The 88,764-nt window shown below is 72.8% G+C and carries 77 protein-coding genes and 2 riboswitches (1 of these 79 cut by a window edge); of the genes, 27 read left to right on the top strand and 50 right to left on the bottom strand.

From position 1 onward, the window contains the following. The 3 genes in view from ACTHAM_RS12445 to ACTHAM_RS12455 are tightly spaced (each overlapping or abutting the next) and all read left to right on the top strand, a layout consistent with a single transcriptional unit that may run on beyond the window. Positions 1-377: the 3' end of a purine-cytosine permease family protein gene (locus tag ACTHAM_RS12445; protein WP_440687886.1), read on the top strand. It extends 1,129 nt beyond the left edge of the window; the window shows 377 of its 1,506 coding nt (coding positions 1,130-1,506); the start codon falls outside the window, past its left edge; the stop codon is at positions 375-377. Then, entirely contained in the window at positions 374-1,105 is a 732-nt protein-coding gene (locus ACTHAM_RS12450) for a cysteine hydrolase family protein (protein ID WP_440687888.1), read from the top strand. The genes ACTHAM_RS12445 and ACTHAM_RS12450 overlap by 4 nt, the downstream gene beginning before the upstream one ends. Further along, positions 1,086-3,149: a PfkB family carbohydrate kinase gene (locus tag ACTHAM_RS12455; RefSeq protein WP_440687890.1), complete on the top strand. Its 2,064-nt coding sequence runs from the start codon at positions 1,086-1,088 to the stop codon at positions 3,147-3,149. Before ACTHAM_RS12450 ends, ACTHAM_RS12455 begins: the two co-directional genes overlap by 20 nt. Before the next feature lie 5 nt (positions 3,150-3,154). Here the strand turns inward: ACTHAM_RS12455 and ACTHAM_RS12460 are convergent, their stop codons facing one another. Further along, the gene (locus ACTHAM_RS12460) at positions 3,155-3,967 is read right to left on the bottom strand and encodes an exodeoxyribonuclease III (protein ID WP_440687892.1); all 813 of its coding nucleotides are present in this window, start codon (positions 3,965-3,967) and stop codon (positions 3,155-3,157) included. 69 nt (positions 3,968-4,036) lie between these two features. Between ACTHAM_RS12460 and ACTHAM_RS12465 the strand changes: the two genes are divergently transcribed. Further along, positions 4,037-4,396 (top strand): hypothetical protein, encoded by a 360-nt coding sequence (locus tag ACTHAM_RS12465; RefSeq protein ID WP_440687894.1) that lies wholly within the window; start codon positions 4,037-4,039, stop codon positions 4,394-4,396. On the opposite strand, the gene ACTHAM_RS12470 is transcribed toward ACTHAM_RS12465, so the two are convergent. Further along, complete coding sequence (locus ACTHAM_RS12470) at positions 4,381-4,860, bottom strand: VOC family protein (RefSeq protein WP_440687896.1); 480 nt, start codon at positions 4,858-4,860, stop codon at positions 4,381-4,383. The two genes, ACTHAM_RS12465 and ACTHAM_RS12470, sit on opposite strands and share 16 nt — an antisense overlap. A 137-nt stretch (positions 4,861-4,997) precedes the next feature. Here ACTHAM_RS12470 and ACTHAM_RS12475 point away from each other — a divergent pair, with 137 nt between their 5' ends. Continuing rightward, positions 4,998-6,203 carry a hypothetical protein gene (locus tag ACTHAM_RS12475; RefSeq protein WP_440687898.1) on the top strand — a complete coding sequence of 402 codons (1,206 nt, stop codon included), beginning with the start codon at positions 4,998-5,000 and terminating at the stop codon, positions 6,201-6,203. Positions 6,204-6,306: 103 nt separating this feature from the next. Here the strand turns inward: ACTHAM_RS12475 and ACTHAM_RS12480 are convergent, their stop codons facing one another. The 3 genes from ACTHAM_RS12480 to ACTHAM_RS12490 form a co-directional block, all read right to left on the bottom strand. Continuing rightward, positions 6,307-7,188, bottom strand: a complete 882-nt coding sequence (locus tag ACTHAM_RS12480) for a bifunctional methylenetetrahydrofolate dehydrogenase/methenyltetrahydrofolate cyclohydrolase (RefSeq protein ID WP_440687900.1) — start codon at positions 7,186-7,188, stop codon at positions 6,307-6,309. A gap of 14 nt (positions 7,189-7,202) precedes the next feature. Further along, entirely contained in the window at positions 7,203-8,492 is a 1,290-nt protein-coding gene (gene glyA, locus ACTHAM_RS12485) for a serine hydroxymethyltransferase (protein WP_440687902.1), read from the bottom strand. 74 nt (positions 8,493-8,566) lie between these two features. Beyond that, a riboswitch (ZMP/ZTP riboswitch) is annotated at positions 8,567-8,655 on the bottom strand. A 46-nt stretch (positions 8,656-8,701) separates the two neighbouring features. Continuing rightward, positions 8,702-9,190, bottom strand: coding sequence for a GNAT family N-acetyltransferase (locus ACTHAM_RS12490; protein ID WP_440687904.1), 489 nt, complete (start codon positions 9,188-9,190; stop codon positions 8,702-8,704). Positions 9,191-9,238: 48 nt separating this feature from the next. Between ACTHAM_RS12490 and purU the strand changes: the two genes are divergently transcribed. After that, complete coding sequence (gene purU, locus ACTHAM_RS12495) at positions 9,239-10,102, top strand: formyltetrahydrofolate deformylase (protein ID WP_440687906.1); 864 nt, start codon at positions 9,239-9,241, stop codon at positions 10,100-10,102. 66 nt (positions 10,103-10,168) lie between these two features. Here purU and ACTHAM_RS12500 read toward each other — a convergent pair whose 3' ends face one another. The 9 genes from ACTHAM_RS12500 to ACTHAM_RS12540 form a co-directional block, all read right to left on the bottom strand. Beyond that, positions 10,169-10,945, bottom strand: a complete 777-nt coding sequence (locus ACTHAM_RS12500; RefSeq protein WP_440687908.1) for an ATP-binding cassette domain-containing protein — start codon at positions 10,943-10,945, stop codon at positions 10,169-10,171. A gap of 113 nt (positions 10,946-11,058) precedes the next feature. Next, positions 11,059-12,267, bottom strand: coding sequence for an ROK family transcriptional regulator (locus ACTHAM_RS12505; RefSeq protein WP_440688036.1), 1,209 nt, complete (start codon positions 12,265-12,267; stop codon positions 11,059-11,061). Positions 12,268-12,430: 163 nt separating this feature from the next. Further along, positions 12,431-13,612: a multiple monosaccharide ABC transporter permease gene (gene mmsB, locus ACTHAM_RS12510; RefSeq protein WP_440687910.1), complete on the bottom strand. Its 1,182-nt coding sequence runs from the start codon at positions 13,610-13,612 to the stop codon at positions 12,431-12,433. After that, positions 13,609-15,147 carry a multiple monosaccharide ABC transporter ATP-binding protein gene (gene mmsA / locus ACTHAM_RS12515; RefSeq protein WP_440687912.1) on the bottom strand — a complete coding sequence of 513 codons (1,539 nt, stop codon included), beginning with the start codon at positions 15,145-15,147 and terminating at the stop codon, positions 13,609-13,611. The genes mmsB and mmsA overlap by 4 nt, the downstream gene beginning before the upstream one ends. 116 nt (positions 15,148-15,263) lie before the next feature. Next, the gene (gene chvE / locus ACTHAM_RS12520; RefSeq protein WP_440687914.1) at positions 15,264-16,409 is read right to left on the bottom strand and encodes a multiple monosaccharide ABC transporter substrate-binding protein; all 1,146 of its coding nucleotides are present in this window, start codon (positions 16,407-16,409) and stop codon (positions 15,264-15,266) included. A 414-nt stretch (positions 16,410-16,823) separates the two neighbouring features. Further along, positions 16,824-22,640, bottom strand: a complete 5,817-nt coding sequence (gene pulA / locus ACTHAM_RS12525) for a pullulanase-type alpha-1,6-glucosidase (RefSeq protein ID WP_440687916.1) — start codon at positions 22,638-22,640, stop codon at positions 16,824-16,826. 179 nt (positions 22,641-22,819) lie between these two features. Continuing rightward, positions 22,820-23,104, bottom strand: a complete 285-nt coding sequence (locus tag ACTHAM_RS12530) for a DUF167 family protein (protein WP_440687918.1) — start codon at positions 23,102-23,104, stop codon at positions 22,820-22,822. A gap of 79 nt (positions 23,105-23,183) precedes the next feature. Continuing rightward, a complete protein-coding gene (locus tag ACTHAM_RS12535; RefSeq protein WP_440687920.1) occupies positions 23,184-24,179 on the bottom strand; it encodes a malate dehydrogenase in 996 nt (331 codons plus the stop codon). 177 nt (positions 24,180-24,356) lie between these two features. After that, positions 24,357-25,574, bottom strand: a complete 1,218-nt coding sequence (locus ACTHAM_RS12540; protein ID WP_440687922.1) for an NADP-dependent isocitrate dehydrogenase — start codon at positions 25,572-25,574, stop codon at positions 24,357-24,359. A gap of 260 nt (positions 25,575-25,834) precedes the next feature. On the opposite strand from ACTHAM_RS12540, the gene ACTHAM_RS12545 reads away from it, so the two are divergent. Then, positions 25,835-26,818, top strand: coding sequence for an aquaporin (locus tag ACTHAM_RS12545; RefSeq protein ID WP_440687924.1), 984 nt, complete (start codon positions 25,835-25,837; stop codon positions 26,816-26,818). 120 nt (positions 26,819-26,938) lie between these two features. Here the strand turns inward: ACTHAM_RS12545 and ACTHAM_RS12550 are convergent, their stop codons facing one another. Beyond that, positions 26,939-27,295 (bottom strand): DUF3017 domain-containing protein, encoded by a 357-nt coding sequence (locus tag ACTHAM_RS12550; RefSeq protein ID WP_440687926.1) that lies wholly within the window; start codon positions 27,293-27,295, stop codon positions 26,939-26,941. A gap of 35 nt (positions 27,296-27,330) precedes the next feature. On the opposite strand from ACTHAM_RS12550, the gene ACTHAM_RS12555 reads away from it, so the two are divergent. Further along, positions 27,331-28,578, top strand: a complete 1,248-nt coding sequence (locus ACTHAM_RS12555; protein WP_440687928.1) for an FAD-dependent oxidoreductase — start codon at positions 27,331-27,333, stop codon at positions 28,576-28,578. A 59-nt stretch (positions 28,579-28,637) separates the two neighbouring features. Here the strand turns inward: ACTHAM_RS12555 and purH are convergent, their stop codons facing one another. Further along, entirely contained in the window at positions 28,638-30,263 is a 1,626-nt protein-coding gene (purH, locus tag ACTHAM_RS12560) for a bifunctional phosphoribosylaminoimidazolecarboxamide formyltransferase/IMP cyclohydrolase (RefSeq protein ID WP_440687930.1), read from the bottom strand. Positions 30,264-30,318: 55 nt separating this feature from the next. Then, a riboswitch (ZMP/ZTP riboswitch) is annotated at positions 30,319-30,413 on the bottom strand. 34 nt (positions 30,414-30,447) lie between these two features. Beyond that, positions 30,448-31,152 (bottom strand): phosphoribosylglycinamide formyltransferase, encoded by a 705-nt coding sequence (purN, locus tag ACTHAM_RS12565; protein WP_440687932.1) that lies wholly within the window; start codon positions 31,150-31,152, stop codon positions 30,448-30,450. Positions 31,153-31,256: 104 nt separating this feature from the next. On the opposite strand from purN, the gene ACTHAM_RS12570 reads away from it, so the two are divergent. Further along, positions 31,257-31,838 (top strand): hypothetical protein, encoded by a 582-nt coding sequence (locus tag ACTHAM_RS12570; protein WP_440687934.1) that lies wholly within the window; start codon positions 31,257-31,259, stop codon positions 31,836-31,838. Positions 31,839-31,860: 22 nt separating this feature from the next. Here ACTHAM_RS12570 and ACTHAM_RS12575 read toward each other — a convergent pair whose 3' ends face one another. From ACTHAM_RS12575 to ACTHAM_RS12590, 4 genes are all read right to left on the bottom strand, one after another. After that, positions 31,861-33,228: a cell division protein PerM gene (locus tag ACTHAM_RS12575; RefSeq protein ID WP_440687936.1), complete on the bottom strand. Its 1,368-nt coding sequence runs from the start codon at positions 33,226-33,228 to the stop codon at positions 31,861-31,863. A 77-nt stretch (positions 33,229-33,305) separates the two neighbouring features. Further along, on the bottom strand, positions 33,306-34,193 hold the full coding sequence (sucD, locus tag ACTHAM_RS12580; protein ID WP_440687938.1) for a succinate--CoA ligase subunit alpha: 888 nt from the start codon (positions 34,191-34,193) through the stop codon (positions 33,306-33,308). Between the two features lie 33 nt (positions 34,194-34,226). Continuing rightward, positions 34,227-35,405, bottom strand: a complete 1,179-nt coding sequence (gene sucC / locus ACTHAM_RS12585) for an ADP-forming succinate--CoA ligase subunit beta (RefSeq protein WP_440687940.1) — start codon at positions 35,403-35,405, stop codon at positions 34,227-34,229. 126 nt (positions 35,406-35,531) lie between these two features. After that, positions 35,532-36,806: an ROK family protein gene (locus ACTHAM_RS12590; RefSeq protein ID WP_440687942.1), complete on the bottom strand. Its 1,275-nt coding sequence runs from the start codon at positions 36,804-36,806 to the stop codon at positions 35,532-35,534. 43 nt (positions 36,807-36,849) lie between these two features. On the opposite strand from ACTHAM_RS12590, the gene ACTHAM_RS12595 reads away from it, so the two are divergent. Further along, a complete protein-coding gene (locus ACTHAM_RS12595) occupies positions 36,850-37,710 on the top strand; it encodes a LacI family DNA-binding transcriptional regulator (RefSeq protein ID WP_440687944.1) in 861 nt (286 codons plus the stop codon). Positions 37,711-37,734: 24 nt separating this feature from the next. On the opposite strand, the gene ACTHAM_RS12600 is transcribed toward ACTHAM_RS12595, so the two are convergent. Beyond that, a complete protein-coding gene (locus ACTHAM_RS12600; protein ID WP_440687946.1) occupies positions 37,735-39,888 on the bottom strand; it encodes an alpha-galactosidase in 2,154 nt (717 codons plus the stop codon). 49 nt (positions 39,889-39,937) lie between these two features. Further along, the gene (locus ACTHAM_RS12605; RefSeq protein WP_440687948.1) at positions 39,938-41,170 is read right to left on the bottom strand and encodes an ROK family transcriptional regulator; all 1,233 of its coding nucleotides are present in this window, start codon (positions 41,168-41,170) and stop codon (positions 39,938-39,940) included. Positions 41,171-41,376: 206 nt separating this feature from the next. On the opposite strand from ACTHAM_RS12605, the gene ACTHAM_RS12610 reads away from it, so the two are divergent. From ACTHAM_RS12610 to ACTHAM_RS12655, 10 genes are all read left to right on the top strand, one after another. Continuing rightward, entirely contained in the window at positions 41,377-43,074 is a 1,698-nt protein-coding gene (locus ACTHAM_RS12610) for an ABC transporter substrate-binding protein (protein ID WP_440687950.1), read from the top strand. A gap of 103 nt (positions 43,075-43,177) precedes the next feature. Next, complete coding sequence (locus ACTHAM_RS12615; protein ID WP_440687952.1) at positions 43,178-44,170, top strand: ABC transporter permease; 993 nt, start codon at positions 43,178-43,180, stop codon at positions 44,168-44,170. Positions 44,171-44,182: 12 nt separating this feature from the next. Further along, positions 44,183-45,151, top strand: coding sequence for an ABC transporter permease (locus ACTHAM_RS12620; RefSeq protein ID WP_440687954.1), 969 nt, complete (start codon positions 44,183-44,185; stop codon positions 45,149-45,151). Further along, positions 45,148-46,086 (top strand): ABC transporter ATP-binding protein, encoded by a 939-nt coding sequence (locus ACTHAM_RS12625; protein ID WP_440687956.1) that lies wholly within the window; start codon positions 45,148-45,150, stop codon positions 46,084-46,086. The genes ACTHAM_RS12620 and ACTHAM_RS12625 overlap by 4 nt, the downstream gene beginning before the upstream one ends. Further along, the gene (locus tag ACTHAM_RS12630; RefSeq protein WP_440687958.1) at positions 46,083-46,901 is read left to right on the top strand and encodes an ABC transporter ATP-binding protein; all 819 of its coding nucleotides are present in this window, start codon (positions 46,083-46,085) and stop codon (positions 46,899-46,901) included. The genes ACTHAM_RS12625 and ACTHAM_RS12630 overlap by 4 nt, the downstream gene beginning before the upstream one ends. Then, positions 46,898-47,536, top strand: coding sequence for a GDSL-type esterase/lipase family protein (locus ACTHAM_RS12635; protein WP_440687960.1), 639 nt, complete (start codon positions 46,898-46,900; stop codon positions 47,534-47,536). Before ACTHAM_RS12630 ends, ACTHAM_RS12635 begins: the two co-directional genes overlap by 4 nt. 87 nt (positions 47,537-47,623) lie before the next feature. Then, a complete protein-coding gene (locus tag ACTHAM_RS12640; protein ID WP_440687962.1) occupies positions 47,624-50,275 on the top strand; it encodes a glycoside hydrolase family 2 protein in 2,652 nt (883 codons plus the stop codon). Next, a complete protein-coding gene (locus tag ACTHAM_RS12645; protein WP_440687964.1) occupies positions 50,272-51,735 on the top strand; it encodes a GH1 family beta-glucosidase in 1,464 nt (487 codons plus the stop codon). The genes ACTHAM_RS12640 and ACTHAM_RS12645 overlap by 4 nt, the downstream gene beginning before the upstream one ends. A 75-nt stretch (positions 51,736-51,810) precedes the next feature. Continuing rightward, entirely contained in the window at positions 51,811-52,020 is a 210-nt protein-coding gene (locus tag ACTHAM_RS12650; RefSeq protein WP_440687966.1) for a helix-turn-helix transcriptional regulator, read from the top strand. Further along, positions 52,020-52,571 carry a Clp protease N-terminal domain-containing protein gene (locus ACTHAM_RS12655; protein ID WP_440687968.1) on the top strand — a complete coding sequence of 184 codons (552 nt, stop codon included), beginning with the start codon at positions 52,020-52,022 and terminating at the stop codon, positions 52,569-52,571. Before ACTHAM_RS12650 ends, ACTHAM_RS12655 begins: the two co-directional genes overlap by 1 nt. Positions 52,572-52,639: 68 nt before the next feature. Here ACTHAM_RS12655 and pcrA read toward each other — a convergent pair whose 3' ends face one another. The 5 genes from pcrA to ACTHAM_RS12680 all read right to left on the bottom strand — a co-directional run bounded on the left by pcrA (position 52,640) and on the right by ACTHAM_RS12680 (position 58,158). After that, on the bottom strand, positions 52,640-55,177 hold the full coding sequence (gene pcrA / locus ACTHAM_RS12660) for a DNA helicase PcrA (RefSeq protein WP_440687970.1): 2,538 nt from the start codon (positions 55,175-55,177) through the stop codon (positions 52,640-52,642). A gap of 46 nt (positions 55,178-55,223) precedes the next feature. Then, positions 55,224-55,706 (bottom strand): DUF456 domain-containing protein, encoded by a 483-nt coding sequence (locus ACTHAM_RS12665; protein ID WP_440687972.1) that lies wholly within the window; start codon positions 55,704-55,706, stop codon positions 55,224-55,226. Positions 55,707-55,758: 52 nt separating this feature from the next. Then, complete coding sequence (locus tag ACTHAM_RS12670) at positions 55,759-56,106, bottom strand: hypothetical protein (RefSeq protein WP_440687974.1); 348 nt, start codon at positions 56,104-56,106, stop codon at positions 55,759-55,761. Between the two features lie 67 nt (positions 56,107-56,173). Further along, positions 56,174-56,872, bottom strand: a complete 699-nt coding sequence (locus ACTHAM_RS12675) for a LuxR C-terminal-related transcriptional regulator (RefSeq protein WP_440687976.1) — start codon at positions 56,870-56,872, stop codon at positions 56,174-56,176. Beyond that, positions 56,869-58,158, bottom strand: a complete 1,290-nt coding sequence (locus tag ACTHAM_RS12680; RefSeq protein WP_440687978.1) for an ATP-binding protein — start codon at positions 58,156-58,158, stop codon at positions 56,869-56,871. The genes ACTHAM_RS12675 and ACTHAM_RS12680 overlap by 4 nt, the downstream gene beginning before the upstream one ends. Positions 58,159-58,548: 390 nt before the next feature. Here ACTHAM_RS12680 and ACTHAM_RS12685 point away from each other — a divergent pair, with 390 nt between their 5' ends. Beyond that, positions 58,549-60,189 (top strand): PspC domain-containing protein, encoded by a 1,641-nt coding sequence (locus tag ACTHAM_RS12685; RefSeq protein ID WP_440687980.1) that lies wholly within the window; start codon positions 58,549-58,551, stop codon positions 60,187-60,189. Beyond that, positions 60,189-60,584 carry a hypothetical protein gene (locus tag ACTHAM_RS12690; protein WP_440687982.1) on the top strand — a complete coding sequence of 132 codons (396 nt, stop codon included), beginning with the start codon at positions 60,189-60,191 and terminating at the stop codon, positions 60,582-60,584. Before ACTHAM_RS12685 ends, ACTHAM_RS12690 begins: the two co-directional genes overlap by 1 nt. Positions 60,585-60,747: 163 nt before the next feature. On the opposite strand, the gene ACTHAM_RS12695 is transcribed toward ACTHAM_RS12690, so the two are convergent. From ACTHAM_RS12695 to guaA, 4 genes are all read right to left on the bottom strand, one after another. Beyond that, positions 60,748-61,305 carry an aromatic ring-opening dioxygenase LigA gene (locus ACTHAM_RS12695; protein WP_440687984.1) on the bottom strand — a complete coding sequence of 186 codons (558 nt, stop codon included), beginning with the start codon at positions 61,303-61,305 and terminating at the stop codon, positions 60,748-60,750. Positions 61,306-61,531: 226 nt separating this feature from the next. Further along, entirely contained in the window at positions 61,532-62,680 is a 1,149-nt protein-coding gene (locus ACTHAM_RS12700; RefSeq protein WP_440687986.1) for a glycosyltransferase family 4 protein, read from the bottom strand. 6 nt (positions 62,681-62,686) lie between these two features. Continuing rightward, a complete protein-coding gene (locus tag ACTHAM_RS12705) occupies positions 62,687-63,178 on the bottom strand; it encodes a DUF3817 domain-containing protein (protein WP_440687988.1) in 492 nt (163 codons plus the stop codon). A gap of 13 nt (positions 63,179-63,191) precedes the next feature. Further along, positions 63,192-64,787 (bottom strand): glutamine-hydrolyzing GMP synthase, encoded by a 1,596-nt coding sequence (gene guaA / locus ACTHAM_RS12710; protein ID WP_440687990.1) that lies wholly within the window; start codon positions 64,785-64,787, stop codon positions 63,192-63,194. Between the two features lie 150 nt (positions 64,788-64,937). Here guaA and ACTHAM_RS12715 point away from each other — a divergent pair, with 150 nt between their 5' ends. Continuing rightward, complete coding sequence (locus ACTHAM_RS12715) at positions 64,938-66,446, top strand: diguanylate cyclase domain-containing protein (RefSeq protein WP_440687992.1); 1,509 nt, start codon at positions 64,938-64,940, stop codon at positions 66,444-66,446. A 13-nt stretch (positions 66,447-66,459) separates the two neighbouring features. On the opposite strand, the gene ACTHAM_RS12720 is transcribed toward ACTHAM_RS12715, so the two are convergent. The 17 genes from ACTHAM_RS12720 to ACTHAM_RS12800 form a co-directional block, all read right to left on the bottom strand. Then, a complete protein-coding gene (locus ACTHAM_RS12720) occupies positions 66,460-66,894 on the bottom strand; it encodes a hypothetical protein (RefSeq protein WP_440687994.1) in 435 nt (144 codons plus the stop codon). Continuing rightward, a complete protein-coding gene (locus tag ACTHAM_RS12725) occupies positions 66,894-67,460 on the bottom strand; it encodes a hypothetical protein (RefSeq protein WP_440687996.1) in 567 nt (188 codons plus the stop codon). The genes ACTHAM_RS12720 and ACTHAM_RS12725 overlap by 1 nt, the downstream gene beginning before the upstream one ends. Continuing rightward, positions 67,457-67,891, bottom strand: a complete 435-nt coding sequence (locus ACTHAM_RS12730) for a hypothetical protein (RefSeq protein ID WP_440687998.1) — start codon at positions 67,889-67,891, stop codon at positions 67,457-67,459. The genes ACTHAM_RS12725 and ACTHAM_RS12730 overlap by 4 nt, the downstream gene beginning before the upstream one ends. A 24-nt stretch (positions 67,892-67,915) precedes the next feature. Next, positions 67,916-69,373, bottom strand: a complete 1,458-nt coding sequence (locus tag ACTHAM_RS12735; RefSeq protein WP_440687999.1) for a hypothetical protein — start codon at positions 69,371-69,373, stop codon at positions 67,916-67,918. A gap of 201 nt (positions 69,374-69,574) precedes the next feature. Further along, positions 69,575-70,195, bottom strand: a complete 621-nt coding sequence (locus ACTHAM_RS12740) for a hypothetical protein (protein WP_440688001.1) — start codon at positions 70,193-70,195, stop codon at positions 69,575-69,577. Next, the gene (locus tag ACTHAM_RS12745; protein WP_440688003.1) at positions 70,192-71,256 is read right to left on the bottom strand and encodes an OmpA family protein; all 1,065 of its coding nucleotides are present in this window, start codon (positions 71,254-71,256) and stop codon (positions 70,192-70,194) included. The genes ACTHAM_RS12740 and ACTHAM_RS12745 overlap by 4 nt, the downstream gene beginning before the upstream one ends. Positions 71,257-71,321: 65 nt before the next feature. Further along, positions 71,322-72,026: a hypothetical protein gene (locus ACTHAM_RS12750; RefSeq protein WP_440688005.1), complete on the bottom strand. Its 705-nt coding sequence runs from the start codon at positions 72,024-72,026 to the stop codon at positions 71,322-71,324. Positions 72,027-72,118: 92 nt separating this feature from the next. Then, positions 72,119-72,316, bottom strand: coding sequence for a hypothetical protein (locus ACTHAM_RS12755; RefSeq protein WP_440688007.1), 198 nt, complete (start codon positions 72,314-72,316; stop codon positions 72,119-72,121). 173 nt (positions 72,317-72,489) lie between these two features. Next, positions 72,490-73,182 carry a response regulator transcription factor gene (locus tag ACTHAM_RS12760; RefSeq protein WP_440688009.1) on the bottom strand — a complete coding sequence of 231 codons (693 nt, stop codon included), beginning with the start codon at positions 73,180-73,182 and terminating at the stop codon, positions 72,490-72,492. Next, the gene (locus ACTHAM_RS12765) at positions 73,169-74,353 is read right to left on the bottom strand and encodes a sensor histidine kinase (RefSeq protein ID WP_440688011.1); all 1,185 of its coding nucleotides are present in this window, start codon (positions 74,351-74,353) and stop codon (positions 73,169-73,171) included. The genes ACTHAM_RS12760 and ACTHAM_RS12765 overlap by 14 nt, the downstream gene beginning before the upstream one ends. After that, positions 74,350-75,258 (bottom strand): type II secretion system F family protein, encoded by a 909-nt coding sequence (locus tag ACTHAM_RS12770; RefSeq protein WP_440688013.1) that lies wholly within the window; start codon positions 75,256-75,258, stop codon positions 74,350-74,352. The genes ACTHAM_RS12765 and ACTHAM_RS12770 overlap by 4 nt, the downstream gene beginning before the upstream one ends. Further along, complete coding sequence (locus ACTHAM_RS12775; protein WP_440688015.1) at positions 75,255-76,184, bottom strand: type II secretion system F family protein; 930 nt, start codon at positions 76,182-76,184, stop codon at positions 75,255-75,257. Before ACTHAM_RS12775 ends, ACTHAM_RS12770 begins: the two co-directional genes overlap by 4 nt. Next, entirely contained in the window at positions 76,184-77,581 is a 1,398-nt protein-coding gene (locus tag ACTHAM_RS12780; protein ID WP_440688017.1) for a CpaF family protein, read from the bottom strand. Before ACTHAM_RS12780 ends, ACTHAM_RS12775 begins: the two co-directional genes overlap by 1 nt. Further along, positions 77,581-77,928, bottom strand: a complete 348-nt coding sequence (locus tag ACTHAM_RS12785; RefSeq protein ID WP_440688019.1) for a TadE/TadG family type IV pilus assembly protein — start codon at positions 77,926-77,928, stop codon at positions 77,581-77,583. Before ACTHAM_RS12785 ends, ACTHAM_RS12780 begins: the two co-directional genes overlap by 1 nt. Continuing rightward, positions 77,925-79,508, bottom strand: coding sequence for an AAA family ATPase (locus ACTHAM_RS12790; RefSeq protein WP_440688021.1), 1,584 nt, complete (start codon positions 79,506-79,508; stop codon positions 77,925-77,927). Before ACTHAM_RS12790 ends, ACTHAM_RS12785 begins: the two co-directional genes overlap by 4 nt. Continuing rightward, positions 79,508-80,236, bottom strand: coding sequence for a Flp pilus assembly protein CpaB (cpaB, locus tag ACTHAM_RS12795; RefSeq protein ID WP_440688023.1), 729 nt, complete (start codon positions 80,234-80,236; stop codon positions 79,508-79,510). Before cpaB ends, ACTHAM_RS12790 begins: the two co-directional genes overlap by 1 nt. Beyond that, complete coding sequence (locus ACTHAM_RS12800; protein WP_440688025.1) at positions 80,233-81,054, bottom strand: hypothetical protein; 822 nt, start codon at positions 81,052-81,054, stop codon at positions 80,233-80,235. Before ACTHAM_RS12800 ends, cpaB begins: the two co-directional genes overlap by 4 nt. Positions 81,055-81,187: 133 nt before the next feature. Between ACTHAM_RS12800 and ACTHAM_RS12805 the strand changes: the two genes are divergently transcribed. The 3 genes from ACTHAM_RS12805 to ACTHAM_RS12815 are packed head-to-tail and all read left to right on the top strand — an operon-like array spanning position 81,188 to position 85,078. Beyond that, positions 81,188-81,532: a DUF192 domain-containing protein gene (locus ACTHAM_RS12805; RefSeq protein ID WP_440688026.1), complete on the top strand. Its 345-nt coding sequence runs from the start codon at positions 81,188-81,190 to the stop codon at positions 81,530-81,532. 43 nt (positions 81,533-81,575) lie between these two features. Next, positions 81,576-83,348, top strand: a complete 1,773-nt coding sequence (locus ACTHAM_RS12810; RefSeq protein ID WP_440688028.1) for an ABC transporter ATP-binding protein — start codon at positions 81,576-81,578, stop codon at positions 83,346-83,348. Further along, positions 83,345-85,078 (top strand): ABC transporter ATP-binding protein, encoded by a 1,734-nt coding sequence (locus ACTHAM_RS12815; protein WP_440688030.1) that lies wholly within the window; start codon positions 83,345-83,347, stop codon positions 85,076-85,078. Before ACTHAM_RS12810 ends, ACTHAM_RS12815 begins: the two co-directional genes overlap by 4 nt. Before the next feature lie 54 nt (positions 85,079-85,132). Here ACTHAM_RS12815 and ACTHAM_RS12820 read toward each other — a convergent pair whose 3' ends face one another. Continuing rightward, positions 85,133-85,963 carry an SURF1 family protein gene (locus ACTHAM_RS12820; protein ID WP_440688032.1) on the bottom strand — a complete coding sequence of 277 codons (831 nt, stop codon included), beginning with the start codon at positions 85,961-85,963 and terminating at the stop codon, positions 85,133-85,135. Between the two features lie 291 nt (positions 85,964-86,254). On the opposite strand from ACTHAM_RS12820, the gene ACTHAM_RS12825 reads away from it, so the two are divergent. Further along, positions 86,255-88,732 carry a phosphoketolase family protein gene (locus tag ACTHAM_RS12825; RefSeq protein WP_440688034.1) on the top strand — a complete coding sequence of 826 codons (2,478 nt, stop codon included), beginning with the start codon at positions 86,255-86,257 and terminating at the stop codon, positions 88,730-88,732. Positions 88,733-88,764: the final 32 nt, after the last annotated feature.

The raw sequence follows: 88,764 nt of genomic DNA on the forward strand, positions 1-88,764 counted from the left end.
TCGCCGCGTGGGCGGGCATCATGATCGCCGACATCGCCCTGCGTCGCGCCGACTACGACGAGGGCGACCTGTTCCGCCCGCAGGGCCGCTACGGCGACGTGCCGGTCGTGCCGCTGGCCATCCTGGTGCTCGCCACGGCCATCGGCTGGGGGCTGGTGACCAACACGTACGCAGGGTGGTTGCAGTGGCAGGGGTACCTGCTCGACGCGGTGGGCCTGGGCGGGCGTGAGGGCGAGTGGGCGTACGCCAACCTGGGGGTGCTGGTCGCACTGGTGCTCGCGTTCGTCGCCACGTTGGTGCTGCGCCGCGGTGCGGTACGGCACCAGGAGTCCCTGCCTGCCTCGCACGTCGAGGTCGTCGTCACGGACCTGCCGTGAGCGCGCCGGACGCGGGCCTGGGCACCGCACCGGTCGTCCCGGAGCCCTCCCCCGTGTCCCTGCGCACGGTGCTGGCCGTGATCGACATGCAGAACGTGTTCGGCGACCCCGCCAGCCCGTGGTGCGCACCCCGGTTCGACGAGGTGGTCGAACCCGTGCACCGCCTGGCGCAGGCGTTCGCGGACCGGGCAGTCTTCACCCGGTTCATCTCCCCCGCGACGCCGATCGGGGCGTGGCGCGCCTACTACGAGGACTGGCCGTTCGCCCTGCAGCCGCCCGCGGCGCCGCTGTGGGACGTCGTCCCCGCGCTCGCCGCGGACGCGGCTGCCGTGGTCGGCACCGATGGGGACGGCGGCACGCTCGACGCCCCGACGTTCAGCAAGTGGGGCCCTGAGCTGGCCCGGCTCGTGGGCCCCGCAGGGCGACTGGTACTGGCCGGGGTGAGCACCGACTGCTGCGTGCTGTCGACCGCCCTGGCGGCCGCCGATGCCGGCGTCGAGGTCGTGGTCGTCGCCGACGCGTGCACGGGCATCGACGACGAGTCGCACACCAAGGCCCTCGACGTGATGCGCCTGTACGCCCCGCTGGTCACCGTGGCGACCGTCGTGGACGTCCTCACGCTCGCGCAGTCCGAGCGCGAGGCGCAGGCCGCGCGCGAGGCGCAGGTCGCCCGCGCTGCGGCGTCGGCACCGGCGACCGACGGTCACGGTGACCACCACGGACGCTGAGGACCGTGCGCTCGGCGCCCTGACCGGCCTCGCGGTGGGCGACGCCCTCGGCATGCCCACCCAGCTGCTCGACCGCGCCACGATCGTCGCGCGGTACGGCCTCGTGCTCACCGGGTTCGCCTCCGGGCCCGAGGACCACCCCATCGCCGCCCGCATGCCGGCGGGCTCCGTCACCGACGACACCGAGCAGGCCCTCGTGCTGGCCCGCGTGCTGCTCGACGGAGACGGCCACGTCGACCCGGGCGAGCTGGCCCGCCGCCTGGTCGCGTGGGAGGAGGACATGCGGGCCCGCGGCTCGCTCGACCTGCTGGGGCCCTCCACGCGACGCGCCCTGACCGACCTGCTGGCCGGGGTGCCGGTCGAGCTGACGGGACGCTCCGGTGACACCAACGGCGCGGCCATGCGGATCACCCCCGTGGGCATCGCGACACCGCCCGACGTCGACGCGCTCGTGGCGGCGGTGGTCGAGGCGAACCTCGTCACGCATCACACCTCGCTGGCCCACGCCGGCGCGGGGGCGGTGGCCGCGGCCGTCAGCGCGGGCATCGACGGGGCGGACGCCGCCGGCACCCTGGAGCTGGCGCTGGCCACAGCCCGCGCTGCGGCAAGGCACGGGCGGTGGGTGGCGGGTGCCGACGTCGCGACCCGGATCGCCTGGGCGACGTCGCTGGTGCGCGGGCGCGCGGACACCGACGTCCTCGAGCTCGTCGGCACGCTCGTGGGGACGAGCCTGGCCACGCAGGAGTCCGTGCCTGCGGCGTTCGCGCTGGTCGCGTCCCGGCCGGACGACCCGTGGGCAGCCGTGCGGCTCGCTGCCTCCGTCGGGGGCGACTGCGACACGATCGCCGCCATGGCCGGCGCGATGGTCGGCGCCCGGTACGGGGTCGAGGCGTTCCCGGAGCCGGTGCGCGCCCGCCTCGAGGAGGTCAACCACCTGCGGCTCGGCGCCCTCGTGCCGGGCCTGCTCGCCCTCCGGTCACGCCCCCGCGCTGCTCGGAGGGCGGAGCGCCCCGGACCAGGTGCCGCCGGGGGCGCAGTGCCGCGGACGACCCCGGCGACACCGCCCGACGGTGCGCGCGTGCTGCTCGTCGGGCAGGCCGTGGTGGACCTCGTGCTCACCGTGCCGCACCTGCCCGAGCACGGCGGCGACGTGCTCGCCGGGCCTGCGACGCCGACACCGGGCGGCGGGGTGAACACGCTGCTCGCTGCCGCCCGGCAGGGCGCACGGGTCACGTACGCCGGGATGCACGGCACCGGCCCGCACGGCGACCTGGTGCGCGCGGCCCTGCGGCGCGAGGGCGTCGAGCTCGCCCAGCCCGCGTCGGTGGCCTCGGACACCGGCACCGTCGTCGTGCTGGTGGACGCCGGCGGTGAGCGCACCTTCGTCACCAGCCCGGGCGCCGAGTCCGGACTCGCACCCGCCGACCTCGCCCCTGTGCACGCCGGGCCGGACGACGTCGTGTGCGTCTCCGGCTACGCGCTGGCGCACACCGCGAACCGTGCCGCGCTGCTGGCCTGGCTGCCCACACTGCCCGGGACGACCACCGTGCTGCTCGATCCCGGCCCGCTCGTGGGTGTGCTGCCGCCCGCCGCGCTCGCTGCGGTGCTGTCCCGTGCCGACTGGTGCAGCGCCAACGAGCAGGAGGCGGCCACGATGACGGGCTGCGACGACCCGCACTCTGCGCTCCAGGCTCTCGCGGCCCGGACACGGCCACCGGGGTCGTCCGCCGGGGCGCGTCCGGGTGGCGTCGTGGTCCGGCTCGGCGCCCAGGGCTGCCTGCTGCGCACGGCCGACGGCCAGGTCGTCGCGGTGCCGGCACCACCCGTCGAGGTCGTCGACCTCACCGGTGCGGGCGACGCGCACACCGGCGTGCTCGCCGCGTCACTGGCCGCCGGCCTGCCGCCGCTGGTCGCCGTGCAGCGCGCCACGGTCGCCGCCTCGCTGGCCGTCACCCGCCCCGGACCGGCCACCTGCCCCACCGCGGCGCAGATCGACGCGACGCTCGCCGAGCACCCGCCCGTACCCCCGGTGCCCGGCGGCTGAACCCGTCACAGGTCGTACTCGACCACCAGCGGTGCGTGGTCGGAGAACCGGGCGTCGTACGTCGCGGCACGGTCCACCGTGGCCGACACGGCCGCCTCGGCCAGGTCACCGGTGGCCAGCTGGTAGTCGATGCGCCAGCCCGAGTCGTTGTCGAACGCCTGCCCGCGCCAGGACCACCAGGTGTACGGCCCGGGCCCCTCACCGCCCAGCTCACGGCCCAGGTCGTGCCACCCCAGGTCGTCGAGCCAGCGGTCCAGGTAGGCGCGCTCCTGCGGCAGGAACCCCGCCGCCTTGAGGTTGCCCTTCCAGTTCTTGATGTCCACCTCGCGGTGCGCGATGTTCACGTCGCCCGCGACGACCGCGTACCCGCCGGCCTGCTCGATCTCCCCCAGCCGTGCGGTCACCCGGTCCAGGAACGCGTACTTCTCGTCCATGGACGGCGTGCCCGCGGTGCCGGAGTGCACGTACGTGGACACCACGGTCAGCGTGCGGGCCGGGGCCCCGTCGTGCGCGGGCAGCTCCAGGTCCGCCTCGACCCAGCGCCCCTGCTCCCCCGTGACGCCCGCGCCCAGCCCGATGCGGACCGCGCGCATCGGCAGCCGGGAGGCGATGGCCACCCCGGCACGGCCCTTGGCGTCCCCCGCCTCGTGCGCGAGGTCCCACGTGTCGGGTGAGAGGTGGTCGGCCAGGATCTCGTCGTCCGCACGGACCTCCTGCAGCAGCAGGACGTCGGGCCGACGCGTGTCGATCCACTCCTGCATGCCCCGGCGGAAGGCGGCGCGGATGCCGTTGACGTTGACGGTCGCGATGGTCAGCACAGCGCACATCCAACCGCACGCCGCCGACACCCAGCCGCCGGCCGCGGCGCGCCTGGCCGGTCCGACGCCGTGGCGCTGGCACGGTACCTCCACCGGCAGTGGACGCCGGACGACGCCGACGAGGAGGGCACGATGACCGACGCCGAGGGCGCCCAGGACGAGTTCGCCGTGGCCGCAGGTGATCTGGACCAGAGGCACATCGGGCTGCCGTTCGGCATGAGCCGCGGGTCCACCACCATCTACGGCACGCTGGCCGGGGTGCGTCTGCAGCCCGAGGAGGTCGTCCTGTGGATCGACGGCGTCCCCGGGGCGGACGCCACTCTGCGACTCTCCCCCGACGACACCCTCTACTTCTCCCGGAGCACGTGGACGGGCCGGGTGCAGGCGTTGCTCGCAGAGATCGCCCGCGGGTCTCACCTGCCGTCGTAGGCCGCCTGCAGCGCCGCGATGTCGAGCTTGGTCATCGGCATCATCGCGGCCATCGCCCGAGCACTGCCCTCGGGATCCGCCCCGAACAGGAGCCGGTCGAGCGCGACCGGCACGACCTGCCAGGAGACCCCGAACCGGTCCCTCAGCCAGCCGCACCGTGACGGCTCTCCCCCACCCGCCAGCAGGGCGTCCCAGTAGCGGTCGACCTCGGCCTGGTCCTGGCAGTCGACGACGAACGAGAACGCCTCGTCGAGCCGGAACGTCGGGCCGCCGTTCATCAGGGTGACCGGTTGCCCGTCGAGGACCGCCTCGACCACGAACGCCTGACCCGCCGGCACGCCCGGCACCCCGGCGGGCGCCCGCACGACCTTCGTGACCTCGGAGCGGGGCAGGACCGAGACGTAGAGCTCGGCCGCCTGCTCGGCCTGGTCGTCGAACCACAGGTGGGGATGCACGATGCCCATCGGGACTCCTCTGGAGCGCAGGGAGACGGCATGGCTACCCTCGCCGACGCACCGCGTGCGCGCACCTCGAAGCGGGCGAGCGCACCGCCGCACCCGTGACTGGCCTCGGACAGTGCCCGGTCGCCATGCTGTGCTCCGTGATCCGACTGCTGCTCGCCGCGTCCGTCGGCGCCCTGGCCGCCTCCGTCGTCCTCGCGCTGCTGGGGTTCGACCAGGTGCCGACCGAGACGGCCATCGCCGTCACCGGCAGCGCCACGTCGCTGTTCTTCGCCCTCGTCGTCGTGGCGAGCGCCGTGGCGCCCTCGGTGCAGACCTCGCGGGCCCTGCGGGACCTCGAGGCCGCCGAGAGGGAGGACCGCCTCGCGCTCGCCCAGGTGCTGTCGGTGCGGGAGACCGGGACGGAGATCAACGACCGGCCGCTGTGCGAGCTGCGGCTGCTGGTCGCCCCGCGCACCCGCGCGGCCTACACGACCACCGCACGCTCCGTGATCGGGGTTCTCGACGCGGCACGGGTCGTCCCCGGCTCCGTGCAGGTCGTGGTCCGTGCCGATGCGGCACGGCCGGAGGTGGTGCTCGTCCCGGACCCGCCGGCCGGCTGGGCGCACCAGGCCGCGACCGACACCCGCGTCCGGGCGATGACGTCCGCCCCCGAGTGGGTCGAGCCCCTGCCGTCAGGACGCACCCGCACCGGCCTGATCCGCATCCCTGCGGTGCTGTTCCTGGTGGCGGCGCTGCTCGGAGCCGGTGCACGTGCCTGGCCGGAGCGCGCCGCGCTGCAGGCGTGGGCCGGGGGTGTGCCGCGGGCCGAGCTCGTCGGCGAACGGGCGTCCGCGCAGTACCTGACGGTGTTCGAGCCCGGCGCCGCGCGCACCGTGGCCGACGACGTGGTCACCGCGGCGGGCGTCTCGCAGCTCACGTCGCTGTCGTTCTTCGGCGCGTCCGCCGCGGCCGAGGCGCTCACGTCGCCCGGGGCGACCACCACCGACAGCTACTGGTGGGCCGACGGGGTGGCCGAGCGGCAGGGCCCGACACTGATCCAGCCGACGGCCGAGGAGCTTCCCGCCGAGCTGTTCGACGTCTCCACGCTGGACCTGACGCCGGTCCAGCTGCTGGTCGAGCAGGCCGCCGGGCTGACGGGCATCGACATGTCCACCGCCGACGTGATGGTGCTGGTGCGCCGGGCGACGAACGCGGCCGTGACGACACCCACGGAGTTCGCACTGTCCGTCGACGGCGAGTACCAGGACGCGTGGATCACGGCCGATGCGACGGGTGCCGTGGTGGCGATGGACGATGGGGCACCGGGCTCGCCCGCCGCCCTGGCCACGCCGACGGACGGTTGAGCGACCTGGTGGGACGAGAACCGGGCGGGCCGGGATGACGTGAGCCCCGCCCCGGCGCGCAAGGCGACCTGGGCGGGGCTCGTCATCCGTGGGGTGCGCGCCCTCAGGCGAGCAGCCGCTCGGCCATCTCCACGACGTTCTGCAGCAGCATCGCCCTGGTCATCGGGCCGACCCCGCCGGGGTTGGGCGACACCCAGGCCGCGACGTCCCGCACACCCGGGTCGACGTCGCCGACCACGCGCGACCGCCCTGTCTCGGGGTCCTCCAGCCGCGAGACACCGACGTCCACGACGACCGCGCCGGGCTTGACGATGTCGGAGGTGATGACCGAGGGCACCCCGGCGGCGGCGATGATCACGTCCGCGTTGCGGGTGTGCTCGGCGAGGTCCTCGGTGCCGGTGTGCGTGAGGGTGACGGTCGCGTTGACCTCGCGCCGCGTGAGCAGCAGCCCGATCGACCGGCCCACCGTGACACCGCGGCCCACCACGACGACGTCTGCGCCGTGCAGGTCGATCCCGTGCCGGGTGAGCAGCTCGACGATGCCCCGCGGCGTGCAGGGCAGCGGGGTGTCGATCGGCTCGTTGACGCGCAGCACGAGCCGACCCAGGTTCGTCGGGTGCAGCCCGTCGGCGTCCTTGGCCGGGTCGATCAGCTCGAGCACCCGGTGCGTGTCGATGCCCTTGGGCAACGGCAGCTGCACGATGAACCCGGTGCACTGCGGGTCGTCGTTCAGCCGGCGGACGGCCTCCTCGATCTGCTCCTGCGTGGCGTCGGCCGGCAGGTCCTCGCGGATCGAGGCGATACCCACCTCGGCGCAGTCCTTGTGCTTGCCGGCCACGTACCACTGCGAACCGGGGTCCTCCCCGACGAGCAGCGTGCCAAGTCCCGGCCGGACGCCACGCGCGGCGAGCGCGGCGACCCGGTCGGTGAGCTCGGACTTGATGGCGGCGGCGGTGGCCTTGCCGTCCAGGACCTGGGCGGTCATCGTCACTCCCCCGCTCAGTACTGCTGCAGACCCTGGTACAGCGGGAACCCGTCGGTCAGCTTGACCACCCGTGCCCGCAGCGCCTCGACGTCCGTGGCCGCACCCTGCGTGAGGGCGGTGGCGATGATGTCGGCGACCTCGGTGAACTCCGCGTCGCCGAAACCACGCGTGGCCAGAGCGGGCGTGCCGATGCGCAAGCCGGAGGTGACGCGCGGGGGGCGCGGGTCGAACGGCACCGCGTTGCGGTTCACCGTGATGCCCACGGCGTGCAGCAGGTCCTCGGCCTGCTGGCCGTCCAGGTCGGAGTGCCGCAGGTCGACGAGCACCAGGTGCACGTCGGTGCCGCCGGTGAGCACCGAGACGCCGGCCTTGGCGACCTCGGGGGCCGTCAACCGCTCGGCGATGATCCGCGCGCCGTCGAGCGTCCGCTGCTGGCGGTCCTTGAACTCCTCGGTACCGGCGATCTTGAACGCGACGGCCTTGGCGGCGATCACGTGCATGAGCGGGCCGCCCTGCTGACCCGGGAACACCGCGGAGTCGATCTTCTTGGCGAACTCCTCCTTGGACAGGATGAAGCCCGAACGGGGACCGCCGATGGTCTTGTGCACCGTGGAGGACACGACGTCGGCGTGCGGCACCGGCGAGGGGTGCAGCCCGGCGGCGACCAGGCCGGCGAAGTGCGCCATGTCGACCCACAGCTTGGCGCCGACCTCGTCGGCGATCTCGCGGAACGCGGCGAAGTCGATCTCGCGCGGGTACGCCGACCAGCCGCCGATGATGACGTCGGGGCGGTGCTCGAGCGCGGCCTTGCGCACGGCCTCCGGCTCGATCAGGAACGTGTCGGGGTTCACGCCGTACGCGGCGACGTCGTAGAGCTTGCCGGAGAAGTTGATCTTCATGCCGTGCGTGAGGTGGCCGCCGTGCGCCAGCTCCAGGCCGAGGATCTTGCTGCCGGCGTTGATCAGGGCGTGCAGCACCGCGGCATTGGCGGTGGCGCCCGAGTGCGGCTGGACGTTGGCGTGCTCGGCGCCGAACAGCGCCTTGGCCCGCTCGATCGCGATGGTCTCGGCGACGTCGACCTGCTCGCAGCCGCCGTAGTAACGACGGCCCGGGTAGCCCTCGGCGTACTTGTTCGTCAGCACCGAGCCCTGCGCCTGCAGGACGGCGCGGGGCACGAAGTTCTCGGACGCGATCATCTCGAGCGTGCCCTGCTGGCGGGCGAGCTCACCGTCGAGGACGGCGGCGATCTCCGGGTCGAGCACGGAGATGTTCTGGTCGAGCAGGGGGATCTGGTCGGCGCTCATCGGCACTCCCTGTAGCAGTCAGCGTGCGGGGCGACGGCACACGTGCACCGGCACCTCACACTCGGTGTGTGGCGACCGGGGGCCCAGGCGTCCGACCCGTGGTCCTGCTGCTGCGTCGCTCCCCGGTGGTGACCCACCCGATGCGCCAGTCGCGACCGGGTCAGCCTAGCAACCCGACAGGCCCGCCGCGGGACCCGTCCGGCGGGCGGTCAGGCCGCGTCGCCACCCAGCAGCTTGCGCAGGTAGGCGTACGTGAGGTCGCCCGCGGTCTTGTCGTGCTGGTGCTCGTAGCCGTGCTTGGTGTACATCGCCAGGTTCTGCAGCGAGTCACGCCCGGTGAACACCCAGACCTCCTCGATGCCGTCCGGCAGGTAGGGCACGATCGCGCTGAGCAGCTCGGTGCCGAACCCCTGCCCCTGCAGGTCGGGCGCCACCGCGAACCGGCCCAACGTGGCCTTCGGCCCCTCGACGAGCACCCGGATGGAGCCCACGAGCCGCGAGCCCATCCACCCGCCGAGCGTGATGACCCCCGGGGCGTCCAGGTCGGCCTTCAGCTCCGCGAAGGTCTGCGTCAGCGGGGGGATGTGCGGGTCGTCGTACTGCTGGGCCTCCGTGACGAACGCCGCGCGGCGCAGCGTGAACAGCTCCCCGGCGTCCTCAACGGTGACCGGGCGGATCTCGAGTGCAGGCGCCGTCATACGGCCATCGTCTCAGCCGTTCGCGTGCGAGCACTACTCTCGGGACTCGTGTCCCACACCTCGGATTCCCCGGCCCACTGGGTGCTGACGCTGTCCTGCCCGGACCGTCCCGGCATCGTGCACGCCGTCGCCGGCCTGCTGGCCGAGCACGGGGGCAACATCACCGAGTCGCAGCAGTTCGGGGACCCGGACTCGGGGTTGTTCTTCATGCGGGTCCAGGTCACCAGCACCGCCACGCGCGCCGAGCTGGTGAGCGCCGTCGAGGCCCTCGCCCCGCGGTTCGACCTGCGCTGGCACCTGGACGTCGTCGGGCGGCCCGTGCGCACGCTCGTCATGGTCTCCACCGCGGCGCACTGCCTCAACGACCTGGCCTTCCGTCAGCGGTCCGAGGGACTGCCCATCGACCTGGTCGCGGCCGTCTCCAACCACACGGTGCTCGAGCCGATGGCCGAGTTCTACGGCGTGCCGTTCCACCACGTGCCGGTCACCAAGGACACCAAGGCCCAGGCCGAGGCCCAGCTGCTCGCCCTGGTCGACGAGCTCGACGTCGAGCTGGTGGTCCTGGCCCGCTACATGCAGATCCTGTCCGACGACCTGTGCCGCCGGCTCGAGGGCAAGGTCATCAACATCCACCACTCGTTCCTGCCCTCGTTCAAGGGCGCCCGTCCCTACGCGCAGGCGCACGCCCGCGGCGTCAAGCTCATCGGGGCGACCGCGCACTACGTGACCGGTGACCTCGACGAGGGGCCGATCATCGAGCAGGACGTCGAGCGGGTGGACCACACGCGCACCGTCGAGGACCTCGTGGCCCTCGGTCAGGACGTGGAGCGCCGGGCGCTGGCCCGGGCCGTGCGCTGGCACGCCGAGCACCGCGTGCTGCTCGACGGCCGCCGCACCATCGTCTTCCGCTGACAGCGGGCCCCTGCCCCCACGGCACCACATCCCACCGGGCCACGCCGCCCCGAGGAGCCCGCGGGCTCAGGACGACAGCGGCAGCCGCACGTCCTGGGTCGCCGCCTGCGTGGTGGCGCCGGTGATCGCCCCGAGGATCTCCTCGTAGCTGGCCGTCGCGGCGTCGAACGACCCGTTGTTGCGACCGTGCCGCAGCACCTCGATGCGGTCGGACACCGCGCGCACGTCGTTCATGTTGTGGCTGATGAGGATCACGCCCAGGCCCAGGTCGCGCAGCCGCTCGATGTGCGTGAGCACCTCGGCCGTCTGCGACACCGACAAGGACGCGGTGGGCTCGTCGAGCACCACCAGGCGCGGGCTGCCGATGAGGGTGCGGGCGATCGCCACCGACTGACGCTGGCCGGCCGAGAGCGTGTTGAGCGGGGTCCGCACCGACGGGATGCGGCTGGTCAGGTCGTGCAGGATCCGGCGTGCGGTCTGCTCCATGCGTCCGTCGTTCAGCAACCCGCTCTGCGTCAGCTCACGGCCCAGGAACAGGTTCGCCGTCACGTCGAGGTTGTCGCACAGCGCCAGGTCCTGGAACACGGTGGCGATCCGCAGCGCGTGCGCAGCCGACGGGGAGGCGATGGTGACGGGCTCGCCGTCGATCTCGACGAGCCCCGAGTCCGGCGTCAGCACACCCGAGACGATCTTCGCCAGCGTCGACTTGCCCGCCGCGTTGTCGCCCACCAGCGCGACGACCTCGTGCGCGTGCACCTCGAAGTCGACCCCGACCAGGGCCTCGACGGCGTTGAACCGCTTGCTGATCTGCCGCAACGCCAGCAGCGGTACCCGTGCGTCCACCGTGTTCACCTGCTCCCCATCGCGCAGTCGACTCCCATCATGATCCCCCGCCGGGCCGATGACCCGTGCGGCACCCGCCGTGACCCCGTCGTCCCGGCCGGCGTCGCCCACGCTCACCCCGTCGCACCCGAGGCGATCGCCGACTCGTCGGAGGCGTCCCCCTGCTCGTCGCGGGTCACGTCGACGTCCGTGGACTGCAGCACCAGGCCGAGTGCACCCATCACCTCGGCCGCCGAGCCGAGCTCGGCCGGGACCACCTCCAGCGGGGCGATCTGGTTCAGCAGCACGCGACGGCGGATGGCCTCGCGCATGGGCGCCAGCAGCACCTCGCCCGTCTCGGCCAGCTCACCGCCGACCACGATGCACTGCGGGTTGACCGCCATCGCCAGCCCGGACACGACCGCGCCGATCGACGCGCCCGCGTCCTGGATCACCTGCGCACAGCCCGGGTCGCCCGCGTTGGCCCGCTGCACCACGTCGCGCAGCGTCAGGTTGCCGTGGCTGGCCCGCAGCGGCTCGACGAGCGCACGCGCACCGACGACCGTGTCCAGGCAGCCGCGGCTGCCGCACCGGCAGATGTCGCCCTGCGGGTCGACGGGCACGTGCCCGATCTCGCCTGCGGTGCCGGCGAACCCCCGGTGCACGTTGCCGTTGATGACGATGCCGGCCCCCGTACCGTAGGACGCGCGCACGTAGACGCTGTCGCGGTACTCGCGCGCCGCCCCGACCGCGCTCTCGGCGAGCGCCCCCAGGTTGGCGTCGTTGTCGACGTAGACCGGCCGGGCCAGCCGCTTGGCCATGACGTGTGCGATGTGCACCTCGTCCCAGCCGCGCATGAGACCCCGCACGGAGAGCATGCCGGTGCCCTCGTCCACGGGCGCCGGGACCCCGATGCCGATGCCGACGACCTCGTCGATCGAGGAGCCGACCCGTTCGAGCAGCTCGAGGACCAGCAGCGCCGCACGGTCCAGCGTCGTGTCGGAGCGGTGGTCGGTCGGCAGCGGCAGCGTCTGGTCGGCGACGACCTCGTGCGTGAAGTCGCCCAGCACGACCCGCAGGTGCCGGTGCCCGACCTGGATGCCGACCGCCAGCCCGACCCGCCGCGCGAGCGTGACCAGCTGGGCGCGGCGGCCGCTGCGGGTCGTCACCTGGATGTCGACGAACCCGCCGCCGAGCAGCTCCTTGACGATGGTGGACACCGTCGCGGCCGACAGACCGGTCGCGGCAGCCAGCTCCACCTGGGTCAGGCCGCCGTGCCGTTTGATCGTCTCGACGATCAGCGCGCGGTTGGCCTCGCGCAGCGAGGACTGCGAGCCCGACATGGACACCCGTCCTCTCACGGCCGCGAGCCTACCGGCGCCGCCAGGCACCGACGGACACACCCCTGCCCGGGGCGTGGTCGGGGCGTCGTCACCCCGGATGTGCAGAACCCCGGGCCGGGAGGAGCGGGAGTTCCCGCCCGGTCCGACCCGGGGTCCTGGTGGTTCAGCGTGCGGCGCCCGCGCGGCGCTTGTTGTAGATGTCGAAGGCGACGGCCAGCAGGAGGACGAGGCCCTTGACGATCTGCTGCACGGACTGGTCGACACCCATGAGCGACATGCCGTTCGACATGACGGCCATGATCAGACCACCGACCATGGCGCCGGTCACGCGGCCGACACCACCGGTGGTCGACGCGCCACCGATGAAGCAGGCGGCGATGGCGTCGAGCTCGAACATGTTGCCCGCGGCCGGCTGCGCACCGTTGGAGCGCGAGGAGTACACGATGCCGGCGATGGCGGACAACAGACCCATGTTCACGAAGATCCAGAAGTTGACCTTCTTGACCTTCACACCCGACAGCTGCGCGGCCGAGAGGTTGCCACCGATGGCGTACACGTGGCGACCGAACACGGTCTTCGTGGTCACGATCGTGTAGGTCATGATCAGCACGCCGAGGATGATCAGCACGATCGGCAGGCCGCGGCTGTTGGCGAGCTGCCACGCGAAGGCCATGACCACGGCGGCCACGAGGACGATGCGGAGCACGAACAGCGGGAACGACTCGACGGACTGCTGGTAGCGCTGGCGGCCCTGGCGGGTGCGCAGCTGGCTGTAGGCGTAGGCCGCGACCGCGATGCCGAACACGACGAGCGTGAACACGTCGTAGCCGTTGCCACCGAGGAAGCCGTTGAGGAACCCACCGGCGATCTTCTGGTAGCCGGCCGGGAACGGCGACAGCGAGATGTTGTTCAGCACCTGCAGCGTCAGACCGCGGAACAGGAGCATGCCGGCCAGCGTCACGATGAACGCGGGGATCCCGACGAACGCCACCCAGAAGCCCTGCCACGCACCGACGACCAGACCGACGGCGAGGGCGGCGAGCACACCGGCCCACCACGGCCCACCCCGCTGGATCACGACGATCGCCGAGATCGCGCCGGTCAGGGCCACGACGGACCCGACCGAGAGGTCGATGTGCCCGGCGATGATGACGATCACCATGCCCGTGGCGAGGATCAGGATGTAGGAGTACTGCAGGACGATGTTCGTGAGGTTGTCCGGCGAGAGCAGCATGCCGTCCGTGAGGACCGCGAACAGGCCGATGATGGCCACGAACGCGATGTAGATCCCACTCTGGCGCAGGTTCCTCGTGAAGATGTCCTTCAGTGCTGCGACAGCAGTCATCGGACCTGGTCCCTTTCCTTCGTCATGAGCTGCATCAGGTTCTCCTGTGTAGCCTCCGCGCGCGGGAGCTGGCCGGTGATGCGGCCGAACGCGAGCGTGTAGATGCGGTCGCAGATGCCGAGCAGCTCGGGCAGCTCGGACGAGATCACGAGCACCCCCTTGCCGGCGTCAGCGAGCCTGTTGATGATCGTGTAGATCTCGTACTTGGCACCGACATCGATGCCGCGAGTCGGCTCGTCGAGGATGAGCACCTCGGGATCGGTGTAGATCCACTTGCTCAGCACGACCTTCTGCTGGTTGCCGCCGGAGAGCTTGCCCGTGAGCGCCATCACCGTGGGGCTCTTGATGTTCATGCTCTGCCGGTACTCCTCGGCGACCTTGATCTCCTCGTTGCCGTTGACGAATCCGCCGGTGGAGATCTTGCCGAGGCTGGCTGCCGAGATGTTCGTGCGGATGTCCTCGATGAGGTTGAGGCCGTACCGCTTGCGGTCCTCGCTCACGTAGGCGATGCCGTGGCCGATCGCCTCGGACACGGTCCTGGTGCTGACCTCCTTGCCGTGCACGTAGACCTTGCCGGTGGCGTGGCTGCCGTAGGTGCGGCCGAACACGCTCATGGCCAGCTCGGTGCGACCGGCACCCATGAGGCCGGCGATGCCGACGATCTCGCCCGCGTTGACCGTGATGCTGGCGTTCTCCACGACGATGCGCTCGGGCTGCGTCGGGTGATGGACGGTCCACTCCTCGATCCGCAGGAGCTCGCTGCCGACCTTCGACTCGTGCGGCGGGTACCGGTGCTCGAGGTCGCGGCCGACCATGCCCTTGATGATCCGCTCCTGCGTGACGTTGTCGCGCTTCATGTCGAGCGTCTCGATGGACATGCCGTCACGGATGATCGTGGTGGAGTCGGCGATCTCGGCGATCTCGTTGAGCTTGTGGGAGATCATGATCGAGGTGATGCCCTGACCCTGCAGGTGACGCAGGAGGTCGAGCAGGTGCTCGGAGTCGGAGTCGTTGAGCGCCGCGGTGGGCTCGTCCAGGATCAGCAGCTTGACCTGCTTGGAGAGCGCCTTGGCGATCTCGATGAGCTGCTGCTTGCCGACGCCGAGCTGCATGACGGGGGTGACCGGCAGCTCGTCCAGCCCCACGCGGGCCAGCAGCGCAGCCGCCTCCGCGTTGGCCTTGTTCCAGTCGATCAGGCCGTGGTTGACCCGCTCGTTGCCGAGGAAGATGTTCTCCGCGACCGACAGGTACGGGACCAGGGCGAGCTCCTGGTGGATGATGACGATGCCCTTGGCCTCGGAGTCGTTGATCGACCCGAACTGGACCTCCTCCCCGTCGAAGAGGATCTTCCCGTCGTAGGTGCCGTGCGGGTACACACCCGAGAGCACCTTCATCAGGGTCGACTTGCCGGCGCCGTTCTCCCCGCAGATCGCGTGGATCTCGCCACGTGCGACCGAGAGGGAGACGTCCTGCAGGGCCTTCACGCCGGGAAAGGTCTTGGTGATGGACTGCATCTCGAGAATGGGGCTCGCCATGCGACCTCAACCGTCCTTCGTTGTCATGGACATCGACGATGTCCGGCACGCCCGGGGGGACCGGCCGGCGTCGGGGGACGCCGGCCGGTCACCGGGTGGTGCGTGATGGGGCTGGATCAGGCCTGGCCGCTGGCCACCTGCTCCTCGGTCCAGTAGCCCGAGTCGATCAGGAGCGCCTGGATGTTGCTCGCGTAGACGATGTCCGACTCGAGCAGGTACGACGGGACGACCTTGACGCCGTTGTCGTACGACTCGGTGTCGTTCGCCTCGGGCTCCTCACCTGCGAGGAACGAGGAGGCGGCGACGACCGACTGCTCGGCGAGCTTGCGGGTGTCCTTGAAGATCGTCGAGAACTGCACGCCGTCGTTGATGAGCTTGACGGAGGCGATCTCGGCGTCCTGGCCGGTGACGACCGGCAGACCGGCGTCCAGGCCCGGGCCGTAGCCGGCGTTCTGCAGGGCGGTGATGATGCCGCGCGAGATGCCGTCGTACGGCGAGAGGACCGCGTTGACCTTGCTGCCGTCACCGTACGTGGAGGTCAGCAGGTCCTCCATGCGCTTCTGCGCCGTCTCCTGCAGCCAGCGCAGCGTGGCGACCTGCTCGATCTCCACCTGACCCGACTTCACGACGAGCGTGCCGTTGTCCAGGTACGGCTGGAGGGTGTCCATCGCGCCCTTGAAGAAGAAGTGCGCGTTGTTGTCGTCCAGCGAGCCGGCGAACAGCTCGATGTTGAACGGACCGGCGGCGGAACCCTCGGAGCCGTCCTCGTTGAGGATGCCCAGGCCCACGAGCAGCGAGGTGGCCTGCTGCACACCCACGTTGTAGTTGTCGAACGTCACGTAGAAGTCGACGTTCTCCGTGTCGCGGATGAGGCGGTCGTAGGCGATGACCGGGATGCCCTGGTCGGCGGCGGCCTGGAGCTGGTTGGCCAGCGCGGTGCCGTCGATCGAGGCGACGATCAGCAGGTCGGCGCCCTTGGTGATCATCTGGTCGATCTGCTGCTGCTGCGTCGGGATGTCGTCGGCCGCGTACTGCAGGTCGACCTGGTACCCGGCGTCCTCGAGGCCCTTCTTCACGGCGTCGCCGTCGGCGATCCACCGCTCGGACGTCTCGGTCGGCATCGCGACACCGACGAGCGTGTCGCCGGCGTCGCCCGAGCCGGTGCCGGTCGTCTCGTCGTCGCCCGCACCGCTGCCCGAGCATGCGGCGAGGCCGAAGGCGACAACCATGCCCATCGCCGCGAAACTGATCCGTCGCATCATGTGCTCCTTCTCGTCGTTGAGAGGTCCTGGCGGACCCACACCCTGCGCGGGTCGGTGTCTCGCTGAGCTGCAGTGCTCGCGGACCCGGTCCCGACTGCGCACCGGATGCGACGGGCGTCGTCGCCCCGGAGCAGTAGGCCAACTCTCTTGGGTTCAGTTCTCGAAGTCAAGCCGGGATGGCATACCCCGGATTGCGAAATCATCACGGTTCGATCACGCCGCTGCGGGTGAAACGACGCGGGAGCGCTTCCAATCCGGGTGACCTGGATCACGCCTTGCACGCCCTGGCCTCGGATCCGCCCCTACTGGCTTCGTTGCGCGAACCCAAGGTGCCCGGGCCGGCCCGCACATGGCGCGGCGCCGATGGCCGGGAACACCTCCCACCACCGGCGCCGCGTCGGGCGTCAGTGCACCTCAGTGATGCCGTGCGTCCTTCTCGACGAGCACCGCCACGGTCCGTGCCGGCACCGTGACGGTGCCCGTCGCCGTGCTCCACGTGGTCGAGCGGACCACCGGGTCGCTGCCGTGCGCCTGCACGGGTGAGAGCTGGTAGCGGCGACCGGCCAGCGACCCGACGACCTGGGTCGCCGGCTCGTCGGAGGCGTTGACCACGACCAGCACCCCGTCCAGCGCACGGTCGAGGTCACGGCGCAGCCGCCACGTCGAGGAGTCCCAGCCGTCGCGGTCCTCGACGTGCATGACGACCACACCCGGGGTGGCGTCCGGACCCGAACCCGGGAACGTCACGCGCTGCTCGATCAGGTCCGCCGAGCCGAGGTGGAACAGCGGGGTCGACGAGCGAAGCCGCAGCAGGTCCTGCGCCTGCGCCGAGGCCGCCCCGATGTCGTCCGGCGACGGCACGAGCGCCGGGTCGGCCAGCAGCGGCTGCTGGAAGACCCACTTGGCCTCGTTGTCCGCCGCCGGTGGGAGCCCACGCCCGAACGTGGACCCCTGACCGGACCAGTCGACCTCGTTGAACCAGTCACCCGAGTCGTAGCTGTTGCGGTCCAGCGACTTGCTGCGCAGCAGGTCCGCGCCGGCGTGCCAGAACGACGGCGTCTGGGCCAGGGCCGTGGTGGCCAGCGACACGGTGTTCATGCGCACCCGGTCGGCCATCGACGTGTCCGTCGGCAGCTTGAGGGTGAGCGAGTCGAACAACGTCTCGTTGTCGTGCGCGTCGACGTAGGTGACGACCTCCTCCGGGGAGTCGGCGTAGCCGGCGCTCTGCCCGTTGTAGTCCAGCTGGTCACCCCGCTGCACCGTGCCCGCACTGGTCAGGAACGTGTAGTCGCGCAGGTTGCCGGCCAGCCCGAGCCGCACCAGGTCACCGGCGTGCTGCAGCCGCGCCAGCTGGTCGGCCTCGCTGCCGTTGACCGCGGCGCCGTTCGGGTCGGTGTAGGCGCCCGAGCCGAACCCCTGGATCCGCGGGTCCTCGTCGAAGGGACCACCACCACGCACGGCGTCCCGCAGCCGGTCGGAGAACGTGCCGATGCCCGTGCCGCCGAGCTGACCCTGCGTGGCCTGGGTGAACAGGGCGTTGTCGGCCACCTCGCCGAAGTTCCAGCCCTCGCCGTACAGGTAGACCTTCGAGCCGTCGACGCCGTCCTTGCGGACCGTCAGCGCGTCGAGGGCGTCGCGGACCGCCTGCATGGTCTGCACCGAGTGGTGGCCCATGAGGTCGAAGCGGAAGCCGTCGACCTTGTAGTCCTTGGCCCACGTGACGACCGAGTCGACCATGAGCTTCTCGGCCAGGGCGTGCTCGGTCGCGACGTTCTGGCAGCAGGTGGACGTCTCGACCGCGCCCGTGGCGTTCAGCCGGTGGTAGTAGCCGGGCACCACGCGGTCGAGCACCGACAGCGGGCTCTGGCCCGAGGCGGCCGTGTGGTTGAACACCTGGTCCAGCACCACCTGCAGGCCGTCGGCGTGCAACGCCCCGACCATCGTGCGGAACTCGGCCACGCGCGCACCGCCCGTCGCGTCGACCGCGTACGAGCCCTCCGGCGTCGTCCAGTGCAGCGGGTCGTAGCCCCAGTTGTAGCCGTCCTGCGCGGCGACGGCCGCCACGCAGGCCTGCTGCTCGCTCGAGTCCGGTGCGAACGACGCCAGATCGCAGGCAGGCACCTGCTGGGCGGCGCGGTCCTCCGGGATCGAGGCGATGTCGAACGTCGGCAGCAGGTGCACCGTGGTGAGCCCTGTGTCGGCCAGGTCACGCAGGTGCTGCCGACCCTCGCTCCACCGCACGGCGAACGCCGAGTAGGTGCCGCGACGGAACGCCGGCACGGTCTCGTCCGAGATCGAGAAGTCCCGCACGTGCAGTTCGTAGATCGTCTGCTCGACCGGTTCGACCACCGGCTGCCTCGTGCGCTCCCACTGGCTCGGCCGGTAGGCCTTGTCGGCCAGGTCCACCAGCACCGAGTGCGTCGAGCCGAGGGTCAGCGCGACCGAGTACGGGTCGGTGACCCGGTTGACCTCGACCGCACCCGTGGTCGGCGCGAAGACCGTGACCTCCCACAGGTAGGCGGCACCGCGCCACGCCTTGGTGCCGGCGACGGTCCACGAGCCGTCGTCCTGCCTGGTCGCGGCGACCCGCTGCGGCTCGCCCGACGTGTCGATCGTGCCGCGCGTGGTGGGCCACACCAGCAGGTCGACCTGCTGCGCGGTCGGTGCCCACAGCGCCAGCGACGGGGCACCCCTGCGCCACGACGCCCCGAGCGTACGGTCGGCAGCAGCCTGTGCGTACAGGTCGTCGAGCACGCCCGGGATCTGCACGCCGGTCGCCGCCGACAGGGTGCCGTCGGCCGCGGCCTGCGTCACCAGCAGCTCGCCGGTGAGCAGCTCACGCGCGGTGGCCTCGTCGAGACCCGTGGTCAGGGCGACCGCGCCCGTCAGGGCGGGGAACCGCGCGAGCTGGGCGTCGCTCAGGCCCGCGGGGTCGAGCGTGAGGGTCACCGGGTCGCCGTCCGCACCCGTCACCACGCCGTCGGTGACCGCGAGCGCACCCGTGGTCGAGGACCACAGCTGCCAGGTGAGCGCAGCGGGGTCCGCCCCGGTGGGCACCAGGGTGGTCGGCCAGGCGATCGTCGCCGCGTCGACCCAGTGCGCGGCCTGCTGACCCGTACCGGCGAGCGGCGGGTCGGTCACGTCGATGGTGAGCACGTGCGTGGCGATGTCGTAGGAGAACGTCACCGGCTTGCCGCCGGGTGCGGAGAACGGGATGTTCGCCCCGCTCGGTGCCCCGCCGGCGCCGTAGTTCTCCGCCCACGACAGGTTGTGCGCGACCTTGACCTCGTACGTGCCGGCCGGCAGGTCGTCGGCCGTGAACGTGGCCACGCCGTCGCCGTCGGGGTCGAGCAGGACGGTGGCCAGACAGGTCGGGTCCCAGTCGCCGGCGCAGCCGAGCTCGCTGTTCGCCGAGCCGGGCAGGGTCAGCAGCGGACCCTGCGCCGAGGAGGTGAACGCGTGCGTGCGGCGGTCGTAGACGAACGTGACCTGCTGCGGGGTGTCCCCGGAGACGGTGTAGGTGACGTTCGGGCCGCCGGGCACGCCGCCGGCTCCGTAGTTGACGTCCCAGGTGCCGTTGATCGCGACCTTGTACTCGTAGGTGCCCGGCGGGATGGTGAAGGTGCCGGAGTAGACGTCGCCGGTCAGGGTGCTCAGCCGTGCGGACTCGCACGCGGGCTGCCAGTCACCGGCGCAGCCCATGGCGCTGTTGTGGCTGCCCGGCACGGAGACGACCACGTCACCCGGGTCGGTGTCGGGGACCACCCCGTCGACCGCCACGCCCACGCTGGCGTAGGTGGAGGCCGCGCTGCGGTGACCGGCGGCGTCGACCGTGACGGCCCGGTACTCGACCAGGGTCCCGTCGGCCAGGGCGGACACGTCGTGGAACACGCGCGGGCTGGTCGTCTCGGCCGTGCCGAGAGCCGTCCACGTGTCGTCCCCCACCGTCCGGTAGCCGAACGACGTCTGGCTCCAGACGTCGTCGGCGACGTCGGCGGAGACCGCCGCCAGACCCGACAGGGCGGCACCGGCGGTCGGGGCGACCACGGTGACCGGCGCGGGCGCGGCAGGGGCCGCGACCTGGGCGTCGGCGCGCAGGACGACCGCGGTCAGCGCCGGCACGGTCAGGCTCACCGTGCCGTCGGCGGCGGCGGTCACCGACGAGGACGCGCCCAGCAGCGGCGTGAAGCTCGCCCCCGGGGTCAGGGTGTCGATGGTGACGGTGGCCGGCGTCGTGCCGTTGTTGAGCGCGACGAGGTGCTCGACCCGCTCACCCTGGTCGACGCGGCTGAACGCGTACACGGCCCCGTCGGCGTACCGCTCGATCTGGGCGCCGGTGCTCAGCGCCGGGGTCTGCTCACGCAGCGCGGCCAGCTCGGCGATGTGCTGGTACAGCGTGGTGTCGGTGCCGTAGCGGTCCACGGATCCGGCGGTCGTGCCGTCCAGCAGCGCCTGCCCGGTGAACTCGGGGACCTGGCTGGCGAACAGCGACTGCCGTGCGTCCTTGTCCTTGCCGCCCAGCGACCCGTTGCCGACGAAGCCCTGCTCATCGCCGGAGTAGACGACCGGCTGACCGCGCGTGAGGTACATCAGCGAGTGCGCCAGCTCGGAACGGGCCTGCGCGTCCGGGGAGTCCTTGACGACGTAGCCGATGCGGCCCATGTCGTGGTTGCCCAGGAACGTCGGCAGCGCCTGCGCGTTCGTGGTCGGCGTGGTGTACATGTCGTCGCTGGCGAACAGCTGGGCGAGCCCGGCCGCCGAGAAGCCCTTCGCGTAGGACGCCGCCGCCGACTGGAACGTGAAGTCGAGGACCGCGTTCATGTCGGTCGAGCGCAGGTACGGCGACAGCTTGGCGGCGTCGGCGTCGTAGACCTCGCCGAACAGGAAGAAGTCGGGCTTGCCGTGGCTGTGCGCGTAGTCGAGCACCTGGGTGGTGAACTGCTGCCAGAACTCGAGGTTGACGTGCTTGACGGTGTCGATGCGGAACCCGTCGATGCCGAGGTCGACCCACTGGTCGTAGACGTCGACGAAGCCGTTGACGACCGTGGGGTGCTCGGTCATGAGGTCGTCGAGCCCGTCGAAGTCGCCGTAGGTGACCGACTCCCCCGTCCAGGTCGAGTTGCCGCGGTTGTGGTAGAGCGTGGGGTCGTTCAGCCAGGCCGGGACCTTGACGTCGGCCTCGGCCGGGTCGATCACCGGGGTGTACGGGAACGAGGTCGCCGGGTCGAGCGTCGGGAACGTGCCGGTGCCGGCGTAGTCGCCCGGGTCGAACGCGGTGCCGTCGGCGGCCGTGTACGGGCTGGTCGCCTGGTCCACGTAGCCGTACTGGCCCTCGGCGTAGTCGATGACGTCGGCGGTGTGGTTGGTGATGATGTCGAAGTAGACCTTGATGCCCCGGTCGTGGGCCTCGGTGATCAGTGCCGACAGCTCGGCGTTGGTGCCCAGGTGCGGGTCGATGCGCGTGAAGTCGGTGATCCAGTACCCGTGGTACCCGGCGGAGGCGTTCACGCCGGTGCCCTGCACGGGCTTGTTGGCGAACGAGGGCGTCAGCCAGATGGCGGTGGTGCCCAGGCCCTCGATGTAGTCGAGCTTCTGCCGCAGGCCGGCGATGTCACCCCCGTGGTAGAAGCCCTTGTCGGTGGGGTCCAGACCGGTGGTCATCCGGTCGCCGGTGAGGCCGCCCGTGTCGTTGGTGGTGTCGCCGTTCGCGAACCGGTCGGTCATGACGAAGTAGAACTGCTCACCTGCGCCGCTGTCGCGTGCGGGGTCGGCCACGACCGCGGCGTCCGCGTCGGTGTAGTCGCCGGCGAGGTCGAGCGGAGTGAGCGCGATGCGGTGCGTGGTGTCGTCGTAGGTGACGCGCACGGTGCTGGTGCCGGCGAGCACGAGCGGGACGTTGTCGCTGCCGCCGTCCTTGCCGTACGCCTCGTCCCACGTGTCGTTGAGCGCGACCTTGTACTGGAAGCTGCCGGCGGGGACCTCGAACTCCGCGGCGTAGCGGCCCTCGATGCCAGTGGGTGCCAGCTCGGTGGCGGTGCAGTCGGGTTGCCAGTCGCCGGGGCAGCCGAGCTCGCTCTGCAGGTCGCCGACCAGGGCGACCGTGCGGTCGGCGGCCGCCGCGGCGGTGGGCACCAGGAGCGCGACCGCGCCGCTGAGAGCGAGGGCGGTGGCCGTCGCCGCGGCGACGAGTGCTCGGGGGCGGGCAGGGGTACGTGGACGGACGCCGACCATCGGGACTCCTTCGTCGCCGCACGCCGTCGTGCGGTCGGTGGACAGGCTGTGCCCCGACTGTATGGAGTTGCAGCAACGTTCAGCAAGCGTTTCGGGCAGATCGGTCGTCGACGGACCGACCGGGCGAACCGGTCGGGCGAGGTGAGGAGAGGTCGGGCAAGGTCAGGCGAACCCTGGGCTCACGCCCCGGCTGGGCCCTTCAAGGCCGCGACGCGCCGCGACACCTCGTCCGGGTCGAGCCCGTCGACCTCCACGACCTTGTCGCGGCTCGTCGCACCCGTCACCAGCTGGACGTGGCGCGGGCGCACACCGAGCGCGTCGGCGACCGCCTCCATCGCCGCCGCCGTCGCCGCCCCGTCGACCGCCCGCGCGCCGACCGCGACCACCAGAGCCTCGCCGTACGCACCACCGACCCGGGTGCGCGAGGCGCCGGGCTTGACCCTGATGGCCACCCGGACGCCCATCGCACTCCCTCTCACCGACCCGCTCGACGCGCCGATCGTCGCACGCCTCGAGCCGGGCCCATCCCGCAGCGGGTCCGGGTCAGACCAGGCCCAGCGCCCGCACGGCCTCGCGCTCCTCGACCAGCTCGGCCACCGAGGCGTCGATCCGCGCCCGCGAGAACGCGTCGAGCTCGAGACCGGGCACGATCGTGAACGCACCGTCGGCCGCCGTGACGGGGAACGAGGCCACCAGCCCCTCGGGTACGCCGTACGAACCGTCCGACACGACACCCGCCGACGTCCAGTCCCCCGCCGGTGTGCCGTGCACCCACGTGTGCACGTGGCCGATCGCGGCGTTCGCCGCCGAGGCCGCCGAGGACGCGCCGCGCGCCTCGATGATCGCCGCACCCCGCTTGGCCACGGTCGGGACGAAGGTGTCGCGCACCCAGGCCTCGTCGTCGACCACCTCGAGCGCCGGACGCCCCGCGATGATCGCGTGCGTCAGGTCCGGGTACTGGGTCGCCGAGTGGTTGCCCCAGATGGCCAGCCGCGCGATGTCCGCCACCGACGCGCCCGTGCGCGCCGCCACCTGGGCCAGCGCACGGTTGTGGTCCAGCCGGGTCATCGCGGTGAAGCGGTCGGCCGGCACGTCAGGGGCGTGCTGCTGGGCGATGTACGCGTTGGTGTTCGCCGGGTTCCCGACGACCAGCACCCGCACGTCGTCGGCCGCCCCGGCGTTGATCGCCGCACCCTGCGGGCCGAAGATCCCGCCGTTGGCCGAGAGCAGGTCACCGCGCTCCATGCCGGCCGTCCGCGGGCGGGCGCCGACGAGCAGCGCCACGTTCGCCCCGTCGAACGCCGCCGTCGCCTCGTCATGGATGTCGATGCCCGCCAGCAGCGGGAACGCGCAGTCGTCGAGCTCCATCGCGGTGCCCTCGGCGGCCTTCAGCGCCTGCGGGACCTCGAGCAGGTGCAGGTGTACGGGGGTGTCCGGGCCGAGCAGCTGCCCCGAGGCGATCCGGAACAGCAGCGCGTAGCCGATCTGGCCGGCGGCCCCGGTGACGGTGACGTGGACGGGGTTGGCTGCTGCAGGCACGGGCGCACTCCTTTGTTCGCTCCTCGGGCCGCGTGAACGCCGCCCTGTCAGGCACGCTACCTGCCCGGACGTCGTCCGTCAGGCGTACGGGGCGGCGTGTGCACGCCGGCCCGTGGTGCGCCGACGGCCGGCGTCCGTCCCGTGCGGGAGGAGCCGGCCGACGGCGGAGCCGGGCGCTCAGGCCAGACGCGCTGCCAGGTTCTCGTCGAGCGCGGCCAGGAAGTCCTCTGTGGTCAACCACGCCTGCTCCGGGCCGACCAGGAGCGCGAGGTCCTTGGTCATCTTCCCGGACTCGACCGTGGCGATCACGACCTCCTCGAGGGTCTGCGCGAACTGCGTGACCTCGGGGGTGCCGTCGAGCGCACCGCGGTGCTTGAGCCCGCCGGTCCAGGCGTAGATCGACGCGATCGGGTTGGTCGAGGTCGGCTTGCCGGCCTGGTGCTGCCGGTAGTGCCGGGTCACCGTGCCGTGCGCCGCCTCGGCCTCGACGGTCTTGCCGTCGGGGGTCATCAGCACCGAGGTCATCAGGCCGAGCGAGCCGAAGCCCTGCGCGACGGTGTCGGACTGCACGTCGCCGTCGTAGTTCTTGCACGCCCAGACGTAGCCGCCCTCCCACTTCATGGCCGAGGCGACCATGTCGTCGATGAGACGGTGCTCGTAGGTCAGGCCGGCCTCGGCGAACGCGGCGGCGTACTCGGCGTCGAAGACCTCCTGGAACAGGTCCTTGAACTGGCCGTCGTAGGCCTTGAGGATCGTGTTCTTGGTCGACAGGTACACCGGGTACCCGCGCTGCAGCCCGTACGCGAACGAGGCGCGCGCGAAGTCCTTGATGGACTCGTTGAAGTTGTACATGCCCATCGCGACGCCGCCACCCTCGGGGTACGTCACGACCTCCTGCTGGATCGGCGCGGAGCCGTCCTCCGGGGTGAACGTCAGGGTCAGCGTGCCGGCGCCGGGCACCTTGAAGTCGGTGGCCTTGTACTGGTCGCCGAACGCGTGACGGCCGATGATGATCGGCTTGTTCCAGCCCGGCACCAGGCGCGGGATGTTCGAGATGATGATCGGCTCACGGAACACGACGCCGCCGAGGATGTTGCGGATCGTCCCGTTCGGGGACTTCCACATCTTCTTCAGGCCGAACTCCTCGACACGCGCCTCGTCGGGCGTGATCGTGGCGCACTTGACGCCCACGCCGTGCTCGGCGATGGCGTGCGCGGCGTCGACCGTCACCTGGTCGTCGGTGGCGTCCCGGTTCTGGATCGACAGGTCGTAGTAGCGCAGGTCGATGTCGAGGTACGGGTGGATCAGGCGGTCCTTGATGAACTGCCAGATGATGCGCGTCATCTCGTCACCGTCGAGCTCGACGACGGGGCCGACGACCTTGATCTTCGCCATGCGAGGGTCTCCTGTGCTGGGGGCGGGGTCCGCCCAGCAGATTACTCGACATCGAGAGACTTCGGGGTGACGGGGCGCCAGCCTGGACCGGCGCTGTGAAACCGGGGACCGACCAGCGGTCAGAGGCTCGGATGAGGCGAACCGGACCCGGCGGGCTGGCATGCTGGCCCCTGACCATGCACGACGGGACCGCCGCACGCCGGCGCCCCGCACCGCGGGCGGCTCACGCCGCTCCCCCGCACCGGACCGACAGGACCCACATGTCCCAGGACAACGCCGACAAGACCCCGGCCGACACGACCGCACCCGAGACGCCCGAGGTGGCTGAGGCGGCTGAGACCGCACCGGCCGAGACCACACCGGCCGAGGCCGCCACGGCACCCACCGACGCACCCACCCCGCCGGTCACCGAGGCGGACGTCGCGGCCCTGACCGAGGTCGCCTTCGGCGACGACGTCCTGGTCGCCACCCCCACCGGCCCGGGCCTGGCCGCCCGCCTGGGCGCCGAGGCGTTCGGCACGTTCCTGCTGGTCCTGGCCGGCGTGGGCACCGCGCTGTACGCCAGCGTCACCGGCGCCACGGTGTTCGCCGTGGCCGTCGCCTTCGGGTTCGCGCTCGTGGCCGCGATCGCCTCCGTGGGTCACATCTCGGGCGGGCACTTCAACCCCGCGGTGACCCTCGGCGCGGTGCTGGCCGGCCGCACGCCCGCCCGCGACCTGCTGCCCTACTGGCTCGTGCAGGTCGTGGCCGGCATCGCCGCGACCGCGGTCCTGTTCGTCGTCGCCAACACGCTGCCGGCGCTCGACGGCCAGGTCACCTCGTTCTTCGCCGCGGCCGCGAACGGCTACGGCGAGCACTCCCCGATCGCCGCCCAGGGCATCGAGGGCTTCCCGGTGCTCGCCGCGCTGCTGATCGAGTTCGTCGCCACGGCCGTGTTCGTCGGCGTGATCCTCGCGGTCACCGACCGTCGGGCGTCCTCCGTGAACGCCGCCGTGGTCATCGGCCTCACCCTCGCCGCGCTGCTGCTGGTCGCGATCCCCGTCACCAACGGCGGCCTCAACCCTGCCCGGTCCCTCGCGGCGGCGGTGTTCTCCGGCAGCGAGCTGCTCAAGCAGGTCTGGGTGTTCTGGGTCGCGCCGCTGCTCGGCGCCGCCGTGGCCGCGCTGGTCTACCGCGCGTTCGCCACCTCGCCCGCGCTCGAGGACGACGAGGACGAGATCATCGAGGTCGTCGAGCTCGTCTGAGCCCGGCTCAGCGCCCTGCGGCGCTGCACGACGACGAAGGGCCCGGGACCGCGCGCAGCGGACCCGGGCCCCTCGTGCGTCCAGATCCCAGGTGGTGGCCCGGGTGCCGCAGGCGGACGGTCAGACCGCCCGACCGTCGGGCAGGATCACGGTGAGCGCGCCGATCCCGATGGCCAGCATCAGCAGCAGGGTCACGTCGACGGACCGGCGACGGACCGAGAGCGCGACCGGCCCGGGCGACGGGAGCACCGCCCGCAGCACCGCGCAGCCGGCCGCGACCGTCGCGAACGCGTAGCCACCCGCACGGGTGCCGACGGTCAGCGCGATGACGGTCGCCACGACCACCGCCGCGGACGTCCACCACAGCGACGCGTTCTCTCCCGCGGCCAACGACGCCCGGGCGATCGCCCGCGGATCGAGCACCTGCTGCTCGATCGGGATCGTGCCCGTGGTGACCTGCTCGCCCTGCTGCTCCATCGATCGCCTCCGACCGGGAGACTACCGTTGGGAGGGTGATCCGACCCCGGCCGCTCCCCCCGCGTGACGTGCTCGTCGTGGGCGCGGGGCTGGCGGCCACCCAGACCGTCGCCGCGCTGCGCGAGCACGGGTTCGACGGGCACGTGCAGGTGCTGGGCGCCGAGGGGTGCGCACCGTACGACCGGCCCCCGCTCTCCAAGCACCTGCTGGACCGCACCTCGCCCGCGTGGCTCGCCGACGAGCTCGGCGTGGACCTGACCGGGTTGGCCGACGACGTGCGGCTGGACTGCGCGGCGCACGGGCTGTCGGTCACCGGGCACGACGTCGAGGTCGCCACCGACGCGGGCACGTTCACGGCGGACGCCGTGGTGCTCGCCACGGGTGCACGCGCCGTGCGGCCCACCGGGTGGGAGCATGCCCTGACGCTGCACACCGCAGCCGACGCGGAGGCGCTGCGCGCGCGGCTGGTGACGGGCTCACGGCTGGTGGTCATCGGTGCAGGCTGGATCGGGGCCGAGGTGGCCGGCGTCGCCGCGGCGGCCGGGGTCGAGGTGACCGTGGTCGAGGAGGCCCCCGTGCCGCTGGGTGCCGCACTCGGCGCCGAGGCGGGCGCGCTCACCGCACCCTGGTACGCCGCGGCAGGCGTGCAGCTGCTCACCGGGGCCCGGGTCGTCGACGTCCGACCGGACGGCGTCCGGCTGTCCGACGACCGCGTGCTGCCGGCCGACACCGTGCTGGCCGCCGTCGGTGCCCGCCCGGCGACGCAGTGGTTGGCCGCCAGCGGGCTGCCGCTCGAACCCGACGGCTCGCTGCGGGTCGACGAGGGCTACGCCGTGCTGGGTGCGCCGCCGTCGGTGCGCGCGGTCGGTGACGTGGCGACGCGCCGGTCCGCCCGGCACGGCTGGATCCCCGGCGGGCACTGGGACGCCGCCCTGCGCGGGCCGGCCGTCATGGTCGCGGACCTGCTCGCCGCTCCGGACGCGGCCCCGATCACCCAGGACCTGGCGCCCTACGTCTTCTCCACCCAGCTCGGGCACGAGCTGGCGCTCTTCGGCCGGCCGCGCCCTGGCGACGACCTGGTGCTGCGCGGCGACCCGACCGCACCCGCCGGCTGGACGGCCGTGTGGTGCGAGGGTGAGGCGGTCACGGCCGTGCTGACCGTCGACCGCCCGCGCGACGTCGCCGCCGCTCGGCGGGCGTTCACCGGACCCGGGCTGCCGCGACTCGACCCGGCCGCCCTGCGCGACACCGACCGCCCGCTGCGCGACGCGCTGCACGTCTGAGGAGGAGGCCCGGGCCGCCGTACCGGCCGGGCCTCCTCACCGCCGTGCTCCGGGGTACGTCAGTGCGCGAAGTGGCGGGTGCCCGTCAGGTAGAGCGTCACGCCGGCGGCCTGCGCCGCGGCGACGACCTCGGCGTCACGGACCGAGCCACCCGGCTGGACCACGGCCCGCACACCTGCGTCGAGCAGCACCTGCAGCCCGTCGGCGAACGGGAAGAACGCATCCGAGGCCGCCACCGCACCGCGAGCCCGCTCGAGGTCACCCGTGTTGGCCCGCTCCACCGCCAGGCGGCACGAGTCCACCCGGTTCACCTGGCCCATGCCGACGCCCACCGAGGCCCCGTCGGCGGCCAGCAGGATCGCGTTGGACTTCACCGCACGCACCGCACGCCACGCGAACGCCAGGTCGGCCAGCGTGGACTCGTCGGCCGCGGCGCCCGCCGCCAGCGTCCACGTGGTGGGGTCGTCCCCGTCCGCGTCGACCCGGTCGGCCTGCTGCAGCAGCACACCACCGGTGACGGGGCGCAGCTCCACCGGACCACGCGCCGGCCCAGCGACCGTGAGCAGGCGGACATTCTTCTTCTGCGTGAGGATCTCCAGCGCCTCCGGCTCGAACGCCGGGGCCACGACGACCTCGGTGAACACCGGGACGATCTGCTCGGCCGCGGCCTTGGTCAGCGGCCGGTTGGTGGCGATGACGCCGCCGTACGCGGAGACCGGGTCGCACGCGTGCGCCTTGGCGTGCGCGTCGGCCACGTCCGTGCCCACGGCGATGCCGCACGGGTTGGCGTGCTTGATGATCGCGACGGCCGGCTCGTCGTGGTCGTGCGCGGCCCGCCAGGCGGCGTCGGCGTCGACGTAGTTGTTGTAGCTCATCTCCTTGCCGTGCAGCTGCTCGGCGGTCGCCAGACCGGCCTTCGCGTCGTCCGCGAGGTACAGCGCGGCGCCCTGGTGCGGGTTCTCCCCGTAGCGCAGCACGTGCCCGCGGGTCCACGTCGCCCCGAGGAACGCCGGGAAGGACGACTCGGTGGCGAGCTCGTCGGGCGCGTAGGCGGAGGCGAACCACGACGCGACCGCCACGTCGTACGACGCGGTGTGCGCGAACGCGTCGGCCGCCAGACGGCGACGCTGCGCCAGCGTGAACCCGCCCGCAGCGGCCGCCGCGACCACGTCGTCGTACCGGGTCGGGTCGACCACCACGGCCACGCTCGGGTGGTTCTTCGCGGCCGCGCGCACCATCGACGGCCCGCCGATGTCGATCTGCTCGACGCACTCGTCCGGACCGGCACCCGAGGCGACCGTGGCCGTGAACGGGTACAGGTTGACCACCACGAGCTCGAACGGGGCGACACCCAGGTCGTCGAGCTGGGCCAGGTGCTCGGGGCGCCGGGTGTCGGCCAGGATGCCGGCGTGCACGCGCGGGTGCAGGGTCTTCACGCGCCCGTCGAGGCACTCGGGGAACCCGGTGAGCTCCTCGACCCTCGTCACCGGCACCCCGGAGGCGGCGATGGTCGACGCGGTCGACCCGGTCGACACCAGCTCGACGCCGGCGGCGTGCAGCGCGGCCGCCAGCTCGAGCAGACCGGTCTTGTCGTAGACGCTCAGCAGCGCGCGGCGCAGCGGGCGGCGGGTGGCCGCGGACGTCGGGTCGGCGACAGGGGCGAGCGGGGTCAGGTCGTGCGACATGGCGACTCCTGGGTCGAGACCGCGCGGACGGCGCGGCCGGTGCGAGGACACGGGACCCAGGCACCCAGGCGGACGGTGCTCTGCAGGGGAACTGCTCGGCCGCTCCCCGGTGGTCGATCCCACCTCGGTTCGCCAGTCACGGCCGGGCCCGAGTCTACCGGGCGCTCACCTCGCCCGTCAGCGCTCAGGCGCGCCCCTCGGCGGGGATGCTGACCCGGCGGCCCTCGACCCGCAGCCCGCCGCGGGCGATCCGACCGACCCACTCGACCAGCAGCGCCCGCTCGACGACCTTGATCCGTTCGTGCAGCGACTGCTCGTCGTCGTCGGGGCGCACCTCGACGGCCGCCTGCGCGATGATCGGTCCGGTGTCGACCCCCGCGTCGACCACGTGCACCGTGCACCCGGTGACGCGCGCCCCGTAGGCCAGCGCGTCGCGCACCCCGTGCGCCCCGGGGAACGCCGGCAGCAGCGCCGGGTGCGTGTTGACCACCCTGTCGGCGAACCGGCCGAGCACCGGCTGACCGAGGATCCGCATGAAGCCCGCGCTGACCACGACATCCGGGCGGAACACCGCCAGCGCCTCGGCCAGCGCGGCGTCCCAGGCCGGCCGGTCGGCGAAGTCGCCCGGGGCGACCACCGCGGTCGCCACACCGGCCGCACGCGCCAGGCCGAGCCCGCCGGCCTCGGGCCGGTCGCTGACCACGCCGACCACGCGACCACCCCAGGCCGGTTCGTCGTGCGCGGCGAGCAGGGCCGCCAGGTTCGTCCCGGCGCCCGAGACGAGCACCACCACCCGCCCGGTGCGGCGGGTGGGTACCGCGGGGGGCTGCGGCGACGGCGAACGGTCGGGCGCTCCGGGGCCGGCAGGGCGGGGCGGCGTGCTGGTCACGGGCCGACCCTAGCCCGACCCCCGCGGCGGGTGGCGGGCAGGCTCGGGCCGGGCGGGCGCCGGACGCAGACCCGGGGGCGCGCAGGGTGCGGGAGAATGCCCGGGTGACCAACCCGTACGCACCGCCGGACCCCTCGCGCGATGCCCCGCCGACACCGGCCGGACCGTCGCACCCGGACGCCCCGGACGCGCCGCGCGCCGACGGCACCCACCCGGACGTGCCGTGGATGCACCCCTCGCTCACCCAGCTGCCCGGGCCGCCAGTACCACCGGAGCCCCGACCGGTCGACGAGGTGCTCTCCGCGCGCGCCGCACGGCAGGCCAGGGTGTTCGGACTGCTGGTGCTGGCCTCGGTGCTGGTCAGCACGCTGCCGCTGCCGTGGCAGTCCGCCGCGCTGGTCTTCGCCCTGGGCGGCCTCGTCGTCGGCGCGCGGGCGCTCGTGCTCACCCTGCGCTCAGGGGCGCGCGGCGGACTGCCGGCCGCACTCGGCCTCGGCGTCGCCGTGACGCTGTTCTGGTCGTTCGTGGCCGGCGGCATGCTGCTGCTGTGGCCCGTGCAGGCCGCCCGCCAGGAGTGCGTGTCCCAGGCGTTGACGCTCACCGCGCAGCGCGCGTGCGAGCAGCAGTTCGAGCAGGACCTCAAGGACTGGCAGACCCGCCTCGAGGAGCGCGCGACCAACGCCTGAGCGACCGCTCCCCGTCGTGGTGTCAGGCCCGCGCGGCAGGCCCCTCGGCCGCGGCGGACCCCTCGGCTGCGGGCGTCCGCTCCGCAGCGGAGGACCCGCCCGCGGTGGCCGCCCCCGGGACCGTGCGGGACGCGCGCCGGCGGGAGGCGAACGACCGCACCATCGGGTCGGCCGGGACAGCCAGCAGGCTCGCCCCGAGCAGCACCCCACCGGCGACGGCAGCGGCCACCACCCACGGTGTGCCGCCGACCACGGCCATGCTGCCCGGGCCGATCGCCCCGGCGGCGAGCCGGACGAGCAGTGCGGACACCGCGCCGGCGGTCACCGCGAGCGCACCGAGAGCCACCAGCACGTCGCGTGCCCGGGTGGCGTGCAGCCGACGGTGCACGCTCCAGCCGACCAGCGCACCGACCAGCACCACCAGCACCGGCACGTACGTCATGGCACCGCCGGCCGCGTCGGGCGTGGGCAGGCTGCCGAGCACGGGCACGGTCGGCAGCGGCACGGCGACCACCTCGGCGGGCGCGAACCGGCTGCCGTCACCGACCGCGAAGCCCGGCCCGGCGATCCAGCAGAACGCCCACACCACCAGGTTGGGCACGTAGGTCAGCTCGGTGACGGCCAGCACCGAACCGCCGATGACGTCGAGGTTGAGGGCCCGCACCAGGTCCGTCACGGTGGCCCGACCGGCCAGCACCCACACCGAGGCGAGGACCGCCGCGAGCAGCACGAGCACCGCGACGGCGAGCGCACCCGCGGCCGCACCGACACGCGCCGGGGCAGGGACCCGGGACCACACGGGCCGGGAGACCTCACGCCACGCGGGCGCCTCGGGGCGGGCCAGGAGCCCTGAGCCGAGCCCCGTCGTGGCGACCGCTGCGGAGCCGAGCACCACCAGGGCCAGCGCCCCGCCCCCGACACCGACCCCCAGCGCCACCAGGACAGCCACGAGCACGTACGCCGCGACGCCGGCACCCAGCCCCGAACCCGAGGCCACCCCCGAGCGACGCGCGGAGGCGTAGCAGCTGAAGACGGCGAGCGCCGTGACACCGAGCGGCACCAGGCTCACCGAGACGCCACCCACGCTCATCGGCACCCCGTGCCCGAGCAACCACAGGCTCGCACCGACACCGACGGAGCGCAGCCAGCCGACACCCTCGTTGGACGGGTCGGCGGACGTGGCCACGTAGGCGACGAGCGCCGGCACGACCAGCACCAGCAGCGACAGCAGCGCACCCTGCAGGGCGCACAGCACCCCGGCGACCCACCGGGGTGCCCCGTCGATCGCGCTGGCGAAGAACGGTGCCCGGCGGGGCTCGTCGGACAACACACGGCGGGCCGCCTGCCCCACGGCAGGTGTCCCTCCGGTCCGCGGCGGGGTGGTGCTCACGGCCTCATCGTCGCCCGGGGACCGGCGTTGGGCGCCGACCGGCCCCGGCGCGTCGGCGAGGCGACGTCAGCGAACGGTCAGGACAGCAACGCGCGGGCGAGCGCGGCCGTCTCCGAGGGGGTCTTGCCGACCTTGACCCCGGCGGCCTCGAGGGCCTCCTTCTTGGCCTGCGCGGTGCCCGAGGAACCGGAGACGATCGCGCCGGCGTGGCCCATCGTCTTGCCCTCGGGTGCCGTGAACCCGGCGACGTAGCCGACGACCGGCTTGGTCACGTGCTCGGCGATGTAGGCCGCCGCACGCTCCTCGGCGTCGCCGCCGATCTCGCCGATCATCACGATGACCTCGGTCTCGGGGTCCGCCTCGAACGCAGCGAGCGCGTCGATGTGCGTGGTGCCGATGATCGGGTCGCCACCGATGCCGACGGCCGTGGAGAACCCGAGGTCCCGCAGCTCGTACATCATCTGGTAGGTCAGCGTGCCCGACTTGGACACCAGACCGATGCGGCCCGGGCCGGTGATGTCGGCGGGGATGATCCCCACGTTCGACTTGCCGGGGCTGATCAGGCCGGGGCAGTTCGGGCCGACCAGGCGCACGCCCTTGGCCTGCGCGTACGCGAAGAACTCGGCGGTGTCGGCCACCGGGACGCCCTCGGTGATGATCACCGCGAGCGGGATCCCGGCGTCGACGGCCTCGATGACAGCGGCCTTGGTGTGGGCGGGCGGCACGAAGATGACGGACACGTCGGCACCGGTGGCGGCGATGGCCTCGGCCACCGTGCCGAACACGGGCACGTCGACGGTGCCCTCACCGACGGGGAAGGTCACCGACGTGCCCGCCTTGCGGGGGTTGACGCCGCCGACCACCTGCGTGCCCGAGGCGAGCATGCGCGTGGTGTGCTTCTGCCCCTCCGAGCCGGTCATGCCCTGCACGATGACCTTGGACGTCTCGGTCAGGAAGATCGCCATGGTGGTTGTTCTCTCGTCTCTCGAAGTCGGCGGTCAGGCGACGAAGGCCAGGCGGGCGGCCTCGTCGGCGCCGCCGTCCATCGTGTCGGCGAGGGTGACGAGCGGGTGTCCGGCCTCGGCCAGGATCCGCCGTCCCTCCAGGACGTTGTTGCCGTCGAGCCGCACGACCAGCGGCTTGGACGCCTCGTCGCCGAGGATCTCCAGCGCGGCCACGATGCCGTTGGCGACCGCGTCGCACGCGGTGATGCCACCGAAGACGTTGACGAACACCGACTTGACCTGCGGGTCGGTCAGGATGATGTCGAGCCCGGCGGCCATGACCTCGGCCGAGGCGCCGCCGCCGATGTCGAGGAAGTTGGCGGGCTTCACGCCGCCGTGCGCCTCACCGGCGTACGCGACCACGTCGAGCGTGCTCATGACCAGGCCGGCGCCGTTGCCGATGATGCCGACCTCGCCGTCGAGCTTGACGTAGTTGAGGTCCTTCTCCTTGGCGCGCGCCTCGAGCGGGTCGGCCGCGGCCTTGTCCTCGAGGGCGGCGTGGTCGGCGTGCCGGAAGTCGGCGTTGGCGTCGAGGGTGACCTTGCCGTCGAGCGCGACGACGTCGCCCTCCTCGGTGAGCACCAGCGGGTTGACCTCGACCAGCGTGGCGTCCTCGTCGCGGTAGACGAGCCACAGCTTCTGCAGCACCGCGGCGACCTTGCCGGCGATCTCCGGGGCGAACCCGGCGGCGGCGACGATCTCGTCGGCCTTGGCCTGGTCGATGCCGGTGCGCGGGTCGACGGGCACCTTGGCCAGGGCTTCGGGACGCTCGACCGCGAGCTGCTCGATCTCCATGCCGCCCTCGACCGAGCACATGGCCAGGTAGCGGCGCTCGGCGCGGTCCAGCAGGAGCGAGAAGTAGAACTCCTGGGCGATCCTCGCGCCCGCGGCGATCATCACGCGGTGCACGGTGTGGCCCTTGATGTCCATGCCGAGGATCTCGGCGGCGCGCTCGGCGGCCTCGTCGGCGGACCGGGCCAGCTTCACGCCGCCGGCCTTGCCGCGCCCGCCGGTCTTCACCTGCGCCTTGACGACGACCACGCCGCCGTCGCCGCCGAGCAGCTGCTCGGCGCCCGCGCGGGCCTCCTGCGGCGTCGTGGCGACCACGCCGCCTAGCACGGGCACGCCGTGCTTCTCGAAGATGTCGCGTGCCTGGTATTCGAACAGGTCCACCGCGTGGGGTCCTTCCCTCGAGCTCGTGCCCTGCCGGGCTGGCTGCTGCGCCGCGTCGATGCTAACCGCGTCGAGCAGTTATCTCCACATCGAGATATCGACGCGCCGGGGTGCCGTCGCACGACCTCACAGCGCCGCCGCCGCACCGGCCGACCGACCGGTCGGCGCGCCCAGGTGGCGGGGAGCGAGCTCCTCCTGCAGCACGAGCGACGCCGCACCGACGGCCGCCGCATCGGCCGGCTGCGGGGAGAGCGTCACCCGCACCCCGTGCTTGGGCGCCGCGAAGAACTCCGCCTGCAGCCGCCGCTCCAGCACCGTCAGGTACAGCGACCCGGCCGTGGTGAACGACGGCCCGGCCAGCACCAGGGAGTCCAGGTCGAGCAGGTCGGCCACCGCCACCGCCGCATCGGCCAGATAACCGGCCGACTCCTCGACGAGCTCCACCGACAACGGGTCGCCGTGCACGGCGGCGGTCGCCACCGCCGCGAAGTCCGTGAACGGGTCGCCGTCGACGCTCAGCTGCGCGATCGACTCCCGACCCGCCGCCACCGCCGCCCGCGCACGCGCCGCCACCGCACGGGGGGCCGCCAGGTCCTCCACGGTCGCACCGGCCGAGCGGTGGTCGCGGTGCAGGTGCATGCGGCCCAGCGGTCCGGTGTTCGAGCTGGCCCCGCGGTACACCGAACCGGCCACCACGATGCCCGCACCGATGCTCGCGCCCATGTAGATCGTGCAGTGAGCGGCCGACCCGGGGATCCGCCCGCTCCAGAACTCGCCGATGGCGGCAGCCGTCGCGTCGTTGTCCAGCACCACTGGCAGACCCGTGGCCTGCGCGAGCGCGGCACGCACCGGGAACCGCTGCCAGCGTTCCAGGGTGCGCGAGACCAGCACCGCCCCGTCGTCGAGGTCCAGCGCGCCCGAGACCGCCAGGCCGATCCCGACCACGGCCGACCGGTCCACGTCGGCCGCGCGCAGCAGCACGTCGACCTGCTCGGCGAGGGTCGAGACCACGTCCTGCGGGTCACGGGAGCGGGCGCCCCGCACGCGGGTGCGTGCCACGACGGTCCCCCGCGCGTCGACCACCACCACCACGATCCAGTCGGCACCCAGCTGGACACCCACGCTGCACCGGGCGAGCCGGTCGAGGGTGAGCATGACCCGCGGCTTCCCGCCGGTGTAGGCACGCTCGCCGGTCTCGCGCAGCAGGCCGTCGTCGATGAGGGCCCGTACCGCGTGCGAGATGGCCGCCTGGGTCAGACCCGTGGCCTCGGCCAGCTCGACGCGGCTGATCGGGGCGCGCGTGCGCACGAGGTCCAGCACGAGGCGGCGGCTGACCGAGACGGACCGCCCGGCGCGCCCGCCACCGCGGGACCCCCGCGGCGACACCGGTGCCTCAGGCATGCGGTCAGTATGGCGCGCGACGACGCGGTCCATACTGCGTGGCATGACGACACGCGACAGCGCGGGCCGCGCACCACGGTTCGGTGTGGCGCTGCAGCCGACCGTGCAGGGGCGTGGTCTCGAGCCGTTCTACACCGACTTCCTGGCCGGGATGGAGGAGGAGCTCGACCGGCACGGCGCCACCGTGCTGCTGCACGTCGTGCACGAACGGGACGACGAGCTGGCCGCCTACCGGCGGTGGGCGGCCGAGGGCCTGGTCGACGCGGTCGTCGCGGGCGACCTGGTCGAGGACGACCCGCGGGCGCGCGTCTGCGCCGAGCTCGGCCTGCCGCTCGTGCTCATCGGTGGCGCGCCCGACGGCCGCGCCTCGGTGGTCGACTACGACAACGCCGAGGCGATGCGCACCGCCGTGTCGTTCCTCGCCGACCTGGGTCATCGCCGCATCGGCAGGGTCAGCGGACCTGCGAGGTACGCGCACACGCGGGCCAGGGAGGCCGCGTTCTGGCCGGCGCTGGCGGCGCACGGCGTCCAGGGGGCCCAGGCGGAGGGCGACTACGGCGAGGCGAGCGGTGCGGCGGCGACCCGCACGCTGCTGTCGGCGGACGAACCGCCGACCGCGCTGGTGTTCGACAACGACGTCATGGCCGTGGCAGGGCTCGCGGCCGCTGCCGAGCTCGGCGTGAGCGTGCCCGAGCAGCTGTCGGTGCTCGCCTGGGACGACTCGGCGAACTGCCGGCTGTCGCACCCCCCGCTGTCGGTGGTCAGCCGCGACGTGCACGAGGTCGGGCGCGACACCGCGAACCTGCTCCTGCGCCTGGCCGCGGGGGGCGAGCCCGAGGTGCTGAGCACCCCGGGCGTCCGGGTCGTCTCCCGGGGCACGACAGGCCCGGCGCCCCGCGGCTGACGTACGGCCGCGGGGCGCCGGTCGTCAGCCGACCTGCGTGACGTGCAGCACGAGCGCCTGGGCGGTCCACAGCATCGGGATCTGCAGACCCACCGTGGACAGCACCCGCCCGGTCAGGACCACCTCACCGGCACTCACCCACGGCGGCACGACCCAGCCGTAGCGCGCGGTGCCGATCTCGTCACGCACCCGCACCCGGTAGCGACGGTCGGGGTCCAGGCCGTGCAGCCGGACCCGTTCGGGCCGGGCGTCCTCGAGGCTGGCGACCGTGGCGATCGTCCACACACCCTCCTCGAGCCCGGGGGCGACCACGCCCGTGACCCGCAGCGCGGGGTCGCGCACGTCGGCGTGCACCGCGGAGCCGTGGTGCAGCACCGGGCGCAGCTCGCGGTACAGGGCGGCGAACCGGCGCAGGGTGGCGACCTCCTCGTCCGGGCAGGACAGCACGTCCCACTCGAACCCGGCCGACCCCATGAGCGCCGTGGCCAGGCGGTAGGACAGGTCGACCGTGCGGCCCGAGCTGTGCGCCACCGGCGGGCCGACGTGCGCGCCGACCAGCTCCGGCGGCAGCAGCAGGCCCGTCCAGCGCTGGATGTCCTGACGCTCGACGGCGTCGTTGGAGTCGCTGGCCCACACCCGGTCGGCGACCTGCAGGATGCCCAGGTCCGTGCGGGCACCGCCCGACGAGCACGACTCGATCTCCAGCCCCGGGAACGTGGCCTTGAGCTCGGCGATCAGGCGGTACGCGGCCCGCGTCTGCTCGTGCACGCCCGGACGGCCCGCGTGACGGGCGTCGACCAGGTCGCGGTTGTGGTCCCACTTGATGAAGTCGATCCCGAGCCGGTCCACGAGGGCGGCCATGGCGTCGCGCACGTGGGCGTACGCCTCGGGGCGCACCAGGTCGAGCACGAACTGCGTGCGCCACGACAACCCGGCCGGCTCGGGCACGTGCGCGGGGTCGTGCAGCAGCCAGTCGGGGTGCGCGCGCGCCAGGTCGGAGTCCAGGCACACCATCTCCGGCTCGAACCACAGCCCGAACTGCATGCCCAGCTCGTGCACCCGGTCGGCGAGGGGTTCGAGCCCCTCGGGCCAGACGGACGTGTCGACGGTCCAGTCGCCCAGGCCGCGGGTGTCGTCGCGGCGGGCCTGGAACCAGCCGTCGTCGAGCACGAACCGTTCGACGCCGATGTGCGCGGCCCGCTCGGCCAGGCGCAGCACGGTGGCCGGGTCGTGGTCGAAGTAGACGGCCTCCCAGGTGTTGAGCACGAGCGGCCGCTCGGTGCGCGGGTGCTGCGGCCGCGAGCGCAGGTAGGTGTGGAACCGTGCGCTGATCCCGTCCAGGCCCGCATCGGTCCACGCGAAGAAGCCGACGGGCGACGTGTACGACTCCCCCTCGTGCAGCACGACCTCTCCCGGTCGCAGCAGCTCGCCCGCACCCAGCAGCGTGGGCTGCTCGGGCAGCCGGTCGGTGCGGTAGGTGGCGTCGCCGCTCCAGCCCAGGTGGGTGGCCCAGATCTCGCCGTCACGGTCTCGCGGGTCGGCCGCCGAGAGTGCCAGCAGCCAGGGGTGGTCGTGGCCCGCGCGCCCGCGCCGGGTCTGGCGGGCCACGCCGCCGCGGGGCAGCGGTCCGGTGGCGGGGACCTTCTCGCGGGCCCAGCGCCCGGAGAACGTCGTCATGCGGTCGGCGTGGGTCGGCACGGGCAGCGCCGTCTCGAGCCAGTGCACCGTCACCGGGTCGACGGAACCGTTGGTCAGCTCGTGCTCGACGGTCAGCAGCCCACCGACCTCCAGCCGCAGGCGGGTGGTCAGGGTCAGGCCGGCACCCTCGGCCACGACCTGCACCGCGTGCTCGTCGCCGGTCACCGCACGCAGCACCCAGTCGACCAGCAGCGGCGTCCCGGCACGTTCGAGCTGCAGACCGGGGCGACCGACCCAGCCGTCGGTCTCCTGCGGGACCAGCGAGGGCTGCCATGCGGCGTCGAGCGTGGCGGGGGGCGTCTGGCGGCCGACCGCGACGGCGAGCGCGGCGAGGTCGGCCTCGCCCACCTCGCCCAGGTCGGCACCCCAGTGCAGTACGGCAGGGAGGCCGGGACCGGTCGGGTCGACGACGACGGCGACCCCGTCCCGGCGCAGGGTGAGTCGGTGCGGGGCGGGGGGCTGGACAGGCTGGGAGGACACGGGTCTCCGTTCCAGGGTCGGGCGGGTGGTCGGGCGGGAGGGCTGGGGTTCAGGCGGAGGCCGGCGCGGGCACGAGCCCGACCTCACGGACGGCAGGACGGCCGAGCGGTGAGCGCAGCACGACGAGCGCGCCACCGACGGCGGCCGCCGCGCCGACGTCGGTCGACAGCCGCACCCGCACGGGGCGCAGCAGGCGGGCGAGCGCACCGCGTTCGACCGCCTGCTGCGCGAGGTCGACGTAGACCGGTCCGGCGGTGGCGAAGGCGGGGCCGGCCAGGACCACCGTATCCAGGTCGAACAGGTTCATGAGGGTCACCGCCGCCGTGCCGAGATGTCGGGCCGAGTCTTCCAGCAGGTCCTGTGCGTCCCGGTCGCCACGCGCGGCCGCGCGGGCCACGCGTTCGAAGTCGGCGAGCACGTCGTCCTCGTCGCCGCTCATGCGGAGCCGCTCGCCCAGCCCGGGCACGGCGCACGCCCGCGCGACGACCGCCGATGGGCCCGCCAGCGACTCGGTGCAGCCGGCGTTGCCGCACGAGCACGGCGGGCCTGCCGGGTCGAGCGGCACGTGGCCGATCTCGACGGGGTTGGCGGTGCGGCCGCGGTACACCTCGGCCTCGACCACGACTCCTCCGCCGATGCCGCTGGCCATGTAGAGCACGCCGAACGTGTCGATGTCGAGCGAGCCGACCCACTGCTCCCCGACCGCCGCGGCCGTCGCGTCGTTCTCCAGCAGCACCGGCAGGCCGAGCAGGTCGGACAGGGTGGCGGTCAGCGGGAAGTCCTGCCACGCGGGTGTGGGTTGCGGGGTGAGGATCACGCCGCGTGCGCGGTCCTGCGGGCCGTGCGTGACGAGCCCGACGCCCAGGACCCGTTCGCGGGGCACGGCGGCGCTGGCGAGCAGGTCGTCGACGTGCTCGGCGAGTGTGCGCAGGGTGGCCTCGGGGGTGCCGCGGCCGACGCCGCGCAGGCTGGTGGCGGCGACCCGGCGCCCGGCGAAGTCGGTGACGACGACCGCGCTGGTGCACCGGTCGAGCTGCACACCGACCGCGTACCAGGCCGCCGGGTCCAGCTCGAGCAGCCGCCGGGGCGAGCCGCCGCGGGAGCGCGCTCGGCCGACCTCGTGCACCAGGCCCTCGTCCATGAGGTCACGGACCACGTTGGTGATGGTCGCGGCCGTCAGGCCGGAGGTGGTGGCCAGCTCGACGCGGCTGATGGTGCCCGCGGTGCGGATCAGGTCGAGCACGAGCGCACCGGTGACGGGACGGCTCGGTCCGATGGCCATGTGCACGTTCTCCTCCTGCTGCCGCGGTCTGACGCGGTCTCACGCCGCGAGGTCACGGTCCGGACACGGTTGCGCCGGACTTCACCCCATAACTTGACGGACTAAATTTAGCAGAGCAAGAATCGGGTTCCGCCCTCCCGCGGCCGCGGTGACGGGCCCCGTCGACGTCGACCGGACACCCCGGCCGACGGTGGAAAGGACCAAGGATGTTCCTGAGGACACGGACCAGCAGGTACCGCACCGGCGGCGCACTCGTCGCCGGGCTCGTCACCTCCGCACTGCTGCTCACGGGCTGCTCCGGCGGGGGCGGGGGTTCGTCCACGGCCGCACCGTCGGGCTCCACGATCACCGTCTTCAACGGCGCGACCGGCACCATCACCGAGAACTTCAACCCGTTCAGCACCACGGCGCTGCAGCCCACCCTCGGCGTGATCTTCGAGTCGCTCTACTGGTACAACCTGGCCTCCGACACCGACCCGACGCCGCTGCTGGCCACCGGCTTCGAGTGGAACGAGGACGGCACGCAGCTGACCATCCACACCCGCGAAGGCGTCACGTGGAGCGACGGCGAGCCGTTCAGCGCCGCCGACGTCGCCTTCACGTTCAACCTGGTCAAGGACACCGAGGCCCTCAACACGACCGGCCTGGCCGCCACCGCCGAGGCCACCGACGCCAACACGGTCGTGCTGACGTTCCCCGAGCCGTCGTTCATGCAGGAACCCAACGTGCTCGGCAACCGCGGGATCGTGCCCGAGCACATCTGGAAGGACGTCGCCGACCCGGTCACCGAGATCAACTCCGACCCCGTCGGCACCGGCGCGTTCACCGTCAAGACGTTCTCCGCGCAGAGCTACATGCTCACCGCCAACCCCGACTACTGGGGCGGCGAGCCCGCCGTGAAGAACGTCCGCTACATCTCGCTCGACTCGGCCGACGCCGCCAGCGCCGCCCTGGTCGCCGGCGACGTCGACTGGATGAGCGCGTTCCTGCCGGGGCTGGAGGACATCATCGCGACCAACCCCGACCTGTCGTACGTGAACACCCCGGCCATGACCGCCTCGATCTTCACCTGCTCCGACGCGGCCGCCGGCTGCGTCGGCCCGCAGACCGAGACCGCGGTGCGCCAGGCCATCTACCACGCGCTCAACCGCGAGCAGCTGAACAACCTGGCCGGTGGCGGCTTCGCGGCCACGGCCTCCCCCACGCTGCTGCTCCCCGAGCGTGACGCGTCGTGGATCGCCGACAAGGCGAACCTCGAGGCCCCGCAGTCCGCCGACGTCCAGACCGCCAAGGACCTGCTCGACGCGGCCGGCTGGGTCGAGGGCGAGGACGGCATCCGCACCAAGGGCGGCGAGCGCCTGTCCATGACGATCCAGACCGTCACCGGCTGGAGCGACTTCATCTCCCTCAACGACGCCATGACCCAGCAGCTGGCCGAGGTCGGCATCGAGCTCAAGCCCAGCCAGGTGTCCTGGAACGAGTGGAACGACGCGCAGCAGTCCGGCAAGTTCCAGCTCTCGCTCGACTCCATCGGCCTGCAGGCCTCGGCCAACCCGTTCTTCACGTACGACAAGTGGTACAACTCCGCGAACACCACGCCCGTCGGGGAGAACGCCATCGGCGGCAACGCGAGCCGCTTCTCCAACCAGGTCGTCGACGACGCGCTCGCCGTGGCCCGCTCCACCGCCGACGAGACCGTGCAGGCCGAGCAGTACGCACTCATCCAGGACGTCATCGCCCAGGAGCTGCCGTACATCCCGATCTACGTGAACTCGATGCTCACGGAGTTCAACAACAGCCGCGCCACCGGCTGGCCCACCAACGAGGACAAGTACGCGATGCCCGTCTCGTGGAAGGCCTGGGACAACGGCATCGTCCTGAAGTCCATCACGCCGGCCAACTGACCCCAGGCGTCCCACCCGGGTGCCGACCCCCAGGGGCGGCACCCGGGTCCGGCCCCGGCGCACCACCGGGGCACGCCACCGACGAACCTGGAGGCACCCAGCCGTGCGGTACATCCTGCAGAAGCTCGGCTTCTACGCCGTCGCCCTCTGGGCAGCGCTGACGCTCAACTTCTTCATCCCCCGGCTCATGCCGGGCAACCCGGTCGACATCATGGTCTCCAAGCTGGCCACCAAGGGACCGGTCACCGCCGAGACCCGCAAGGCCATCGCCGCCATGCTCGGCACCGACACGCAGGCGCCCCTGTGGCAGCAGTACGGCGACTACCTGCACGCGCTGGTCAGCGGCGACCTGGGCACCTCCGTCGCGTACTTCCCGGCCAGCGTCAACCAGATCATCGGCCAGACGCTGCCGTGGACCGTCGGGCTGATCGGGCTGTCGACCGTCATCTCGTTCCTGGTGGGCGTCGGCCTGGGCACGTTCGCCGGGTGGAAGCGCGGCTCGTGGGTGGACAACCTCATCCCGTTCACCACCATGCTGCAGTCGGTGCCGTACTTCTGGCTCGCCCTGCTGCTGCTGTTCTTCTTCGGCAGCGTGTGGCCGGTCTTCCCGCTCAACGGCGGCTACGACGTCTACACGTTCGCCGGCCCCGAGCTGAGCTGGGGGTTCATCTCCTCCGTGCTCTACCACGGTGCACTGCCCGCACTGACGATCGTGCTGTCGTCCATCGGCGGCTGGATGCTCGGGATGCGCAACATGATGGTCTCGACGCTGTCCGAGGACTACATCCTCACCGCCGAGGCCAAGGGCCTGCGCCCCCGCCGCATCCGCTCCGCGTACGCCTCACGCAACGCGGTGCTCCCCTCGATCGCCGGCTTCGCGATCTCGCTCGGGTTCGTCGTGGCCGGCTCGATCGTCACCGAGGCGGTCTTCAGCTACCCGGGCATCGGTTCGGCGCTGCTCATGGCCGTCAACTCCAACGACTACGCGCTCATGCAGGGCATCTTCCTGGTCATCACCCTGGCGGTGCTCGGAGCCAACCTGCTCGTCGACCTGCTGTACGGCGTCATCGACCCCCGCACGCGGGCCCGTTCCTAGGAGGCAGCAGCCATGGCCATCACCACCCTCGACCCGCACGTCGCGGCCGACGAGGCCGCCGGGACCCTCCCCCCCGGACCGCGCCGGCGCCGACGCCTGCCCCGCACCGCCAAGCTGATCACCGGTGTCAGCCTCGCCGGCACGATCGCCCTGTTCGGGATCGTCGGCCCGTACCTGGTCGGCGACCCCTCGAAGGTCGACGACATCGGGCTCGCCCCGCCCTCGTCGCAGTACTGGCTCGGCACCACGCAGACCGGCCAGGACGTGCTCGCCCAGCTGGCGCACGCCACCCGCGGCTCACTCACGATCGGGCTCGTGGTCGGTGTGCTGACCCTCGTGCTCTCGGCGTTCTTCGGCGTCGTCGGCGCGTTCGCCGGCGGCTGGCTCGACGAGGCGTTCTCGCTGTTCAGCAACGTCATGCTGGTCATCCCCGGCCTGCCGCTGGTCATCGTCATCTCCTCCTACGTGCCGGAGAAGAGCATCTGGTTGGTGGCCGTGGTGCTGGCCATCACCGGGTGGGCCGGGTCGGCCCGCGTGCTGCGCGGGTTCACGCTCAGCCTGCGCGGCCGCGACTACGTGCTGGCCGCCCGGGTCAGCGGCGAACGGTCCTGGCGGATCCTCGCCGTGGAGATCCTGCCGAACCTCATCCCGCTGCTCGCCTCGCAGGTGGTCTTCGCGATCATCTTCGCGATCCTCGGCGAAGCCGGTCTCTCGTTCCTGGGGCTCGGCGCGACCGGCTCGTTCACCTGGGGAACCATGCTGTTCTACGCGCAGAACGGCCTCGCGCTGCGCCTGGGGGCGTGGTGGTGGTTCGTGCCGCCGGGCCTGCTGCTGGCGCTGTTCGGCGCGGCGCTGTCCCTCATCAACTTCTCCATCGACGAGGTCATCAACCCCAAGCTGCGCGCCCAGACCCGGGCCGACCGCAAGAAGTGGTCGATGTCCCGCGAGCAGCTCAAGGACGCTGCGGAGGTCATCGTATGAGCGCCCCGACCACGGCCCCGGCCGCCGCGACCGTCAGCCGGCACCCGGTCCTGACCATCGAGGACTTCTCCGTCGACTACCTGGTCGACCCGCCCGTGCACGCCGTGGACCACGTGAACCTGGAGCTGCGCCGCGGGGAGATCCTCGGCCTGGCCGGCGAGTCCGGCTGCGGCAAGTCGACCCTGGCGTACGGGATCACCCGGCTGCTCAAGCCGCCGGCCACGATCACCAGCGGCTCGGCGACGTTCCACTCACGGGAGGGTTACGACGTCGACCTGTCGACGCTGCGCGGCGACGACCTGCGGGCCTTCCGCTGGGACAAGGTCGCCATGGTGTTCCAGGGGGCGATGAACTCCCTGAACCCGGTGCTGCGCATCCAGGTGCAGCTCGAGGACGTGCTCACCACGCACCGCCCCGAGATGACCAAGGCCCAGCGGCGCACCCGCTGCGCCGAGCTGCTCGAGCGCGTCGGGGTGGACCCGGGCCGGCTGCGGGCCTACCCGCACGAGCTGTCCGGGGGCATGCGCCAGCGCGTCATGATCGCCATGGCGCTGGCACTCGAACCGCAGATCCTCATCATGGACGAGCCGACGACCGCGCTGGACGTCGTGGTGCAGCGCGAGATCCTGCGCGAGATCACCCGGCTGCGGGCCGAGCTGGGCTTCGCGGTCGTGTTCATCACGCACGACCTGCCGCTGCTGCTCGAGATCAGCGACCGGATCGCCGTGATGCGCGCGGGGCGGATCGTCGAGCTGGCCGACGCCGTGACGCTGTACACCGACCCGCAGCACGCGTACACCAAGCGCCTGCTGTCCTCGTTCCCGAGCCTGACCGGGGCCCGCGGCGACTTCATCCGGACGGGCGTCGACGCCTCGCCCTCCTCGGCCTTCGCGGACGAGACCACCCGCAGCGTCGATGAGGAGGCCGTGCGATGACCACGCTCGAGTTCAAGGACGTCGTCAAGGACTACACGCTGCGCCACGGGCTGCGGACCTCGACGCTGCGCGCGGTCGACCACGTCAGCTTCGCGCTGGCGCCGGGCCGCACCACGGCCCTGGTCGGGCAGTCGGGCTCCGGCAAGTCCACGATCGCCAAGATGCTCATGCAGCTCGAACGGCCCACCTCGGGGCAGATCCTGCTCGACGGCGAGCCCGTGCACCGCCGTGGGGCCGGCCTGCGGCGGTACCGCAAGACCGTGCAGATGGTGTTCCAGGACCCGTTCGCCTCGCTCAACCCGTACCACACGGTCGGCCACCACCTGGCGCGGCCCGTCACGCTGCACCACCCCGAGCTGAGCAAGGCGCAGGTCCGCGAGCGCGTGCTCGACCTGCTGCGCCGGGTGCGGCTCGACCCCGCGGAGGACTACGCCGACCGCAAGCCGCACGAGCTGTCCGGCGGGCAGCGTCAGCGCATCGCCATCGCGCGGGCCCTGGCCCCCGAGCCGGGGATCCTCGTGGCCGACGAACCGGTGTCGATGCTCGACGTGTCGATCCGCCTCGGGGTGCTCAACCTGCTCGCCGAGCTGCAGCGGGAGGAGGACCTCGGCGTCCTGTACATCACGCACGACCTGGCCACCGCCCGGCACTTCAGCGACGACATCATGGTGCTGTACCGCGGTGTCGTGGTGGAACGCGGCCCCGCGGACGAGGTGATCCTCGACCCGCAGCACGAGTACACCCGGCTGCTGGCCTCGGCCGCACCCGACCCGGAGCGCCGGCTCGCCGAGCTGAACGGGGCGGTGCGCGCATGAACGGGATCGACGACACCTCGCGGATGCCCCGGTCGGTCGTGTTCGCCGGCGACTCCATCACCGAGTGGGGGCGGCACGAGGACCCCGACGGCTGGGGCAGCGGGTACGTGGGCCTGCTGGCCCGCGGGCCGCTCGCGGCAGCCACCGTGACCAACACGGGTGTCGGCGGCGACCGCGTCCGTGACCTGGAGGCTCGGTGGGCCGACGACGTGCTGTCGCTGCAGGCCGAGGTGCTCAGCCTGTACGTGGGCGTCAACGACACGTGGCGCCGCTTCGACCAGGGCGAGGAGACCCCCGCCGAGGAGTTCGAGGCGGCGCTGCGTCGGCTGCTCGTGCCCTGGGTGGAGCGCGGCACCCGGCTCGTGCTCGTCGAGCCGTTCGTGGTGCCGGTCGAACCGTCCCAGGAGGACTGGCACACCGACCTGGGGCCCAAGCAGGACGCCGTGCGCCGGGTCGCCGCCGACCTCGACGCCGCGCACGTCCCGCTCGCCGCACCCCTGGCCGCGCTCGCCGCCGAGATCGGCCCGCACCAGGTGGCCGCCGACGGTGTCCACCCCACACCCGCCGGTCACCGGCTGCTCGCCGACGCCTGGTGGGCGGCCTACCGCACGCGGTACGCACCCGCGCACGCCTGACCGCGCCGCGGCGCACCGCTCGCATCGCCCCGCCGCCCCCGCTGCACCAGAACCACCACCAGTACCAGCACTGTTCAGGAGAACCCCATGCAGACCGCGTCGCTCCCCGACGGCTGGACCGTCGCCGCCACCGCCGGGCCCGTGCCGGCCGACCTGCCCGAGGTCGTGCCCGCCCAGGTGCCCGGGTGCGTGCACACCGACCTGCTCGCGGTCGGGGCGATCGTCGACCCGTACCTGGACGAGGGTGAGAGCGCACTGCGGTGGGTGCACGACGTGGACTGGCGCTACACGCGCGACCTGGCGCTCGCGCCGGCGGCCGCGCACGAGCGGGTCGACCTCGTCTTCGATGGCGTCGACACGGTCGGCACGGTCCGCCTGGGCGGTGTCGAGCTGGGTCGCACGGCGAACATGCACCGCTCGTACCGGTTCGACGTACGCGCGCTCGCCGACGGCTCGACCCACCCGCTGACGGTCGACCTGCGCTCGGCGACCGCGTACGCCTCCGGGCTGCGTGACAGGCTCGGTGACCGCCCTTCGGCCTACCAGCCGGTGCCGTACAACTTCGTGCGGAAGATGGCCTGCTCGTTCGGCTGGGACTGGGGGCCGGACCTGCGCACGGCCGGCCTGTGGAAGGACGTGCGGGTCGAGCGGTGGAGCGTGGCCCGGCTCGCACAGGTGCGACCGCTGGTCACCGTCGACGCCGACGGCACCGGCCGGGTCGAGGTGCACGTCGACGTCGAGCGCTCCGGTCTGGGCGCGGACGAGGCGCTCGCGGTCGATGTCGAGGTGCACGGCGCGCACGCGCGCGGCCGCCTCGCCGCCGAGGCGACCAGCACGGTCGTCACCGTCGAGGTGCCCGACGCGCCCCTGTGGTGGCCGGTCGGGTACGGCGAGCACCCCCTCGCCGAGCTCACGCTCACCCTGCGCCGCGGCGAGCTGGACGACGAGACGGTCCTGGACACGTGGGCGCGGCGGATCGGGTTCCGCACCGTCGCGCTGGACACCTCCGACGACGAGCACGGCACCCGGTTCACGATCCTGGTCAACGGCCAGGCCGTGTTCGTCAAGGGCGCCAACTGGATCCCCGACGACCATTTCGTCACCCGGATCACCCGCGAGCGCCTCGACCGTCGCCTCGACCAGGCCCTCGGGGCGCACATGAACCTGCTGCGCATCTGGGGCGGGGGCCTGTTCGAGTCGGACGACTTCTACGCCGCGTGCGACGAGCGCGGGATCCTCGTCTGGCAGGACTTCCTCATGGCCTGCGCGGCCTACCCCGAGGAGTCGCCGCTGTGGGAGGAGGTCGAGGCCGAGGCACGCGAGAACGTCGTCCGGCTGATGACCCACCCGTCGCTGGTGCTCTGGAACGGTGGCAACGAGAACCTGTGGGGGCACGAGGACTGGGGCTGGAAGGAACGCCTCGGCGACCTCACGTGGGGTGAGCGGTACGCGACCGAGCTCTACGCGCAGGTCCTCGCCGAGCTCGACCCGACCCGGCCGTACAGCGCGAACAGCCCGTACACGCCCCGCCGCGACGCGGCCGACATGCACCCGAACGACCCGGATCACGGCTCGCACCACCAGTGGGAGGTGTGGAACCGGGTGGACTACACGCACTACCGCAGCGAGGTGCCGCGCTTCTGCTCCGAGTTCGGCTTCCAGGGTCCGCCGACGTGGCGCACGCTCACCGACTTCGTGCACGCCGCGGACGGCGCAGCGTTGGTCGACTCCCCCGCACCCAAGGACGACCGCGTCTTCCTGGTGCACCAGAAGGCCGACGACGGCAACGGCAAGCTCGACCGCGGCATGGCCCCGCACCTGGGTGTGCCCACCGGCTTCACCGACTGGCACTGGGCCGCGCAGCTGAACCAGGCGCGCGCCGTGCAGCACGCCGTGGAGCACTACCGCTCGTGGTGGCCGCGGACGGCCGGCGCGATCGTCTGGCAGCTCAACGACTGCTGGCCGGTGACGTCGTGGGCGGCGATCGACTCGCAGGAACGCCCCAAGCCGCTGTGGTTCGGGCTGCGGCACGCCTACGCCCCGCACCTGCTCACCGTCGTCGAGCGGGACGGGTCCGCGGCGCTCGCGCTGGTCAACGACACGGCCGAGGTGTGGTCGGGCGCGTTGAACCTGCGGCGGGAGACCTTCGCGGGTGTGCGGCTCGCGACCGGCACACTCGACGTCGCGGTCCCGGCGCGCACGGTCCACCTGCTCCCCATGGACGCCTCGCTCGCCCGACCCGACGACGCCTCCGACGAGGTGCTGGTCGCCGAGCTCGGCGACGTCCGCGCCGTGCACACGTTCGCCGAGGACGTCGACCTGCGGCTCGACCCGGCGCCGCTGGACGTCACGGCCGTGGCCGTCCCCGGCGGCTACCGCGTCGACGTGACGGCGCGGTCGCTGGCCACGGACGTCACCCTGCTGGTCGACCGAGCGGCAGCCGACGCCCAGGTGGACGACGCGCTCGTCGACCTGCCTGCCGGCGCCTCGGCCTCGTTCGTGGTCCGCACCGACGCGACGATCGACCCGACCGTGCTGACGACCGCACCCGTGCTGCGCACCGCCAACGACCTGCGGGCCGTGCCGGTGCTGGCACCCGACCAGGTCGCCGTCGCCCCCGAGCACCACGGCGGACCGGACGCGGGGGCACGCCCGGTCGATGCCGCCGTGGACGGCGCGGTGGTGAACGGCGCGGTGATCGGCGGCGCGGTAGTCGGCGGCGCGGTGGTCGTGCCGTGAGCCACGCCCGCCCGGCCGGCCGCGCGTTCCCACCCGGGTTCCTGTGGGGTGCGGCGACCGCCGCCTACCAGGTCGAGGGCGCCGTCGCCGAGGACGGCCGCGGACCCTCGATCTGGGACACGTTCTCGCACACCCCCGGGAAGGTCGCCGGCGGCGACACCGGCGACATCGCGTGCGACCACTACCACCGCGTCGAGCAGGACGTGGCCCTCATGGCGGACCTCGGCCTGCAGGCGTACCGGTTCTCGGTGGCCTGGCCGCGCATCCAGGCCACGGGCGCCGGCCCGGCGAACCCGCTCGGCCTGGCGTTCTACGACCGGCTCGTCGACCAGCTGCTCGACGTAGGCATCGCGCCCGTGGTGACCCTCTACCACTGGGACCTGCCGCAGGCGCTGCAGGACACCGGCGGCTGGGCCAGCCGCGAGACCGCCTACCGGTTCGCCGACTACGCCGAGCACGTGGCCCGGGCCCTCGGCGACCGCGTGCACCTGTGGACCACGCTGAACGAGCCGTGGTGCTCGGCGTACCTCGGCCACGGCTCCGGCGAGCACGCACCCGGCATCCCCGACCCGGGGCTGGCCCTGGCGTCCGTGCACCACCTGAACCTGGCCCACGGGCTGGGCGCCCGCGCGGTGCGGGGCGTGCTCGGCGAGTCGGCACCGGTGTCGGTGACGTTCAACCTGCAGGTGCACCAGGCCGTGTCCGACGACCCTGCCGACCTGGCCGCCAAGCGCCGCATCGACGTCATCGCCAACGAGGTGTTCCTCGGACCGACCCTCGAGGGCGCCTATCCGGCCGAGGTGTTCGCGCAGACCTCCCGGTTCACCGACTGGGCGTTCGTGCGCGACGGCGACCTGGACGACATCCACGTCCCGATCGACGTGCTCGGCCTGAACTACTACAACACCTCGCGCGTCGGGGCCCGGCGCGCACCCGTGGCCGTCGACCCCGACGCCCCGTTCGTGCCGACCACGGCGATCGGCTGCGAGGACGTCGAGTGGTTCGAGCAGCCCGGCCCCCGTACCCAGATGGGGTGGAACGTCGACCCGCAGGGCCTGACCGACCTGCTGCTCGAGCTGCACGCCCGCTACCCGGACCTGCCGATCATGATCACGGAGAACGGCGCCGCGTTCGACGACGAGGTCGGGCCGGAGGGTGAGGTCGCCGACCGTGAGCGCACGGCGTACCTGTACGACCACGTCGACGCCGTCGGTGCGGCGATGGACGCGGGTGTCGACGTGCGCGGCTACCTGCTGTGGTCGTTCATGGACAACTTCGAGTGGGCGTGGGGCTACTCGCGCCGGTTCGGCATCGTCCGCGTCGAACCGGGCACGCTGCGCCGCACGGTGAAGGACTCGGGTGCCTGGTACCGCGAGCTGATCCGCGCGGGTCGTCTGCCCGCGGTCGGCGCGGCGAGCACACCCGCCGTGCGCACCAGTCTGGACGCCGCACAGGCCTGACGCGGGCGCCGGAGCGCTCCGATGTGCGTCAACCTCCGTTGACAACACCGATCTCGTCAACCTACCTTGACACTCGTGACCGATCAGCTGCTCACCGCGGCCGCGGGCGACGACCCCGCGGAAGGGCTGCGCGCCGTGCGCGCCCTGCGGCAGCTCGCCGACCGGCTCGAGGCGCTGCACGTGGAGCACGCCCGCTCCCGCGGGTGGTCGTGGCAGCAGGTCGCCGAGGCCCTGGGCGTCAGTCGCCAGGCGGTGCACAAGCGGTACGGGAAGAAGGTCGGCTGATGTTCGAGAAGTTCGCCTCCGACGCCCGTGAGGCCGTCATCCGTGCCCAGGACGCCGCCCGCACCACCGGTTCGGACCACGTCGGCGCCGAGCACCTGCTGGTCGGCGCCGTCACCACTCCCGAGTCGGTGGCCGCCCGCAGCCTGACCCGGCTGGGCCTGCGCCCGGGCGACGTCGTGGTCCTGGTTCGTCACCTGCCCACGGAGGCGCTCGACGACGAGGCGCTGGCCAGCGTCGGCGTGGACCTCGAGGCCGTGCGCGCCCAGGCCGAGGCGACGTTCGGCCCGGGCGCCCTCGACGGCAGCCGCACACCGCCGCGCCGCGGGCACCTGCCGCTCGACGGCGCCGCGAAGAAGACCCTCGAGGTGGCCCTGCGTGAGGCCCTGCGGTTCAAGCAGCGTCGTATCGACTCCGGTCACCTGCTCTTCGCGTGCGCCCGCCTGGACGACACCCGCGCGCATCGGGTGCTCGCCCAGCTCGGCGTGACCCCCCAGGGGTTGCGCCAGGCCGTCATCGCGACCTGGGCCGACGGCCCGGACGGCGCCTCGTAGCCCCCGGGCCTGCTCCGCCTTGCCGCTCAGCAGGCCCTGGAACCGATGTCCACCACGACGGCGACCTCTCAGAGCTTGGTGACCGGCGAGAAGCGCAGCAGCAGGCGCTTGGCTCCCTCGGAGCCGAAGTCGACCTTCGCGACGGAGTTCGGCCCGGAGCCTTCAAGCCCGACGACCGTGCCGAGCCCGTAGGAGTCGTGCGTGACGCGGTCGCCGATCGCCAGCTGGGGCACCGCCCCGTCCGCGCGCGGCGTGGCCGACCCGAACTTGGCCCCGGTCGTCGGCAGCGTCGGGCGCTGCTCACGGACGGCGCCACGCTCACCGCCCGCCGAGCGGGCCCCGCCCCCGGTGGAGCCGGAGGCACGGAACCCGCCGCCACCCGACCCGAAGCCCGAACCCCAACCGCCGCGCAGCTGCGAGGTGGAGGACTCGCGTCGACGCCAGTCGATCAGCTCCTCGGGCAGGTCGTCGAGGAACCGGCTCGGCGGGAACTCGTTCGGCACACCCCAGGCTGTACGCACCGCCGCCCGCGAGATGTACAGCCGTTCGCGGGCGCGGGTCAGGCCCACGTACGCCAGCCGCCGCTCCTCGGCCAGCTGGTCGGTGTCGGCCAGCGAACGCAGGTGCGGGAACGTGCCGTCCTCCATCCCCGTGAGGAACACCACCGGGAACTCCAGGCCCTTGGCGGTGTGCAGGGTCATCAGCGTCACGACGCCCTGGTCGACGGTCGCCGCGCCGTCCTCGCCGCCGTCGGCCGTGGGGATCTGGTCGGAGTCGGCCACCAGCGAGACGCGCTCGAGGAAGTCGCCCAGGTCACCCTCGGGGTCGGACTGCTCGAACTCGGCAGCCACGGCGTGCAGCTCGGCGAGGTTCTCCACGCGCGAGGCGTCCTGAGGGTCCTCGCTGGCGCGCAGCTCGGCCAGGTAGCCGGAGCGGTCCAGCACCGCGCCGAGCACCTCGGCCGGGCCGGCGCCGGAAGCGGCCAGCTGGCGCAGGTCGTCCATCATCACGGCGAACGAGCGCAGCCCCGTGATGGCGCGAGTGCCCAGACCGGGGACCTCGTCGAGCCGCTCGAGCGCCGCCCCGAACGAGATGCGCTCCCGTTCGGCGTACCCGGCGACCATCGCCTCGGAGCGGTCACCGAGCCCGCGCTTGGGCACGTTGAGGATGCGCCGCAGGTTCACGTCGTCGTCCGGGTTGGCCACCGCGCGCAGGTAGGCGACCGCGTCCTTGATCTCCTTGCGGTCGTAGAACCGCGTGCCGCCGACCACCTTGTACGGCAGACCGACCCGGACCAGCACGTCCTCGATGGCACGGGACTGCGCGTTGGCCCGGTAGAAGATCGCCACGTCGCCGGGGCGTACCCCGTCGGAGTCCGCGAGCCGGTCGATCTCGGCGCCGATGAAACGCGCCTCGTCGTGCTCGGTGTCGGCGACGTAGGCGACGATCTTGGCGCCGGCGCCGGAGTCGGTCCACAGCTGCTTGGGGCGACGGCCCGGGTTGCGGCTGATCACCGCGTTGGCGGCGGTCAGGATGGTCTGGGTCGAGCGGTAGTTCTGCTCGAGCATGATGGTGCGGGCGGCCGGGTAGTCGGCCTCGAACTCCAGGATGTTGCGGATCGTGGCACCGCGGAACGCGTAGATCGACTGGTCGGCGTCACCGACCACCGTCAGCTCGCCGTGCGGCACGTCGCCGGTGTCCGACCCGACCCCGGCGAGCTCCCGTACCAACGTGTACTGCGCGTGGTTGGTGTCCTGGTACTCGTCGACCAGCACGTGGCGGAACCGGCGACGGTAGTGCTCGGCCACGGCCGGGAAGGCCTGCAGCAGGTGCACGGTGGACATGATCAGGTCGTCGAAGTCGAGCGCGTGCGCCTGGCGCAGCCGCTGCTGGTAGCGCGTGTAGACCTGGGCGAGCACCGTGTCGAAGTCGTTGGCGTTCCCGCCCCCGCTGGTGGCGGCGAAGGACTCGGGGTCGACGAGCTCGTCCTTGAGGGCCGAGATCTTGTTGGCCAGCGCCTTGGCGGGGAACTTCTTCGGGTCGAGGTCGAGCTCGCGCGCCACCAGGGTGAGCAGCCGCTGGGAGTCCGTCGAGTCGTAGATGGAGAAGCTGGACCGCAGCCCGAGCGTGCCTGCCTCGCGCCGCAGGATCCGCACGCACGCCGAGTGGAACGTGGACACCCACATGCGCTGCGCCGACGGGCCGACCAGGTGCTCGACGCGCTCGCGCATCTCGGCAGCAGCCTTGTTGGTGAACGTGATCGCCAGGATCTCGCCCGGCCGCGCACGACGGGTGGCGAGCAGGTGCGCGATGCGGTGGGTCAGCACCCGCGTCTTGCCCGAGCCGGCCCCGGCGACGATCAGCAGGGGGCCGCCGTGGTGCAGCACGGCCTCCCGCTGCTGCGGGTTGAGGCCCTCGACCAGGGCGTCGGCCGCGGCCTGGTCGGCGCCCGGCTCGGCCCCGGGTGCGCCGTCGTCCTCCCCGCGCGGGGGCATGACGAGGGGCAGCCCGGAGGACTCACCGGTGTGGGCCCCTGCGACCACCGGGGCGGCGGCGGAGGGGCGGGTGGGCACGGGCAGCGCGAGGTTCTCGAACAGCGACGTCATGGCCCTACCAGGGTAGGTCCCGCCACCCACACCCGAGGCCACGCGATCAGCTCGCGACAAGCCCGGCGAGCCACGCGGCCGTGACCAGCAGCGCACCCGCGAGCTCCACGAGGATCGTCAACCCGGTGGCCTGCAACGCAGCCAGCGTGGACCGCCAGGCGGGGCGCGGCTCGCGCAGCCGGAGCATCTCCGCCAGCCACACCCCGAGCACGAACCCGAGCGGCAGGCCCACCACGGGCACGACGAAGAACCCGACGACGCCGAGCCCGCCGCCCCACAGCAGCGACCGCCCGGGCACCTGGGCGCGCGCCAGGTGGCGGCCCGCCAGCAGGTACTTGACGACCTCGGCCGACGCCGTCAGCAGCACGGCAGCCACCGCCACCGTCCAGCCGACGCCACCTCCGGTGACGATGCCCCAGACGACCACGGCCCCGCAGACCAGGAACGCGCCGGGGAGAACCTGGACGACGACCCCGACCAGGCCGACCAGCACCACGAGGCCGACGACGAGCTCGGCGGCCCCGCTCACCGACCTGCCCGGGGCAGCAGGACCGTCAGTGCCGTGAAGACCGTCGGTGCTGTCAGCGCCACAGCACCGCGATCGCCACGTTGGTGACGGTCAGCCCCGCGATCGCCCCGAGGTACCCGGTCGTGACCTTCTCCGGGCGGCGCGTGCCGACCAGCACGAGCGCGGTGACCGCGAGCGCCACGAGCAGCTTGACGGCAACCTTGGTGGTGTTCGGCTCGTGCCCGGCCAGGCCCGCCGAGGCGATGCCGACCAGGAGGATGCCGGTGACGAGCGCGGTGAGCACGCCGTGCAGCACCCCGGCGGCGATCTTGGGGGTGCGCAGGTTGACCAGCGTGCCGCCGAGCACGATGGCCCAGCCGATCAGGTGGAGCACGACGAGGAGCCGGTAGACGATGTCCATGGCCTGAGGATACGTGTTCTGACGCGACGTCAGATCACGCGCAGGAGGGTCCTCGCTGCGCCGTGCGTCACAGCAGCCGCCGCGCCGCCGCCCACCGCGTCAGCTCGTGCCGGCTCGACAGCTGCAGCTTGCGCAGCACCGCCGACACATGGGTCTCGACCGTCTTGATCGAGATGAACAGCTCCGAGGCGACCTCGCGGTACGAGTAGCCGCGCGCGATCAGCCGCATCACCTCGCGCTCGCGTGCCGACAGACGGTCCAGCTCGTCGTCGCCGATCGCCACGTCCCCGGCGTTCGTGCCGAACGCGTCGAGCACGAAACCGGCCAGCCGCGGTGAGAACACCGCGTCGCCGCCCGCGACCCGCAGCACCGCGTCGCTCAGCTCACGACCGCTGATCGCCTTGGTCACGTACCCCCGGGCACCCGCACGGATCACCGCGACCACGTCCTCCGAGGAGTCCGACACCGACAGCGCCAGGAACCGGGTAGCCGGCAGCACGTCGGCGCAGGAACGGATGACCTCCGCACCCCCGCCCCCGTCACCCCCGGGCAGGTGCACGTCGAGCAGCACCACCGGCGGCTGCAACGCATGCACGGCCTGCACGGCCTCCTCGACCGAGGACGCCTCGCCGACCACACGCACACGGTCGTCGAGCGAAGCCTTCACCCCCGTGCGGAACAGGTGGTGGTCGTCGACCAGCACCACGTCCACCGGCAGCCCGGCCGGACGCGCGGTCCCTCCCGCCGGGGTCGTCACATCGCTCATCGTGCCTCTCCGTCCTCTGACGTCTCCGCCGCCTCGCGCGGCCCCTCGCGGGTGGCCGCCGCGCACGGCACCCGCAGGTGCACCTCGGTACCCCTGCCCTCACGGCACGTGACCGTGGCACTGCCACCCCGGCGACGCACACGCCCCATGATCGACTCCCGCACACCGAACCGGTCGGGGGCGATCTCCTCCATGGCGAACCCGTCACCGTGGTCGCGCACGAACACCTCGACGGCGTCGTCGGCGACCTCCAGGTACAGCGACACGGGCGGGCGACCGTGCGCCACCGCGTTGAACAACGCCTCACGCGTCGCCTGCAGCAAGGCCTCGGTGTCCAGGTCGGGTGCGCGGTCCCCCACGACGACCGCGTCGATCGTGACGGCCTCACCACCCGGCCACGTGCGGGTGTCCTCGATCTCCGCGACCACCTCGGCGAGCGCCGCAGCCACCGACGTCCCCGGCGCGGGGCGGTCGTCGTACAGCCAGGCGCGCAGCTCACGCTCCTGCGCGCGAGCCATGCGGGAGACCTCGGTCGGGTCGTCGGCTCGGGACCGGATCAGGGCGAGCGTCTGCAGCACCGAGTCGTGCAAGTGCGCGGCGATGTCCGCCCGCTCCGACTCACGGGCACGCGCGGCCCGCTCGTCACCCAGCTCACGCACCAGGCGCAGCCACCAGGGCGCCAGCACCAGCCCGACCCCAGCCAGGACCGCGACGGCCGCCACGACCGACTGCACGAGCGTGGCCGGAGCCACACCGTTCCCCGTCCCCTCCCCGACCAGCAGCAGCACGCCGACCCCGGCCAGCAGCACCCCGCCGATCAGCCGCAGCACGCTGACCGGGGTACGCCCCCCGGCCCGTTCACGCAGCCGGTCCCGGTTCGCGCCGTCCAGCTGGCTCCACGCCAGGCCCAACCCCGCCACCACGACCAGCGCCGGCAGGACCCACGAGGCGTCCACGGACGCACCGAGCCGGGAGGCGACCAGCAGCGCCGCCCCGACCACGAGCAGCAGACCCACCCCGATGTCGGTCACCGGCAGCCGACGCCCGGGCTCGACGAGCGTCTGCCGCCGGGCCAGACGGGTCAGCGTGGCAGGCCGGGAGGCCGTGGGGTCCGCCGGGTCCCCGGTGGGCACGCTCAACCACAGGAACGCGTAGAGAGCCACCCCGGCGCCGGCCAGAGGGCTCATCAGGACGAACAGCAGCCGCACCAGCCCGACCCGCAGGTGCAGGTGCGCGGCCAGGCCGAGCGCCACCCCGCCGAGCCACCGGCCGTGCGCGGGACGCACCAACGGCAGCCGACGGGGCGCGCCCTGCGGCGGCACCTGCGCGGCCGGCGGTACGGACGAGTACGGAGGAGGCGTCGAGTACGACGGAGGGGGCGAGTAAGGCGGCGGGGGCGAGTACGGCGGAGGGGGCGAGTAAGGCGGCGGGGGCGAGTACGGCGGCGGGGCACCCGCGGCGCCGGCCACGCCGAACGGGCCGGACGGTCCGGGACCGTCCGGCGGCCGAGGCGGCGTCGCCGCAGGCATGCTCGGGTGCACACCCTGATCGTCACACGTCCACGACCCCCCGACCGGCACGAGCAGCGATGTTCAGGGCCCGACGCGCGAGTTTCAGGGGTCGCTCAGGGGTTCACCCGATGTCGCCGGACCACCCGGCGGGAGCACGATCGAGCCATGGACACGCAGACACCTGACGGCACCGCCGCGGGCGGCGCACCCGAGCCGGGCCCGGCGCCCGCGCCGGAGGCCGGACCCACCGGTGCCACCCCTCCTCCCCCGGGCTGGGCACCCGGGCAGTCGTGGGCACCGGCGCCCGGCGCGCCGGCCACGTCGAACGGCTTCTTCGCCGGCGTGCGGCGCCTGGGCGTCGTCCGGACCGAGGATCGCTGGATCGGCGGCGTGGCGAGCGGGCTCGCCCGGCGCCTGGGCGTCGACGCGCTCCTGGTGCGTGCCGTCCTGGCGGTCTCGGTGCTGCTCGGCGGCCTGGGGCTGGTCGTGTACGGCGTCGCGTGGGCGCTGCTGCCCGAGGAGCGCGACGGTCGGATCCACCTCGAGGAGATGGTGGCCGGCCGGTTCGACATCGGCCTGCTCGGCGCGTTCGGCATGACGATCGTCGGCCTCGGCCGGGGCACGGACGTGTTCTGGCTCCTGCACGTGCCCCAGGGCCTGCAGGGACTGGCCTGGGTCCTGTTCGTCGGCGGCCTGATCGCACTGGTGGTCGTGGCCGTCAACCATCGCGACGGGCGCCCGTCGGCACCGCGTCCCACGAGCCCTTACGGACCGGGGGCACCCACCGGGCCCTACGGGCCTTACCGCCCCGCGCCGCAGGGCCCGCCCGCCGGGCCCGTGCCCCCTGCCCCCACGGCACCGCCCGTCACCCCGACCGGGGCGACCAGCGTCCCCCTCACCTCCGAGACGAGCTCACACATGTCCGCGACACAGCCTCTGCCGGTGCCCGAGCGCCCGGCCCCGCAGGCGCCCGCCTCACCGTACGGACCGGCGCCGTACGCCTCGACCCCGTACCCGCCCGCACCGTCGTCGCCCTACGGGCCCACCCCGCACACCCCGACGGCCACCACGCCACCGCCGTACGGCCCCACCTACGGCCCGTACCCGACGGTCGGCGCCCCGCCCGTGGCGACGGCACCCAAGCCGCCCAAGCCCCCCCGGCGTGGTCCGGGTGGGACCACCGTGGGCGTGGTGGTCGCCCTGAGCCTGCTGGGTCTGGCGGTGCTCATGCTGGCCGACCGCACCGGGACGTTCGACGGCCCCGTGCTGCTCACCGCCGGCGGGATCGCCGTGGTGCTGGCAGGTCTGGGCATCATGGTCTCCGGGCTGCGCGGCCGCACGAGCGGGCTGCTCGGGTTCCTGGCGATCGTCGGGCTCGTGGTGCTCGCCCCGGCCACGGCCATCGAGGACGGCACGGTCACCTGGACCGACGGCACGACCGTGGGCAGCACGTCGCAGTGGACCCCTGTGAGTCGCTCGGAGGCCGAGCAGGGACTGTCCGTCGGTGCCGGTGACACCGTCGCCGACCTCACCGGGCTGCGACTGGGCGGCGACCCCGTCGAGGTGCCGATCTCGATGGGCGTGGGCGACCTGCGCATCGTGGTGCCGGAAGGTGCCGCAGTCCGTGCGGTGGTCACCAACGGCGCGGGATCGGTCACGTGGGACGTCGACGGCGACAGCCAGACGGTCGACGCGCTCGGCATCTCGGACCGCACGTTCGAGACGCAGTCGGCCCAGGACGGCCAGGCAGAACTGGTGCTCGAGGTCAGCCTCGGCGCCGGCGAGATCACGATCGAGGAGAACTGATGGCCACCGACGACACCACCGGGCACGAGGCCCAGGACACCACGCTGCAGCTGCCGGTCACCGGTGACTCCCCGGACGACACCGAGGGCACGACTGCCCCGCAGGCCACCGCGGCGGCCGGTCCGGCGACCCCCACCACGGCGACGCCTCCCGCCGGCTCCACGGCACCGCTCCCGTCGGCCGGTCCGGGACTCGACCCCGCGCCGCGCCCCCGGCCGCGCATCGCGACCGTCGTGTGGGGGCTGGTGGTCGCCGCCCTCGGGGTGGGGGTGCTGATCTACGCCGCCGGGTACACCATCGACGCCCAGCTGGCGCTCATCGTGCTGCTGACCGTCGCCGGTCTGATGCTGCTGGTGGGATCGCTGGTCGGTACCCGGCGGGGCGGCCGCCGCTGACCCCGACAGCAGCACAGCCCGACAGCAGCACGGCACGGCCACAGCACGGCACGGCCACAGCACGGCGAAGGCCGGCACCCGGAGGGGGGTGCCGGCCTTCGCCGTGCTGGTCGACCTGATCGGCCCGTGCCGACCGTCAGGTCTGCCCTGCCCGTGGGGTCGGTCAGACCGTCGCGGGCTCGGGCTCGGCGACGCGCACCGTGCCGCCCTCGACCGTGGCGCCGAGCGAGCGCAGGGCCCAGCCGATGAGGAGGAACACGACGCCCAGGCCGACGACCAGGGCCGCGACACCGAAGGCGACGACCGAGGTGAACAGCGAGGCCCGCAGGAACGAGGCGTTCATGACGGTCTGACGCAGACCGGTGAGCTCGGCCACGTCGGCGTCCTCGGCGATCTCGTCCTCGGAGGCGCCGTCGGCGGCGAGCTGCTCCTTGAGGGCCGAGATCTCGGCGCCGAGCTCGGCGTAGGTGCGGTCACCCGTCGCGGTCAGCGCGTGGTGGTTGATGATGTCGGCCTGCGAGAACGCCTCCCACGGCGTGTCGACGAGCTGGCCGCCGAAGGACTTCGCGTCGGGCGAGACGGTGATCTCCTCGGCCTTCAGGTTCGAGGCAACGGCGCCCCAGGTGATGCCGCCAGCGACGATGAAGATGACGCCGGCGATGATGGTGAGCAGGCCGAAGAGCTTGGCGACGCCCTTCTTGCCCTGGACTGCTGCGTTCATGGTCTCCCCGATTCTGAATTCCCCGACGGGCCTGGGTGGACCAGGTCCGATGAGCACCCGTGCTCACGTGGAAAAGACTGGCGCCACGCACACCGGAGCACGTGGGACGCAGGTCCTACCGGCGACGCCGGCAGTCCCATGATGCCCTCTGACCAGGGAGGACGCATCTCGGTGTGACCCCCGCCACTCCGGTTTGCCACGTACGCCCGGGGCCAATTGCCCCGACTCAGAGCCCGCGGAGCGCCCTGGCCCGTGAATACTCGCGGTTTGCCGCGGCCAGCACCTGCGGCCAGCCGAAGCGCGGAGGCTCGGCACGGTTGTGCGCGCGGATGCCGTCCAGCAGCCGGCGGTCGCGCACCAGGTGCACCACCGCCTCCGTCATCTCGGCGTCGTCCGCCACCAGCAGACCGTCCACACCGTCCTCGACGAACTCGGCAATACCGGTGCCCCGGCGGGCGACGACCGCCAGGCCCGCCGTGCGGGCCTCCAGGGCCGCGATACCGAACGCCTCCAGCTCGGCCGGCGCCAGGAACACGTCGGCGTGCGCGTACGCGGCGTGCACCTCGTCGCGCGTGAGCCGGCCCCGCAGCTCCACGACCTCCTGCAGACCCCGGTCCGCGATGGCCCGCTCCACCCGCGGGCGCACCGGCCCCGCACCGATCAGCGACAGCCGCACCCGGTCCGGGGGGAGCCGACGCACCGCGTCACCCACCAGGGACACCAGCGGCACAGCCCGCTTGCGCGGCGCGAGACGCATCGTGGCGACCAGGCGCAACGGCCCCGGATCCTCGTCGCCGTGGGTCGACCGCGCCGGCAACCCGACCTCGTGCGGCGCCCACGCATCCAGGTCGATCCCGTTCGGCATCACGTGCACCGGCCCGTCGAACGCCTCCCGCACCCGGTCGGCCGCCGCCGTGCTGACCGCGCTCAGCGCGACCGCACCCACCTCGAACCGGCTCGTCCGCGACAGCAGGCGCAGAGCCGGCACCGTGCCGTCGAGCATGCAGTGCCACGTGACGACCGTCGGCAGCCCGGCCGCCGTGGCGGCCCGCACACCGTCGTGCGCGAAGGGCGAGACGACACCGGCGTGCACGTGCACCACATCGGGCCGCACCTGCGCGAAGGCCTGCCGGAACAGCCGGCCGTCCCGCAGGTTGACCGGCAGGTCGAAGGGCATCCGGGCACCCATGCGGTGCACGTGGACGCCCCGCTCGAGAGCCACCGCGCCACCGCGCTCGCCGTGCTCACCCAGGGTGGCGGTGAACACGTGGACCTCGTTGCCCGCCGCCGCCTGCCGTGCCGCCAGGTCCCCGACCTGGGACTCGATCCCGCCGGTCCGAGGCGGGTAGCAGTCCGAGACGTGGACGATCCGCACGGAGGGTCAGCCCTCGGCGCGCGTCGCGACGTCAGGCGACACGTCACCGCCCGCACCCGCGCCGCCGCCGGCCGACGCACCGATCCGGGCGCTCGCCTGCGCGTGCACCCGCCGCTCCAGGACGAACGACATCACCGGCACCACACCGGCCAAGGCCATCGTGGCCAGCCGGGACAACTTCCAGCGCATGGTCGACCACAGGTCCACGACCGTCACCAGGTACACCACGTAGACCCACCCGTGCGCGAAGGCCACCCAGGCGCCCAGCACCGGTTCGGCGTGCCCGTCGGCATCCACACCCGCCGCCTGGAACCCGTACTTGAGCACCATCTCCAGGCACAGGACCAGCAGCATCGTGCCGGTCACCCACGCCAGCACCCGGTAGCGCCGCAGCGAGCCGGCCGCCTTGCGGGACCACAGCTGCGCGGCGTCCTGCGACCCCGGGCCGGAGGAGACGGACGACGGGGACGAGGCGGGCACCTCGGCGTTCTGGCTCACCGGTTCGCTCCCCTCACTCCCACTCGATCGTGCCCGGCGGCTTGCTCGTCACGTCCAGGACGACCCTGTTGACCTCCGGCACCTCGTTCGTGATCCGCGTCGAGATCGCCGCGAGCACCTCGTACGGCACCCGGGTCCAGTCGGCCGTCATGGCGTCCTCGGAGGACACGGGCCGCAGCACCACGGGATGGCCGTACGTGCGCCCGTCACCCTGCACACCCACCGAGCGCACGTCGGCGAGCAGGACCACGGGGCACTGCCAGATCTCGCGGTCCAACCCCGCAGCGGTGAGCTCCTCACGGGCGATCAGGTCCGCGGCCCGCAGGATGTCCAGGCGCTCGGCGGTGACCTCACCGATGATCCGGATGCCCAGGCCGGGGCCCGGGAACGGCTGCCGCCACACGATCGTCTCCGGCACACCCAGCTCGAGACCCACCGCGCGGACCTCGTCCTTGAACAGCGTGCGCAGCGGCTCGACCAGGTCGAACTGCAGGTCGTCGGGCAGACCACCGACGTTGTGGTGCGACTTGATGTTCGCCGCACCCTCACCCCCGCCGGACTCCACGACATCGGGGTAGAGCGTGCCCTGCACCAGGAACTTCACCTCGGTGCCGTGCTCGCCGGCGTCCGCCACGACCTCGCGTGCCGCGTCCTCGAACACCCGGATGAACTCGCGCCCGATGATCTTGCGCTTGGTCTCCGGGTCGGAGTGCCCGGCCAGAGCCGACAGGAACCGCTCGCGCGCGTCGACGACCTTCAGCTGCACACCCGTGGCGGCCACGAAGTCCTGCTCGACCTGCTCGGCCTCGCCCGAACGCAGCAGACCGTGGTCCACGAACACGCACGTCAGCTGGTCGCCGACGGCCTCCTGCACCAGCGCCGCCGCGACCGAGGAGTCGACCCCGCCGGACAGGCCGCAGATCACGCGGGCATCGCCGACCTGGGCGCGGATCCTCTCGACCTGCTCGGCGATCACGTTGCCGGGGTTCCAGTCGGGGGCCAGCCCGGCGCCCCGGTAGAGGAAGTTCTCCAGCGCCTGCTGACCCAGCGGCGAGTGCTTGACCTCCGGATGCCACTGCACGCCGAACAGGCGACGCCGCGTGTCCTCGAACGCCGCGACGGGCGAGCCCGACGACGTGGCGAGCACCTCGAAGCCCTCCGGGGCGGCGTGCACCGCGTCCCCGTGGCTCATCCAGACCGTCTGCTCGTCAGGGCTGCCACCCAGCACCGTGCCCGCGTCTCCCACCGCGACCTGCGTGCGGCCGTACTCGCGCTGCCCGGTCTGCGCCACGGTGCCGCCCAGGGCCGCCGCCATGGCCTGGAAGCCGTAGCAGATGCCCAGCACGGGCACACCGGCGTCGAACAACGCCGGGTCGACCGACGGGGCACCGTCGGCGTACACCGACGAGGGGCCACCGGACAGGATGATCGCGGCCGGGTCCTTGGCCAGCAGGTCCGCCACGGACGCCGTGTGCGGCACGATCTCCGAGTAGACGTGCGCCTCGCGCACCCGGCGGGCGATCAGCTGGGCGTACTGCGCCCCGAAGTCGACAACCAGGACGGGGCGGTGCGCGGGACGGTCGGGGGCGGCGGGCTCAGGCGTCGGCACACCCCCAGGGTAGTCGGCCGAGGGATCACCCCGACCACCGGGGTGACGTCGGGCCGCCAGGCCGTTCGACCCGGGTGAAATCCGCGTGCCGAAGCCCTCGGAGGGCGTCTGACGGCTCGACCCCCTCGTGGGGGCACCGATGCTGAGTACATGGGGACGACGGCGGGACGCACCGGTCCCGCCACCGCCGTGGCGGTCGGGACCCTGCTGCTCGCACTCGCGCTGGGCGCGCTGCACCAGGCGGGTGCCCCCACAGCGGCCATGCTCCTCGCCCAGGCCGTGGCCACCGGCGTCGTCGCCGTCCGACTCGCCCGGCGCAGGCTCGGTGCACGCGGCGGCTGGTGGTTCGTCCTGGTGGGGCTGCTCATCCTCGACCTGGACACCGTGGTGCGCACCGCGCACGGCGCCGCGAACCCCACGCCGGAGTGGTGGCTCGCGGTGAGCCCGCTGGGTCTGCTCGCGGCGCTGCTCGGCATCGTCGCACTGCTTGTCGGACCCCGGCGCCGGTACGACACCTCCGTGGTGGAGAGTGCGATCTTCGCCGTCACCACGACCGCGCTGCTGTGGGGCGTGGTCGCCCGACCGCACCTGGTCGCCATCGGTGCCTCGCCCGCCGCCCAGCTGCACGCGGCGGCCAGCGTGTTCCTGTCCAGCGCCATCGCCGGCGCCGGGTTCCGCGTCGCCGTCGCCCGCCCCGGGGGGCGCGGCGCCCTGCGGTACATCGTGGTCGCGCTGACGATCAACCTGGTCGCCCAGGCGTCGCGAGTCGTCACCTGGGAGTCGGACCTCGACCGGGCACCCTGGGTCGGCCTGCTGTGGATCGGCGTCTACCTGACGATCGGCGCCGCGGCCGCCGACCCCGACGCCGAGCACCTGGTCGGCCTGCACCGCCCGCGCACCGCACGACTGACCGGTCTGCGGGTGGTGGCCCTCGCCTGCGCCCTGGCGCTCAACCCGCTCGTCGTCTCCGTGCAGCAGCTCGCCGGGGCCGAACCCGACGCGTCCGCGCTGCTCGTCGGCACGCTCCTGATCACGCCGCTCGTCGCGGTGATGCTGCACCAGGTGAGCCGTGCGCAGCGCGACACCGAGGCACGCATGGCCCACCAGGCCGTGCACGACCCGTTGACCGGCCTGCCCAACCGCCGCCACGTCGACCAGCTCACCGGCGAGCTCGTCGAACGCGTCGCCTCAGGTGAGTCACCCGGCGCCGTGGTGCTGTTCGTCGACCTCGACGACTTCAAGGAGGTCAACGACACCTACGGCCACGGAGTGGGCGACGACCTGCTGGTCGTCGTGGCCCGACGCCTCACCGAGGCCGTGCACGACGTGTCGGACCAGGGGGTCGTGGCCCGGTTCGGCGGCGACGAGTTCCTGGTGCTCCTCGAAGGGCCCGTCGACGGCCTGGCCGAGCGGGCCGCCGCGGCCATCGACCTGCGGCTCGCCGCGCCGATCGACCTCGGCCCCCTGGTCACCTCGACGCGCGCGAGCATCGGCTCCGCGCAGGTGCGCAGCGGCGAGGTCCGGTCCGCCTCCTCGTTGCTGTCCGGGGCCGACGCGGCCATGTACGCGCAGAAGCGCCGGCGTCGCCGGCGGCCCGCGCGGGTCCTGGGTGCCGTGGCCCGCGCGTCGGGCGCCGCCCGCGACCAGGTGCCGGGCTGACCTGCGGGAGCGGTCAGCCGCGCAACCCGTTCGTGACCCCCAGCACCGCGATGAACGGGGCGCACACCGCCAGCAGCAGCGGGGCGTACACGCTCAGCGCACTGCGCTCCAGGTCGGGGCGGTCCAGGTAGAGCCGGTCCGGACGCCCGGGCGCCTGCACCACGGCCACCACCTGCCCGGGGAGGTACTGACCCGCCGGGACCTTCTGGTCGGTGAGCACGCCCTGCGGGCGCGCGGCTGTGGCGACGGTGACCCGCTCCGTCGGCCGTTCGACCACCGAGTGACGTTCCAGGGCCGCGGTCGGGCGCACCGCGACGACCACCGCCGTCCCTCGCACCCCGCGGGTGAACACGCGGCGGCGGCCGTACAGGTACGCGAACATGCCCACCGCGCCGAGCATGACGACCACCACGACGGCCACGACGAGCAGCGCCGGGACCGCGGACATCAGCCCTCCTGAGGCAGCACGCGGATGCTGTCCTGGACCGTGGCGATGACGTCCGCCGACAGGTCGGCACCGGTCAGCTGCAACCCGATCGTGTGCTCGTCGCGCGGGTCGGCGACCGACCAGAACACGCCGTCGTTCGTCGCGTCGCCGGCCGTGTACGTGTAGTCGTTGCGCTCGACCTCGAGCGTGTCCGTCTCGACCGGGCGGGAGCGACCGGTCGAGACGTAGCCGGGTGTGCCGCCCATCTGCGCGCCCGCGACGAACGTGTCCAACCCCTGCGCCGCTCCGTCCGTGCCCAGCTCGGGTGCGGCCACCAGGATCACCGTGGCCTGGCTCGTGTCGGCCGCGTCGGACCAGGCCTGCGACCACATCGCATCGGCCGTCTCGAGCTCGACCCAGTCCGAGGGCACCGCCACCGTCAGCCGCCCCGCCTCCACCCGCACCCAGCCGTCCGGGGCGTCCGGCACCGAGACCTGCGCACCCCCGTCGCTGCACGCCGTCAGCAGCAGCGCGAGCCCGGCCGCCAGCACACCCGCGCCCACCCGGAACCCCGTCGTCGACCTCATGCCTGGTCCTCTCCCAGATAGCTGTGCGTCCGTGTCCTGCTGCCCTGCGGTGTCCACAACCGGGCCTTGAGCGCTCCCCCCGCAGCCACCGCGGCCAGTGCCGCGACCGTCGGGGTCATCGCGAGCGAGAGCATCGCACGGGCCGGCAACCCCCTGGGCGCCGCGAGCACCGACAGCACCGCCAACCCCAGCCCCACCAGCACGACCGGCAACGCCACCAGCGCCCCGTCGAGCCAGTGCGGCCGCGTCACCGGACGCCACACCGCGACTCCCGCGGCGACACCCAACGCAGGCGGCAGCACCAGCAGCACCCACGTCGCCGCGGACGTCGACCCGCCGGCCACGGCCGCACCGACCCCCACACCCGCGACCACCAGCACCACGACGTGCACCACCACGGAGACCACCCACGGGACGAGAAGCCGTCGCATCGCCCTCACCACCTCTCGCTCACGTCAGTTGCACAGTGCGTCGTCGATCATCGGCCGGGTGCCGTCCTGCGTCGGCGCACCGAGGAAGTCCGCGTCGGTCTTCGTGGCGGTCGCCTCCTCGGCGGTGACGTTGAACCCGAACTCCCAGCCCTTCTTCACCGCCATGCCGAACTCCGTGGAGTCCTTCACGTTGTGGTACGTGATCTGGCTGGTCTTCGCCTCGTCGAACATCAGCTGCAGGAACGGGTCCTCCGAGGGCTTGTCCGGCACCATCGCCGACAACGGCAACGAGAGCACCTCCCCGGCCACCCCGGACCTGTTCGCCAACCACTCCTCCACCAGCGCGCGGTTCTCGTCGGTGACCGCCAGCTTCGTGGTGGTGGCCACCGTGTCGGTCTGGCTCTCCCCCGTGCTGCCCGAGACCGCCTTGAACGTGTTGTTGCCCAGGCTGCCGCCCGCGCCGTACTCCAACGAGGACTTGAACGCCAGCTCGGTCAGGGCGCCGTTCGCGTCGTACGTCGTGGTGAACGCCCCGCTGACCTTGCCCTCACCCGTGACGTGCGCCAGGACCAGGTCCCCGGTGAGCTTGCCCGAGCCGGACACCTCGTACGTGTACGACTTGGCGCCCGTCTCGGTGTTGGTCTGCACGACCACGGAGCCACCGGCGGTCGCCTTGAGGTTGAAGCCGAGCTTGGGGTCGACGAACTTGGGGTTGCCCGAGGAGTCGACCTGACCCGTGCCCACCCGGACACCCGCGTTGGCCTTGAGCGCCACCTCGACGCCCACCTTGGCGAACGTGTACTTCGGGTCCTTCGGCGGCTCCAGCCACTCACCGAACAGCGAGGTGTAGATCGCGTACCCGCCGTACTGGTCGTGCTGCATCTGGATCTGCTGGATCAGGTACGCGTCCAGGTCGTCCTTCATGTCGGTCCACTGGTCGACGTCGTCGAACTGCCACGTGGACCCGTACTCGAACTTGAGGTTCGCTCCGAGGGAGACGTCGACACCGGCCTTGTTGCCCTCGCCCAGCTTGGTCGTGTCGAACGACTTGGACCCGAGCGCACCGTTCGCGCCGACCGAGGCGCCGTCGGTGAGCGTGGCCCGCACCGTGCCGTCGGAGAACTGCTGGACGATGAAACCCGAGCCCTCGCCGATGGTGACGAACCAGATCTTGACCTCGGCGTTGTACCGCTCGCTCGACTCGGACAGCATGCACACGCCGGGCTGGTAGTCCGCGTCGGTCTTGGGCGAGGCGACCGAGGTCGGGACGGACGCGCACGAGCCGTCGCCGTACCCGATCGCCGCGGAGAACCGGCACAGGGCCGTGGCGACATGGCTGGGGTACGCCGCGACGCCCACGATCGCCCCGACGGCCAGCAGGACCGCGACGACCACCACACCCAAGGTCTCGACCGACGAGGCCCCGCGCTCGTCGAGCCGGACGCAGCCGGCCGACCCCGGCGCACGGCAGACACGCATCACGACAGCACCTCTCCACCAACGGACCGGACACCGTCAGCCTGGCGGTGAGGCCTCACCGCACGGTGGGCCCAGCGCCTCACGCGCGGGCCCAAGGAACTGAGGGGCAGGGCCCGAGCACAGACGCAGTCCGGGCCCTGACGCGGCTCGACCCCGGCCGGGGCGAACCGAGCCAGGGTCGAGTGGGGCGCGTGACGACCGACGCTACAGCCGGGTGACCGGCAGCCCCTCGATCGCCGGGAAGCCCGGGACCTCGAGGCTGATCGTCCCGGTCGTCGGGTCGAGCGCGGGGAAGGTCGCCGAGAGCAGCTGACCGACCGTCGACATGTGCAGGGGTGCCGACGCGCACGCGCACAGCGAGTTGTCCTCGTCGGCGGAGGTCCACCCGACGTACGGCTGGTACCGCTGCTCGGCGACCGGGTCGACCATCGCGACGTCACGGATGTCGGTGGCCAACGGACGCCACTCGTTGAAGGCGGCGAGATCGAGCAGCGGGTCCGTGTCCTGGAGGTTGACCAGCGTGAACCACACCACGGTGCTCGCCTCGTCCGCTTCGACCTTGGTCACGTCGATCCGTGCGGGCAGCACGTCGACGAGGTCAGGAACCTGGCCCTCGGCGGAACCCAGCACGGTCGAGGTGCCCAGGTCGCCCTCGAACACCAGCTCCTCGATCTCCGCGCGGCTCCAGTCCCGGGCCGGCTCCGGTGCCGCGGCGCTGGCCGAGGCCGTGGGGTCCGGCTCGTCGTCGCCCGTGCACCCGGCGAGGACGAGCACGCCGGCCAGCAGGGCGGCGACGCCCGCCGCACGCTTGCCCTGGTGCCTCATGACGCGTTCCCGATCGTGTAGACGACCGCGACCCGACGGTTGGCCTGCTTGCCCTCGTCGCTGTCGTTGGGTGCCACCGGCTCCGACTCGCCCTTGCCCACGGCCACCCAGGTCACCGCGTCCCCTCCGACCGGTTGGAGCACGGCGAGCACGGCGGCGGCCCGCTGCTCGGACAACGTCTGGTTGGCCTCGTCCGTCCCGTCGGAGTCGGTGTGCCCCGTGACCTGCACCTGCCCCGTGGCCCGCGCGGCGATGTCCGCGCCCACGGTCGCCAGCGTGGACTGCGCCTGCGGCGAGAGCTCGGCCGAGCCCGTCGCGAACAGCACGTTCGCGTCGAGCGTCACCGCGACCTGCTCGGTCGTCTCCTCCACCGCCGCGGTCCCGGCCAGGTCGCTCGAGCGTCGGGCCAGGTCGTAGGTCACGGCCACCGGGTCCGTCTGCGCCAGCGCAGCCCCCTCGGGCACCGCGGGCCACCCCTCACCCAGGTACGGTGCGGGCTCCTCCGCGACCGGTTCGAGGGCACCGTCCTCCACCGGCACCTCACCCGCGGCGGTGCCCCAGGGCATCGTGACCTGCACGGACGTCACGTCCGCCGGCAGCTCGGGGAAGAGCGCCCAGCCCACCCGCAGCTCACCCGCCTGGGAGTTCAGGTCGTAGTACGAGGTGGCGAAGGTGGTCTGCTCGTCCCACAGCGGGCGGTACGCGACGAGCGACGCGGTGTCCACCAGCGTCAGGTCGACACCGAAGTTCAGGTCGTACGGCGCGGTGGACGTGGGGAACGCCATGCTGCCGCTGAACTGCTCGGACGCGCCGATGGAGTAGTAGAGCACGGTCCCGCCCTCGACCCGCCGGACACCGTGCACCAGACCGCGGATCTCGGGGTTCGTGTCGTCGTGGAACTGGTGGTACACGAACGAACCCAGGATGGGGGTCTGCTGACCGTCGACGCTCACCGTGCCGGACGGGAGCCCGTCCTCGGGCTGCGCCGTCGCCGCCGACGCACCGGTGCCGGCGAGCACCAGCCCCGTTGCGACGACGACCGCCGTCATCGGTGCGAGCACGCGGGCTCGTCTCCACCACGCCATCGGCGCATCCTTCCGGTCAGGGGTCTGTGCGGCCGCGGGCATCATGGCACCAACCGTGGTTGGAGCGCGTCGAGGGCCGCGCGACCCTGGTCGACCACCGCGGTGATGGTCGGGCCGCTCACGCTGAAACCGTCGTCCCCGTCGCACGTCATCGCGTAGGACCACGGCCCGTACACGGGTTCCGGGACGAACGTCGGCGTGGGCGTGGGCGTCGGGCTCGGCGTCGGGGCGGGGGTCGGTTCGGGTGCCGGCGGCGGGCTCGGCGGCGGCTCCGTCCACCCGGTGATCGAGCGGTCCGCCGTGACCAGGCAGCTGCTCAGCTCGACGCCGAGGCTCGCCGACGCCGACGAGCGCACCACGGTCTCCTCGGGCCCCGGCTGCGTGGCGCGGGTCCGCACGGTCACGCGGTCACGCGTACCGTCGTGGCGGTACTCCTCCACCACGGCGTCGTTGCGGACGGCGAACGCCGCGGCGTCGGCCAGCCCGGAGGCGCCCCCGGCCGCCGTGCCGAACCGCCACGAACCGCCCAGCCCCGCCAGCGCAGCCGGTCGCAGGGCGGGCACCGCCCCGGCGAGCTCGACCACGGCGCGGTCACGCGCACCGACCGCGCCGGCGAGTGCTGCCGCATCGGAGGCGGTCTGCGAACGCCCCGCCTGCTCCGTGCCCATCAGCAGCGGCACGACGGCGAGCAGCAGCAACGAGGCCACGCCGACAAGGACGGTGACGACGACCGCACTGGTCGCCATCCCGTCCTCTCGACGCATGCCGAGCCGGCCCGCCGGCCAGGCAACCAGCTGCCGGCCTTCGGGCCGCTCGCAGCCGTGACGCATGGTCGGTCCTAGGCGTTGGTGATCTTGTCGAGCTGCGTCTGGACCTTCGACGTCAGGTCGAAGCCCTTGAACACGCCGATCAGGGCGGCGACGAGCAGCGCGGCCACGACGATGACGCCCAGGTACTCCAGGGTCCCCTGGCCGAGCTCGCGCTGCTCCAGCGCCTTCTGCAGACGGATCTTGGTGTTCACGTACATGCGGGTCATGGCTGACTCCTCCGGCTGTGGCGAACGGTTCGACCCCCTCGGTCGACACCGGCCGGCCGACGCCCGGGACCCGGTGCGCTGCCGACGTGCAGAACCCTAGAAATCGGACACCCCTCGCCGAGGGGCCCGTGGGCCCAACTGCGGGCCCAGTCGTGGTCGCGGTCGCACCCATGTCAGGACCCACCGAGCCAGACCGAGACCGCCTCGGCACGGGAGCGGACACCGAGCCGGGCGAAGATGTGGTTCACGTGGTTCTTGACCGTCTTCTCGGACAGGTAGAACGTCGCGGCGATCTCACCGTTGGTGCGACCGGCGGCAATGTGGTCCATGACCTCCTGCTGCCGCGCGGACAACCCCAGGTCCGGGCGCACCGGCACCGGCGCGACCTCCGGCTCGGGGACGACGGTCGCCCACGACTCGCGCAGGGCCGCCGCAGCCGGCGAGGACAGCAGGAACGCCCCGTCGGCCACCGCCAGCACCGTGCCCTCCAGCTCGTGCGAGGCGAACTGCCCGTGCACCAGGTAGCCGCTGGCCCCGGCCTCGACGGCGGCGCGCACGACCTCCGGCGAGTGCGCGTAGGTCAGCATGAGCACCTTCGACCAGCAGTGGACCTCGGCAGCCACCTGCACGCCGTCGCGTCGGGGCATGCGCACGTCGAGCAGCACGACGTCCGGCAGGGTGGCCCGCACCACGCGGACCGCCTCGTCGCCGTCGGCGGCCTCGCCCACCACGCGCAGGCGCGGGGAGGACTCCACAAGGCTGCGCAGCCCCATCCGGATCACGGCGTTGTCGTCGGCGATGACAACCGTCACCGGACGCCGGGGACCCTCGCGTGTGGTGGCCGTGGTGTCGTCAACGACCGTCACGATCGGTCCCCTCCTCCGCCTGCGACCCACCGACGAGCACCCGCACGCACGTCCCTCGCCCCGGGGTCGAGGTCACCTCGAGCCGCGCGCCCACCGCGGCCGCCCGCTCGTGCATCCCGACCAGCCCGAAGTGACCGCTCGGACCGCGCCCGTCCTCCTGCACCTCGAACCCGCACCCGTCGTCGCTCACCTCGATCGCCACCTCACCGTCCTCGTGACCCCGGAGCCGCACGTCGACCCGGTGGGCCGCGGCGTGGCGCCGCACGTTCTCCAACGCCTCCCCCACGACCGCCAGCACCTCGTAGCGGGCGTCGGTCGACAGGTCCACCGCACCTGAGCTCGCGAACGCGCAGCGCACCCCGGACTCCTCCTGCCAGCGTCCGCACAGGTCTGCGAGCACGTCGGCGAGCGGCCGGTCGGGCTGATCGGCGCGCAACCGGACCAGCAGGTCACGGGCCTCCGCCGCCGCCTGGTGCGCACCCCCCGCCAGGCCCTGCGCGTACCGCGTGGCGACCTGCGGGTCGCGCTCGACCCACACGGGCAACGCCTCGGCCGCCAGGGCGATCCCGTGCAGCGTCTTGCCGAGCGAGTCGTGCATCTCGCGTGCCAGCCGTCCCCGCTCCTCGGCCGCCGCGACCGCGCGATGTGCCGCGACCAGCTCACGGCTGGCGGCCACGTCACGCTCGTGCGCGCCTCGCACGACGGTGCCGATCCCCGCCAGGCACAGGTACAGGGCCGGGACCCCCAGCTGAACCATGAAACCTGCCTCGGCGCCGCCGTCCGGCTGCATCCGGGCGACCAGCAGGTACCCCGCGACGAGCACCACAGCACCGGCCGCCACGACCCGGCGCTCGAACAGGACCCCCAGGATCAGCGCGGTGGAGAAGGTCGCCAGCACCAGCGGGCTCTCGACACCCATCGCCGCGAGCACGGCCAACGTCAGCAGCACGTCCACCACGACCGCGAGCGGGTGCACCGTGACGAACCGCGACACCCCCGGGTAGACCAGGAACGCGAAGCTCGTGCCGGACAGGACCAGCACGCTCAGCAGGATGCCCACCGTGATGCGCTCACCGAGCATCCCGACCAGCGCGACCATGATCGCGACGAGCCGCACGAGCAGCGCGCCGGAGACGACCTGCCGGTCGAACTCCGCGCGGGCCACGCTCACGTGCTCCCCAGCAGGGCACCGAGGTCGATGTCGGCACCCAGGTACATGCCGACGGCGACGAACAGCAGAGCACCCGGGACCAGGACCAGCGAGGTGACGAGCGTGACGCGCGGGGCGGTCTTCGCGGCGGCCTGCCGCTGCCGCTGACCGCTGTCGCGCCGCAGGTCCTCGGCGATCTGCCGCAACGACTCCGCCAGCGGCGCACCGAGCTCCTGCGACTGCAGCAGTGCCGAGACGAACTGCGCCACCGGCTCGGACGAGCTGCGCTCACGCAGGTCCTGGAACCCCTGGCGCACCGAGGCGCCGTTCGCGATCTGCTGCAGCGTGAGCGTGACCTCGTCGGCCAGCGCCCCTTCGAACCGTTCGGCCACCCGCGCCAGCGCGGCACGGAAGTTGACCCCCGCCATGACCGTCACGGCCAGCACGTCCAGGAAGTCGGGCAGGTCACGGTCGATCTGCTCACGTCGTCGACGCTGCGCCCCCGCCACCTTGCTCAGCGGGAGGATGACGGGCACCGACAGACCGAGGGCCGCCATCAGCAGGTTGCCCTGCAGCAGCAGCAGGAAGACCAGCGGGGTCACCAGGACCGCCCACCACGCGGTGCGCTGCAGGTACCCGTCGACGGTCAGCCCGTCGGGCCGGCCCGCCTCGTCGATCCGGCGCTGCAGCTGGGCGAGGCGACGCGGACCCAGGAGCCGACGCAGCCGCGGGACCTGGCGCTGCGCGAGCCGCTCGAGGGGTGACTGCCCCTCGGCCCGGCGCCGCTGCTGACCGCGCAGCAGGTCCAGGTCCTCGGTCGCCAGGGCGTCGAGGGCGTCGGTGCGCATGGTCCGGTAGCCGGCCAGGAACAGGACGACGACGAGCACGCCGGCCAGGCCGAGCACGAAGGGCATCAGCGCGCTCATCCCTCGAACCTCGTCATCCGTCGGATCAGCAGGAACCCGGAGACGAACAGCGCCGACCCGACGACCAGCGCACCACGGCCGATCCACGAGGACGTCATCGCCTGCACCGTGCCCGGCTGGATGACGTTCAGCAGGAACAGCAGACCGAAGCCCATGCCGATCACCAGGTACCCCGTCGACGTGGACTGCGCCAGCGTCGTGCGGACCTCACGCCGGGTCTCCTTGCGCTCGTCCAACGTGTCGGCGATGTCACGCAGCGCGGACACCAGCGAGCCGCCGCTGCGCGCGCTGACCAGCAGCGTGGACACCAGCACGCTGACCTCACGTGAGGGCAGCCGCGCCTCGAGCCCGTGCATGGCGGTGTCCAGGCTGTCGCCGAACCGCATGCGGGAGGCCACCCTGGCCAGCTCCGGACCGGCAGGCGCCGCCAGCTCGGTCGCCGCGATCCCCACGGCCGAGGCGATCGACAGCCCGGCGCTGGTGGCGTTCGACAGCACACGCGCCAGCTCGGGCATCTGCGCGATGAACTGCTCGTTGCGACGAGCCTTCGCCCGCCCCAGGTACGAGCGCAGGCCCACGACGATCGCCGCGACCCCGAGCACTCCGAACACCGGCGCCAGACCGACGGCCAGCACCCAGCCGACCGCGATCCCGCCACCCAGCGCGACGAGCGCGACCGCCAACGGCGGGCGGTGCTCCTCCCCGGCGAGCAGCAGCTGTCCGGCCACCCAGGTGCCCGGCCGGGTCCGACGGAACGAACGGTCCCACGCGGCGAAACGCGCCGCCTGCGGACCGGTCGCATCGTCCACGACCCCCGCGACCAGGCGACGGCGACGGGTCTGCACCGAGACGAGGTCGGCGACCCCGACGACGAACATCGCGCACCCCAGCAGCACCCCGACCAGGATCAGCACCACGGTGCCCATCAGGCGTGCCCTGCCGCGAGCGGGGCGACCGGCCGACCGGCACCGTCCACCGTGGACCCCGCCGTCCCCAGCGGCTCCCCGGCGATGCGCAGACGGTCGAGGATCGGCTGCGGCACGGGGTACCGCACGAACCGGCCCGGCGGACCGGGCGGGTTCGGGGCCTCCGGGTCCCACCGCATGAGCGGCTCGACCTGGAACTCCTCGCGGTGCCGCGAGGCCACCCAGCCGACCTCCACCACACGACGCGTGCCGTCCGAGCCGCGCAGCAGCTGGACCACGAGGTCCACGGCGTTGTTCACCTGGTCGCGCAACGCGTGGAACGGCACCTCGACGTCACTCATCGACGCCAAGGTCTCCAACCGGATCAGCGCGTCCACGGTGGTGTTCGCGTGCACCGTCGCCAGTGAGCCCTCGTGCCCGGTGTTCATCGCCTGCAGCATGTCGAGCGCCTCACCGCCACGGACCTCACCGACGATGATGCGGTCGGGCCGCATGCGCAGCGCGTTGCGCACCAGGTCGCGGATCGTGACCTGACCGTTGCCCTCGACGTTGGCCGGGCGCGTCTCCAGACGCACCACGTGCTCCTGCGACAACGACAGCTCGGCGGCGTCCTCGATCGTCAGGATGCGCTGCCGGGCCGGGATGAACGCCGAGAGCGCGTTGAGCAGCGTCGTCTTCCCGGACGACGTCCCCCCGGACACGATGATGTTCATCCGCGCCCGCACGCACGCCGCCAGCAGCTCCGCGGTCGCCGCGTCCAGACTCCCCCGCCGGAGCAGCTCGTCCAGGCCGTACGACTTGGGGAACAGACGGATCGTCACCGTGGGCCCGTTGAGCACCAGCGGTGGCAGCACCACGTGCACGCGGGCCCCACGGGGCATGCGCTCGTCGGCGGGCAGACGCGCGTCGACCATGGGGCTCGACTCGTCGACCCGGCGGTTCACGGTCGAGACGATGCGGTCGATGGTCTGCCGCAGCTGCTCCTCGGACGCGAACGCCGCCTGCACCTTCTCGACCTGGCCGAACCGCTCCACGTAGATCGTGCTCGGGCCGTTGATCATGATCTCCGACACCGTCTCGTCGGCCAGCAGGGGCTCGAGCACTCCCAGACCGATCGACTCGTCCACGACCCGCCGGATCAGCGCGTTGCGCTCCCGGGTGGTGAGGATGACACCCTCGGTGGACACCAGGTGCGCCACCACGCGCTCCAGCCGGATACGCCGCTGGCCCGCGTCCAGCCGACCCAGCTCGTGCAGGTCCACCTCGTCGAGCAGCTTGCGCTTGAAGGTCGCGACCAGCCCCTCGTCGAGATCGCTCGCCGACGCCGCCGGCGCACCCAGGGCCTCGGAGGCACCCTCCGCAGGACGCTCCGACCACCCGCCGAACCCCGCGCGCATCAGGGCGCCGTCCGGGGCATGGCGGCCTCACGGGTCACGGTCATTCCCGGGAACACGGCGATCCGCGGCACCCGCACCTCGATCCGCACACCCCCGTCGGGGTAGGTGATCTGCTGGGCCTCGAGCCCACCCGGGAGCGAACGCTCCACCGCCGCCGCGACGGGCCGGCCGAGGCTCATCGCCCGCGCGCCGTCCCGCACTGCCTGGTTGGTGGCGTGCGTGGTGTACGTCACCGCGATGGTCTGCAGGAGCGCGAGGAGCACGACCACGACCACCGGCAGCACGCCGAGCAGCTCGATCGCCGACGAGCCGCGCTCACGGTCGCCCCGGTCACGGGTCACCGTCACGGCTCACGCACCACCTCTCGCTCGACGACCACGTCCCACGGGGTCGACAGGACGCCGGGCAGCACCAGGGGCACGTGCGCGGTCACCTGCACCGAGGACGGCTCGGGCGTGCCGACGACGACCTCGACGGAGTCGTGCATCGCGTCGGGGAACCGGTCGGTGGCCGCGGTGTCGACCTCGACGAACGGCCGACCGAGGGCCACCTCACGGGCCGCCGACGAGGCGGCGTACCCGGTCCACACGAACGTGACGCCCGTCAGGGCGAGCTGCCAGACGACCGCGCAGACCAGGGCGAGCACAGGCAAGGCGCCCAGGAGCTCCACCGAGGCGGAGCCAGCGTCCGCGCGGCGACCGCGGGCCCGGCGTCCGGGGTCCTGCTCGTCGGCGCCGTTCGCGGCACCCTGCTGCGCTCGGGCGGCGCCCCGCGCGACACCGACCTCGCGTCCGAAGGCCCGCAACGCACGCCACCATCCCGGCTCGGAGACCAGCTCCGGGGAGCGGGAGTTGACGGAGGTCTCCAGCCTGCGCCCCATGTCGGGGAGCACACCGTCGAGCATCGGGGCCGGCGAGAGGCGTCGGGCGGTCTCGGGCTGCAGCTCGTCGGCGCGCGAGGAGCGGTTGAGCAGCACGTGCACCTGCTCGGGCTTGCGCACCTGCAGCGACTCCCACCAGCCCAGGTTGCGGCGCAGCGCGCGGATGCTGACCAGGTCCGGCGTGACGACGGAGACCACCTCGTCGGCGATCTCGACGACGGCGACCTGCAGGGGCGTCACGTGCGCACCGACATCCACCAGCACCAGGTCGTACTGCTGGCGCAGCAGGGCGATGATCTGCCGGATCGCCGAGGGGGTCACCGACTCGACCTCGCGCACGTCCTCCGGTGGCAGCAGCAGGTGCAGACCCGACTCGTGCTCGTACACCGCGTCGGCGACCGTGCGCACCGACAGGTCCTGCGCGACCTTGGCCAGGTCGGCGATCGAGGTGCGGTGACGGGCCTCGAGGTAGCTCGAGACGTCACCCTTCTCCAGGTCGAGGTCGACCACGAGCACCTTGTGCGAGGGCAGCTCGCGCCGCACGTCCCACGCGAGGTGCGTGACCAGGGTCGTGGTGCCGACACCGCCCTTGGACCCGCTGACGGCCACCACGGTCGCCCGACCGCGAGCGCTGTCCCCGCCGTCCGTGCTGGTGGCCAGCAGGCTCTGCATGTGCCGTGACCAGTCGAGCGCGCTGACCACGCGCTGCTGGACGTCCGCGAACGACAGCGGGTACGACAGCACGCCGCGCGCACCGGCGTCCATGGCCCCGGCCAGCGACTCGGCGTCGTTGGCGGCCGCGACGACCACGGCCACGCTCGCGGGGCGACGCAGACCGAGGTCACGGATGACCTGGTGCACGGGTTCCGGGCCGAGCTGGTCGTGCACCAGCACGAGGTTCGGCGCGTGGGCGACGACCTGCGCGGTGAGGTCGGTGGTGGTCTCGGCGACGGCGACGACCTCGACGTCGGCGGCCTCCGCGAGCTGTGCGCGCAGCTCGTAGGCGAGGGACTGGTCCGCGCACCCGATGACGACCCGGCCGGCCATCAGCCGTTCACCCCTTCGGGCACGGCGGTGCCCCCGAGGTCCTCGGCGTCGAAGTCGCCCTGCTCGTCGGTGCGGTCCTCCGCCGTGCCCGTGGGCAGACCCACGAGGCGGACCTCCTCGGCGAACGCGGCGGCGTAGGTGACCGCCAGTGCGTCGTTGGGCTCGAGCGCGAGCGTCACGGGTACGACGGTGGACTGGCCGGTGAGGCTCTCCTCGTCGACCTGCACCTGGCTGCCGCGCACCGAGACGACCCGCACGCCGCGCACCAGCACCCGCACCTGCTTGGGCAGACCGGGCACGTCGGCGAAGACCGCGTAGATGTCGACGTAGTCACCGGGGCTGACCCGGTCGGCGATGCCGGTGACCTCGTCGACCTCGATCGCGATCTCGCGCTCGGTCGCGCTCAGGTCCGACTCGGCGACCAGCAGGTCGGCGGTCAGCATGGTGCCTTCGTGCAGGTTCACCCCGACCTTGCGTCCGACGAGGTCGGCCTCCGTGACGAGGGCCGACTCCGAGAGCCACCGCTCGGGCACCTCGTCGGTGACGAGCGCGTCGCTGGTGAGCGTGGAGTAGGCCGGAAGGTCGCTCGCGGCGCGGTACACCGTGACGGTCGAGCCGACCTGGCTGGCAACGTTGCCGACGTAGGCGACGATCACCACGAAGACGACGACGGCCATGGCGGCCGACAGCAGGACGAACAGCAGGCCGCGTCTCTGGCGGGGGTTCACTCGACAGCTCCTCGCTGTGCGGCGCCGGTGGCGCGACGCACGTGGCAGTACGTGCAGAAGGCGGCGGCGACCGCGGCCCCGCACGACGGGCAGGGCCCGGTGGACGTTCGGACGGACAGGTGCTCGAGCGCGGGGAACGCGACGGCCTCGACGGCCCGCTCCGAACCGGTGCGGCCCGCGGGTGAGATCTGCAGGTCGGGCATGTCCACCAGGTGGGTGCCGCCGCTGAGTGCCATGAGCGCGGCCCGGGCGGGTTCGGGGATGCCGTCCAGCCCGGTGCAGTAGACGGGCCCGCGGGCCAGCGCGGGCTCTGCCGGGAGGGTGGCGGCCCCCGCGGCCTGCACCTGGGGTGCCGGGCCGGAGAACGTGGCGACGAACCCGATGCCCGAGGGCGCCCAGGACCGCAGGTGCTGACCGACGGACGGTGCCGGGTGCTCGAGCCGGGCCACGGTCGGCATCCAGGCGCCGCTCCATGCCTGCTCGGCGAGCACGTCGACGAACGCGGCGACGATGCCGGCGTCGGTGGCGCCCGCACCGGCGGATCCGGCCTGGGCCGCGATCAGCGCGATCGCGGCGGGACCGTGGGGCAGCGCACGCCACGCCACGACCGGCCCCCGGTCGGCGATCGCGGCGGCCTGCCTCCGGACGAGCGCCTCGTGCCGACGTTCACCGACGAGGAACACGTGCGTCGCGTGGGCGGGCACCGCCGCGGCCCCACCGGGGAGGTCGGCGGCCTCGACGGCGATCGCGCGACCGTCGAGGAAGACCCCTGCACCCTGGGCCGGGTCGACGAGCGCGACCACCGTGACGTGCTGCATGCTCGAGGAACGCTCCCGACGTGTGGGCCTGCCCGGGCAGGGGGTGCCGACCGCCGAGTGCGGTGGGTCGTCGCTGGTCAGCGGCCCGTGCCGGGACCCAGCGGGGCGCCATACTAGCCGGATGAAGACCGAAATGTCCGATTCGTCGTCCGTTCGGCTCAACGGCCGGACGGTCGCCACCGCCCTCGTGGCGGACACCTGGCGGACCAGGTTGCGCGGCGTGCTGCTGCGACGCGAGCTGCCCGAGGCCCTGTGGCTGACGCCCGAGAACTCGGTCCACGGCATCGGCATGCGCAGCGCGCTGGACGTCGCGCTGGTGGGGGCAGACGGTGTCGTGCGCAGCGTGCTGGTCCTGCGACCGTGGGGCATGACACGGCCCCGACGGCACGTCACGGCCGTGCTCGAGGCACCCCGGGGCAGCTTCGGGACGTGGGGCCTGCAGGTGGGTGATCTCGTCACGGTCGACCCGCGCACGTAATCAGGTTCCGGGCTGTCGGTACCGCCCAGTAGCGTCGACGACCATGCGCTCGCTCCCCCTGCCCGACCCGGGCACACCCCCGCTGACCGGCCCTTTCGCCTTCTTGTGGTGGTTGGCGCGCCGGCAGTGGGCGGTGCTGGCGTCAGCCGTCGGGCTCGGGGTGCTGATGTTCGCGTGCCAGGCCCTCCTGCCCGCCCTGACGGGCACGGCGATCGACGACGGCCTGACCCACGGCTTCGGCCCGCCGCTGTGGCGTGCCGCCGGTGCGCTGCTGCTCCTCGGGGCCGTGAGCGCGGCCGCCTCGGCCATCGGGCACCGGTTCGACGTCCAGGCCTGGATGCGCGCCTCGCTGACGTCCTCGCAGCTCGTCGGCCGCACGGTGTCCACCTCCGGGCACGCGATCACGGCCGAGCTGCCCACCGGCGAGGTCGTCTCGGCCGTCGCGAACGACGCGCTGCGCATCGGCGAGGTCTTCGCCCTGGCCGGCCGGTTCGTCGGCAGCCTCGTGGCCTACGTCGCCTGCGCGTTCCTCATGCTGCGCATCTCCGTGCCGCTCGGGCTGGTCGTGCTGCTCGGCCTGCCGACCGTCGCGGTGGCGCTCGGTCTGCTGGTCAAGCCCCTGCAGCGGCGGCAGACCACGCAGCGCGAGGCCTCGGGCCGGCTGACCACGCTTGGCGCCGACACCGTCTCGGGCCTGCGGATCCTGCGCGGCATCGGCGGCGAGGGCGTGTTCAACGCCCGGTACCGCGCACAGTCCCAGGTCGTGCGGCAGCGCGGCGTTCAGGTCGCCGTCACGCAGTCCTGGCTGGACGCGCTGCAGGCGCTGCTGCCGGGTCTGTTCGTCGCGGCGCTGCTGTGGCTCGGTGCGCGCATGGCCGTCGCGGGCACGATCACCCCCGGACAGCTCGTGTCGGTGTACGGCTATGCGGCATTCCTCACCTGGCCCGTGCAGCAGGCGACGCAGATGCTGCAGGGCACCACCCGGGCCTGGGTCGGCGCCAAGAAGGTGCTCAAGGTCCTGGCCGTCGTCCCCGCCTCGGGCGCCGCACCTGCCACCGCACCCACACCCCCGCCACACGTGCACCTGGTCGACCAGGTCAGCGGTGTCTCGCTGGTTCCCGGCCGGGTCGCCGCGCTGGTCAGCGCCGACCCGGACGAGTCGGCCGCCATCGCCACCCGCCTGGGTCGTTTCGACGACGAGGCCGAGGCCGCCACGCCCGTGCACCTGGGCGGCGTGCCGCTCGCGGCGATCGACAAGGAGCACGTGCGCGCCCGCATCGTCGTGGCCGAGGCCACCCCGCAGCTGTTCTCCGGTGCCCTGGGCGCCGAGCTGGACGTGCGCGGCGGCGCCAGCGAGGACGAGCTGCTGGCCGCGATCACCCTCGCGGACGCGCACGACGTGCTCGACTCGGTACCCGACGGACTGACCGGCGAGCTCCCGGAGAAGGGCAGCTCGTTGTCCGGCGGCCAGCGTCAGCGCGTCGCCCTGGCGCGCGCGCTGCTGCTCGACCCGGAGATCCTCGTGCTGGTCGAGCCGACGAGCGCGGTCGACGCGCACACCGAGGCGCGGATCGCCGCACGGCTCGCGGACGCGCGGCGCGGTCGTACGACCCTGCTGGTCACGGCCAGCCCGCTCGTGCTCGACCACGTCGACGAGGTGCTGCTGCTGCGTGACGGCGAGCTCGTCGCACGCGGCGCGCACACCGACCTGCTCGAGCACGCCGAGCACGGCGACGCCTACCGCCGTGTGGTCGGACGACACCTCGACGAACCGGCACTGGCCGGCACCCACCACGACGCAGGAGGACGACCGTGAAGCTGCCCATCGCCGATGCGGCGACGGTCCGCGCCTACGCGGTCGAGCTGCTGCGCACGCACCGTCGGTCGCTGACGGGGATCGCCGCGCTGCACACCGCGGCCGCCGTCACCGGTCTGACCGGGCCGTGGCTGCTCGGCCGGCTGGTCGACGCCGTGATCGACGGCACCACCCTGCGCGAGGTGAACCTGCTGATCGGCGTGGGAGTGCTGGCCGTGCTCAGCCAGACCGTGCTCATCCGGTTCGCGCAGCGCCTGTCGATGGTGTTCGGCGAGAAGGTGTTCGCCCAGCTGCGCGAGGAGTTCATCGAGACCCTCACGGCCCTGCCGCTGTCGGTCGTCGAACGCGCGGGCACGGGCGATCTGGTCGCGCGGACCACCAACGACGTCAACCGGCTGCAGCACGCGGTCCGGTTCGGCGTGCCTCGGGTGATCGTCGCCGTCGTGACGATCGGCCTGACGGTGGTGGCCTCGCTGCTGACGGCGCCGCGGGTCGCGGTGGCCATGTTCATCGGCGTGCCGGTGATGCTCGTGGTGTGCCGGTGGTACCTGCGGCGCGCCACCCCCGCCTACCAGCGCGAGTCGGCGGCGTACGCGGCGCTCAACGGCACCATCACGGAGTCGGTCGAGGGCGCGCGCACGGTCGACGCGCTCGGGCTCGGGGCCCGGCGGTTCGCCCGGGTGAACGACGACCTGCACGAGGCGTTCCAGGCGGAACGTGCCACGTTGCGCCTGCGCACGGTGCTGTTCCCGGGGATCGACTTCGCGTTCGTCCTGGCTCCTGTCGCGGTGCTGCTGTGGGGCGGGTACCTGGCCTCGCAGGGCCAGGTGACGCTCGGTGCGGTGACCACGGTGGTCATGTACACCCACCAGGTCACCGGTCCGGTGTGGGAGCTGATCTTCTGGCTGGACGAGATCCAGGTCGCCGCGACGTCCCTGGCCCGCATCGTCGGTGTCCGCCAGGTCGAGCAGGACCGGACGCAGGGAGAGGCCGAGCCGGTCGACGAGCACATCCGCACCCGCGGGCTGCGCTACGCGTACCGCGAGGGGCACGACGTGCTGCACGGCATCGACCTGGACCTGCACGAGGGTGAGCGTCTGGCCGTCGTCGGGCCCTCGGGTGCAGGGAAGTCGACGCTCGGGCGCATGCTCGCCGGCATCCATCCCCCCACCGGCGGCACGGTCACCATGGGTGGGGTGCCGCTGGTCGACCTGCCGCTCGACGAGCTGCGCGGTCACGTCGCCCTGGTGACCCAGGAGCACCACGTGTTCGTCGGCACGCTCGCCGACAACCTGCGCCTGGCGCAGGAGGACGCCGACGAGGCAGCCCTCGAGCGGGCCCTACGGGCAGTCGACGCGTGGGACTGGGTCGAGGCCCTGCCCGAGGGTCTGGCCACGGAGGTCGGCTCCGGTGGGACGACCCTGACCCCGGCGCAGGCTCAGCAGGTCGCGCTCGCCCGTCTGGTGCTGCTCGACCCGCACACGCTGGTGCTCGACGAGGCGACCTCGTTGCTGGACCCCCGCGCGGCCCGTCATCTGGAGCGGTCGTTGTCCGCGGTGCTCGAGGGGCGCACCGTCGTCGCGATCGCGCACCGTCTGCACACGGCGCACGACGCGGACCGGGTGGCCGTGGTCGACGCCGGTCGCATCACGGAGATCGGTCCGCACGACGAGCTCGTCGCGGCGGGGGGCGACTACGCGGCGCTGTGGCGCTCCTGGCAGCACGAGTAGCAGCCGGGCCACGGCGCGGGCCGCATCAGCCGCACCGCGGGGCCGGTCGGACGTTCAGCGTCCGGCCGGCTCGGGTGCGGCCTGCGGGGCGGGGTCCTCACCGCGCGGCGGGCCCCCGGCTGCCTCGTCGCGCACGAGCCGCAGCCACAGCCCGACGGCGAACGCCCCGAAGATCCACCACTGCGCCGCGTAGGCCAGGTTCTGGATGTTCAGGCCGCCGGTGTCCCCGGCCTGCGGGTCGAGCACGGTGGGCCGCTCCCCCTGGTCCGGGTCGGACGAGGCCAGCACGAGGTAGCCGGTGTAGATCGGCCCGTCCCACACGTTGAGCAGGTCGGCCGAGCTGATCGCGTCGACGACCCCGTCCTGCGCTCCGGTACCCGCCTGCTCGGACAGCTGCAGGAACCCGACGACCTCGACCTGGCCCGTCGGCGCTGGCGGCGCGCTGCCTGCCGAGGCGGCCAGGGCGGCGGTGGCCTCCGCCAGCGGGAGCCAGCCACGCACCACGGGCAGGACCGCTCCCGCGTCGGGGCCCTCGCTCACCCGCAGCGGGGTGAGCACGAGCATCCCCGGGACGTCGTCGGCGGCGCGGTCGGCGACCAGCAGCTGGCCGGCACCCTCGTACTCGCCCCGCACCACGACCTTGCGCCCGAGCACGTCCCCGGTGAAGGTCTCCTGCGGTGCGAGGACGTCCTCGAGCGGCAGCGGGTCGGCGGCCAGCCGGGCGGCTTCCTCGCGTTGCGCGGCGGCGTGCCCGCGCAGCTCGGCACGGTCGAGCTGCCACGCCCCGAGTCGCCCGCACACCGCGGCAGCGGCCAGCAGGAGCAGCAGCAGCGCGATCATGCGCGGGCGCAGGGCGGCACGCAGCAGCGTCGTCGGCTCGGACACACCCCACGGTAACGCGGCCGGAAGGCTGCGACGCAGCCGTTCCGGGCCGGGGATGTCCACCCCTCGGACGTGCTCTCACTCACACTGACGACCGCTCGTGGTCCGGATCTCGCGCTCCACGCGCAGGCTCCGACGGGTTCCGGTTGGATGGTGCCGGGTGCGCATGGCGGGGCCAGCTGGCTCTGGGTCAGACGTCCCATGTATTTTCGACGGTGCACGCCACAGTGGGGCAGCGGGTATCGATCCGTAGCGCAGCGGGGACCCCGGTGCGCCGACTTTCCGGGAGCGAGCATGAGTACGACCACGCCCGTGACGAGCACGTGGAAGACAGGGTCCGGCCAGCCGCTGGACGTCGCCACCCTCGAGCGCATCGACGCCTGGTGGAGGGCCGCGAACTACCTGTCCGTCGGCCAGATCTACCTGCTGAACAACCCCCTGCTGCGCGAGCCGCTGGACCGCGACGACGTGAAGCCGCGTCTGCTCGGCCACTGGGGCACCACCCCGGGTCTGACGTTCCTCTACGCCCACCTCAATCGGGCCATCCAGGAGCGCGAGCAGTCCACCATCTACGTCGCCGGCCCCGGCCACGGTGGCCCCGGCCTGGTCGCCGGCGCCTACCTCGACGGCACCTACTCCGAGGTCTACTCCGACGTCACCGAGGACGCCGAGGGCCTGCGCCGCCTGTTCAAGCAGTTCTCGTTCCCGGGCGGCATCCCCAGCCACGTCGCCCCCGAGACCCCCGGCTCGATCCACGAGGGCGGTGAGCTCGGCTACGCGCTCTCGCACGCCTACGGCGCCGCGTTCGACAACCCGGACCTGCTGGTCGCCGCCGTCGTCGGTGACGGTGAGGCCGAGACCGGACCGCTGGCCACCAGCTGGCACTCCAACAAGTTCGTCAACCCGGCCAAGGACGGTGTCGTCCTGCCGATCCTGCACCTCAACGGGTACAAGATCGCCAACCCGACGGTGCTGGCCCGCATCAGCGACGACGAGCTGCACTCGCTCATGGTCGGCTACGGCCACAAGCCGCACGTGTTCGTCGCCGGTTTCGACGACGAGTCCCACGTGGACATCCACCGCCGGTTCGCGACGCTGCTCGACGAGGTCCTCGACGAGATCGCCGACATCAAGGCCAGTGCCGCCAACGGTGACGTGAACCGTCCGATGTGGCCGATGATCGTGCTGCGCACCCCCAAGGGCTGGACGGGTCCGGACTACATCGACGGCAAGAAGACCACCGACTCGTGGCGTGCGCACCAGGTGCCGCTCGCGAGCGCGCGGGACACCCCGGAGCACCTGCAGGTCCTGGACCAGTGGCTGCGCTCGTACCGCCCCGAGGAGCTGTTCGACGAGGACGGTCGCGTGGTCCGCGACATCCGCGCGCTGGCCCCCTCGGGTGCGCTGCGCATGAGCGACAACCCGCACGCCAACGGCGGTCTGCTGCTCAAGGACCTGCGTCTGCCCGACTTCCGCGAGTACGGCGTCGAGGTGCCGGTGCCCGGCGGCTCGATCTCGGAGGCGCCGCGCGTGCTGGGCGAGTGGCTCACCGACGTGGTGCGCCTCAACCCGGACAACTTCCGGATCTTCGGCCCGGACGAGACGGCCTCGAACCGTCTGCAGGCCGTGTTCGGCGCGACCGACAAGCAGTGGAACGCCGAGTTCTACGGCCCCGAGGTCGACGAGCACATGGCCCGTGCGGGCCGTGTGATGGAGATGCTGTCGGAGCACCAGTGCCAGGGCTGGCTCGAGGGCTACCTGCTCACCGGACGCCACGGCCTGTTCACCTCGTACGAGGCGTTCATCCACATCGTCGACTCGATGTTCAACCAGCACGCCAAGTGGCTGAAGGTCACGCGGGAGATCCCGTGGCGCCGCCCGGTCGCGAGCCTGAACTACCTGCTCTCGAGCCACGTGTGGCGGCAGGACCACAACGGGTTCAGCCACCAGGACCCGGGGTTCATCGACCACGTCGTGAACAAGAAGGCCGAGGTCGTGCGGGTGTACCTGCCCGCCGACGCCAACACGCTGCTGGCCACGTACGACCACTGCCTGCGCAGCCGCAACTACGTGAACGTGGTCGTGGCGGGCAAGCAGCCGGCGCCGAACTTCCTGACGATGGACCAGGCCATCGCGCACTCCGCGCGCGGTCTGGGCATCTGGGAGTGGGCGGGCACCGAGGTGCCCGGCGAGGACCCGGACGTCGTGCTGGCCGCCGCAGGCGACGTGCCGACGCTCGAGGTGCTGGCCGCCGCGGACATCCTGCGTCGCGAGCTGCCCGAGCTGAAGGTCCGCGTCATCAACGTGGTCGACCTCATGCGTCTGCAGGACGAGCGGGAGCACCCGCACGGCCTGTCGGACCGCGAGTTCGACACGCTGTTCACGCAGGACCGCCCGGTGGTGTTCGCGTACCACGGCTACCCGTGGCTGATCCACCGCCTCACGTACCGCCGCAACGGGCACGCGAACATCCACGTGCGCGGGTACAAGGAGGAGGGCACGACCACGACGCCGTTCGACATGGTCATGCTCAACGACCTGGACCGGTTCCACCTGGTCATCGACGTGATCGACCAGACGCCCGGCCTGGGCCAGTCGCAGGCCGGCCTGCGGCAGCGCATGGTCGACGCCCGCCTGGCAGCCCGCCAGTACACCCGTGAGCACGGGGACGACGTCCCCGAGATCCGCGACTGGGTGTGGCCGGACGCCGGGGACGCCGCGTCGACCAGCGAGGTCGCCGCGACGATCTTCACGGGCGGCGACAACGAGTGACCTACGGGTGGGCGAGGCGCACAGCGCCTCGC

The organism is Cellulomonas soli (genome assembly GCF_052036975.1).
Classification (GTDB): domain Bacteria; phylum Actinomycetota; class Actinomycetes; order Actinomycetales; family Cellulomonadaceae; genus Cellulomonas; species Cellulomonas soli_A.

Excerpts from the sequence above, each read along its gene's own strand:
- ACTHAM_RS12695 (WP_440687984.1), bottom strand. The coding sequence starts at position 61,305 with ATGAACGCAGCAGTCCAGGGCAAGAAGGGCGTCGCCAAGCTCTTCGGC.
- ACTHAM_RS12670 (WP_440687974.1), bottom strand. The coding sequence starts at position 56,106 with ATGGACATCGTCTACCGGCTCCTCGTCGTGCTCCACCTGATCGGCTGG.
- ACTHAM_RS12625 (WP_440687956.1), top strand. The coding sequence starts at position 45,148 with ATGAGCGCCCCGACCACGGCCCCGGCCGCCGCGACCGTCAGCCGGCAC.
- ACTHAM_RS12470 (WP_440687896.1), bottom strand. The coding sequence starts at position 4,860 with ATGGGCATCGTGCATCCCCACCTGTGGTTCGACGACCAGGCCGAGCAG.
- ACTHAM_RS12755 (WP_440688007.1), bottom strand. The coding sequence starts at position 72,316 with ATGACCCGCATGTACGTGAACACCAAGATCCGTCTGCAGAAGGCGCTG.
- ACTHAM_RS12630 (WP_440687958.1), top strand. The coding sequence starts at position 46,083 with ATGACCACGCTCGAGTTCAAGGACGTCGTCAAGGACTACACGCTGCGC.
- ACTHAM_RS12540 (WP_440687922.1), bottom strand. The coding sequence starts at position 25,574 with ATGGCGAAGATCAAGGTCGTCGGCCCCGTCGTCGAGCTCGACGGTGAC.
- ACTHAM_RS12610 (WP_440687950.1), top strand. The coding sequence starts at position 41,377 with ATGTTCCTGAGGACACGGACCAGCAGGTACCGCACCGGCGGCGCACTC.
- chvE (WP_440687914.1), bottom strand. The coding sequence starts at position 16,409 with ATGATGCGACGGATCAGTTTCGCGGCGATGGGCATGGTTGTCGCCTTC.
- ACTHAM_RS12825 (WP_440688034.1), top strand. The coding sequence starts at position 86,255 with ATGAGTACGACCACGCCCGTGACGAGCACGTGGAAGACAGGGTCCGGC.
- ACTHAM_RS12640 (WP_440687962.1), top strand. The coding sequence starts at position 47,624 with ATGCAGACCGCGTCGCTCCCCGACGGCTGGACCGTCGCCGCCACCGCC.
- ACTHAM_RS12790 (WP_440688021.1), bottom strand. The coding sequence starts at position 79,508 with ATGGCCGGCCGGGTCGTCATCGGGTGCGCGGACCAGTCCCTCGCCTAC.
- ACTHAM_RS12740 (WP_440688001.1), bottom strand. The coding sequence starts at position 70,195 with ATGAGGCACCAGGGCAAGCGTGCGGCGGGCGTCGCCGCCCTGCTGGCC.
- ACTHAM_RS12605 (WP_440687948.1), bottom strand. The coding sequence starts at position 41,170 with ATGGCCATCGGACCGAGCCGTCCCGTCACCGGTGCGCTCGTGCTCGAC.
- ACTHAM_RS12620 (WP_440687954.1), top strand. The coding sequence starts at position 44,183 with ATGGCCATCACCACCCTCGACCCGCACGTCGCGGCCGACGAGGCCGCC.
- ACTHAM_RS12720 (WP_440687994.1), bottom strand. The coding sequence starts at position 66,894 with ATGTCCGCGGTCCCGGCGCTGCTCGTCGTGGCCGTCGTGGTGGTCGTC.
- purH (WP_440687930.1), bottom strand. The coding sequence starts at position 30,263 with ATGTCGCACGACCTGACCCCGCTCGCCCCTGTCGCCGACCCGACGTCC.
- ACTHAM_RS12480 (WP_440687900.1), bottom strand. The coding sequence starts at position 7,188 with ATGACCGCCCAGGTCCTGGACGGCAAGGCCACCGCCGCCGCCATCAAG.
- ACTHAM_RS12550 (WP_440687926.1), bottom strand. The coding sequence starts at position 27,295 with ATGGAGCAGCAGGGCGAGCAGGTCACCACGGGCACGATCCCGATCGAG.
- ACTHAM_RS12530 (WP_440687918.1), bottom strand. The coding sequence starts at position 23,104 with ATGGGCGTCCGGGTGGCCATCAGGGTCAAGCCCGGCGCCTCGCGCACC.
- ACTHAM_RS12750 (WP_440688005.1), bottom strand. The coding sequence starts at position 72,026 with ATGGCGACCAGTGCGGTCGTCGTCACCGTCCTTGTCGGCGTGGCCTCG.
- ACTHAM_RS12675 (WP_440687976.1), bottom strand. The coding sequence starts at position 56,872 with ATGAGCGATGTGACGACCCCGGCGGGAGGGACCGCGCGTCCGGCCGGG.
- ACTHAM_RS12590 (WP_440687942.1), bottom strand. The coding sequence starts at position 36,806 with ATGCCTGAGGCACCGGTGTCGCCGCGGGGGTCCCGCGGTGGCGGGCGC.
- ACTHAM_RS12730 (WP_440687998.1), bottom strand. The coding sequence starts at position 67,891 with ATGCGACGGCTTCTCGTCCCGTGGGTGGTCTCCGTGGTGGTGCACGTC.
- mmsA (WP_440687912.1), bottom strand. The coding sequence starts at position 15,147 with ATGGCGAGCCCCATTCTCGAGATGCAGTCCATCACCAAGACCTTTCCC.
- ACTHAM_RS12685 (WP_440687980.1), top strand. The coding sequence starts at position 58,549 with ATGGACACGCAGACACCTGACGGCACCGCCGCGGGCGGCGCACCCGAG.
- ACTHAM_RS12715 (WP_440687992.1), top strand. The coding sequence starts at position 64,938 with ATGGGGACGACGGCGGGACGCACCGGTCCCGCCACCGCCGTGGCGGTC.
- ACTHAM_RS12505 (WP_440688036.1), bottom strand. The coding sequence starts at position 12,267 with ATGTCGGGCTCGCAGTCCTCGCTGCGCGAGGCCAACCGCGCGCTGATC.
- ACTHAM_RS12490 (WP_440687904.1), bottom strand. The coding sequence starts at position 9,190 with ATGACGGCGCCTGCACTCGAGATCCGCCCGGTCACCGTTGAGGACGCC.
- ACTHAM_RS12775 (WP_440688015.1), bottom strand. The coding sequence starts at position 76,184 with ATGGGCACCGTGGTGCTGATCCTGGTCGGGGTGCTGCTGGGGTGCGCG.
- pcrA (WP_440687970.1), bottom strand. The coding sequence starts at position 55,177 with ATGACGTCGCTGTTCGAGAACCTCGCGCTGCCCGTGCCCACCCGCCCC.
- ACTHAM_RS12690 (WP_440687982.1), top strand. The coding sequence starts at position 60,189 with ATGGCCACCGACGACACCACCGGGCACGAGGCCCAGGACACCACGCTG.
- ACTHAM_RS12595 (WP_440687944.1), top strand. The coding sequence starts at position 36,850 with ATGACGACACGCGACAGCGCGGGCCGCGCACCACGGTTCGGTGTGGCG.
- mmsB (WP_440687910.1), bottom strand. The coding sequence starts at position 13,612 with ATGACTGCTGTCGCAGCACTGAAGGACATCTTCACGAGGAACCTGCGC.
- ACTHAM_RS12770 (WP_440688013.1), bottom strand. The coding sequence starts at position 75,258 with ATGAGCGCGCTGATGCCCTTCGTGCTCGGCCTGGCCGGCGTGCTCGTC.
- ACTHAM_RS12780 (WP_440688017.1), bottom strand. The coding sequence starts at position 77,581 with ATGCGCGCGGGGTTCGGCGGGTGGTCGGAGCGTCCTGCGGAGGGTGCC.
- sucD (WP_440687938.1), bottom strand. The coding sequence starts at position 34,193 with ATGGCGATCTTCCTGACCGAGACGTCCAAGGTCATCGTGCAGGGCATG.
- pulA (WP_440687916.1), bottom strand. The coding sequence starts at position 22,640 with ATGGTCGGCGTCCGTCCACGTACCCCTGCCCGCCCCCGAGCACTCGTC.
- ACTHAM_RS12635 (WP_440687960.1), top strand. The coding sequence starts at position 46,898 with ATGAACGGGATCGACGACACCTCGCGGATGCCCCGGTCGGTCGTGTTC.
- ACTHAM_RS12655 (WP_440687968.1), top strand. The coding sequence starts at position 52,020 with ATGTTCGAGAAGTTCGCCTCCGACGCCCGTGAGGCCGTCATCCGTGCC.
- ACTHAM_RS12725 (WP_440687996.1), bottom strand. The coding sequence starts at position 67,460 with ATGAGGTCGACGACGGGGTTCCGGGTGGGCGCGGGTGTGCTGGCGGCC.
- ACTHAM_RS12805 (WP_440688026.1), top strand. The coding sequence starts at position 81,188 with ATGTCCGATTCGTCGTCCGTTCGGCTCAACGGCCGGACGGTCGCCACC.
- ACTHAM_RS12800 (WP_440688025.1), bottom strand. The coding sequence starts at position 81,054 with ATGCAGCACGTCACGGTGGTCGCGCTCGTCGACCCGGCCCAGGGTGCA.
- ACTHAM_RS12810 (WP_440688028.1), top strand. The coding sequence starts at position 81,576 with ATGCGCTCGCTCCCCCTGCCCGACCCGGGCACACCCCCGCTGACCGGC.
- glyA (WP_440687902.1), bottom strand. The coding sequence starts at position 8,492 with ATGAGCGCCGACCAGATCCCCCTGCTCGACCAGAACATCTCCGTGCTC.
- ACTHAM_RS12545 (WP_440687924.1), top strand. The coding sequence starts at position 25,835 with ATGTCCCAGGACAACGCCGACAAGACCCCGGCCGACACGACCGCACCC.